This window comes from Ruegeria sp. J8 (assembly GCF_056531925.1).
In genome coordinates this window covers 55,944-171,286 of the sequence record NZ_JBQFMR010000008.1, presented here as the reverse complement: position 1 = coordinate 171,286, position 115,343 = coordinate 55,944, and the positions used below count along the sequence as shown (strand labels likewise).

The 115,343-nt window shown below is 56.7% G+C and carries 99 protein-coding genes and 5 pseudogenes (2 of these 104 cut by a window edge); 58 read left to right on the top strand and 46 right to left on the bottom strand.

Annotation, left to right across the window (positions count from 1 at the left end):
* From ACR0L1_RS17170 to ACR0L1_RS17155, 4 genes are all read right to left on the bottom strand, one after another.
* A protein-coding gene (locus ACR0L1_RS17170; RefSeq protein WP_480860037.1) for a virulence-associated E family protein crosses the window boundary here: on the bottom strand, positions 1-1,681 show its 5' portion. 584 nt of this gene lie to the left of the window's left edge; 1,681 of the gene's 2,265 nt are visible here — the first part of the coding sequence; the start codon lies at positions 1,679-1,681; its stop codon lies off the left edge, out of view.
* A gap of 151 nt (positions 1,682-1,832) precedes the next feature.
* Positions 1,833-2,045, bottom strand: coding sequence for a helix-turn-helix transcriptional regulator (locus tag ACR0L1_RS17165; RefSeq protein ID WP_171211219.1), 213 nt, complete (start codon positions 2,043-2,045; stop codon positions 1,833-1,835).
* A gap of 123 nt (positions 2,046-2,168) precedes the next feature.
* Positions 2,169-2,840 (bottom strand): hypothetical protein, encoded by a 672-nt coding sequence (locus ACR0L1_RS17160; RefSeq protein ID WP_480573379.1) that lies wholly within the window; start codon positions 2,838-2,840, stop codon positions 2,169-2,171.
* On the bottom strand, positions 2,837-4,195 hold the full coding sequence (locus ACR0L1_RS17155; RefSeq protein ID WP_480573382.1) for a tyrosine-type recombinase/integrase: 1,359 nt from the start codon (positions 4,193-4,195) through the stop codon (positions 2,837-2,839). Before ACR0L1_RS17155 ends, ACR0L1_RS17160 begins: the two co-directional genes overlap by 4 nt.
* A gap of 384 nt (positions 4,196-4,579) precedes the next feature.
* Here ACR0L1_RS17155 and ACR0L1_RS17150 point away from each other — a divergent pair.
* A pseudogene (locus ACR0L1_RS17150) lies at positions 4,580-5,470 on the top strand (IS110 family RNA-guided transposase); the annotation flags it as partial.
* A 581-nt stretch (positions 5,471-6,051) separates the two neighbouring features.
* Here the strand turns inward: ACR0L1_RS17150 and ACR0L1_RS17145 are convergent.
* Positions 6,052-6,705, bottom strand: a complete 654-nt coding sequence (locus ACR0L1_RS17145; protein WP_171105627.1) for a GntR family transcriptional regulator — start codon at positions 6,703-6,705, stop codon at positions 6,052-6,054.
* A gap of 208 nt (positions 6,706-6,913) precedes the next feature.
* Between ACR0L1_RS17145 and ACR0L1_RS17140 the strand changes: the two genes are divergently transcribed.
* From ACR0L1_RS17140 to ACR0L1_RS17070, 15 genes are all read left to right on the top strand, one after another.
* The gene (locus ACR0L1_RS17140) at positions 6,914-7,996 is read left to right on the top strand and encodes a Gfo/Idh/MocA family protein (RefSeq protein WP_480563115.1); all 1,083 of its coding nucleotides are present in this window, start codon (positions 6,914-6,916) and stop codon (positions 7,994-7,996) included.
* Between the two features lie 101 nt (positions 7,997-8,097).
* Positions 8,098-9,108 carry a TRAP transporter substrate-binding protein DctP gene (dctP, locus tag ACR0L1_RS17135; protein ID WP_170773895.1) on the top strand — a complete coding sequence of 337 codons (1,011 nt, stop codon included), beginning with the start codon at positions 8,098-8,100 and terminating at the stop codon, positions 9,106-9,108.
* 30 nt (positions 9,109-9,138) lie between these two features.
* Positions 9,139-9,714, top strand: a complete 576-nt coding sequence (locus tag ACR0L1_RS17130; RefSeq protein WP_480860034.1) for a TRAP transporter small permease — start codon at positions 9,139-9,141, stop codon at positions 9,712-9,714.
* Positions 9,711-11,006, top strand: coding sequence for a TRAP transporter large permease (locus ACR0L1_RS17125; RefSeq protein WP_170518689.1), 1,296 nt, complete (start codon positions 9,711-9,713; stop codon positions 11,004-11,006). Before ACR0L1_RS17130 ends, ACR0L1_RS17125 begins: the two co-directional genes overlap by 4 nt.
* Positions 11,006-12,898 carry a bifunctional sugar phosphate isomerase/epimerase/4-hydroxyphenylpyruvate dioxygenase family protein gene (locus tag ACR0L1_RS17120; RefSeq protein ID WP_480860031.1) on the top strand — a complete coding sequence of 631 codons (1,893 nt, stop codon included), beginning with the start codon at positions 11,006-11,008 and terminating at the stop codon, positions 12,896-12,898. The genes ACR0L1_RS17125 and ACR0L1_RS17120 overlap by 1 nt, the downstream gene beginning before the upstream one ends.
* On the top strand, positions 12,895-13,722 hold the full coding sequence (locus ACR0L1_RS17115; protein WP_480504944.1) for a citryl-CoA lyase: 828 nt from the start codon (positions 12,895-12,897) through the stop codon (positions 13,720-13,722). The genes ACR0L1_RS17120 and ACR0L1_RS17115 overlap by 4 nt, the downstream gene beginning before the upstream one ends.
* Positions 13,712-14,899: a Gfo/Idh/MocA family protein gene (locus tag ACR0L1_RS17110; protein ID WP_480860030.1), complete on the top strand. Its 1,188-nt coding sequence runs from the start codon at positions 13,712-13,714 to the stop codon at positions 14,897-14,899. Before ACR0L1_RS17115 ends, ACR0L1_RS17110 begins: the two co-directional genes overlap by 11 nt.
* Entirely contained in the window at positions 14,889-15,563 is a 675-nt protein-coding gene (locus ACR0L1_RS17105; protein WP_480860028.1) for a hypothetical protein, read from the top strand. Before ACR0L1_RS17110 ends, ACR0L1_RS17105 begins: the two co-directional genes overlap by 11 nt.
* Positions 15,556-16,746 (top strand): Gfo/Idh/MocA family protein, encoded by a 1,191-nt coding sequence (locus tag ACR0L1_RS17100; protein WP_480504950.1) that lies wholly within the window; start codon positions 15,556-15,558, stop codon positions 16,744-16,746. The genes ACR0L1_RS17105 and ACR0L1_RS17100 overlap by 8 nt, the downstream gene beginning before the upstream one ends.
* A 154-nt stretch (positions 16,747-16,900) precedes the next feature.
* Entirely contained in the window at positions 16,901-17,815 is a 915-nt protein-coding gene (locus tag ACR0L1_RS17095; protein ID WP_480860025.1) for a sugar phosphate isomerase/epimerase family protein, read from the top strand.
* Complete coding sequence (locus tag ACR0L1_RS17090) at positions 17,796-19,205, top strand: aldehyde dehydrogenase family protein (RefSeq protein ID WP_170755654.1); 1,410 nt, start codon at positions 17,796-17,798, stop codon at positions 19,203-19,205. The genes ACR0L1_RS17095 and ACR0L1_RS17090 overlap by 20 nt, the downstream gene beginning before the upstream one ends.
* Positions 19,205-20,986: a thiamine pyrophosphate-binding protein gene (locus tag ACR0L1_RS17085; protein ID WP_480860023.1), complete on the top strand. Its 1,782-nt coding sequence runs from the start codon at positions 19,205-19,207 to the stop codon at positions 20,984-20,986. The genes ACR0L1_RS17090 and ACR0L1_RS17085 overlap by 1 nt, the downstream gene beginning before the upstream one ends.
* A gap of 254 nt (positions 20,987-21,240) precedes the next feature.
* A complete protein-coding gene (locus tag ACR0L1_RS17080) occupies positions 21,241-21,576 on the top strand; it encodes an integrase arm-type DNA-binding domain-containing protein (RefSeq protein ID WP_480860021.1) in 336 nt (111 codons plus the stop codon).
* Positions 21,577-21,593: 17 nt separating this feature from the next.
* Positions 21,594-21,944, top strand: a complete 351-nt coding sequence (locus tag ACR0L1_RS17075) for a hypothetical protein (protein WP_480860019.1) — start codon at positions 21,594-21,596, stop codon at positions 21,942-21,944.
* Positions 21,945-22,368: 424 nt separating this feature from the next.
* A complete protein-coding gene (locus tag ACR0L1_RS17070) occupies positions 22,369-24,000 on the top strand; it encodes a bifunctional aspartate transaminase/aspartate 4-decarboxylase (RefSeq protein WP_480860016.1) in 1,632 nt (543 codons plus the stop codon).
* Positions 24,001-24,099: 99 nt separating this feature from the next.
* On the opposite strand, the gene aspT is transcribed toward ACR0L1_RS17070, so the two are convergent.
* Positions 24,100-25,800 (bottom strand): aspartate-alanine antiporter, encoded by a 1,701-nt coding sequence (gene aspT / locus ACR0L1_RS17065; protein WP_480860014.1) that lies wholly within the window; start codon positions 25,798-25,800, stop codon positions 24,100-24,102.
* Positions 25,801-26,013: 213 nt separating this feature from the next.
* Positions 26,014-26,236: pseudogene (locus ACR0L1_RS17060) on the bottom strand (transposase); the annotation flags it as partial.
* A 282-nt stretch (positions 26,237-26,518) separates the two neighbouring features.
* Here ACR0L1_RS17060 and ACR0L1_RS17055 point away from each other — a divergent pair.
* Genes ACR0L1_RS17055 through ACR0L1_RS17040 form a run of 4 tightly spaced genes read left to right on the top strand, consistent with a single transcriptional unit; the run spans position 26,519 to position 29,668 of the window.
* Positions 26,519-27,076 (top strand): TetR/AcrR family transcriptional regulator, encoded by a 558-nt coding sequence (locus ACR0L1_RS17055; protein WP_480860012.1) that lies wholly within the window; start codon positions 26,519-26,521, stop codon positions 27,074-27,076.
* Positions 27,073-28,194, top strand: coding sequence for a mandelate racemase/muconate lactonizing enzyme family protein (locus ACR0L1_RS17050; RefSeq protein WP_480860011.1), 1,122 nt, complete (start codon positions 27,073-27,075; stop codon positions 28,192-28,194). The genes ACR0L1_RS17055 and ACR0L1_RS17050 overlap by 4 nt, the downstream gene beginning before the upstream one ends.
* Positions 28,195-28,202: 8 nt before the next feature.
* On the top strand, positions 28,203-28,937 hold the full coding sequence (locus tag ACR0L1_RS17045) for an SDR family NAD(P)-dependent oxidoreductase (RefSeq protein WP_480860009.1): 735 nt from the start codon (positions 28,203-28,205) through the stop codon (positions 28,935-28,937).
* Positions 28,934-29,668: an SDR family NAD(P)-dependent oxidoreductase gene (locus ACR0L1_RS17040; RefSeq protein WP_170787040.1), complete on the top strand. Its 735-nt coding sequence runs from the start codon at positions 28,934-28,936 to the stop codon at positions 29,666-29,668. The genes ACR0L1_RS17045 and ACR0L1_RS17040 overlap by 4 nt, the downstream gene beginning before the upstream one ends.
* 307 nt (positions 29,669-29,975) lie before the next feature.
* Here ACR0L1_RS17040 and ACR0L1_RS17035 read toward each other — a convergent pair whose 3' ends face one another.
* Positions 29,976-30,566 carry a TetR/AcrR family transcriptional regulator gene (locus tag ACR0L1_RS17035; protein ID WP_170773700.1) on the bottom strand — a complete coding sequence of 197 codons (591 nt, stop codon included), beginning with the start codon at positions 30,564-30,566 and terminating at the stop codon, positions 29,976-29,978.
* Positions 30,567-30,685: 119 nt separating this feature from the next.
* Here ACR0L1_RS17035 and ACR0L1_RS17030 point away from each other — a divergent pair, with 119 nt between their 5' ends.
* The gene (locus tag ACR0L1_RS17030) at positions 30,686-31,630 is read left to right on the top strand and encodes an alpha/beta hydrolase (RefSeq protein ID WP_480860006.1); all 945 of its coding nucleotides are present in this window, start codon (positions 30,686-30,688) and stop codon (positions 31,628-31,630) included.
* A gap of 429 nt (positions 31,631-32,059) precedes the next feature.
* Here the strand turns inward: ACR0L1_RS17030 and ACR0L1_RS17025 are convergent, their stop codons facing one another.
* On the bottom strand, positions 32,060-32,971 hold the full coding sequence (locus ACR0L1_RS17025; RefSeq protein ID WP_480860004.1) for a LysR family transcriptional regulator: 912 nt from the start codon (positions 32,969-32,971) through the stop codon (positions 32,060-32,062).
* 211 nt (positions 32,972-33,182) lie between these two features.
* On the opposite strand from ACR0L1_RS17025, the gene ACR0L1_RS17020 reads away from it, so the two are divergent.
* Together ACR0L1_RS17020 and ACR0L1_RS17015 are read left to right on the top strand one after the other, a co-directional pair.
* A complete protein-coding gene (locus ACR0L1_RS17020; RefSeq protein WP_480860002.1) occupies positions 33,183-34,850 on the top strand; it encodes a GMC family oxidoreductase in 1,668 nt (555 codons plus the stop codon).
* A 41-nt stretch (positions 34,851-34,891) separates the two neighbouring features.
* Positions 34,892-37,402, top strand: coding sequence for a CoA transferase (locus ACR0L1_RS17015; RefSeq protein ID WP_480860000.1), 2,511 nt, complete (start codon positions 34,892-34,894; stop codon positions 37,400-37,402).
* A gap of 171 nt (positions 37,403-37,573) precedes the next feature.
* On the opposite strand, the gene ACR0L1_RS17010 is transcribed toward ACR0L1_RS17015, so the two are convergent.
* Positions 37,574-40,894: an ATP-binding protein gene (locus ACR0L1_RS17010; protein ID WP_480859997.1), complete on the bottom strand. Its 3,321-nt coding sequence runs from the start codon at positions 40,892-40,894 to the stop codon at positions 37,574-37,576.
* Positions 40,895-41,585: 691 nt separating this feature from the next.
* On the opposite strand from ACR0L1_RS17010, the gene ACR0L1_RS17005 reads away from it, so the two are divergent.
* The 3 genes from ACR0L1_RS17005 (at position 41,586) to ACR0L1_RS16995 (ending at position 45,483) form a co-directional block, all read left to right on the top strand.
* Positions 41,586-43,508, top strand: a complete 1,923-nt coding sequence (locus ACR0L1_RS17005; RefSeq protein ID WP_480551937.1) for a DUF3604 domain-containing protein — start codon at positions 41,586-41,588, stop codon at positions 43,506-43,508.
* 461 nt (positions 43,509-43,969) lie between these two features.
* A complete protein-coding gene (locus ACR0L1_RS17000; RefSeq protein ID WP_480859995.1) occupies positions 43,970-44,497 on the top strand; it encodes a peptidyl-prolyl cis-trans isomerase in 528 nt (175 codons plus the stop codon).
* A complete protein-coding gene (locus ACR0L1_RS16995) occupies positions 44,494-45,483 on the top strand; it encodes a HupE/UreJ family protein (protein WP_480859993.1) in 990 nt (329 codons plus the stop codon). Before ACR0L1_RS17000 ends, ACR0L1_RS16995 begins: the two co-directional genes overlap by 4 nt.
* Positions 45,484-45,609: 126 nt before the next feature.
* Here ACR0L1_RS16995 and ACR0L1_RS16990 read toward each other — a convergent pair whose 3' ends face one another.
* From ACR0L1_RS16990 to ACR0L1_RS16960, 7 genes are all read right to left on the bottom strand, one after another.
* Complete coding sequence (locus ACR0L1_RS16990; protein WP_480504989.1) at positions 45,610-47,121, bottom strand: mannitol dehydrogenase family protein; 1,512 nt, start codon at positions 47,119-47,121, stop codon at positions 45,610-45,612.
* On the bottom strand, positions 47,121-47,894 hold the full coding sequence (locus ACR0L1_RS16985; protein WP_170773717.1) for an L-iditol 2-dehydrogenase: 774 nt from the start codon (positions 47,892-47,894) through the stop codon (positions 47,121-47,123). The genes ACR0L1_RS16990 and ACR0L1_RS16985 overlap by 1 nt, the downstream gene beginning before the upstream one ends.
* On the bottom strand, positions 47,891-48,895 hold the full coding sequence (locus ACR0L1_RS16980) for an ABC transporter ATP-binding protein (protein ID WP_170773719.1): 1,005 nt from the start codon (positions 48,893-48,895) through the stop codon (positions 47,891-47,893). Before ACR0L1_RS16980 ends, ACR0L1_RS16985 begins: the two co-directional genes overlap by 4 nt.
* Before the next feature lie 12 nt (positions 48,896-48,907).
* Positions 48,908-49,738, bottom strand: a complete 831-nt coding sequence (locus tag ACR0L1_RS16975) for a carbohydrate ABC transporter permease (RefSeq protein ID WP_480859990.1) — start codon at positions 49,736-49,738, stop codon at positions 48,908-48,910.
* A 12-nt stretch (positions 49,739-49,750) separates the two neighbouring features.
* Entirely contained in the window at positions 49,751-50,617 is an 867-nt protein-coding gene (locus tag ACR0L1_RS16970) for a carbohydrate ABC transporter permease (RefSeq protein WP_170375757.1), read from the bottom strand.
* A gap of 107 nt (positions 50,618-50,724) precedes the next feature.
* Positions 50,725-52,026 carry an ABC transporter substrate-binding protein gene (locus ACR0L1_RS16965; protein ID WP_480859988.1) on the bottom strand — a complete coding sequence of 434 codons (1,302 nt, stop codon included), beginning with the start codon at positions 52,024-52,026 and terminating at the stop codon, positions 50,725-50,727.
* A 95-nt stretch (positions 52,027-52,121) separates the two neighbouring features.
* Complete coding sequence (locus ACR0L1_RS16960) at positions 52,122-53,147, bottom strand: LacI family DNA-binding transcriptional regulator (protein WP_480504996.1); 1,026 nt, start codon at positions 53,145-53,147, stop codon at positions 52,122-52,124.
* Between the two features lie 121 nt (positions 53,148-53,268).
* Between ACR0L1_RS16960 and xylB the strand changes: the two genes are divergently transcribed.
* Positions 53,269-54,705: a xylulokinase gene (gene xylB, locus ACR0L1_RS16955; protein ID WP_480859986.1), complete on the top strand. Its 1,437-nt coding sequence runs from the start codon at positions 53,269-53,271 to the stop codon at positions 54,703-54,705.
* Positions 54,706-54,845: 140 nt separating this feature from the next.
* On the opposite strand, the pseudogene ACR0L1_RS16950 reads toward xylB, so the two are convergent.
* The 5 genes and pseudogenes from ACR0L1_RS16950 to ACR0L1_RS16930 all read right to left on the bottom strand — a co-directional run bounded on the left by ACR0L1_RS16950 (position 54,846) and on the right by ACR0L1_RS16930 (position 59,168).
* Positions 54,846-55,352, bottom strand: a pseudogene (locus tag ACR0L1_RS16950) (trimethylamine methyltransferase family protein).
* 93 nt (positions 55,353-55,445) lie between these two features.
* Positions 55,446-56,249, bottom strand: coding sequence for an SDR family NAD(P)-dependent oxidoreductase (locus ACR0L1_RS16945; RefSeq protein WP_480859984.1), 804 nt, complete (start codon positions 56,247-56,249; stop codon positions 55,446-55,448).
* A 3-nt stretch (positions 56,250-56,252) separates the two neighbouring features.
* The gene (locus ACR0L1_RS16940) at positions 56,253-57,032 is read right to left on the bottom strand and encodes an SDR family NAD(P)-dependent oxidoreductase (protein ID WP_480859982.1); all 780 of its coding nucleotides are present in this window, start codon (positions 57,030-57,032) and stop codon (positions 56,253-56,255) included.
* Positions 57,029-58,090, bottom strand: a complete 1,062-nt coding sequence (locus ACR0L1_RS16935; protein WP_480859980.1) for an LLM class flavin-dependent oxidoreductase — start codon at positions 58,088-58,090, stop codon at positions 57,029-57,031. The genes ACR0L1_RS16940 and ACR0L1_RS16935 overlap by 4 nt, the downstream gene beginning before the upstream one ends.
* A gap of 103 nt (positions 58,091-58,193) precedes the next feature.
* Positions 58,194-59,168: a LysR substrate-binding domain-containing protein gene (locus tag ACR0L1_RS16930; RefSeq protein WP_170787007.1), complete on the bottom strand. Its 975-nt coding sequence runs from the start codon at positions 59,166-59,168 to the stop codon at positions 58,194-58,196.
* Positions 59,169-59,269: 101 nt separating this feature from the next.
* On the opposite strand from ACR0L1_RS16930, the gene ACR0L1_RS16925 reads away from it, so the two are divergent.
* Positions 59,270-59,761: a flavin reductase family protein gene (locus ACR0L1_RS16925; protein WP_480505006.1), complete on the top strand. Its 492-nt coding sequence runs from the start codon at positions 59,270-59,272 to the stop codon at positions 59,759-59,761.
* A gap of 344 nt (positions 59,762-60,105) precedes the next feature.
* Here ACR0L1_RS16925 and ACR0L1_RS16920 read toward each other — a convergent pair whose 3' ends face one another.
* On the bottom strand, positions 60,106-60,948 hold the full coding sequence (locus ACR0L1_RS16920) for an SDR family NAD(P)-dependent oxidoreductase (RefSeq protein ID WP_480505008.1): 843 nt from the start codon (positions 60,946-60,948) through the stop codon (positions 60,106-60,108).
* A 26-nt stretch (positions 60,949-60,974) separates the two neighbouring features.
* Positions 60,975-61,799 (bottom strand): SDR family oxidoreductase, encoded by an 825-nt coding sequence (locus tag ACR0L1_RS16915; protein ID WP_480859977.1) that lies wholly within the window; start codon positions 61,797-61,799, stop codon positions 60,975-60,977.
* A 159-nt stretch (positions 61,800-61,958) separates the two neighbouring features.
* Here ACR0L1_RS16915 and ACR0L1_RS16910 point away from each other — a divergent pair, with 159 nt between their 5' ends.
* Together ACR0L1_RS16910 and ACR0L1_RS16905 are read left to right on the top strand one after the other, a co-directional pair.
* Positions 61,959-62,849, top strand: a complete 891-nt coding sequence (locus ACR0L1_RS16910) for an AraC family transcriptional regulator (RefSeq protein ID WP_480859976.1) — start codon at positions 61,959-61,961, stop codon at positions 62,847-62,849.
* A 364-nt stretch (positions 62,850-63,213) separates the two neighbouring features.
* Positions 63,214-65,130 (top strand): adenylate/guanylate cyclase domain-containing protein, encoded by a 1,917-nt coding sequence (locus ACR0L1_RS16905; protein WP_480859975.1) that lies wholly within the window; start codon positions 63,214-63,216, stop codon positions 65,128-65,130.
* Between the two features lie 50 nt (positions 65,131-65,180).
* Here the strand turns inward: ACR0L1_RS16905 and ACR0L1_RS16900 are convergent, their stop codons facing one another.
* Entirely contained in the window at positions 65,181-65,369 is a 189-nt protein-coding gene (locus tag ACR0L1_RS16900; protein ID WP_170790611.1) for a hypothetical protein, read from the bottom strand.
* 149 nt (positions 65,370-65,518) lie between these two features.
* On the opposite strand from ACR0L1_RS16900, the pseudogene ACR0L1_RS16895 reads away from it, so the two are divergent.
* Positions 65,519-65,797, top strand: a pseudogene (locus ACR0L1_RS16895) (ABC transporter permease subunit); the annotation flags it as partial.
* A gap of 127 nt (positions 65,798-65,924) precedes the next feature.
* Here the strand turns inward: ACR0L1_RS16895 and ureG are convergent.
* The 9 genes from ureG to ACR0L1_RS16850 all read right to left on the bottom strand — a co-directional run bounded on the left by ureG (position 65,925) and on the right by ACR0L1_RS16850 (position 71,427).
* A complete protein-coding gene (ureG, locus tag ACR0L1_RS16890) occupies positions 65,925-66,572 on the bottom strand; it encodes an urease accessory protein UreG (protein WP_170786970.1) in 648 nt (215 codons plus the stop codon).
* On the bottom strand, positions 66,569-67,237 hold the full coding sequence (locus ACR0L1_RS16885) for an urease accessory protein UreF (RefSeq protein WP_237215920.1): 669 nt from the start codon (positions 67,235-67,237) through the stop codon (positions 66,569-66,571). Before ACR0L1_RS16885 ends, ureG begins: the two co-directional genes overlap by 4 nt.
* Complete coding sequence (locus ACR0L1_RS16880) at positions 67,203-67,655, bottom strand: urease accessory protein UreE (RefSeq protein ID WP_170773775.1); 453 nt, start codon at positions 67,653-67,655, stop codon at positions 67,203-67,205. The genes ACR0L1_RS16885 and ACR0L1_RS16880 overlap by 35 nt, the downstream gene beginning before the upstream one ends.
* 28 nt (positions 67,656-67,683) lie before the next feature.
* Entirely contained in the window at positions 67,684-67,908 is a 225-nt protein-coding gene (locus ACR0L1_RS16875) for a DUF1127 domain-containing protein (RefSeq protein WP_170790649.1), read from the bottom strand.
* Between the two features lie 121 nt (positions 67,909-68,029).
* Complete coding sequence (gene ureC / locus ACR0L1_RS16870; RefSeq protein WP_480859972.1) at positions 68,030-69,790, bottom strand: urease subunit alpha; 1,761 nt, start codon at positions 69,788-69,790, stop codon at positions 68,030-68,032.
* On the bottom strand, positions 69,790-70,095 hold the full coding sequence (locus ACR0L1_RS16865) for an urease subunit beta (protein WP_170773781.1): 306 nt from the start codon (positions 70,093-70,095) through the stop codon (positions 69,790-69,792). The genes ureC and ACR0L1_RS16865 overlap by 1 nt, the downstream gene beginning before the upstream one ends.
* Positions 70,092-70,253 carry a hypothetical protein gene (locus tag ACR0L1_RS16860; RefSeq protein WP_480859970.1) on the bottom strand — a complete coding sequence of 54 codons (162 nt, stop codon included), beginning with the start codon at positions 70,251-70,253 and terminating at the stop codon, positions 70,092-70,094. Before ACR0L1_RS16860 ends, ACR0L1_RS16865 begins: the two co-directional genes overlap by 4 nt.
* Positions 70,254-70,268: 15 nt before the next feature.
* The gene (locus ACR0L1_RS16855; RefSeq protein ID WP_152460019.1) at positions 70,269-70,571 is read right to left on the bottom strand and encodes an urease subunit gamma; all 303 of its coding nucleotides are present in this window, start codon (positions 70,569-70,571) and stop codon (positions 70,269-70,271) included.
* A 1-nt stretch (position 70,572) separates the two neighbouring features.
* Entirely contained in the window at positions 70,573-71,427 is an 855-nt protein-coding gene (locus tag ACR0L1_RS16850) for an urease accessory protein UreD (protein WP_480859968.1), read from the bottom strand.
* Positions 71,428-71,788: 361 nt separating this feature from the next.
* Here ACR0L1_RS16850 and urtA point away from each other — a divergent pair, with 361 nt between their 5' ends.
* From urtA to ACR0L1_RS16775, 15 genes and pseudogenes are all read left to right on the top strand, one after another.
* A complete protein-coding gene (gene urtA / locus ACR0L1_RS16845; RefSeq protein WP_480505053.1) occupies positions 71,789-73,069 on the top strand; it encodes an urea ABC transporter substrate-binding protein in 1,281 nt (426 codons plus the stop codon).
* Positions 73,070-73,130: 61 nt separating this feature from the next.
* Complete coding sequence (gene urtB, locus ACR0L1_RS16840; RefSeq protein WP_480859966.1) at positions 73,131-75,083, top strand: urea ABC transporter permease subunit UrtB; 1,953 nt, start codon at positions 73,131-73,133, stop codon at positions 75,081-75,083.
* A gap of 3 nt (positions 75,084-75,086) precedes the next feature.
* The gene (gene urtC / locus ACR0L1_RS16835; RefSeq protein WP_480859964.1) at positions 75,087-76,316 is read left to right on the top strand and encodes an urea ABC transporter permease subunit UrtC; all 1,230 of its coding nucleotides are present in this window, start codon (positions 75,087-75,089) and stop codon (positions 76,314-76,316) included.
* On the top strand, positions 76,313-77,053 hold the full coding sequence (urtD, locus tag ACR0L1_RS16830) for an urea ABC transporter ATP-binding protein UrtD (RefSeq protein ID WP_170773791.1): 741 nt from the start codon (positions 76,313-76,315) through the stop codon (positions 77,051-77,053). The genes urtC and urtD overlap by 4 nt, the downstream gene beginning before the upstream one ends.
* A 3-nt stretch (positions 77,054-77,056) precedes the next feature.
* The gene (gene urtE / locus ACR0L1_RS16825) at positions 77,057-77,752 is read left to right on the top strand and encodes an urea ABC transporter ATP-binding subunit UrtE (RefSeq protein ID WP_480552003.1); all 696 of its coding nucleotides are present in this window, start codon (positions 77,057-77,059) and stop codon (positions 77,750-77,752) included.
* Between the two features lie 298 nt (positions 77,753-78,050).
* Positions 78,051-78,254 (top strand): Flp family type IVb pilin, encoded by a 204-nt coding sequence (locus tag ACR0L1_RS16820; protein WP_480859961.1) that lies wholly within the window; start codon positions 78,051-78,053, stop codon positions 78,252-78,254.
* Between the two features lie 263 nt (positions 78,255-78,517).
* A complete protein-coding gene (gene cpaB, locus ACR0L1_RS16815) occupies positions 78,518-79,369 on the top strand; it encodes a Flp pilus assembly protein CpaB (protein ID WP_170786951.1) in 852 nt (283 codons plus the stop codon).
* Positions 79,370-79,397: 28 nt separating this feature from the next.
* Positions 79,398-80,915 carry a pilus assembly protein TadG-related protein gene (locus ACR0L1_RS16810; RefSeq protein ID WP_480505063.1) on the top strand — a complete coding sequence of 506 codons (1,518 nt, stop codon included), beginning with the start codon at positions 79,398-79,400 and terminating at the stop codon, positions 80,913-80,915.
* Between the two features lie 8 nt (positions 80,916-80,923).
* Positions 80,924-81,076: pseudogene (locus ACR0L1_RS16805) on the top strand (TadE/TadG family type IV pilus assembly protein); the annotation flags it as partial.
* Positions 81,077-81,088: 12 nt separating this feature from the next.
* Complete coding sequence (locus tag ACR0L1_RS16800) at positions 81,089-81,412, top strand: hypothetical protein (RefSeq protein ID WP_480860066.1); 324 nt, start codon at positions 81,089-81,091, stop codon at positions 81,410-81,412.
* Entirely contained in the window at positions 81,409-82,050 is a 642-nt protein-coding gene (locus tag ACR0L1_RS16795; RefSeq protein WP_170786944.1) for a TadE/TadG family type IV pilus assembly protein, read from the top strand. The genes ACR0L1_RS16800 and ACR0L1_RS16795 overlap by 4 nt, the downstream gene beginning before the upstream one ends.
* 11 nt (positions 82,051-82,061) lie before the next feature.
* Positions 82,062-83,267, top strand: a complete 1,206-nt coding sequence (locus ACR0L1_RS16790; RefSeq protein WP_480505066.1) for a CpaE/TadZ family protein — start codon at positions 82,062-82,064, stop codon at positions 83,265-83,267.
* 47 nt (positions 83,268-83,314) lie between these two features.
* On the top strand, positions 83,315-84,712 hold the full coding sequence (locus tag ACR0L1_RS16785) for a TadA family conjugal transfer-associated ATPase (RefSeq protein ID WP_480505068.1): 1,398 nt from the start codon (positions 83,315-83,317) through the stop codon (positions 84,710-84,712).
* A gap of 14 nt (positions 84,713-84,726) precedes the next feature.
* A complete protein-coding gene (locus ACR0L1_RS16780) occupies positions 84,727-85,752 on the top strand; it encodes a type II secretion system F family protein (protein WP_170786937.1) in 1,026 nt (341 codons plus the stop codon).
* Positions 85,753-85,764: 12 nt separating this feature from the next.
* Complete coding sequence (locus ACR0L1_RS16775; protein ID WP_480859958.1) at positions 85,765-86,754, top strand: type II secretion system F family protein; 990 nt, start codon at positions 85,765-85,767, stop codon at positions 86,752-86,754.
* 13 nt (positions 86,755-86,767) lie between these two features.
* On the opposite strand, the gene ACR0L1_RS16770 is transcribed toward ACR0L1_RS16775, so the two are convergent.
* Entirely contained in the window at positions 86,768-87,247 is a 480-nt protein-coding gene (locus ACR0L1_RS16770; protein WP_170786933.1) for an A24 family peptidase, read from the bottom strand.
* Positions 87,247-88,095, bottom strand: coding sequence for a response regulator transcription factor (locus ACR0L1_RS16765; protein WP_170773817.1), 849 nt, complete (start codon positions 88,093-88,095; stop codon positions 87,247-87,249). Before ACR0L1_RS16765 ends, ACR0L1_RS16770 begins: the two co-directional genes overlap by 1 nt.
* A 532-nt stretch (positions 88,096-88,627) precedes the next feature.
* Between ACR0L1_RS16765 and ACR0L1_RS16760 the strand changes: the two genes are divergently transcribed.
* The gene (locus ACR0L1_RS16760; protein ID WP_480859956.1) at positions 88,628-89,974 is read left to right on the top strand and encodes an ABC transporter substrate-binding protein; all 1,347 of its coding nucleotides are present in this window, start codon (positions 88,628-88,630) and stop codon (positions 89,972-89,974) included.
* A 178-nt stretch (positions 89,975-90,152) separates the two neighbouring features.
* Here ACR0L1_RS16760 and gph read toward each other — a convergent pair whose 3' ends face one another.
* A complete protein-coding gene (gene gph / locus ACR0L1_RS16755; protein ID WP_170790705.1) occupies positions 90,153-90,827 on the bottom strand; it encodes a phosphoglycolate phosphatase in 675 nt (224 codons plus the stop codon).
* A gap of 223 nt (positions 90,828-91,050) precedes the next feature.
* Between gph and hemP the strand changes: the two genes are divergently transcribed.
* Positions 91,051-91,218, top strand: coding sequence for a hemin uptake protein HemP (gene hemP, locus ACR0L1_RS16750; RefSeq protein ID WP_170773822.1), 168 nt, complete (start codon positions 91,051-91,053; stop codon positions 91,216-91,218).
* Positions 91,215-91,688, top strand: coding sequence for a hypothetical protein (locus tag ACR0L1_RS16745; protein WP_480859953.1), 474 nt, complete (start codon positions 91,215-91,217; stop codon positions 91,686-91,688). Before hemP ends, ACR0L1_RS16745 begins: the two co-directional genes overlap by 4 nt.
* A gap of 51 nt (positions 91,689-91,739) precedes the next feature.
* On the opposite strand, the gene ACR0L1_RS16740 is transcribed toward ACR0L1_RS16745, so the two are convergent.
* From ACR0L1_RS16740 to ACR0L1_RS16710, 7 genes are all read right to left on the bottom strand, one after another.
* Entirely contained in the window at positions 91,740-94,805 is a 3,066-nt protein-coding gene (locus ACR0L1_RS16740) for an aminotransferase class III-fold pyridoxal phosphate-dependent enzyme (protein ID WP_480859952.1), read from the bottom strand.
* A 107-nt stretch (positions 94,806-94,912) separates the two neighbouring features.
* Positions 94,913-95,941 carry an NAD(P)-dependent oxidoreductase gene (locus ACR0L1_RS16735; protein WP_480859950.1) on the bottom strand — a complete coding sequence of 343 codons (1,029 nt, stop codon included), beginning with the start codon at positions 95,939-95,941 and terminating at the stop codon, positions 94,913-94,915.
* Positions 95,883-96,272, bottom strand: a complete 390-nt coding sequence (gene cueR / locus ACR0L1_RS16730) for a Cu(I)-responsive transcriptional regulator (protein ID WP_170773831.1) — start codon at positions 96,270-96,272, stop codon at positions 95,883-95,885. Before cueR ends, ACR0L1_RS16735 begins: the two co-directional genes overlap by 59 nt.
* Complete coding sequence (locus ACR0L1_RS16725; protein WP_480859948.1) at positions 96,269-98,740, bottom strand: heavy metal translocating P-type ATPase; 2,472 nt, start codon at positions 98,738-98,740, stop codon at positions 96,269-96,271. The genes cueR and ACR0L1_RS16725 overlap by 4 nt, the downstream gene beginning before the upstream one ends.
* A 94-nt stretch (positions 98,741-98,834) precedes the next feature.
* The gene (locus ACR0L1_RS16720; protein WP_170773835.1) at positions 98,835-99,011 is read right to left on the bottom strand and encodes a hypothetical protein; all 177 of its coding nucleotides are present in this window, start codon (positions 99,009-99,011) and stop codon (positions 98,835-98,837) included.
* A gap of 31 nt (positions 99,012-99,042) precedes the next feature.
* A complete protein-coding gene (locus ACR0L1_RS16715; protein ID WP_480859946.1) occupies positions 99,043-99,663 on the bottom strand; it encodes a pyridoxamine 5'-phosphate oxidase family protein in 621 nt (206 codons plus the stop codon).
* A gap of 12 nt (positions 99,664-99,675) precedes the next feature.
* Positions 99,676-100,140, bottom strand: coding sequence for a nuclear transport factor 2 family protein (locus tag ACR0L1_RS16710; protein ID WP_480505086.1), 465 nt, complete (start codon positions 100,138-100,140; stop codon positions 99,676-99,678).
* A gap of 300 nt (positions 100,141-100,440) precedes the next feature.
* Here ACR0L1_RS16710 and ACR0L1_RS16705 point away from each other — a divergent pair, with 300 nt between their 5' ends.
* Both ACR0L1_RS16705 and ACR0L1_RS16700 read left to right on the top strand, forming a co-directional pair.
* On the top strand, positions 100,441-101,019 hold the full coding sequence (locus ACR0L1_RS16705) for a TetR/AcrR family transcriptional regulator (RefSeq protein ID WP_480505088.1): 579 nt from the start codon (positions 100,441-100,443) through the stop codon (positions 101,017-101,019).
* 89 nt (positions 101,020-101,108) lie between these two features.
* Entirely contained in the window at positions 101,109-102,266 is a 1,158-nt protein-coding gene (locus ACR0L1_RS16700; protein ID WP_480505090.1) for an acyl-CoA dehydrogenase family protein, read from the top strand.
* Positions 102,267-102,374: 108 nt separating this feature from the next.
* Here ACR0L1_RS16700 and ACR0L1_RS16695 read toward each other — a convergent pair whose 3' ends face one another.
* The gene (locus tag ACR0L1_RS16695) at positions 102,375-103,259 is read right to left on the bottom strand and encodes a LysR family transcriptional regulator (RefSeq protein ID WP_480505091.1); all 885 of its coding nucleotides are present in this window, start codon (positions 103,257-103,259) and stop codon (positions 102,375-102,377) included.
* Positions 103,260-103,494: 235 nt separating this feature from the next.
* Between ACR0L1_RS16695 and ACR0L1_RS16690 the strand changes: the two genes are divergently transcribed.
* The 3 genes from ACR0L1_RS16690 to ACR0L1_RS16680 are packed head-to-tail and all read left to right on the top strand — an operon-like array spanning position 103,495 to position 108,029.
* A complete protein-coding gene (locus tag ACR0L1_RS16690) occupies positions 103,495-105,687 on the top strand; it encodes a dehydrogenase E1 component subunit alpha/beta (protein ID WP_480859943.1) in 2,193 nt (730 codons plus the stop codon).
* Positions 105,684-106,718, top strand: coding sequence for an ACP S-malonyltransferase (locus ACR0L1_RS16685; RefSeq protein WP_480859942.1), 1,035 nt, complete (start codon positions 105,684-105,686; stop codon positions 106,716-106,718). Before ACR0L1_RS16690 ends, ACR0L1_RS16685 begins: the two co-directional genes overlap by 4 nt.
* Before the next feature lie 39 nt (positions 106,719-106,757).
* The gene (locus ACR0L1_RS16680; RefSeq protein ID WP_480859941.1) at positions 106,758-108,029 is read left to right on the top strand and encodes an NAD(P)/FAD-dependent oxidoreductase; all 1,272 of its coding nucleotides are present in this window, start codon (positions 106,758-106,760) and stop codon (positions 108,027-108,029) included.
* Between the two features lie 10 nt (positions 108,030-108,039).
* On the opposite strand, the gene ACR0L1_RS16675 is transcribed toward ACR0L1_RS16680, so the two are convergent.
* Positions 108,040-108,936: a LysR family transcriptional regulator gene (locus ACR0L1_RS16675; protein WP_480505099.1), complete on the bottom strand. Its 897-nt coding sequence runs from the start codon at positions 108,934-108,936 to the stop codon at positions 108,040-108,042.
* Positions 108,937-109,013: 77 nt separating this feature from the next.
* On the opposite strand from ACR0L1_RS16675, the gene ACR0L1_RS16670 reads away from it, so the two are divergent.
* The 4 genes from ACR0L1_RS16670 to ACR0L1_RS16655 form a co-directional block, all read left to right on the top strand.
* Entirely contained in the window at positions 109,014-112,226 is a 3,213-nt protein-coding gene (locus ACR0L1_RS16670) for a reductive dehalogenase (RefSeq protein ID WP_480859938.1), read from the top strand.
* A 129-nt stretch (positions 112,227-112,355) separates the two neighbouring features.
* Positions 112,356-113,222: an FAD binding domain-containing protein gene (locus ACR0L1_RS16665; RefSeq protein ID WP_170790728.1), complete on the top strand. Its 867-nt coding sequence runs from the start codon at positions 112,356-112,358 to the stop codon at positions 113,220-113,222.
* On the top strand, positions 113,219-113,698 hold the full coding sequence (locus ACR0L1_RS16660; protein WP_480859936.1) for a (2Fe-2S)-binding protein: 480 nt from the start codon (positions 113,219-113,221) through the stop codon (positions 113,696-113,698). Before ACR0L1_RS16665 ends, ACR0L1_RS16660 begins: the two co-directional genes overlap by 4 nt.
* Positions 113,698-115,343, top strand: partial view of a xanthine dehydrogenase family protein molybdopterin-binding subunit gene (locus ACR0L1_RS16655; RefSeq protein ID WP_480859934.1) — the 5' portion only. It continues 610 nt past the right edge of the window; 1,646 of the gene's 2,256 nt are visible here — the first part of the coding sequence; its start codon is at positions 113,698-113,700; its stop codon lies off the right edge, out of view. Before ACR0L1_RS16660 ends, ACR0L1_RS16655 begins: the two co-directional genes overlap by 1 nt.

The window sequence follows — 115,343 nt, the reverse complement described above, 5'->3', positions numbered from 1 at the left end:
CCAGCCACAGCCCGACCAGATGACGCATCGCTTCCTCCTTGTTATGGATCGAAGGCAGTGTATCGCTGAAATAGCCCTCCCCAGCGAGGATTTCGCCAAGCGTGCTTTTTCCTTGGTCCTGTGCCCCATGGAAGACCACCATGTGATCGAACTTACAGCCCGGTTCTATCATCCTCGCAACCATTGCAATCAGCATCTTGCGGCCAACTGCCCGGGCGTAGGGGGTATCTGAGGTTCCCACGGTCCGAATTAGCCAATCATCAATCCGAGGCCCGCCGTCCCATTCAAGCCCGTTAAGGTAGTCCAAAATTGGGTGGTAGGCGAAGCGTCTAGCCACTACCCCTAAAGCATCTGTGACATTCTGTTTCGTTGCCTTGTTCAGCCCGGCCGTTTCGATCCCGACTTGCGCTAGGGACAATGTGGCATCGTCGACCTTCCCGCCTTCCCATTCCATTTCGTGATTCAGTTTGTTGAAGCGCAGCCCGGGCACAATCGAATCTATATGCCGCCCCAAGATATGGATGGTGTTACTTAAATTGTTCACCAGCTGTCCGTTTCCTAAGGTGATCGGGCTGCCCCAATCTGGTGCGACCATTCCCGGCGGGGGAGCCAGGCCGATTAGATCGTCCCAATCGTCGGGATCAATCATACTACTTTTCTTGGGCCCCGTTGTTGTCGCCTCGGGCACGTCCTCCAAGGTCAGCATGTGCGATAGATCGGGCAGAGGGTCTACCGGCCGCAGCGCCCCGTGCTTCAGCTGTGTCGTGATTATTCGCGTGGCGTCCTTTTCGCCGCCGTAGGCGGCAAGGTAGCCGTTGGATTCCAAAGCGGGTAGGAAGGCATCAAATACGTCGTCTGGCTGTACCAGGTTATTGGCGATCAGACCGCCCAATAGAAACGCCTCGCGGGCAAGCGCGCCGTTGCGGTTTTCCCCTTGGATTGTGGCCGCCAGTCGCTTTGCGGATTGCCGCAGCATCGCCGCTGCGGCCTTCACACGACCGGTGTCGTTGGAAAGGTCTACCGCTGCCATCGGCTCGGACAAGTTCTTCTCGCGCTTTCCTATGGCATTGGCATCGAGGTCGTCGCACTGGTCGACAAAACGGCCGTCTATTAGCCGGACGTCCGGTGTGGTTTTGCCGAATACATAGCCAAAGGTGAAAGATTGAGATGCGGTAAAAGACTCGTTAGCAAGCACACCGCCCAACGCCCCATTCAGTCTGGCCACCAGCTGTGCGCGGCCGGAGGGTGACAACTCCTTTGAGCAAGGGCACAAGGCGCGCCAGCGGTGTTTTCTGTTCAATGGGTCATGCGAAGGCGACGTGTATAGAAAGGCGGCAACATTTACCTTACGTAGTAGCTTTTCGGTTTCATCAAGGCTCATCAAGCCCGCATCGTAGTCGACTTCGATGCCCGAGATAGCGATGTGAGCCGCGTTACTTCGCAGCGCGTTTTTCTCGGTGCGCTCGCCAGAAAAGCGGCCGAGCTTGATATGGGCCATTGCGCTCTTGCTGGAAGCGCAAAACTCGCCGCTGGACACGCGCTTCGCCAGCTGCCGCAGTGTTGCCTCTTCCTCTTCAGACTGTTGCGCATAGCGATTTGCGAAAAACGTGATCGCAAGCGGGTTATCCAGTGCAGGTCGCAGATTGTTGCCTTGTTCAATATTGCTGTTTGGGGTATTCATTTACCGTACCTTTCTTCCGTTTGGTGCAATCGAAGACCCCTTGCCGATGGTCGCGGCGAGGGGTTCATCGTCGAATATTGTTGTCAGTTTTCGCTAGAACGGGGCTTTGGCTGAGAGCGTAGAACGTACTGCTGTGCAGTCCGAATCTACGTCAACCCTGCGTCGCGGCGTTTACAGTTCGGGCCTCTGCCCATTTTAAAAGGCTGGGAACGTGATACCGAACAGCTGAGCGCCCAAAGATCACGTAGGGTGGGCCATCTGGGTCCTTGTGAAAACGGAACTTTTCGAGCAATGAACGGGACAATCCAAGGACCTTCGCCGCCGTCACGGTGTCAATATAGAGAGGGATATTTTGGGTTTGCATATTAGCCTCCGGACTTTGATCAGTTCGGACCAAAATGCATAGAATTTGAATTTATCATAATAAACGCAAGTAATTAGATTCCAAGCGCAAGTAGGTGGAAACCAAAATGCAGTTCCGTTTAACCTAGGAAGCCTCGGACTTAATTTTCTTCGCCCAATTGTAAATCGTGCTATCAGGCGGGGTATAATCGAACTCATGCGCGAACTCTTTTATGATTGCCGCCACCGTTTTTCCGGCACTGAGGCCCTCCTGCAAGAGAGGGTAAAACAGTTCTCGGTCCGGATTTGGTTTCCTATCCCATTTGGCTTTCCCACCCATTGAGGCGACTTCAGAGGCCATCAAAGGGGCTTGTACAGACCTAGTGTCACCGTATGCTGAGTCCGTTGGAAAGAACCGGCGGCAAATCTCGTCCGCTAGAGCAATATCAAGCCAAGGTACCACAATACCGGCTTCAACGGCCGCTCGGACTGCATTTTTGGGTTTAATTGTTCCGCTGAGCACCGCCACCCCTCGCAGTCGTTCAAAGCGGTCATTCAACTCCATTTCATTGACGTGGCTCGGTGTGCCCGGAAGGAACCACCAACCGCCCGGTTCCAAACTTATCGACACTTCCGGATCTATGCCCGCCAGCAGAAACATGGTTTCAGTTGCCGACCAATTCGGCCGCTGAAGCCAGTCTCGAAGCTGAAACACTCCTAGTCGTTCGTGTCTTGTTAAGTGCGGTAGTTCGACTTCGAGCGTTTCAATCTCAGAATCGTTTGCATCTAAAGGGTGTTCAGTTTTTTCGTTGTTCATGTGCGGTTTTCATGATCATAGGACACCAAATTATCGTCACAGAGCCCAAGGGCTGATGCAATGGTATTTCCGATTTGATCTGCGGCCCGGCGCATCGGATCGGACGCCAAATGCGCGTACCGTTGTGTGGTGCTGGACTGCGAGTGCCCCAGGAGTCCGCCAATTTGATGAAGGGACAGACCGGCACCTGCGCCTACGGCTGCCGCGTTGTGGCGCAGGTCGTGAAGCCGAACGTCCGACAGCCCAGCAACGGCACGCACCGCGTACCAGCACCGGTTTATGTCTGCACGGGGCTTTTCGTCTGGCGTACCAGCCGAACTGGACGCTATTACGTAGCGCCCGCGCCGAGGCAAGCTTTCAAGAACCGACATAGCTGCACTACCCAAGAAAATTGGTTTTGCTCCGGATTTGGAATCTTCGAGTCGGAGGAGGCTACGCTCCCAGTCTACGTGCCGCCATTCGAGGTGCAGAATCTCGCGCAAACGTGCACCGGTCAGAAGCAGCAGCCGAATTGCGGCAACCGAAAAAACGTCGAAGCGCGTGAAGCGGTTCTCTGGTTTGGGTAGGTGTTTTGAGTTGGGATTGGTTTCGTCCGCCTTCCATGCGAGGCCACTGGTTTCTGCCTGACGCAATGCTTTGCCGAGCCTGCCCATTTCGGCTTCAGAAAGATACCGTTCGCGCCCTTTTTCTTTGAATGCCTCGACCTGTTTGGCAGGATTGGCGGTACCTTCCGGCAGCAGTCCCATATCAAGTGCCCATGAATACATTGCCTTCAAGACGGCTAAGCAACGGTTTGCAATGTAGGGACCGCCGCGAGTCTTGATTGCCGCCCCACGCCGTGCTCGGGGTTCGGCCTTGACCTTAACCTTTGCAGCAATGCGTTGGTGCATCTTGGAGACGTCCTGCCGTGTCAGCGAAACGGCCTTTCTGGACCCCAAGGCGGGGAGGATATGACAGTCGAGAACTCCACGATACAGTGCAACCGTACTAGGCTTGCGCTTGGCTTCCACATGGTTTGCCATCCATTTTTTGGCTATTTCAGCCACCGTGTCGGCCGCACGTTCGTTCGAGCGTTCGGCCGCCACATCCTGACCAAGCCGTGCCTTCGCCAGAATGTCCTTCGCCATCGTGCGTGCCGCTTCCGGTGTAAGCATCTCGGGATCACCCAGCGTTAAGCGTCTCTTTGCAACACCGCGTCCACCATTGCCAGGCCGGTACTCTACAATCCACTTGCGCGAGCCAGTGGGGCGCACTGCCAGACCAAAGCCCTTCAGCGTTTCGTCATAGAACACCACGCGCTTTTCCGCTGTTTGCAAAGTGGCAATGGTCTTGCGGGTCAGTCGCACAGTCGGCATTTGGGGTACCTCAGAATGTGTCGCCACCGTGGCCTCAAAGACAAGGATACGTAGTCCATCTGGATGAAACAATATATAAGTTAATTCAGATGCTTAATGATACTTTGTGCAACGTTGTGAAGCCCAATGTAAGCCCCAAAGCCTGACTACGAATCAAGGGGTCGGGGGTTCGAATCCTCCTCGGTCCGCCACTTGGTGATTTTGTCAGGCGACACATAGTTCTGCCACCAGCGACAGAACCTTGCCATTTTCGCCTAACTTCCTTCATCCAGCACCCAGACCGATTTCATTGATCCTAACTTCCTTTTGGGAAAATCAGGGCTGATTAGCAGATCAGACGCCGAAGGCGCTTGTTCCTGCTGATCTGCCACGTGGCGAACGCGGATGGAAGCCTGTCTGAGTGCGCACTTTGTCAGACGGACGTTGCGGGCGTTGGGATTTGAGCCAAGGATCATCCCGGCGATCTACGTCAGGCCGTTTATCAAGGGGCAGAAGAACGACTACAATGATGCCGAGGCGATTGCGGAGGCTGCGCTGCGGCCAAATCTGAAGACGGTGACGGAGAAGAGCCAGGATCAGTTGGATCTGCAGGCGCTACACCGGGTGCGTTCGAGACTGGTGTCCCGTCGCACGGCAACGATCAACCAGATCCGGGCCTTTCTGATCGAACAAGGCATCACCGTGCGCAAGGGGCTCCATGCCTTGAAGAGCTCGTTTTTGACAATTCTTGAAGATCGGCAGGATGAGATGTCTCCACGCATGCGGGCCATTCTGGGCGGTCTGTATGGCGACTGGCTTTGGCTGGATGAACGGGTAGAGACCGTCTCCCGGGAAATCGAAGAGATCAGCCGCACGGAGGAGAGCTGCGCCAACGCGATGACCGTCCCAGGAATTGGACCACTGATCTCGACCGCGATGGTTGCGGCGGTTGGCCGGGGCGAAGCCTTTGACCGAGGACGTGATTTTGCCGCCTGGATTGGCCTCATTCCCCGGCAGTACAGCACCGGTGGTCGGACAGTTCTCGGGCGCATCTCAAAGCGTGGCAGCCGATACCTGCGTATGCTGTTTGTTCAGGCCGCCAATGTGGTGCTGATGCGCCCTCACCGATGGGCAGATTTCAGCTTTGGCGATTGGCTTGCCCGAGCCGCAACACGCATGCATCGCAACAAACTGGCCGTTGCCCTGGCAAACAAGCTCGCACGTATCGCCTGGAGCATATTGAGACATGCAACGCCATTTGACGCCCAAGAAGATGAAGTCATGGTCGGTGTCTGACACCCGGCCCTGACCCAAAGGAGTTCGCGAACGAGAAACGCATGGAACGGAAATTATACGCCCCCAGAGTCTGAGAGCCCTGATGGCCATCACGGCCTAGCAGCTAATGAGACCAAGGTGCGAGCGTAACCCCAAAATGGCCACGGTCCGCGTGCCGACAAAAAGGCCGGATACATATCAGCGACTTCCGAAAACGTGCAAAAGCTCACTTGCGAACAGCAGCCGGTACATACAAATGGGCTCGAGACGGCCGATCTCTGCAATTGGGATCAATGTCTGCTGCCAGACAGATTTAAGTAAAGGTGCGTTGGGTCCGCTGGGGCGCTGATCACTCAACCAGAGATCGCTTCACATAAAACCGCTTCAACGACGTTCGCGGCTTGTTGCGGTGGTGCAAAGCAACCCTTGGCTGCAGAAGCTTGGCGTTCTCATCCTTGTTTATTCGGCTGCCTGATGCAGCGGGGTAAGGAAGTTGAATAATGAACTTACGAAATTCATCTGGTAAGCACAGAAATTAAGCTTGCCTATCAGGCCCCGTGTCGCTGATCCAGGTGATGGTGATAGGCAGAAACAACAGCGAGCTACATAGCCTCAAGCGTATGTGAGAGACCATTTCGAATGTGATCTTCCAACAGCCTCTTCGCCGTGTCGGCGTCTCTGGCCAGCGCGGCATCGAACATGCCCTTGTGCTCCTTGACCGCCTCTTCGCCGCGATAAGTCAGCACAAGCATCTGATACCGCAAGTACTTGTCGTAGATGATGGAGTGCAGAGACAGAAGGTTTTTGGAGTTGCAGGCCGCGATCATCGCTTGGTGAAACTCCCAATCATATCGTTTCCAGGTTTCTTTCTCCGACTCGTCGCCCTTGAGAAGCTGCTGTTCCATCAGATGCAGTTTGTGGTGTGCGGCAACGAGGTTGCCTTCCCAATCCGTGTCGCCATTCGCAATGGACAATTCCAACGCGTGGCATTCCAACAGGACCCGTAGCTCTGAAATCTCGGTCAGGTCTTCTCGTGAAACTGGTGTGACCAGGAAACCCCGTTGCTCGGGAGCTTCGACAAATCCGTCGCTGGCGAGCCTGTTCAGCGTTTCACGAAGTGTCGAAAGGCTTGCCGAGTAGCGTTCCTTCAAGGCGTCCAGCTTCAGTTTGGAGCCGGGTTGCAGCTCCCCGAAGATGATATCCCGCTTGATGCGCTGATAGGTGTTTGCACCTATCGTAGACGGCTGTTTCGCCATGCGTTTCACCCGATATTATCAGTTTCCTCGTTCACTTAGCATTTTTCGGAGACATCAACAATCCAAACTGATATATGGTAAAAATAAAAATATCATACATTATTGCGGAATCGCGAAAACCCCAATACGGTCGTGGCCAAGTTGGGCAAAGCAGCTCGATCGCTATCATCGGTTTCGGGATTTTCCGGACCCTCCGGAAGGAAGCAAAGTGTCTAAGAACTTTCGCATTGCCATTGTCGGCATTGGTCTTGTTGGGCGCCGCCATGCGGACGCTATCCGAGCGTTGCGCCATGTTGATCTTGTAGCGGTGGTCGACCCCAGTGACGGAGGTCGTGCCTACGCCGTTGAGCACGGGGTCGCGTGTTACGAGACGTTGGAGGAAATGTTTGCAAACCAGACGCCGGACGGAGCTGTGCTTGCGACGCCCACTACGCTTCATGTTGATCAAGGCCTAACCTGTGTTCGACATGGCTGTCCCGTTCTTGTCGAAAAACCGATCGCCGTAGAAGCCACCGCTGCACTTGAGCTTGTTCAAGCAGCGGAGAAGGCCAATGTGCCTCTGATGGTCGGACATCATCGTCGGCACAATCCTCTGATCCGGTCGGCTAAGGAAGCCATTGTCGATGGGAAGATTGGAGATGTGCGCGCTGTCCATGCGAATTGCTGGTTCTATAAGCCTGACGAGTATTTTGATGCTGCGCCCTGGAGAAAGAAACCCGGTGCAGGGCCCATCTCGGTCAATCTTGTCCACGATGTGGATCTGCTGCGGTACCTGGCCGGAGAAGTCATGACCGTACAGGCTCAGTCGGCTGCATCGCAGCGGGGATACGACAACGAAGATGTTGCCGGTGCTCTGTTGACGTTCGAAAGCGGGGCGATAGGGACGATAAGTGTGTCCGACAGCATCGTAGCTCCATGGAGCTGGGAGATGACGTCTCAGGAATATCCAATCTATCCTTCAACCACTGAGAGTAGCTACATGATAGGTGGATCTCATGGTTCGTTGTCCGTTCCTGATCTTCGATTGTGGAGTTACCAGAGTGAGCAAAGGGACTGGTGGACGCCTATCTCATCAACCGCGCTGAAGAAGGGTGCGTCTGATCCTCTGGTCAATCAGCTTAGGCATTTTGTTGAAGTAGCTTTGCACAAAGCAGAGCCGATTGTGTCTGGATGGGAAGGTTTCAGAACGCTTCAAGTTATTGAAGCTATTCAGAATTCCTGCAGAACAGGTGAGACGGTCAGGATCAAAAACCTACAAAAAACACCAAAGGTAGATATGACGGCTGCATAAAAATATCAGATATTTTACAAAAAATCTTGCAAAACGTCAAAAATAGGTCAAAACTCTGAATCGCAAAAAAGAAGCATCATGATGTCTCAGGGAGGAGCAAAGTGATTACCAAACTTACCCGCCGGGCTGCTGTATCAGCCCTGGTTGCAACCGGTGTTCTGTTTAGCGCAACAAGTGGTGTGCTGGCGGAAGACAAAGTGCAACTTCGCCTCGCAACATCAGGATCGGAGACCGACCAGCGCTCGGTCGCTATGGCCGAGGTTTTCGCGCCTATGGTCGCTGATTTCGCAAGCTATGAGCCCAGCTATAATGGCACGATCTTCGCCCAAGGCACCGAGCTGGACGCCATCAGCCGGGGCAACCTGGAAATGTCGATCACCTCGGCGCAGGAACTGGCACAGTTCTTCCCCGAGTTTTCGATCTTTACCGCCGGCTATGTCCATCAGGACGCCGCGCATCAGGTTGCCGTCTTCAACGATCCCTTGATGGACGCGTTCAAACAAAAGGCCGAAGAGGAGCTGGGCGTCAAACTGCTGTCGGTCATGTATCTGGGCCGTCGCCAGGTGAACCTGCGCCAGCCCAAGGATGAATTGACGGTCACGACGCCAGCAGATTTGGAAGGTGTGAACCTGCGGATGCCGGGCACGGATGCGTGGCAGTTCCTTGGCAAAGCGCTGGGTGCCGCCCCGACACCAATGGCCTTCTCCGAAGTCTATACCGCGCTGTCGACCGGTGCCGTTGACGGTCAGGATAACCCATTGCCGACTGTGGTTGATGCCAAATTCTACGAAGTGACCAATCAGATCATCCTGACATCGCATCTGGTCGACCTGAACTATATCGCCATCGGCAAAGAGGTTTGGGACGGGCTGACACCGGAACAGCAAGCCAAGGTTCAGGAAGCTGCGGATGCAGCGGCTGAATCCGGTCGCCAGAAGCAGCTTCAGAAAGAAGAGGACCTTGTCAGCTTCCTCAAGGAGCAGGGCATGGAGGTCTACGAGCCCGACCTCGCGGCGTTCCGTGATCAGGTGCAGTCGATGTATCTCGAAAGCGAATTCGCCGGATCATGGCCGGACGGTGTTCTCGAGCAGATCAACGCTCTGGGCAACTAAGCCCATCTACACAAGGGAGGGAGAACCACAATGATAGGCTTCACAAAGGGGTTCTCCCGACTGACCGAAGCGATTGCCGGCGGGATGCTGGCGGCAATCTTCCTAATCTTCCTTCTGCAAATTCTCTTGCGGTATTTCTTTACCCCCGCCGGTTGGACGCTTGAACTGATCGGCATCCTCTGGGTCTGGGTGATCTTTTTTAGCTGCGCGTTCATCGTGCGCGAGAGAGATCACGTGAAGTTCGACATCATCTACCTTTCGGTGCCGATGCGCGTTCGTCAGGTCTTTGCGATGCTGGCGGCCGCGGCGATTGTGGTCGGGATGCTCTACAGTTTCCTGCCGACGTGGGACTACATCGACTGGATGAAAATCCGCAAAACCTCGACTGTGCGCAATCCGTTCTCGGGTGAGAAGATACCACTGCGCACCGTGTTCTCAATCTATGCGGTGTTCATGCTGGTCGTAGCTGCGCGGTATGGGTGGTTGTTCTTTGACATCCTGCGAAATGGCCCACCAAAAACCGAGCTGGAACTGGTCGTTGGGTACAACGTGGTTGACGATCATCCCCGTGTCGACGGTGAAGACGACGAGGAAGCAGGCAAATGAGCTTTGAACTTCTTTCCTGCCTGCTCGCGCTCTTTCTTCTGGCAGGCATCGGGACACCTATCGGCTATTCCATCCTTTTGGCCTCATTGGTTTATCTGGGCACGGCCGGATTGGACGTCGCACTCGCGGGCGAGAAAATCCTGCAAGGCTTCTACAAAAGCACGATCCTGCTTGCCGTGCCTTTGTTCATCGTCGCCGCCAATATCATGAACGCGGGGTCGATCACCGACCGCTTGCTGAACTTCTGCGTAGCCGCTGTCGGTCGTTTCAAGGGCGGCCTCGGGCACGTCAACGTGGTTGCGTCGTTGATTTTCTCCGGTATGTCCGGCTCGGCTGTCGCGGATGCTGCGGGGATCGGCAAGATCATCATTGAAATGATGACCAAAGATGGCCGCTACAGCCGAGGCTACGCAGCTGCAATCACGGCGGCGTCGGCAACGATCGGTCCTATTATTCCGCCCTCGATCCCGATGGTTTTGTACGCGCTCGTTTCCAAGGCCTCTATCGGGTCGCTGTTCCTTGCTGGTATTCTGCCGGGCCTGATCATGGGTATCGTCCTGATGGCGATGAACTATTATCTGGCCGGAAAGCGGAACTTTGCATTGGAAGAACCTGTTCCGCTGCGCGAGTTGCCGGCTAAAACCGCCAACGCGTTTCCGGCACTGCTGATGCCCGCAATCCTGCTGTACGGTATATATGGCGGCGTCACCACTCCGACCGAAGCCGCCGCAGTTGCTGCATTCTACGCTCTGCTACTGGCAGCGTTGTTCTACCGCGCGCTGACCTTCCGTGGCCTTTATCAAGTGTTCGTCGACAGCGCGCGCTCCTCCGCCGCCGTCGGGGTGGTCATTGGTGGCGCGTTCATTCTGAACTTCATCGTCATTCAGGAACAGATTCCACAGTCGATCTCGGCACTGCTGGAGGGTTCGGATGTTAGCCCGATTGTATTCCTGATCCTCGTAAACCTGCTGATCCTCGCGCTGGGATGCGTGTTAGACGCAACAACGATCATCCTGGTGATCGTGCCCCTGTTCATTCCAACCTGCGAAGCGCTCGGGATTGATCTGGTGCATTTCGGAGTGCTGGTCGTCGTGAACTCAATGATCGGTTTGATCACGCCGCCCTATGGCATTCTACTCTTTGTGATCAACGCCGTGACGGACATTCCGCTGCGCGAAATCATCTCCGAAATCTGGGCCTTCCTCGCGGTTCTCATCTTCGCCTTGGTGATAATGATGCTGATGCCGGATCTGGTCCTGTGGTTGCCGCGTATGTTTGGATATCAGGGATAATGTGCCTGTCGGTTTCGACAACGTCGATCCCCGGTGATCTGGCTGAAAAGCTGAGTGCTATCGTTGACGCGGGATTCGGGGGTGTCGAATTACACGAACCGGATTTGACCGCTTTTGACGGACCGCCATCGCAAGTCCGCAAGATTGCATCGGACCTCGGTCTGAAGATATGCCTGTTACAACCCTTCCATAATCTTGAAGGCCAGCCCGAAGCCGGACGTGAGCGCGCCTTTGATCGACTGAAGCGCAAACTCGACCTGATGAGCGAGCTGGGAACGGAATTGCTGCTTATCGGGTCTGCCTTCGAGGTCGATGTCGCTGCGACCGAAGAACAGGTAATCGCAGATCTTGGCGAGGCGGCCCAAATCGCTAAAGAAATGGGGATGCGTCTGGCCTATATGGGCTTGCCATGGTCGGATCTTATTCACTCAGATGAACAGGCGTTAGGCGTCGTTGATGCTGTCGACAGCCCTAATCTGGGGTTGGCTTTGAATTCCTTCTTCTCGCTTGCCGACGGATCCAAACCAGCCCGCCTTCGGGACATTCCCGGAGAGCGGCTGTTCCATGTGCAACTGTCCGATGCACCCCGGCTTGAGATGGATATACGTCGGCTCAAGCGGCACTTTGGGCTTCTGCCGGGGCTTGGGTCGCTGAACCTTGCGGGCTTCGTTCGCGTGTTGTCTCGCGCCGGATACAAAGGGCCTTGGTCGGTTGCACGCGTCAACGAAGCAGCTCCTCAACCCGGTGGCCGAACACTGGCCCGAGACAGCTACAGGTCGCTGGTGAACCTCCTGGATGAGGTATCCCGGACCGAGCCGGGAACCGATTTCGGCATCCCGGACCTGCCGGAACGCGTCTATGCGTCAGGCTTCGAATTTGTCGAATTTACAGCCGACGAAACAAGCGGCGCGCAGCTGGCAGATATGTTGTCAGCAATGTGTTTTCGAATGGAGCGAAAACACGTATCCAAGTCCGTCGAGCTGTGGCGGCAGGGCGCGATAAACATCGTTGTGAATACCGAAAAGGAAGGATTTGCCCATTCGGCGTTCCTGGGTCACGGCCCCTCCGTTTGTGACATGGGGTTGCGTGTCAAAGATGCGGATCAGACGGTTCAGCGGGCGACCGCGTTGGGCGCGCCGAATTTCTCACAACCGGTGGGAACAGGGGAACTGGATATCCCGGCCATTCGGGGCGTTGGTGGCAACGTCGTTCATTTCATCGATGAGAAATCCGATCTCCATCGGGTATGGGACATTGAGTTCGAGCCGGTTGCGAAAACCAAAGCCACCCAACCTGCCGGTCTGCGTCGTATCGACCATCTGGCCCAGACGATGCGTCACGATGAGATGCAAAGCTGGCTACTCTACTACATTTCGACTTTCGAGATGGCAAAATCCCCTATCGTGAACGTCGCCGACCCGTCTGGTGTCGTGCAAAGCCAAGCTATCGAAAGTCCCGAAGGCGAAGTGCGCTTAAACCTGAATGGGGCAGTTGGGCGTCGAACACTGGCGGCGTCATTCCTTGAAGATGGCTTTGGGGCTGGTGTTCAGCACATTGCCTTCCAGTCGGATGATATTTTTGAAACTTCAGCCCAGTTGCTCAAGTCTGGCTTTCCCAGCCTGTCCATCCCGGAAAACTACTACGCTGATCTGCAAGCGACATTCGGATTGGATGACGATTTGGTCGCCCAATTGCGCAGGGGGAGTATTCTCTACGATCGGGCGGCGGGTGCTGAGTATTTTCAGATATACAGCCGCCCCATCTTTAACGGCTTCTTCTTCGAAATTGTTGAACGCCGTATGGACTATGCCGGTTATGGCGCGCGCAATGCACCCATTCGCCTTGCCGCGCAAAGCAAAACCCAGCCGGTGAAAGAGGTGCAGACGCAATGACCGCGCAGACGACAGACGATGAGCGCGCCGTTCGCCAATGGTGGCGTACCTCCATCATCGACATGAAACCTGGACAGATCTCTTTTCGTGGCAACGCCATAGAGGACCTGATCGGAAACGTATCTTTCCCGCAGATGATCTGGCTTATGGTGCGGGGCGATCTACCCAGCGACGCGCAAGCGCGCCTGTTCGAAGCCGCTTTGGTCGCAGGCGTGGATCACGGCCCACAGGCTCCCTCAATCGCGGCTGCGCGTATGGCCGCCACCTGCGGGGTAGGTCTCAATAACGCGATGGCAACTGCGGTGAACATGCTGGGCGACGTGCACGGCGGGGCAGGAGAGCAGTGTGCAGAGCTGTACTATGATATCGCAGCTCGCATGGATTGCGGAGCATCGTTGAATGACGCAGTGAAGGACGGTCTGGACAGCTGGCGCGAGACCTATGGCAAGATCGTCTCGGGCTTTGGTCACAGGTTTCACAAACCTGTCGATCCACGCGCACCCCGATTGATGCAACTTGTTCGAGATGCGGCGGCAGAAGGCACAGTTTCTGGCCGGTTTGCCGATATCGGAGAAGAGGTTCAAGCCGAACTCGGTCGTCAACGAGGCGGTCGGCCAATTGCCATGAATATTGACGGCGCGACAGCTGTGATCTTCTGCGAACTTGGCTTTCCTGCGCCCTTGTCGCGAGGGCTGTTCTGCCTGTCCCGCTCGGTCGGAATACTCGCCCACGCTTGGGAACAGATGAACCAGGGTGGCCGCAACAAAGGGCCGATTCCCCCTAATTACTTACCCCTCTACGAAGACAGGAATGATGAAACGTGAGACATCGAAATCCTTCCGGGTCGGCCTTATCGGCTGTGGTCGTATCAGCGATATTTATCTAAAAACACTATCCAAATTCTCAAACGTTGAGGTCGTGGCTTGCGCAAGCCTTGACCCTTCGGAAAGCCGCACCAAGGCAGATCAATACGGTATCGCCAAGGCCTGTGCGCCAGATGGGGTGTTTGACGATCCGACGATTGACTGCGTTCTGAATCTGACAATTCCGGCGGCGCATGCCGAAATCAGCCTGCGTGCGTTGGAGGCGGGCAAGCACGTCTATTCCGAGAAGCCGCTGGTTATGGATCGAACGGATGGTAAGACGATTCTGCACATGGCCTCTGAAAAGGGGCTACTGGTCGGTTGCGCACCCGACACATTTCTGGGCGGTCGTTGGCAAACCGTTCGGCGCTTGATCGATGAGGGTGCCATTGGCAAACCGACAGGGGTTTTTGCCCATGTCGGTACCCACGGGACGGAACGCCACCATCCCAACCCGGATTTCTACTACCAGGCCGGTGGCGGGCCCTTGCTGGACCTTGGGCCATATTACCTGACCGCCATGGTTTGCTGCCTTGGTCCGGTTGACCGGGTCGCCGGAATGGCTCGGCGCACGTTCGACAAAAGGATGATCGAAAACGGCCCTCGCAACGGTGAATGGATGGATGTCGAGGTCGACACGCATTCCCTAAGCCTACTGCAGTTCTCTTCCGGGGCTATAGGGTCGATGACCATGAGCTTTGACGTCTGGGATAGCGAAACGCCGCGGTTCGAGATCTACGGTGAAAAAGGCACCATCAGCATCCCAGACCCTGACCCGGTACATGGTGCCAACATCTTTCAGGGGGATGTCTGGCTGAAAACGCGGGAGACCTCGCGCTGGTCTCATCAGCCGCGCCCATCCGGTCGCGAAGGCTGGCAGGTGGTCGTCAACAAACACGGGTTCAATGAGGACAGCCGTGGTCTCGGCGTTTTGGATCTGGCTCTGGCGGCGCAAGAAGGACGCCAACCCCGTGCAAGTGGAGCGCTCGCCTACCACGTTTTCGAGGTCATGGACGCGATCGAACGGGCACCAAAATTTGGCGCCTATCAGACGATAGAAAGCCGTTGCGCGGCTCCGGAGCCTTTGCCGGTCGATTTCCTTAACGATGAGAGGAAGGAATTGGTTCATGCCGATTGAGACACTCGACTTTGCTCAGCCATTCTTTCGCGTCCAGCACATAACTGACGAGCGCAGAATTTCTATCGAGGGTCGCGCCATCGTCCTTAACCTTGGGGGGCGAAATCTCTCTGTCGAGGATCAGACCATTGCACCGCTTTCCTCTGTGATCGTGCAAGACAGCACGCATAGCGGCGTGGAACGTGCAGTCATTGTCCACGATTTCGACGCCCATGCCGATGACAACGAGTTGTTCGCATGGGTGAAAGATACATGGCCATCTGCTTTTGATGTTCGCCAAGAGGAGCGTTTACGCGGTGTCAGCCACTACATGTCGCCAAAGGTCTTTGTGGGTAACGTTGGGCTGACCATGTACCATTCCGGCTCGGTGCCGCTGAATGTCGGATTGCACAAGGATCATCCGTTCTGCCCGGTACCGGGGTTTCGCGAAGTGCATACGCAAATCGTAGGCTTTGGGAAAATGCAGCAATGCCGTGAGCGGGATGTTGAATCCCTTTACCTCGAAGAATTCATGGCCCCCGGCACGACGCACAAACCGATGTATGACGCTGAGGGCAACTATCCCTGGCATCAATACGAGACGATTACCCCCAGCATTTTCATGGCGGTGGAAATGCTGCCGGAAGGCGTACGGGTCCCGGAAATGGAGGTTCAGAATGGCTGAGAGACTTTTGCCCGAAAACCTGAAATTTGATGGCCCCTTCCCCCGCTTGTCTCGCCGTTTGCGGCTGGGGGTTGTTGGCGGTGGGCGTATCTCGGTCACGCAGGCAACGGCGGCCCGGATGACGGACCGGTGGGAGGTCGCCGCAGGCGCGCTCAGTTCAGATGCCGAGCGCAGCAGGGCACGCGGGGCCGAGTGGTTCCTGCCAGCCGACAGGTGTTATGCGTCGTTCGACGAGATGGCGCAGGCCGAGGCGGCGCGCCCGGATGGCGTGGATGCCGTTATGATCACGACCCCGAACCACGTTCATTTCGAAGCGGCCAAAGCGTTTCTGGAGGCGGGCATTGACGTGCTGTGCGACAAGCCACTGACCAATGAAGTCGACGAGGCCGAGGGGCTTGAGGAGATTACCGCGCGCACGGGACACATCTTTGCTGTCGGCTATGCGATGTCGTGTTTTCCAGTAATCCGTCAGGCCAAACAAATCGTGGCGGAAGGCGGTATCGGTAAAATCAACCAAATCCACGTCGAGTTCATGCAAGACTGGATGACGCCCGATGATGTTGCTGATGCGCCCCACGTCAAATGGCGACTGAACCCAAAGATATCTGGTCCGACCAGTTGTGTCGGCGATATCGGCACCCATGCCGCGCATCTCGCCAGCTTTGTCTCGGGCCTGCCCTTGACCGACCTACGGGCCGAGTTTCATGTCTGCGGCGCGCCTAAGCCTTTGGAAGACACGGTGTTCATGTTCACCCGCTATAAAAACGAGGTTCCGGGAACCCTGATGGCGACACGCCTTGCACCGGGAAATCGGGGTGGGTTGCGGTTGCGCATTTTCGGGAGCGAAGGAGGTCTCGAGTGGGATTTGGAGAATTCGGAGCAGCTGAAGTTCAATCGGTTTGGTGAGCCGGATCGTATCATCAGCCGAGGTCACGGGCATGGTATCGGACACGGCGCGGAACGTCTGATCCGTACCGCGCGCGGCTTCCCCGAAGGGATTATCGAAGCCTGGGCCAACCTCTATACGGAATTTGCCATGGCCGTAGCCGCGCGTCGGGATGGCGTTACCGTTCCGACCGATTGGCTGACATATCCCAGCGTCAATCAAGGCGCAGACGGTGTCCGATTCATTGACGCCTCTGTGCGCTCTCACCAGTCCGGAGGGGACTGGGTCACTCTCTAAGGCTCCGCCAACACGAAGGTTAAGCACGCCCGGGTTGTTGCCCAGGCGTTTTCATTTCCTGCTCAGCATTAAAAGTTGATATTTTAAAAAATATCATATATTTTGTATTACATGTGATGAAAATGAGATTCGCAGGCACGTGGAGCTGTCGTTCATGGCGAAACCTGAAGAGGCTGGCGCAAGCCCCTCTCTCTATTCCTTGGCGCATTTGACGCTGATTGGCTGTACGCCGCCCGAGTTGGTCTATATCGCCGCGCGGGCCGGTTACGATGCCGTCAGCCCTCGGTTCATTCCGATGCATGTGCCTGGTGAATTCACCCAATCGCCAATCGACAAGGCGCAGGTGCAGGCTACCAAAACTGCTCTCTCTACAACCGGTTTGAAAGTCCTTGATGTCGAACTGGCGCGCATCACCGAAGACGTCGATCCGCGCAGTTTTGAGCCTTCGTTGGAGGTCGGCGGAGAGCTGGGCGCCAAACGCATGATCATGAGCGCGTGGACCAATACCCGCGATGATCGTGACTTCCTGATCGACGTCTATTCCGAGACCTGCGAACTGGCGGCTCCGTATGGGCTAACAGTGGACCTTGAGTTTCCAAGCTTCTCCCGCTTGCGCACTCTGGATGAGGCGCTTGACATCGTGCGTGCCTCCGATCAGCCCAACGGCGGTATTTTGGTCGATACGCTTTACCTGCACCTCAGCCGTGTGGATCTGGGCGAACTGTTGCACGTCCCCTCGGACCTGTTTCACTTCCTGCATATCTCCGATTGCTTGCCCGGCATCGCCGACACGCGCGAAGGTATGATCCAGCTGGCTCGCGATGCGCGGCTCTATCCCGGCGAGGGCTGGATTGATTTCACCGGCATAATCGAACGGATGCCACCCGTCGACTATTCCATTGAATTGCCCAACCAAAGCCGCGTTGCCGAGTTGGGATATGAAGAACACGCGCGTCGCTGTCTCAGCCACGCCAAGCGAACATTCGGCGAGGCGCGGTCACAGCGTCGTGTGCCCGATGCTGCAATTCTAAAACACCAAGAGGATCATCATGGGCAAAGAGCTCACTGAAAACGACCGTAACATGGCGGCCGATATGCTGGCACGCGCCCGTGCTGCCATGGCCGAGATCGAGGATTGGGATCAGGGCAGGCTGGACCGCCTGTCTCAAGCCATCGCGTGGTATGCTGGGAACGAGAAAACCTTTACGCGTCTAGCCCAGCAAGGCGTGGACGAAAGCGGTATCGGAGATCGCGAAGGGCGTCCTGCGAAGCGGTTCAAGATTCACATGGTTTTGCGCGATGTCTTGCGCACGCCTTCGACCGGGATCGTCGAGGTGGATGAGGAAAAGGGCTTGGTGAAATACGCCAAACCTGCCGGTGTGATCGCCTCCCTGATCCCGATGACTAACCCGGCAATGACACCGCCGGTGACCGGTGTTTCCGCCGCCAACGCCCGGAATGCGGTCATATTCAGTCCGCATCCCCGGAGCGCACATACAACATTCGAGATGGTCGAGGTTATGCGCGCAGCGTGTCGAGCAGCGGGTGCGCCCGAAGATCTGTTTCAATCAATTCGCAAACCGTCGATCCCGCTCACCCAGCATCTCATGGAAATCTGTGATCTGACGCTGGCGACGGGTGGCAAGCCCATGGTCAAAGCGGCCTACAGTTCGGGTCGTCCGGCTTACGGCGTTGGCGCGGGTAATTCTTCCATCGTCATTGATGAGACCGCAGATCTGGACATCGCCGCTCAGAACACACGCATTTCCAAAACCTCTGACTTTGGGTCTGGGTGTTCGGCTGATGGAAACATCATCATCCAGCGCTCGGTTTACAACGACATGGTCAAAGCTCTGGAAGCCGAAGGCGGATACCTTTGTTCGGACGAAGAAAAGGCGATGCTCGAAGCGGCCATGTGGGACGAAAAGGGCAACCGCACCTTCCCGACCATTGCCTGTCCGCCGCAGCAAACGGCCAAGGTCGCCGGATTTAGCATCCCCGAAGATCGCAAGTTTCTGATGGTTGAAAACCAGGGACAAATCGGGCCGCAGCACAAGTTCTCCAAGGAGAAACTGACCACGCTGATGGCGCTTTATCACTTCGACACGTTCGATGACGCGCTGGAAACGGTCAGCCAGATCTACAACACCGGGGGCAAGGGCCATTCCTGCGGGATTTATAGCCACAATGACGATCATATCGATCGGCTGGCGCGACTGGCTCCGGTCAGCCGTATGATGGTGCGGCAGCCGCAGTCCAAGGCCAATGCGGGTGCCTGGACCAATGGTATGCCTATGACCAGCAGCCTGGGCTGCGGCATCTGGGGCGGCAACATCACCAACGACAACGTCACTATGAAACATATGATGAACTACACCTGGGTCAGCCGTCCGATCCCCGAGGATCGCCCCTCGGAGCCGGACCTGTTCGGTGAGTTCTACGGGCAGGAGGTCGCGTGATGGACGGGGCAAAACTGGACGGCAAAACAGTCGCCGAACATATCGTCGACTTTCTCGAACGCCGTGACGTTAAGCATGTGTTCGGGCTTTGTGGCCATACAAACATCGCAGTTCTGGCCGCGTTGGCCGAAAGCCCAATTGATTTCGTCACGGTGCGGCACGAACAAATCGCCAGCCACGCGGCAGACGCTTACGCCCGCGTGACAGGCAAGGCCTCGGTGGTGTTGTCCCATCTCTCCCCGGGGCTGACCAATTGTGCCACCGGGGTCGCCAACGCCGCACTGGACTGTATCCCGATGGTCGTGATCGCGGGCGATATTCCTACACACTACTACGGCAAACACCCACATCAGGAAGTGAACCTCCATGCCGACGCCGCCCAGTGGGAGATCTATCGACCCTTCGTAAAACGCGCCTGGCGGGTCGACCGCGCAGATTTAATGGCCGAGATTCTTGAAAAGGCGTTCCATCTGGCTGAAAGCGGCCAGCCCGGGCCGGTACTGGTCAATGTTCCCATGGACATCTTTTCAGAGGTGATCCCCTCGGACAGTTTCGACCGTATTCGCGACAACACGCGCGCTCTCAAGAAACCGTCGATTGACGACGAGACAGCGGGCGAGATTGTCGAAGCGTTGGCTAAAGCCGAAAGCCCAGTCGCTTATGTCGGAGGCGGTATTCTTCTGGCACAGGCCAGCGAGGAGCTGCGCGCGTTCGTTGAACATATGGGCCTGCCCGTCGCGCATTCCCTGATGGGTAAAGGTGCCCTGCGGGATGACCATCCGCTCGTGCTGGGAATGACCGGGTTTTGGGGCACAGAACTGGTCAATCAGTCCTGCCTGAATGCGGACTACATCTTTGCGGTGGGCACCCGGTTCAAAGAGGCTGATTGTTCAAGTTGGTATCCCGGCTACACGTTCAACATTCCCGGCTCGAAGGTCATTCATATCGACATCGAACCGCAGGAGATCGGTCGGAACTATCCCACCGAGATCGGAGTCGTTGCTGACGCCAAGGCCGCATTGCGCGTCCTCAACCGGGTCGCCCGCGAGATGTATCCGGACGGCTTCAAGCGCCCTGCGCTGGAGCAGAAGATCGCTAGCTTCCGGACGGACTTCAAAGCGCGCAACGTGGAAATGGCGACCTCATCGGCCTTTCCAATGATGCCCGAACGTATTCTGGCAGATACCCGCGAGGCACTGCCCGAGGATGCCATCATCACCACGGACGTTGGGTGGAACAAGAACGGTGTCGGGCAACAGTTCGACATTTTGACGCCGGGTTCAATCCTGACCCCGGGCGGGTTCGCGACGATGGGTTTCGGTCCTCCGGGCGCGATCGGCGCAAAACTGGCGGCACCTGATCGAGTCGTACTAAGTTTGGTTGGTGATGGTGGATTCGGTCAAAATCCGTCGATGCTGGCAACCGCAGTCGAACTTGATCTGGGTATCATCTGGCTGGTCATGAATAACAACGCCTTCGGAACGATCGCCGGCCTTCAAAAAGCGCATTACGGTCTGACTTATGGAACCACGTTCCCGGGATCAGCCGCCGCACCCGCAAACGGACCGGGCTATGCGGACATTGCGCGAGCTTATGGTGCGGAAGGGCACAGGCTCAGCGCCGCTGACGAGTTGTTGCCTGCATTGGACGCGGCAATTGCCAGCGGCAAACCAACTGTTCTTGATGTCCCAATGATCAACAACCCAACACCAACAACCGGGCATTGGAATATTCTCGACATCTATTCGCCAGACAGGGATGTTTCGCACGTTGCAACCTAAAGCAATTTAGAGTGTGCGATCCGCCTATGCATACGGCTTTTGCCCGTATCTGTTAAACAGAAGGGCAATTGCCGCTATGCGATGGTTTCAGCTTGATGGAAAATCTTTGAGTCGCAAATGGCAAAACCCGTGCGCCCATCAAAAATCGAATGACTCAAAATCAATGACTTAGCTGTCGATGAATGGCAATACTATGTGTCGCCCGACAGATTTTCCAAAATTTCGATGAGACACATTAGGTTGCTTAAGCCTCTGTGTTTTATGGCTGCAGCCGGTTTGGTGTGTTTCGTTGGATTTTATCCGATCATACCCGTGTACTTTCATTGAGTGGTATATTTTGCGGTATTGTCAAAGCTGCGCTCGGCGGGAAGCTGACAAAGAAGCTGGTAGAGAATCTCGGTCCGGGTCGGCATGGTGGCGGCTTTGGCCAGTACCTCGTTGTTGATCCATCTGGAGCGCGGCGCTGGATCGTGCGCGTAACGGCTAAGGCACAAAAGAACCGCAAGGGCTCTCCCCTACGCATAGATTTCGGTTTGGGCGACTCGGATTTGATCACATTGAACCAGGCGCGCAAGAGGGCGCTCGGATAACCGGTGGGCGCATTGCCATGGCCCTCTTCGCAGTCGTGGGCGCGGCGCTGACGCTCTGGGGTAACCAGACCCTGTTTGATGCCGTCGCGGTCTCGGGCACCGCCTCGATGTTTTTGACGCCGATCCTGCTGGCTGGGCTTATTGGCGGTCGACAGGTGGCCCTCTGGGCGTATCTTGTCAGCTTTGCCGCCGCCATGCTTGGCGCATTGGCTTACCTGTTCCGTGGGCAGGGTTTTGTGGCGCAGGTCCTCATTGATGGGCACAAATACGAGCAGCTTTTGCAGATTTGTATCTGTGTGTTGGTCGTGGGATGCATCGCTGTCTGGATTGGGTCGCAGCGCGCAGCGGGCAGGGTTGCGGGCGAATAGCTGACCAGCGCGACAGCTTGAACGGCCTATAAGAGACACTCGTCACGCAGCTCTGACGCCGCGGCCGCGCCCGCATTGCCGTCGTTCGCGGCAATCGCGCAATCTGGAAATGATCGTACTCGCAGATTGCAGACAAATCTGTGGTTCGCTGAAATCACCTCAACGGTCCCGACCAATGGCTTTCTTGCTTAATCTAGCGAATTGCCCAATTTCATTTGGAATGTCAGTTCCAAGCGCAGAGCTTCAGCACAATTTCTATCATTCTGACTACCTTGTAGAATGGTTGCAGCTAAGGCTTCCAATGAAGACAAACAATCCTCCGCTTCTCACCGGCCTCTTCAATTGGTGTTGTTTTAATTGACACATTGCCCTGCATGCGATCCGCTGAACCAGGTCATCTATTTTAACGCAAGGATTTGATGTCATGCCAGAATCGCTCAACCTGCATAAATTTGAAAACCTAAGTCCTTTCCAAATCAAAGACGAACTTATCAAGTTGGCGCAAAAAGAGGCGCGGCAGATGGCTCTGCCATACCTAAATGCCGGTCGAGGGAACCCCAACTGGATCGCTACCAAAGCGCGGGAAGCATTTTTCCTTTTGGGACAGTTCGCCTTGACAGAAGCTCAGCGCCATCGGAATGAGCCGGAGGTTGGTCTGGCTGGGATGCCGCAAGGGCCAGGATGTTATGACAGGCTAAAGACGTATTGCGCCAAATCGGTTGAAGGAAACGGCCCTCCTGGTGCGGATACTTTGATGGCCACAGTTGATTTTGCGATTGAGAAATTTGGATTTACGCCTGACGATTTTGTGCTCGAGTTGACCGACGGTATTGTCGGCGACCATTACCCGATGCCCGACCGTTGCATGGAACACAACGAAATTATTGTCCACGAATACATTATGTGGGCGATGTGCGCGGGGCACCGACCGGATGCGAAGTTCGATATCTACGCGGTTGAGGGCGGAACCGCAGCGATGTGTTACATCTTCAAAGCGCTCAAGAACCAGCGATTGCTGAATGCCGGTGACACCATTGCGTTGGGTACACCGATTTTCACGCCCTATCTGGAAATGCCCGTCCTTGAAGACTATGGGCTAAATACAGTGGATGTCTCTTCGAAAGAAGAGGACCACTTTCAACTGAACGACGAAGACTTCGAAATTCTGTCCGACCCGAAGGTCAAAGCACTCTTTCTGGTCAACCCGGGCAATCCGTCTTCCGTCGCTATCAGCCCAGAGGTCTCGGCGCGGCTCGTCGAGTTCGTAAAGACCCGCCGCCCGGACCTGATCATTTTGACTGACGATGTTTACGGGACCTTCGTTCCAAACTTTCAGTCGATCTTGGGGCATCTGCCCGAGAACACCATCGGGGTTTATTCCTACTCCAAGTATTTTGGGTGCACCGGGTGGCGTCTGGGCGCGATTTTGGTGGCCGAGAACAACATCTTCGACAAGATGATTGCGGATGCTCCGGATGAAACCAAGGCCATCGTCAACGCACGCTACGAAACGTTGACGCCTGATCCATCCTCGTTCAAGTTCATCGACCGGATCGTCGCCGACAGCCGCGATGTTGCGCTGAACCACACTGCAGGTCTATCGCTGCCGCAACAGGTGATGATGACCTTGTTTTCACTCGTCGAGCTTATGGACGAAGAGAAGGCCTATCAGAAATTCTGCTGGGGTATTCTGAAACATCGCTTTGACGAGCTGGTCGAAGGGATGGGCATTGAAGTTCCCGATAACCCGCTGTTCGACAAATACTACGGTATTATCGACTTCGAATTCTGGCTTCGCAAATACGTCGGTGAAGAGGTCGTCGAGTGGATCAAGGAGAATGTGCACCCGTTGGATATATCCTTCAAACTGGCTCAGGACCACGGGATCGTGTTGCTGAATGGATCGGGCTTTGACGCGCCTAACTGGTCGGCGCGGGTATCGTTTGCCAATTTGGATGATAGTGCCTACCGCCAGATCGGAAGAGCGGTGCGCGCAGTGGCCACTGGCTACGTGCAGGCCTACCGTGCCTCGAAAGGACTGCCTTTGCATGGTTGAGGTCTAGCTGCAGCGCAGAGCAACGGTTCAGCATGATGATTGGTAATCATGCTGATCTCACCCTTCCAAGCCAGGACTCTGATTGTTGTGCGGTCTGACTTACGGAACAAAAGCCACAACCAAAGGCCCCCAGAGTGTCAGGAAGATATTGGCCACGGCATAGGTCATGGTGAAGGCTGGCGTTGGTGTCGAGTTCCCGGCTTTTTCCAAGAGTGTCGCAAAACCGGGATTACCCGAGCGTGATCCGGTCACAACCGCACAGGCCTCAACCGGGTTCTTGATACGCAAGGCAAAATAGTTGATCGGGAACTGCACGATCATGGGCATCAATGTAACCACAACGCCTAAAAGCAGAAGCGTGATCCCATATTCCTGAATCGCCTCCAGTGCGGGTTTGCCTGCATTTAGGCCAACCACACCAACAAACACGGCCAAACCGAAACTCTGAAGGAAATTCGCGGCCCCACGGTTAATACCGCCGATCTTGGGTTGCCGGATGCGCAAATAGCCGATGATCAATCCTGTAACCAGGCAACCGAGGCCGGACCCCAAAGCCACCTTCGTTCCTGCGATGACAAAACTGATCTCTCCGATCAGATAGCCGATGGCGACGCCGATCCCCAATGCAATGAAATTGGTGACCGAGGCCGAAGGCGGCACATAGCCCGCAACTTTGGCAACTCGGTTCAGGTCGTCCTTGTGACCGACAATACTGATCTCGTCACCTGCGTGAATCTCGGTGTTGTGCAGGACGGGGACATCATGGCCCATGCGGGTGATCTTTGAGATATGAACACCGCGCCTTTGATCTGCCGTCAGAGCCTCGCGCAGCTCCACCAAGGTTTTGCCGGTCAGTTTACGGTTGGTGACCACGACGTTGCGACGCTCCTCAACAACGGTCAATTCAGGAGGATACTCTCCGATTTCACCACTGGCGCTCCCCTCGAACTGGGTCAAAGTCGTGACGAGGCCGGAGACGACCACAACGTCTCCGGCGTTGATTATCGTTTCAGGAGTCGGATCCACAGGAGCGCCATCGTGGAGCAACCGTTCGACGATCAGATCACCATCATAGCCATTTTCGATGTCCTTGACGGATTTTCCGGCAATGCTTGCATCGGCATCTACCTGATAGGCGCGGGCGTCGAACCGATTCATGGGAAGGAACTCACCTTCCTCTAGTTTGGGACCACCGCCACCGAGTTTCTGAGCCAGCTTAATCGCTTCTTGCCGCAGATCGACACGCATGATGATGGGAATGATGCTAACTGCCAATATCGGGCCGATTGAGCCGAAGATGTAAGTAACCGAGTATCCTACAGCGATGTTGGTTTTCAGCTTTTCCGCCTCATCAGCGGCGAGCCCAAGCAGATCGATGGCGTTTCCAGCGGTGCCAATGATTGCAGATTGTGTCAGACCGCCAGCGGCCAGTCCTGCGGCCAGCCCTTTGTCCAAGCCCGCCAACCGAGCAACAACGATAACAAAAAACAACCCCCAGACGGTCATCATAAACGCGGCCAATAGCTTGGTCAGCGCAGTTCGGTTCAAGGCCGCAAAAAATTGAGGCCCCCCATTGTAACCGACCATAAATATGAAGAGGGAAAAGAATACATTCTGAACATCGGTACTAAGATTGATGCCGCCGATCTGGCCTATAAAGACCGCCACCAACAACGTGCCAGCAATGCCTCCTAATTCGAACTTGCCGACCCGAAACTTTCCAACGCCATATCCCAGGCCCAGACAAAGAAACAGAGCCATGATCGGGAAGGCGCGAAGTTGTTCTGTAATCAATTCCATTTTGAAATCTCCAGAGTCCAAACGCTGGTCCTTTCCCCTAAAGATACAGAGCCTTACTGTATTGAAAACAAGAAATTTAAACACCCGAGGTCGTGCGGTCGTTTCGAAACTACTTGGAACAAACTCTTTTAAAGGGCAGGTGAACGTGGAACCCAATAGCCGTTTTGGGAATGCAGGTCACACCATACACTGTTCGTCTTTTAGGGTCAGGTCTCATAGCCAGTATATGGCAGCGCTGCGAGTGCGACGGCGGACAAGAAGAATTTGGGGCACCTGTCGTAGCGGGTTGCCACACGCCGCCAATCCTTCAACATTCCGAACATGATCTCGATCCGGTTGCGCCGTTTGTATCGACGCCTGTCGTACTTTACCGGTTTCTTCCGCTGCTTCCGGCCAGGAATACAGGCCCGTTCCCTTTGTCTTTCAACGCTTCCCGAAGACGCGCCATCTGCGCATCTGTGAGCCAGAAAAGATCAGACATGGTCACCGCTCGTTTTTCGAACCGTGACTCATGCACCAACGCGGAAATCAATGGGTCCTGACCCTAAGGCGCACCAGGTAGAACGGTCTCTCTGCGATGAAATGGGAACGTGCTGTAGATGCGTCTCAGAAAATGTCGATTGTTAGACCAGAGCAACCAAGCTGCCAAATAAAACGTCGCGAACCGGCACGCGCATGACGCTTTTTTAGGCGGATGGTAGAGCGAACGTTCTACACTATGTTTATGATTGGAACCAAACAAAAGATAGCTCGTGCCCTTCACCAACAATTCTCGGAGTTGGGTTTCGCGGGCCTAGGGGTCGAGGCATTGCGTGCAGGTGCAGATGTTTCGATCCGCACGCTCTATAAGCATTTCCCGAGCCGTGAAGAGATGATTGTTGGCGCGTTGGAGCATCGGGACGCTGCATATTTCGAGTGGCTTGCGGGTGGTCCGAAACAGGGCATTGACCATGTATTGTACCCGCTTGTGCGACTGGGTGACTGGTTGAGTGATGTATCAAACACTGGGTGTCTATTTTTGAATGCACTGGCGGAGCACCCCAACAGCGCGCCGATCTCCGATCTGGTTAAGGCGCACAAGCTCAAATTGGCGAATGAGTTTGAGCTCCGCTTAGAACGTATTGCTCCAGACCAGAACACGCGCCACGCAGCCGAAACCTTGTTTCTTTTGCACGAAGGTTTGACTGACGTGGCCCGCTTAAGGGGTCCTGCGGCGGCCACCCAATCTGCGCTTCTTGCAGCCCGCAAAGTGCTGAAAACGGAAGGCATCACATGAGTCACGGTCCTAAAATCGAAGAGATCCATATCTATCAGCACAATCTGCCGGTAAAGAATGGACCCTATACGATGGCCAATGCCGAAGTTTGGGCGCTGGACACAACACTGGTGAAGATTGTAGCGACCGATGGGACAGAAGGGTGGGGAGAGACCTGCCCGGTAGGCCCCACCTATGCCGAAGCGCATGCGCTTGGCGCACGCGCGGCTTTGATACATATGGCACAAGATTTGATCGGTATGCCGCTCTGGCCATTGGTGTTGCAACGAAAGATGCACAGCCTGCTCAATGGCCACAACTATGCAAAAGCGGCGATAGACATCGCAGCGCACGACCTGTTGGGCAAGTTGCTTGAGATAAGAGTGGCAGACTTCCTCGGGGGTGCTGTGACGGAACGCGTACCCTCTTACTATGCGACAGGTGTGGGTGCTCCGGATGAGATCGCCCGGCGCGCTGCTGATAAGCGCGATGAGGGCTATCCGCGCCTTCAGGTGAAGGTTGGCGGGCGTCCGGTCGAGCTGGATATCGAAACGATCCGGAAAGTATGGGAGCAGATCAAGAACTCAGGAATGCGTCTTGCGGTTGACGGCAATCGAGGTTGGACAACGCGCGATGCACTTCGCGTGAGCCGCGAATGCCCTGACATTCCGTTCACTATGGAACAGCCCTGCAACACGGTCGAAGACTTGCAAATGATCCGCCCGCAAGTCACCCACGCCATCTACATGGATGAAAGCAGCGTTGACTTGAATACCGTGATCAGCGCAGCGGGGGCCGGCCTAGTAGACGGGTTTGGAATGAAGGTCACGCGCATCGGAGGACTGACCAACATGCGCAGCTTCCGAGATATCTGCGAAGCCCGCAACCTGCCGCATACCTGCGACGATGCCTGGGGCGGCGACATTATCGCGGCGGCTTGTGTCCATGTTGCAGCAACCGTGCGCCCCGACCTTTGCGAAGGAGCATGGGTGGCCGCACCTTACATCGACGGGCACTATGACCCCGAAAACGGTATTCGCATCGAAAGCGGATTTATCGCGCTACCCGAAGGTCCGGGTCTCGGTGTTACCCCAAATCCCGAGATATTTGGTGATCCTGTTGCCAGCTTCCAAGCATGAGGATGGATATGAGATTTGAAGGCAAAAAAGCACTGGTCACAGGCGCAGCTGGTGGGATCGGGGCGTCAATCGTTTCCAACTTGCGGGCCGAAGGGGCGTTGGTGGCCGCGGCGGATCGAAATGTTGATGGCATTGATGCTGACGCTCACCTGCCGGGTGATCTGTCGCAGGCTGACTATGCAGATACCCTCCCTCAGGCTGCCAATCTTGCGCTCGGCGGCCTGGACATCGTAATCAACAACGCAGGCGTTATTACACGCGGTGCCGTAACAGAGACGACAGACGCAGATTGGGATCTCTCGATCACAGTTAACGTCGAAGCCCCCTTTCGCATTTGTCGGGCAGCAATCCCGATAATGGCCAGTGATGGCGGTGGGGCGATCGTAAACACAGCTTCGTGTTGGGGTGGAAAAGCTCCAGGCCCGAACCACGCGCTATATTGTATGACCAAGGCGGCAATCGCATCTTTGACCCAATGCATGGGAATGGACCACGCGCATCAGGGCATTCGGATCAACGCGGTGTGCCCAAATGAAGTGAACACGCCCATGTTGCGTAGCGGCTTTGAAAAGCGCGGTTATGACCCCGACACTGCCGTGGCTGAACTAGGGGCCACTGTCCCCATCGGCCGGATAGCTGAACCCCAGGACATTGCGGATGTCGTTTTGTTTTTGGCTTCCGACGCAGCGCGTTACATGTGCGGCGCACTTGTTGAGGTTAATGGTGGAAAGCCAGTCTCATGAGGCGATTTGAAGGGAAAGTCGCACTGGTCACCGGTGGTCGATCTGGCATCGGCCTCGCCATTGCAGAACGACTGCGGCAGGAGGGTGCGCGTGTATTCACGGCGCAACGTCAAACCGATGAGGTCTTTGAAGGCATTGTCGCGGACCTGAGCGATCCGCAGCTGCCCGCCGAGGTCGTCAAGACAGTGGTTGGGCGTGCCGGTCAACTGGACGTGCTCGTTAACAATGCCGGTATGATGCAGGAGGCCAAAATCGAAGACACGAGCATTGAGGATTGGCAACGTAGCCTGGCATTGAATCTAACGGCTCCGTTCTTGATGATCCGGGCCGCGCTCCCCCATTTGCGCAAAACACGCGGGAGCATTGTCAACACTGGGTCGATTGAAGGTTTGGGATCCAATCCTCGTCACGCGGCCTATTGTGCCGCAAAAGCGGGCCTGCACGGCCTGACTAGGTCTGTCGCTGTGGATCACGGAGAGGAAGGAGTCCGATGCAACGCTGTAGCACCCGGATGGATCGACACGGAACTCAACGAAGACTTCGTGAATTCGATGGCAGAGCCTGATGCGTTCCGGCGTAAGATCGGCGGCATTCATCCGGTTAACCGAACCGGGCGACCCGACGAAGTGGCCGCACTGGTCGCATTTCTGGCGTCAAGTGAAGCCAGTTTTGTAACAGGGCAGGTCTACACGATCGACGGTGGTAGAATGAGTAAACTCAGCCTGCCTTAAGGCTTGCTGATCCGACTATTGCCTAAACAAATTTTCGCATTTCAAACACTCTTTCAACCGCACTTTAAGCAGCGGACCTTTATGCGAACCGCAGTATCTAGAACTTTGGGTTCATTGCCAGCCCCGGATGCCGCGTAGCATCCACGCCTTCGGCAAATTTGCCAGAAATTCCTCACGTCCCAAACGTGTCATTGGTCGAGATTTCCAATCGCTGCGGTGCTGCTCACCCGACTGGCCCTTCGCGGCGCGAGCAAAGTGCTGACTCTCACGGACTCACATATCGCGGGACGAAGCGGGCGATCGCCAATCAAACGTCCGCTTTGTAGTGCGCGAGGAACATAGCAACACAATCGTCCAAAACATTCTTTGATGTCGGGTTCTGACCGAGGAAGAACTCTGGCCAGAAGAAGAAGTTTTTCACCAGCCCCAAAAGCTGGTTGGTTGCGAAGGCCGGATCAGCTTTTCGGATGACGCCTGCGTCCATAGCTCCACTGATCAAGCCTGTCATTGGGTAGTCATGGGACTCGGTCTCAGTGAAAAACCGCCGGGAACGATCAAGGTCACGGATCAGCTCAGATAGAACCATTCGATTAAGTCCAATAGCTGTTTCTTCTGTGATCACCTCGACGTAGCGCCACAAAGCATCCTTCAGTTGCTGGGCAAAGTCGCGAGCAGGGTCATAGGATACCGGCTCCATGCGCCGGTTCTGTTCCAACATGATCTCTGAGATTGCATCGAACAGCGCTTCTTTGCTTTCGAAGTGATTGTAGAGCGTGCGACTCGATACGTTCGCTTTTTTGGCGATTGAAGTTGTTTTCGCCCCCAGAAACCCCTGCTCCTTGAACTCATCGATGGCCGCATCGATAATATCTTTTCGTTTTTTTTCAGTACGTTTCACGATTTCAACCTCAAAAAGTAAAAAGATGTGTTTACTAACATCATCTATTCACCATAAGTAAACACAACGATTTACTTTAGCAAGGCGCAATGATGCCTGATCCCGAAAGGAACAAGACCATGACAACCCAAAATTTCACAGCGGGCAAAAACGAAGTCACCTTCAAATCCTTTGGCGTGGATTTGGTGGGCGATTTGTACCTGCCCGAAGGCTTTGATGAGACAAAGACCCATAAGGCTATCGTGGGTGCCAGTCCGTTCCCGCAGGTCAAGGACCAAATCCCTGCAACCTACGGGCCGGAGATGGCCGCGCGCGGTTTCATCTACCTTGGCTTCGACTATCTCGGAATGGGCTCGTCCCCTGCACTGCCCGGGGAGCACAAGCAGTCTCGCTACATGTTCCGGCTGATTGAAAACACCTGGGACGCCGTGTCCTACCTCGGCACACTTCCGTTCGTGGATGAAATCTACGGACTGGGCGTCTGCCAAGGCGGCTCGATCATTGCGTCGGCGGCAGTCACCGACCATCGCATCAAGAAAATTGCAATGGTGTCGGGCATGATGGCGGCAGACGATTTTCAATGGACCGACCGCAACATGGTCAATCAGCAAATCGCGGCCTCGAACGCCTCGACGCAGAAGATGTATGAAACCGGCGAGCCCGATTATGTCGCACCATTTGGGCTGAATGATGAGCAAACCCGCGAAGACTTTGTCGGATCAGGCGTCAATCCGATGGCCGGAGAATCCTATGACTACTACGGGCGTGATGGTGTCAAAGGCCCGGTCGCGGTTCCGACCTACACCAACATGCATATCGGAGACCAGGGCATGCAGTCGCTGATCTCCATCGGCGAAGCCTATGCCGACAAAATCGTGCAGCCGTCACTGACCATCTACAGCAAAACGGCTTTCACCGCGCCTTGTTCAACCCAGTTTGCTAAGAAGCTGACAAATGAACACGAGGAACTGGCCTTTGATGAATTCAGCCACGTGGACTTCTACTACAAACCTGAAGCTGTAAAGGCGTCGACTGACGCGGTCGCTGAGTTCTTCGGCAGATAAACTGTAAAGGCAGAGGCCCTTTCGCGACCGCTGCCTTTTCGATTGATGAGTTGCGGGATCGCGTGAACGGTCCCGCAAAAATCTCATCGTCATCCCGTGCGGTTGCAAAAACCTCGATCATCGTTTCGGGATTTTCCGCGAAGAAGTTGCAACCATTGAAGTGACGCGTGTTGCTGTTTTCAATCCCGCGTAACCTCAAGTTATAAAATAGAATATTTTGGTTTTCACGTCGACCGATGGCGTCAAGCGACAGCTTTGACATGATATCTGTGGACGCAGTTTTCGCGCAAACAAAGCCGTTCGCTTGGTCTTCGCCGTAGCTCGACCAGCTTGGGATTAATCATTTGCCCGGTTCCAGCCCGCACCATGTTCACAAGGAATGTGAAAGTGGCGTCCATTGACACATCAGGCTCCGTCCGCTTGGTGCGATCACCAGGACCGAACTAGTAGGTCGAATGTTGCGGCGATCATCGGGTTATCTTTGCGCCGTTCTAGCGTCACAAAGCACAGGCACGCAGGAACTGAAACAGAATTGCAGACGGCAAGTCCAAAGGATTGTTTTTGATGGAGCGCGATGGAATCGCGGCAGAGGCTCAGGCCAATCCCGGATCTCACCATTTCAAGCATCGAAGCTTCTTGATCCACCAATGCGACCACGTTCGGGCGGCTGGCCTGATCTTCGAAAATCTTGGCCAGCAAGCGATGGTGGACAGAGGCTTCGGGAGTGCCAATCCAAGGCAAGGCTGCAAGCGAAGGCCAGTCGGACTCTTCCACCTGCTTCTGCCAGCCAGCTGGCCCGATCACGCGATACACAAAATCGGCCAGCTTTATGGCGTGCACAGGATCACCGCCGTCCGACCCAATACTGGAAAGGTCATCGGGTCCACACAGGTAGAACCCGGCATCGACGCGACCTCGTCTGAGCCATGTCAGGATGTCCCCGCTGACCCCGTGTACCAACTCGGTTTCGACATCAGGATGCTCTGATCGCAGATGCGCCAATAGACGGCCCAAGCGAATGAACTCTGGATCGACGATCGTGCCGATCGTCAGTTTTCCACTCAAACGACCAATACGCTGGCGGGCACTGCGTTGGAAATCACCGACTGCATCGAGGACTTGTTTCGCCTTTGCCAAAACCGCAGCGCCGTCATGGGTGATCTGCAACCCAGTTGCGGTTCGGTTGAACAGCGTCAGTCCAGTCTCTTCGCTAAGACGCTTGATCTGATGGCTGATGGCCGGCTGGGTAAGGTTCAACACTTCGGCTGCGCGGGAAACGCTGCCTTCACGGGCCACCGTTACAAAGGCCAGAATGGTGTTAATATTCGAAAACCGGTCCATATAAAATTTACTAATATGGCATTGTGCGAATTGTCATTAGATTTTTGTGTGCCTCTCGCGCAGAGATCAGTGAAGCCAATGATGCGGGGCCAGGTGAACAGCCTCCCGAACTTCGGAGGTAAATGAAAGGGTCGCGTACAAGAAAATCGGAATCCATTTCCTTTCCGGTGCGCATAAGGCGAAGCAACGACTGAATAGGTGGACGACACGGATGTCTGACGGCGCAAACAGGTTCGACTATATCGTGATTGGTGGCGGATCGGCCGGGTGCCTGATGGCCAACAGGCTGAGCGCTGACACCAAGAACCGAGTTTTGCTGCTTGAGGCGGGTAAGGCCGATACCTATCCTTGGATACACATCCCTGTTGGCTATCTCTACTGCATCGGCAACCCGCGCGCGGACTGGATGTACAAAACCGAACCAGCCAAGGGGCTGAACGGTCGCAGCCTGCTGTATCCGCGCGGAAAGACGCTGGGTGGATGCTCTTCGATCAACGGGATGATTTATATGCGGGGTCAGGCCCGCGACTATGACAATTGGGCCAAGCTCACCGATGAAGAGGCCTGGAGTTGGGACAACTCGCTGGCCGACTTTAAGGCTCATGAGAACCACTACAAGCTAGACGATGGCGCCGACCCGAGCACTGGTGACAACAGCCGGTTTTCCGACCTGCACGGGCATGGTGGCGAATGGCGGGTCGAAAAACAGCGGCTGCGCTGGGATGTTCTGGACAGTTTTGCCGATGCCGCCGTTGAGAACGGCATTCCCAAGACGGATGATTTCAACACGGGTGACAATGCCGGGGTGGGCTATTTCGACGTCAACCAGCGCTCGGGCTGGCGCTGGAACACGTCCAAGGCGTTTCTGCGCCCGGCCAAGTCACGCCCAAATCTGACGATCTGGACCGAGGCGCAGGTCGAGAAACTGACCTTTGAGAATGGCAAAGACACCGCGTTGCGTTGCACCGGCGCGGTTGTCCACCACAAAGGGCAGCCCGTTACGGTCCAAGCCTCAAAGGAGTTGGTTCTGTCGGCGGGTGCCGTGAACTCTCCGCAAATCCTGCAACTGTCTGGAATAGGCCCAGCGGCGCTTCTCAAAGAGCACGGGATAGACGTAGCAATGGATGCGCCCTTCGTTGGTGAGAACCTGCAGGACCACCTGCAAATACGAGCGGTATACAAGGTAAAGGGCACTCGGACGCTGAACACCTTGGCCAATTCTCTGGTAGGCAAAGCCAAGATCGGTTTGGAATATGTGCTGAAGCGGTCTGGCCCGATGAGCATGTCGCCCAGCCAACTGGGGGCTTTCACTCGATCCGATCCTCAGCGCCCTCATGCCAACCTCGAATATCATGTCCAGCCGCTGAGCCTTGAAGCCTTTGGCGAAGACCTACATGACTTCCCGGCCATTACCGTCAGTGTATGTAACCTGAATCCGACCAGTCGCGGGCATGTCCGTATTGCGTCTTCGGATTTCCGTCAGCCACCTCAGATTTCGCCCAACTATCTTGACACAGACGAAGACCGCATAGTTGCCGCCCAAAGCCTGCGGCAGGTGCGCGAAATCATGGCGCAGCCCGCGATGGAAGCTTACGAGCCGGAAGAATTCAAACCGGGTATCCAATATCAAACTGACGAGGAACTTGCCCGGTTGGCAGGCGACATCGCCAGCACGATCTTTCACCCTGTCGGCACGATCAAAATGGGGCGCGAGGACGATGAAACCGCCGTTCTTGACCCGTATCTACGCATGAAGGGGGTGGCTGGTCTGCGTGTGGTTGATGCCTCGGTCATGCCAGAGATTACCAGCGGTAACACCAATTCGCCCACTATCATGATCGCAGAAAAAGCCGCGGGCTGGATGCTGGCGGGTCAATAAGACCTGTCAGCATCCGGACGTAAAAGTTTCCCGGAGGATCCATGCGCAATTCGTTTTCCAATCTTCCGCTGACCGGTGTGAAGGTCGTCGATTTCGGCCAGTATATCGCGGGCCCTGCCGTCGCAATGTTGCTGGGCGATTTGGGGGCAACCGTGGTGCATATTGATCCGCCCAGCGGTCCGATTTGGGACAGCCCGGCAAATGCTGCACTGAACCGGAACAAGGTGATCGTTAATTTGGACCTCAAGACGCCAGAGGGGTTGGAGAGAGCCAAAACGCTCTGCGCCGAGGCCGATATTATCGTCGAGAACTTCCGCCCGGGTAAGTTGGCCGCGCTTGGAATGGACTTTGCCGCGATGCGCGAAGAAAGGCCCGAATTGATCACGATCTCGATCCCCGGTTTTGCATCAAATGACGAAGAACGGCGCGAACTTCGGGCCTACGAAAGCATCGTCGCGGCAAGTTCGGGCGTATTTACCGACATGGGGCTAAACCGAGTGCTAATGGGGCTGAACCCGTCATTTTCTCCCCTGCCACTTGCCTCGGCTTATGCCTCGCAGATCGCCGCGTCGGCTACGGTATTGGCTTTGCAATCACGGCAGGTAACAGGTCTTGGCGACCAGATCGAAGTTCCGCTGGCAGCCGCCGTGATGGAGGGGCTCTGTTACAACTCGATCAAGGTAGAAAACATGCCCGAGCGCTATCTGACCCAGCGCGAGGTCGAGATTGAACGTCGGCGTATCGAAGGTCTGCCGATGAACGTTGCATATGAAGAACTGCAGGAATTGTTGGACCCGTTCTTCCGCAGTTACATGTGTAAGGACGGGCGCATGTTCTACGTCGTTTGCCCCAGCCACAAGAACCACGCCCGTCGCTGTCTGGAAGTACTCGGCATTTATGACGAGTTGGTTGCTGACGGGCTGACTTCGGAAGAAGACACATACAAACCTTGGTCGGAATGGTCGCACGACACCTCACTCGGGGTCTATCCGATGCCCAAATTCTGGGCCGATAAAATCGCGGCGCGTATGAAAGAGGTCTTTATGACCCGCACATCGCACGAATGGAAAAAAATGTTCGGCCGGGGCCTGATCCCCGGAGCGCCGCAGCGCTGGCTACAGGAATGGATTCATGACGAATACGCCGAGACTTCGGGTCTGATGATCGACGTTCACGACCCGATTTATGGTGATATGACGCAACCCGGCCCAGTGGTCTGGATGGAAGAGAGCGGCGAAGTGGCATTGCAGCCGGAGCCCCGTCGATGGGTCGATTTCGACGAAGCGCTGAAAATATTGAAGAAACACCGCACCGAGATCCCAGACCCTTCTGAAGAAACCGCGAAAGTAGGGTGGTTAACCGGCGTACGGGTTCTGGACCTATGCAATGTGATCGCGGGCCCACATTCGGCCAGTTATCTGGCGCGGTTCGGGGCCGAGGTGATCAAGCTCGACCCCTCCGTGCCGATGTATGACAGTTGGAACACCGTCATCTATGGCATGTCCCAGATGCGCGGCAAGCGCTCCATTCTAGCAGATATCACCTCTCATCACGGACGCCGGGTTTTCGAGGATCTTGTTAAATCCGTCGACGTTATCGTTTGGAACGCACCGGACAATCAGATCAAGAAAATGGGTCTTGATGCTGACAACCTGCGCAAACTCAACCCGGATGCGTTGTTCTGCAAACTCGATTGTTTCAGCGGCGTGCGCCGGGGCACGCGTACTGACTACATCGGCTACGATGACTTGGTTCAGGCGACAACCGGTATCATGCTGCGCTTTGGTGGTGCTATGGACCGACCAGAGGAACACGCCCATGTGGGCACGATCGACGTTATGTGCGGATTTGGTGGCGCACTTGGGGTGGCCGCAGCACTCTATCAGAAATACCGCTTCGGTCGGATTGGGCGCGGTCGCACCTCGCTCAATGCTAATAGCGGTCTTCTGCAAATCCCCTTTGCTTTTGATTACAAGGGGCGAGGGCTTTTCGACGAACCGTCGGGCCCCGAGGCAAATGGCTATGATGCTCTGACACGGTTCTATAGTACCGCGTCGGGGCGCTATGTGCTGCTCAGTGCCTACGAAGCCGATCTGCCGCGGTTCCGAAAAGTCGAGGGCCTAGAGGAACTGCCTGATCTGCCAGAAGAAGACCGTGCCGCCTATCTTGCGACAGCATTCCAAACCCTTCCTGCGTCGGATTGGGTGGAAAAACTGCAATCGGCTGATATCGGCGTGGCAATCTGCGAAAATCTCGACGCTTTGCGCGCGAGGAATTCACGCGAGGCGGATGGTACACCGGGCACTGAAAATGGCAGCTACTCTTTCTCGATTTACCCCGACCACCCCAGCGGTCATGAGGTAACACAACTTGACCCCTACGCAGTGCGCCCAACCCGTGCAAAGGTATTTGCAGTCGAGCCATCCGAGAAGTTTGGCACTTCAACCCGCATGATCCTCGGTGAACTCGGTTATGTGGAGGAGGCCATCGAAGTGATGATCAAATCTGGCGATGTTGCAGAGTCGTGGAGTGCGGAATATTTGCCGAGCTAAACGAATGGCAAGGTCGCTTGTGGCAGGGCACAGGGGCAAGCTTGCTTTTTGCGATTGGCGGCTCTGGGATGACATAGAGTACAGCTAATTTTGCGACCGTTGCAGCGCGCATTTCTTCCGAAAGAGTTTCGCAAGCGATAGAGCCGCGCAATGCCCAAGAAAACAAGAAACTTAGTTTGCGGGTCGTTGATCAAGGAGCTTGACTGCTTCAATCACATCGATCGTAGTCTCACCTCCAGCAATCCCATCCAAAGCAGTGCGAACATCAGATATCGCCCTATGCGCCTGTCCAAATAGTTTGCATTGTTTTGCGAAATCTACGGATGTTCGAAGTTCAAGCATCTTTGCTTTCTGTTCTCTTGCAGTAGCTAGTGCCCCACGAAATTCTTTTTCTGCCAATTCATTGTCGCAACGTGCCAGCGCGTAGACTCGATCCGTCTCAGATCGGGCCCATCCTTCATTTGTGTACTGCTGTTGTTCACGAGCCTGAGCCAGAAAATTTAGGGCCCTATCTCGGTCACCTATGTTCAATGTGAGTTCCGCCAAAAGTGTCAGAAAGAATGGTTTGTAGTTTCCCGCACCACTCTCCCACCACGCTATCGACGCTTCGTGTAACGCATCGATCGATTCTTGGTTTGGCGAAACATGGGCTTTCACCCAGCTTCGCCACAAGGTCGCAGTCAAAGACATGAATGTGAATGAGTGCTTGGCTGACAGCCCGTCAAGCTGCTTTGCGATCTCCAGCACCTTTTCGGGTTCACGGCGCAACAGATGAAGCATGCATAGATAGGTCAGAGACTGCGCGATACTGTGAGCATGCTCCAGCTCTTTTGCACCCAAAACCGCCAGCATTTGAACCTCAAGTGCTTTGTCTGGGTCCCCGCGCATCCACATTGCCAAGCTTAGGAAACACGACGTAATCGCCGCATGGTCGGATCCATAGATGTAAGCCAGATGTGCATCACGTTCCCGGCTGTAGAGTTCCAGTGCTTTGCTTAAATGCTCGTATGCGGGCTCCAGATCACCAATATGAAACAGAACTGCGCCCATTGCGCGATGCGCCACCATCTGATGCTGCGTCTCACGAGTCGAGGTCGACAGATCCAGCAATTGCGCCGCGACGTTCCTGGCCAAATCATACTCGGCGCGCACCAAATGGAAGGAATACAAACCATTCAGAACTGGAAATAGCTGCTCTGTTTCTTCAACGCGTTCACACAAGTCGCGTATTCTTTCGTAAACAGAACCGGTTTCGTCGGCGGCTATTCCGGCGGTCGTTCGTAAGACACCGGCCTTGAGAACCTGAACCTCAATTTCCTTGCGGTCCCGCTCGATACTTTGATCCATTTCGCCAAGCTGCTCAATCGCCAGGGACAATTGCGTGCCTGCTTCAATGTTAGCAGACCGCTGGACTGCTCGCTGACCTGCAAGATAACGATAGTCCACAGCCTCCTTACACATGCCTGCCATGGTGTAGTGATGAGCCAGAATTTCCGGGCTTGCATCACCCGTATGAGCCGACTTTTCTTTCAAATATTGCGCGACACGAGAGTGTAGAACCCGACGTTCCCGCTTTAGAAGGCTGTTGTAAGCGGTGTCACGAATAAGGGCGTGACAGTAGCTGAAGGTTTCAAAACCTTCTGAACGAGACGCTGTTACTATGCCAGCCTCAACCAAAAGTTCCAGTCCTGCGCGCAACGCACCATCGCCTACGTTCGCCACTTTTGAGATCAATTGAAAAGTAAACTGAGGGCCTATTACAGCGCCAATCTGGGCGACCTCTTTGGCAGAGCTCAGGCGATCAAGGCGTGCCATCAATGCATCATGTAACGTACTGGGCACCGAGTTTGCCGGCGATGCCCCGCCCATCGTGTAGGTGTCCCTTCCCCTGGTCAGGACGCCAGATTCAAGGAGATCTTTCGTCACCTCCTCAACGTATAGCGGCACGCCGTTGGATCTTGCCGCGACCACGTCATACATCTCTTCAGCGACCATCTCGCCTTTGGCGACTTCGTCAACAATGCTCTTTACCTGTCGAAAGTTTAGCTGCTTCAAATCAACCTTCGTAAGGTTGGATTGCAGTGTCCAACCTGGATCGAACTCGGGCCGGAAGGTCATGACGACCAGCACCGGAAGGTTGCGAATTCGATCCACCATCCGATCAAGCAGCAATTTGGTTGTTGGATCAATCCAGTGGGCATCTTCCAAAAGGAAGAGAACTGGAGGACCGTCAGCCTCTGACGCAAGATTGTCCAGCAACAATTCCAGCGACTGTTCCATGATCTGCTGCGGTGTCAGATCTATAGGCCCCAAATGATCTTCAAACGGAACAGACAATAGGGATCCTGCCAACTTCAAAGCATCGTCCGATTGATCGCTCAACACGCCGCGGATTTTTTCAAGCTTAACGTGATTTGGCTCGTCCGCGCGAAGATCAGCTGCATTCTCAAGTTGGCGAATGATGGGATGCAGGGAAGTCGCAAAATGATATGGAGAACACTGATATCGCATTTGCTTGTGGGGCAAGTCCGAGATGTTCTGCCGAAATTCTTCTACCAGCCGCGACTTGCCAATTCCCGGCTCACCTGACACCAACACAACCTGACCCTGGCGATCACCGGCCAAAGCCCAATTGTCGTTCAGCGCCTCCAATTCCGCGGTGCGACCGACCAAGGGCTTGAGCAAAATATTGTCGATCGCCATAAATCGGCTGACTGTTTCCCGCTCCCCGGTTACTTGCCAGGCTTCGACTTCCTTAGCAAAACCCTTGAGTTTAAACGCACCGCGCAGAACGTATTTAAAAGCATCACCCGCCAGCTGATGAGTGGTTGGGGCGATGATCATCGTACCCGGATCCGCCATCGCTTGAAGACGCGCGGCCAGATTGGGTGCCTCACCCATCGCCGTTCCGTCTTCAAACATCTTTTCGCCGCGCAGATCGCCGACCACAACCAACCCGGTTGCTATCCCAATCCGAACGTTGAGTTTCGCGTGGGTGCGAACATCTGGCATCTCATCAATGATGCGCAGACCGGCACGAATAGCACGCTCCGGGTCGTCTTCATGGGCGTGGGGAAACCCAAAGAAAACCATAATCCCGTCGCCATAGTAGCTGGCAATATGGCCATCATACGCTGCAACAGCCGCAGCACAGGTTTCCTTGAAAAGTCGAAGAACATCAGCCAAGTCTTCCGGGTCGACGCTTTGCGCTATTTCCGTTGAACCGACAAGATCGATAAACATTACAGTAAGTTGTCGCCGCTCAGCCACGATCTCGGCGCTGTTGCTATTGCTGGGCGGGCGCTGCCCCATTTCCATGCTTGCGCGAACGGCTTTCAGAAAACGCCTTCTCGGCCCCAGCGGAAGTCCGATTGTTACAAGGTCTTCGTCAGATAGTTCAGACAGGTCGCAAAGTTCAATTTCATGTTCGGCAAAAGCGGCGGCATACTTGGACAAACCATGTTTATTTAGCCAAGACGCTGTTTCGGACATCAATTGGTATTGCTTGCGTTAGGAGCAGGATCTCTGAATGCGCACTGCCAGCAAGCATCTCCTTGTTAACTTAACCCGTCAAATGACCGGTGGCTCATTTGTCCAACAGTATGATCAGTTTCTTGTTTAGTGAAGACTACCGTTTTGTAAGAGGTCAAGGGCTTCATTGGCTCTCTTGACGTGTTACTGGATGCAAAGTCGGATCCAAGCGAGCCGCTTCATCTGGTCCCAATGTGGTCGATGATTTGGAACTCTACCTATGCCATCGCACCAACGAAGGAACTCTTCTCCCTTAAATTGCGGCCAATTAAGGTCGTTTATCATGCAATGTCGTGCTTCGATTGCCGCTCAATCACGCGAGAGTCGATTCTCAGATAAACTCCAAATTGTCAGTAGGAAGCTTTCTCGGGCGTCAAGAACGAGATGACCGTCCAGTCTGTTTTAAGGAAATCGACCAGCAACGTTCCAACCATATAGATTGGTAGGATAAAGACCTTAGTTTGTTGGCAAACTGTCATTTGAACGATGTTAGGAAAGGGGTCTTTGGCCTGTCTCATTTCTAGCACCGTCACAACGAAACAAGAATCTTTCCGAAGAACAAAATCAATATGATATAAAGAAATGCGAATATTAGTCCGATGCGACGTAAATCACCCACGCTGCCGGGTAAAAATTGATTTGGGAGGTCACAATGTTTCGTATGCTTCTAAGCTTAACAGCTCTAGGATTGACGCCGGTTAGTGTCCTTGCTGACGCTGTCCCAAGTCAGGAGGCTGCCGAGGGCTTGTTCTCGGAGCAACCCTATTCTCCCTATGCCAACAGATCCTTCCCGGAACGCCCCTTGTGGGGGGACACTCACCTTCACACGGGACTTTCATTGGACGCCGGAGCCTTTGGAAACACTCTGCTGCCGGACGAAGCCTGGCGCTTTGCCAAAGGTGAGCAAGTCATTTCTTCGACGGGCCAGCCTGTCAGACTGGCCCGGCCTTTGGATTGGATGGTTCTTACGGACCACACGGACTTGATGGGATTTGCACCTGATCTGCAGGCAGGCAAACCCGGTGTTCTCGCCGATCCAAAAGGATTGGAGTGGTACAATGGTTACAAAGCGGGTGGAGAAGAAGCTGGCAAGGCTGCGTTCGACATTATTACCAACTTCTCACAGATGACTCTGCCGGAAGTTTTACTTGAATCATACAGTCCGGGCGCTGATGCTTTTGCCTTTACTTGGGAAAATATCGTTCTGGCGGCTGAACGACACAACGACCCTGGCAATTTCACCGCTTTCATTGGGTTCGAGTGGACGTCGGTTCCGAAAGGCTTCAACCTGCACCGGAACGTTATGCTGCGCGATGGGCCTATCAGGGCGCTTCAAATGGTACCTCCGGTCACGCAACCCCCTTATGGTGATACAGATCCAAAGGCGCTTTATGCTTGGCTTGAAGAGTATCAGCAGAAAACAGGCGGGCGCGCGGTTGCATTCGCTCATAATGGCAACTTGTCAAATGGATGGATGTTCCCAACCGAAGACACCTATCACGGTGGAAAGGTTGACGAAGAATACGTCGCTGCCCGCGCTAAATGGGAGCCGCATTATGAGGTCACTCAGATCAAGGGCGACGGCGAAGCGCATCCCTTCCTGAGCCCTGATGATGAATTTGCGGATTACGAAAACTGGGATGTCGGCAATCTTGATATCTCTGAACTTAAAACCGACGACATGCTGGCTGGTGAATACGCCCGCGAGGCATTGAAGCGCGGTTTGATGTTGGAAGAAAAGTTCGGCGTGAACCCCTATAAGTTCGGCATGGGAGGCGCGACGGACAGCCATACATCTCTGGCGACCGCCGAAGAAGATAACTTCTTCGGAAAATCCGTCAGCGTCGAGCCTTCGGCCACAAGGATCAAGCATCCTTTCATCGCCAATGATCTTGGCGAAATTCCCGGCGACCTCCTTGTCGCGTCCGGCTACACGGCCGTTTGGGCGACTGAAAATACGCGTGCGGCGATTTTCGATGCGTTCAAGCGGCGCGAAACCTACGCGACCACGGGGCCACGGATTGGTCTGCGCTTCTTTGGTGGATGGGATTTCAATGACGCCGATGTTGAAACCCGCTTCATTGCAAATGTTGGCTACACGAAGGGCGTTCCAATGGGTTCCGACATGCGCCCTAATGAGGGCGACGGAGCACCCTCATTCCTGATCGCTGCATTACGCGACCCGGTTGGGGCCAATCTGGATCGTGTGCAGGTGATTAAGGGATGGCTGGACTCCGAAGGTGCTTTGCAGGAGAAGGTCTACGATGTGGCATGGTCGGACGATCGAGTTGCTGATCAAAACGGCAAAATCCCTGCGGTTGGCAACACGGTGGATACCGAAACCGCAAGTTGGACCAACACAATCGGGACCGCCGAACTTGTAACCGTTTGGTCTGATCCTGATTTCGATCCAAATGCGCGCGCATTCTACTACGTACGTGCGCTCGAAATCCCGACGCCACGTTGGATACTGTACGACAAATTGAGGTTTGGTGCCGAGCTACCAGAGGATGCGGTGCTTACGCATCAGGAACGCGCGTACTCTTCGCCGATTTGGTATACACCGGCAGAGTGACGTTTCTTCGCACGCGTTTGAAGAATGAGGCAGCAACCTTTGCCGCGTTGCTCTCACCTGAGCTGCAAAACGTCGTGGGCTACGATTCCTTGGAAAATTTAACTGACTGAAGCCAGCATAAAACATATCGCCGGATGGCGTTTCACGCAGGAGCCTTCATGCGAATAGTGAAAGAACCTCTATTCCATTTCTTCTTGATCGGAGCCGCCATATTCATTTGGTTTCACATTGTTTCTCCGAATGACGAGTTGATCGCAGATCCAGAGGCCATAGCAATAAGCGAAAGCGATGCCGCGCGGTTAGCTGAACAGTTCGCAGCCAGGTGGAAACGTCGGCCCAGCAATGCCGAGCTTCAGGCTTTGGTCGATGCATCCATCCGCGAAGAGGTTCTGGTTAGGGAAGCGAGAAAGCTTGGTCTGGATCGCGGGGATAGCGTGATCAGATCGCGCCTGAGCCAAAAGATGGATTTTTTGACCGAAGCCATGGCCACGTCAGTTGTACCTGCAGACAAAGATCTAGAAGTTTTCCTCCAGCAAAATGCGGACCGCTACGCGACACCAAAAAAGATTGCCTTCACTCAGGTTTTTCTTGGTGAAAAGCCAAGTGACGCCGACATCGAAAGGGCATTGTCCGCGTTGCGAGCGGAACAAGAGGTATCCGACTTGGACCGCGCGACATTGCTGCCTGCGTCGATGCCGCTGACCGCGACGCGGGTCATCGACTCCGTCTTCGGAACCGGGTTCTCCGATGGTTTCGTCAATCTCGAAGAAGGTCGATGGGTGGGGCCAATCCAATCAGGCTACGGGGTCCACCTGGTACAGCTGCTGAAGATCGAGCCAAGCCGGATACCTCCATTGTCAGATATCTACGATGAAGTGCTGCGGGATTGGCGCCGCGTCATGAGCGAAGATCTGGCGCAGGCGCAGTATGAGGCTCTTGCCGGCAATTATGAGATCATTGCACCCGATTTCACAGGTCAGGCCAAATGAAATTCATACTTGGCCTATTGTATGCTCTGCTGTTTGCCTGGTCTGCCGGCAATGCAGCCGCACATGCGCTTGATCCGGGATATCTAGAAATTCGTCAAATCTCACCGGATGCCTGGAGTGTTCATTGGCGTAAGCCAGACGTGAACGGTCAGCCAATGGCGATCGACGTGGTGCTGCCGGATAGCTGTACGCCTGCCAGCGGACCTGATCCAATGTCCGATGGGCGAGCATGGGTTTCTAGCTGGATTGTGGAGTGCCGCGCGGATGTCACGGGTCAATCCATTACAATCGAAGGGCTGGAATCCCAAAAAAACGATGTATTGTTCCGCTGGCATCCCCTTCAGGCCGAGTCTGCTACACTCCGTTTCACCTCAGATATTACTGTCCAGAAAATACCTTATGATCAGACAGCATGGTCTGTTTTCATCGCGTATTTTCAGTTGGGTTTTGAACATATTCTGGAAGGCTGGGACCATCTGTTATTTGTCTTCGCGCTGTTTATTCTAGTCCGCGATCCCTGGAGGCTGGTGGGAGCCGTAACAGCCTTTACGCTTGCCCATTCGATTACACTGGCATTGGCAACACTCGGAGTTTTAAATGTTCCCGGGCCACCGGTCGAAGCCGTTATCGCGCTTTCCATCGTTTTTTTGGCGATGGAGATTGTAAAGGGCGGCGAAGGTCGGTTCCGACTTTCAAAACAGAAACCCTGGATCGTATGTTTCGGGTTTGGGCTTTTGCATGGGCTTGGATTTGCAGGCGCTTTGGCCGAGATAGGGCTTCCCTCTAACGACATTCCTGAAGCTTTGCTTGCATTCAACCTTGGCGTCGAGGCCGGACAACTAAGTTTTGTCGGGGCTTTGGCTGTTCTGGTTTTGGTTTGGCGGTTCACAGCACTTCCGATCAGCCAAACCGCAACGCTTGTTACCGCTTATGGCATTGGTTCAGTGTCGATGTATTGGCTCATTGAACGAGTTGGCGGTTTTTAGATCGTGATGATGTTCCAAAGTTCGCTGTACCAGTATCGTTCGTTAGATTCTGTGTTGGAGAGGACAATGCCGTTCTAAGTGCGAAGATGAAGTTGCGCCGCGGTGCTTGATTGGAGTTGTGGGAAGCTAATGGGATAAAGAGTTGTGAGAGACAAATTCGGCTAGAACCGCTTTGCTCCCATTTTTCCAGATCTCGTTTAACCACCGAGCAAAAGCAGCCACAAACTGCGTGTTATGGTCAAAATCGCCACAATACAGGTCCTGTTCAAGCCAAAGTCCGGGATCAATTTTGGCCGCCAGCGCCGTTTTTCTCAGATTTTCCCAAACAGGATCGTTAGGGGCGATTTCTGAGCCATCCTCGCGAACCCCTGCGCACATTCTGCACCAAAAAGCTTCTGCTAGAGCAAGCCCGTTTATGGAAGAGCCCGAAGCAATTGCATCGCGTATCGAGGGCAGCACAAACCCAGGGTGTCGCGCTGATCCGTCGAACGCGACCCGGCGCGTTGTGTCGTGAATTGCAGTGTTCTCAAACCGACGTTCAACCAACCCAAGGTACTCTTGCGGGGTCGTTCCAGGAACAGCGTCGACATGGGGTAGAATTTCTTCGATTTGGACTTTTTCAAAAAAAGCCAATATGTCAGGGTCTTGCATACAAGCAGAAATTGTCGGGACGTTTAGTATCTCTCCAACATTGGCGAGCAGTTGGTGGCCTCCGTTCAATATGCGCAGCTTCTGTGCCTCATATCCGTGAACATCCTCGGTTAAGGTGGCTCCAACTTGTTCAAGTGATGGTCGTCCGGCACAGAAGTTATCCTCGATGACCCATTGGCGAAAGTTCTCGTGTGAAACCGGGGCGCGGTCATCAATACCAAGTGCGTTGCATTGTGAAATCACCTGATCACTCGTTGCTGGCACGATGCAATCCACCATCGAATTGGGAAATGCGCCGTTCCGGTCGATCCAATCGGCAAGATCAGGGTCCGACAGGCGCGCTAACCCAACGATACAGTTTCGAAGGATAGTGCCGTTGCCCTGCAGGTTATCACAGCTTAGCGCGGTGAAGGGGGTCAAGCCATTTGCACGACGTATCCCGAGCGCTGCAACAATGGCGCCGAAAGCGGTGCGGGGGTGATTTGGGTTTGCCGCATCGTGGAGAATATCATCGTGATCCGTGTCGAAAGCGCCGGTGTTGGCATCCAGAAAATAGCCGCCCTCAGTTACAGTTAAAGATACAATTCGGATAGACGGATCAGCCATCCCGCGGATCAATGCAGCGTTGCCAGCCTCAATCGGTAGATAGTCGATCATCGGGCCTATGACCTCTGCGGATATTCCTTGTGGATCCAGCTCAATCAACGTGGTCAGGCAATCTTGCGCCAGCAACTTCTGGCGCATCCCGGCGTCATAGCTGCGTACTCCTGCTCCTATAATGGCCCAATCGCGGGCCTGGTCCTGCTGCATAAGCTTATGAATGTACCAAGCCTGATGGGCGCGGTGGAAATTTCCAAGGCCGATGTGAACGATACCGGGCGTCAAGTCCGAGGGTTGATAAGCAGGGGTTCTGACGGTTGCTGGCAAGTCTGCCAGCCTGTCTCGCCGCAGCTGGATCGGAGGGGTTGCGTGTGCCACAGGGTTCATCAGCTCATCCAATTTCCGCCATCGACATTATAGGTTTGTGCAACGATGTATTTTGCCTCGTCAGAGGCGAGAAACACGGCCATGCCGGTCAGGTCTTCGGCCCGGCCCATGCGACCATAGGGTACGCCAGCGGCCACTTCGCGTTTCTTCTGTCCGAGGGGTTTTCCTTCGTGTCTGGCAAAGAACGCATCTACACCGTCCCAGTGTTCGCCATCCACCACACCCGGAGCTATCGCGTTTACATTTATCCCATGTGGGATCAGGTTCAGGCCTGCAGACTGGGTCAAGGATATGATCGCGGCCTTGCTGGCGCAGTACACGGCAACCAGAGACTCTCCACGCCGCCCAGCTTGCGATGCCATGTTGATGATCCGACCTTTAGTACCATGGGCGATCATATGGCGGGCGACGGCCTGCATGGTGAACAAGGCACCGGCAACGTTGATGTCGAAGACACGCTCATAGTCGGCACGATCAATTTCAACAATCGGAGCGGCAGTGAAGATCGCTGCGTTGTTGATCAATATGTCGATCGGCCCGAAATGTGCCGTCGTGCGGGCGATGGCGTTGTCGATGCTCGGCTGGTTTGTCACGTCCATTTCCACGGCAAGAGCAGATGCGCCGATCTCAGTCGCGGCTTGTTGCGCGCGCTGGATGCCGATATCGGCTATGGCGACACGGGCTCCCTCCGCAACATAGGCCTTTGCAAAGGCCAGCCCTATGCCGCGCGCGGCCCCAGTAATCAGGGCGGTTTTACCAGCCAGACGTGTCATCCGATCCGCAAGCCTTTCGCGTCGAACCGGTGGATCACATCAGCGCGCGGTGTCAGGTGAACGCGGTCGCCATGGCGGAAACCCACCTCGCCATCCGCGCGGACAGTGATTGTGTCGGCCAGCCCGGTTTCGTGGACATGGAAAAATGTATCCGAGCCCAGATGTTCAGAAACGCTCACCACCCCGGACCAGTCCCCTTCGGTGTCTGAGACTGTGATATGTTCAGGCCTTATTCCGATGGTCTGAGCACCGTATTTCGCGGCCTCTTCGCCCTCGATGAAGTTCATTTTGGGGGAGCCAATGAAACCCGCAACGAACAGGTTTCGAGGTGTCCGGTATAATTCCAGCGGACTGCCGACCTGTTCGATTACTCCGGCCTGAAGGACGACGATCTTGTCGGCCATCGTCATGGCTTCGACCTGATCATGGGTCACGTAGATCATGGTGGTCGCAAGGCGTTCGTGTAATTCGCTGATCTCTAGCCGCATGCCGACCCGCAGCGCCGCGTCGAGGTTCGACAAAGGTTCGTCGAACAGAAATGCCGCTGGTTCGCGCACAATCGCGCGCCCGATGGCAACCCGCTGGCGTTGGCCGCCCGAAAGTTGTCCTGGACGGCGGTCCAGATAATCGGTCAGGTTCAGGACGCTTGCCGCGCCTTCGACGCGCTTGTCGATCTCGGCCTGATCCAGTTTCGCCATACGAAGGGGAAAGGCGATGTTCTTGCGCACGGTCATATGGGGATACAGAGCATAGGACTGAAACACCATCGCCAGCCCTCGTTTCGCGGGCGGGACATCGGTGGCGTCCGCGCCGTCAATGTCGATAGAGCCCGAGGTGATATCTTCCAATCCAGCGATCAGACGCAAAAGGGTGGATTTACCGCAGCCCGAGGGGCCAACGAAGACGGTGAACTCGCCATCTTCGATGGTCAGGTCCAGCGGCGGAATGACCTGCACATCGCCAAAGCTTTTGGTCACGGACTTGAGTTGAATACGTCCCATGTGTCGTGTTCCTTATTTCACAGCGCCGAAGGTCAGGCCGCGGACAAGTTGTTTTTGGCTAAACCAGCCAAGGATCAGAATTGGAGCGATGGCCATGGTCGAGGCAGCGCTAAGCTTGGCAAAGAACAGGCCCTCGGGGCTGGAATAGCTGGCGATGAAGGCCGTCAGCGGGGCCGCGTCGACAGCGGTCAGGTTGAGGGTCCAGAATGCCTCGTTCCAGGCCAGGATGAAGTTCAGCAAAACGGTTGAGGCGATGCCGGGGATGGCCATGGGGGTCAGGACGTAGAGGATTTCCTCTTTCAGCGTTGCGCCGTCCATCCGCGCGGCCTCCAGAATTTCGCCGGGGATTTCGTGGAAGTAAGTGTATAGCATCCAGACGATGATGGGCAGGTTGATCAGCATCAGGACAACCACCAGCCCTCCGCGTGTGTCCAGCAGGCCCAAACGGATAAACAGCAGGTAAATCGGGTAGAGCACGCCAACGGCAGGTAACATCTTGGTGGACAGCATCCACAGCAGAATGTCCTTGGTGCGCTTGGACGGCACAAAGGCCATGGCCCATGCTGCGGGTACCGCGATGATGACACCCAGAACAGTCGAGCCACCGGCGATAATGACCGAATTCCACAAGAACCGCATATAGTCCGAGCGTTCCTGCACGATGGCGTAGTTTTCCAACGTCCAGTTGAAGTTCAAGAACAGCGGTGGGCTGGCGATCGCCTGTGCCTCGGTCTTGAAGCTGGTCAGGATGGTCCACAGGATCGGGAAAAAGATCAGCAAGCCAACGGCCCAAGCGAGGGCGGTATTCAGCGATTTGCGGCGGGTTGTGACAGCGCGGGCCATGGTCTTACCTCCTCACGCGTCCAGGTTCTTGCCGACGATGCGCATCAGGAAGATGGCAACGATGTTGGCTAAGATGATTGCATAGACACCTCCGGCTGATCCAAGGCCAACATTTTGGCTTTCCAGCACCCGCTGGAAGATCAGGTAGGTAAGAGTGCGCGTGCCGAACGCGCCGCCGGTGGTCACGAAAATCTCGGCGAAGATCGACAGAAGAAAGATTGTCTGGATCAGGATCACAATGGTAATCGCGCGGCTCAGATGCGGCAGAATGATGTGGTAGAAGCGCTTCAGAACGGGGGCACCATCCATCTCGGCCGCTTCCAGCTGTTCACTATCCAGCGATTGGATCGCAGTCAGCAGGATGAGCGTCGCAAAGGGCAGCCACTGCCAAGACACGATCATGATAATCGAGGTCATAGACGCCTCGGACAACCATGAGATCGGCTCGGCCCCGAAAAAGCGCCACAGATGGGCCAACAGGCCGTTGACCGGGTCCATGAACATGTTCTTCCAGACCAGCGCAGACACTGTGGGCATGACGAAGAAGGGCGCGATCACCAGAATGCGGACAACACCTTGCCCCCACATCGGCTGATCCAGCAGCATCGCCAGTAGGATGCCCAGGATAACAGTAATGACCAGGACCCCTCCGACAATCACAAGCGTTGCCTGTACCGCGGGCCAGAAAGAGCTGGACGATACGAACCGAACATAGTTGTCGAACCCGACCCAGCCCAGATCCCCACCGCGCAGCGGCAGGTATTTCTTGAAAGAAAAGTACAGCGTCATCGTCAGCGGCACGAGCATCCAGCCAAGAAGCAGGACCACTGCAGGTGCCATCATCAGGCGAGCAACGGATCGGGAATGCTGGGTAGCCATGACGCAAGACCTCTCTGTTCAGGCATAACTCAGCCTGCGAGAAAAACGCGAGTTGTGGAAGGGGGGGAGCGGGGGGCAGATTACTGCCCGCCCGCGGGGAGAAAACCTCAGTACCCTGCGGCTTCCATCTCTTCGGCGGTGAAGGCCTGCGCTTTGGCAAGGGCTTCTTCAACCGTTTGCTGTCCGGCATAGACTGCCGAGAACTCTTGGCTGACCTGGGTCGCGATGCCTGCAAATTCCGGGATGGCAGCGAACTGGATGCCAACATACGGAACCGGCTTGACCGTGGGGTTGTTCGGATCAGCGGACAGGATCGAGTCCAGCGTCATCTTGGCAAAGGGAACCTTCTGGTATTCCGGGTTCTCATACAAAGAGGTGCGCGCACCAGGCGGAACATTCGCCCAACCTTCGTTTTCAGCCACCAACTCGATGTAGTCTTTTGACGTTGCCCATTCGATGAACTGTTTGGCCGCGTCTTCCTGCTGTGTACCAGCCGGAATGGCCAGTGCCCACGCCCAAAGCCAATTGGAGCGTTTCCCCAGTCCGGTATCGGGGGCCAGTGCAAATCCAACGCTATCCGCCACGGTCGAGTCAGTGGGGTTGGTCACAAATGACGCCGCAACGGTGGCGTCGATCCACATGCCGCATTTGCCCTGCTGGAACAGCGACAAGTTCTCGTTAAAGCCGTTGGTGGCATAGCCTGCAGGGCCAGATTCCGACATCATTTCAACGTAGAAGTTCAGCGTATCGGCCCATTCTGGCTGGTCGAACTGAGGCTTCCAGTCTTCGTCAAACCAGCGCGCGCCAAATGAGTTGGACATCGCAGTGATGAACGCGCCGCCTTCACCCCAACCGGCTTTGCCGCGCAGGCAGATACCGTTGATGTCAGCGTCACGGTCGGTCATGGCCGCCGCGGCCTCTTTGATGAATTGCCAGCTTGGCGCTTCGGGCATTTCCATGCCTGCTTTTTCCATCAGGTCGGTGCGATACATGATCATCGAGCTTTCGCCATAGAACGGTGCCGCATAGAGCGTTCCTTCATGGCTCAGACCACCCGACATCGCGGGTAGGATGTCACCGACATCATAATCTTCGGACAGACCATTCAGCGGAACCAGCCAGCCGTTCGCACCCCAGATCGGGGTCTCGTACATACCGATCGTCATGATGTCGAACTGACCACCCTTGGTGGTGATGTCGGTGGTCACGCGCTGGCGCAAAACATTCTCTTCCAGCGTCACCCATTCGACTTCAACGCCCGTCGCTTCGGTGAATTTGTCGGTATAACCCTGCATCCGGATCATGTCGCCGTTGTTCACGGTTGCGATCGTTATGGATTGTGCGTGGGCCGCTGCCGTTGCGACGAACGTTAGCGCAGTCGCCGCACGAAGTGCGTGTTTCAAGTACATCCCTGTCCTCCCTGAGCTTGGATGCTGTGCAGAGAGCCTAGTTCAGGATTTGTCGCGCCGTCAATAAAAACTTTACGCGCGTTAATTTTAGATCGTCATGCAGATTCCCTCAGCACCAATCGCGCAGGGAAGAGAGTTTCTGTTCGGCTCTCGAATTTCCCACCGTTTTCAATGAGTTCGAAAAGTGTTTCAACACTTCGCGCGGCCACATTGTCATAGTCATGCGCGGCGGTCGTCAGTGACGGGCAGGTGAATTTTGCAAACGGATGATCGTCGTTCGACGCCACCCGCAGTGTACAATCGTCTTTCCTACCAACGCGAATCCCCTGTTCGAAACACGCCGCCAGAAAGCCAATGGCCAATCGGTCATTGCTACACAGAACTGAATCCGTGCGCAGCTTGCGTTCATCCAAAGCCTTGAGCGCACCCTTTCGGCCAATCTCTTCAAAGGCCCAACCTGTGCCTTCGATTTTGATCACATGCGGCTCAAAACCCAGCCGATCCATTACGTTGACATAAGCCTTGCGTCGCTTGTTGGCATTGGGGTTCGCAGGTGTCCGCATTTCGAAAAACGAAGGCGGCTCGCCGGTGCGAGTCATGTATTCTACGGTCTGGGACACAAAGCTGAAATTATCGGACCCGATAAACGCTGCGCCCAATCCATCGAGGTTACTGTCGAACAGAACCGTTGGCACACTGGCGCAGAATTTCTCAATAGCAGACTTGTCTGAGATACGTCCCAAAGGCGCCAACAAAACGCCCGCGGGTTTCAAGGATTGTAAGCCGTCCAGGATTTCGTTTTCCAGTTTTTGTTCGCCATGAGAGCTGAACAGAAACGGGCGGTACCCGGCTGCGATACAGCTTTGTTCTAGATACCGCGCGATTTCAGCGAAAAACGGATCGGCCAGGTAGGGCACGACGATGCCGATATTCTTGGTCAGCTTGCGGTTCTGGTTCACAGCATAGATGTTCGGGCGATAGTCGAACTGTTCCAGCGCTTCTTCTATGCGTGCCCGTGTAGTTGGGCGAACGCTGTCTGGGTCGTGAAAGTACTTGGACACCGTGGGTCGCGAGATCCCGCTGAGGGCTGCGAACTCTTCCATATTCTTTATCTTGGTCATGCCAGTCTGCCTGCGTATCTCAGCCGCCTTGATCTTATCCTATTTTTACATATTCTTTGCGCGCGCTAAAAAGATCAATAGCAAGACAAGTTCCGGACTTTTGTGCAGGTAAGGGGTTTGAATGTATCTCGGGATCGATATCGGTACGTCAGCGGTCAAGCTTGTCTGCGCGGATTCCAGTCGAATTCTTGCAACGTCTTCGGTGAGTATAAAGACTTCCTCTCCTAAACCCGGTTGGTCAGAGCAGCACCCGGATCTTTGGTGGCAGGCGACACGCGACGCCTTAGGCCAAATTTCTGGGCAAGTTACGCTGTCGGAGGTGAAGTGCATCGGGTTGTCAGGTCAGATGCACGGGGCCGTTTTGCTGAACCGCGATCTGCGCCCAATCCGCCCGGCAATCCTGTGGAATGACAGCAGGGCGGCGCAGGAATGCGACGAACTGCGAAAGGCCTTGCCGCAGATTGGTCAAATCGCTGGGGTCCTTCCTTTGCCGGGTTTCACCGCGCCCAAGATTACATGGCTAAAACAGCATGAGCCAAAGCACTATGCCCAACTGGCCCACATCCTGCTCCCCAAGGACTACATCGGTTTACGGCTGCATGGTGAATTGGGAACTGATACATCCGATGCTGCCGGGACAATGTGGCTCGATCAGGCGTCGCGTGGCTGGCACGCCGGCATCGCCGAAGCCACAGATGTAGCTTTGGATTGGCTGCCGCAGGTATACGATGGTCATAGTATCGTCGGGTCTGTGACACCACAAGCGGCGACTGAGACCGGCTTGAAACCCGGCACGCCAGTCGTTGCCGGAGGTGGAGATGCAGCAACCGGGGCGGTGTCTTTGGGCGCCACCGAACCGGGCCGGGGATTTGTCTCTTTGGGGACTTCTGGACAGCTGTTTGTGGCAGATCGAAGCTACAAGCCAAACCCTGAACGCTATGTGCATGCTTTTGCGCACACACTGTCCGACCGATGGTACCAAATGGCGGCGATGCTGAACGGCGCGCGACCAATTTCCTGGATAGGTGGCCAATTGCGGCTTTCCGAAGCCGAAGTTGTCGCGCTTGCCGAAACGGTCAGCGGGGACCGTGTGCCAATTTTTCTGCCTTATCTGACGGGAGAACGCAGCCCTCACGGCGATCCGCATATCCGAGCCTGTTTCTTTGGCCTGGAGGATTCCACAACGCGCGCAGACATCTGCCGTTCCGTGTTGGAGGCGATTTCTTTCTGCTTTGCCGATGCGGCGCAGAGTTTCGGTGACACTATAGAAGAATTGCCAGAGCTCGCAGCGATAGGAGGAGGCAGCAAATCAGATCTTCTGTTGAGATTGATTGCGACTGTGACCGGAAAGCCAATTGTGCGATCGACCGGAGCTGATGCCGGTCCGGCTTATGGTGCAGCTCGGTTGGCAGCTTGTGGTGATGGGGCTTTGGATTTAGCTGATCTTGCGCTTCAGCCACCAACATCGGACAGGTTCGATCCCGCAGATATGCCACTATTGTTCAAGCGGTTGGCGCGGTTTCGGAAGCTTTATCAGGCAGTCAGTTTGGCGGAATAGGAGCCGTGTACTGTCACCAAAAACTCGGCCAACTGCCTGCGCTGCGGTGGGCTCGTTCCGATATCATCGAACAAGAAACGCATCAATGCGCAGGTAGCTGATGTTCTCATTCCCGACGCGCAACATAGGCATCCAGTTCTTTACAAACGACGCCGTCCAAATAAGGCGCTGCGAAAAAGATCCAATGTAAAACGGTCGCTGAGATAGCGCGCAACTGGTCCGACCCGCCGCATGGGCTGAAGCGCCTCATTGAACCGGTCTACTGATGTCCCGTCCGCATGTCGCGCCATCAACTGGTTTTGTGCGACCTTGGCGTTGAACTTGCCATCGCAGATGGCCAGCCGACCCGTATCCCTGCCTCCGGAATGCAGCACCAGGTTTGGCCCCGAGACGTAAAGGTTGTAGCCGTTTCATAGCCCGATTGCGCGTCAAAAGGACTTCGGGGACACATGGTTAGAAGAGGTTCGCCAAGGCACGTCGAGTTTGCATGCAGGCTGACCGATTGCTGTCGTGATCAAAGCGACCTCGGGGATGCCTGTCATTAGTGTGCTGGATTTTTTCGAGATCGAGTCGGTATATTGCCCATACATCGCAGGGGTTCCGAAGCGGTAGTGCTGAAGATAGGCGATCGCGTCAGGGTCCAGCACTTCCAGCGGTTTCAAACACGCATGCAGCTGGCGCAAGGCGTGTCTGCACTGCTTTCTGGGCTAATACCCGTGCGGCGCGCCTTGATCGTCCCTCTACACGCGGCATGAAACGCCGCCGTCGACGGTAATTTCAGTGCCGGTGATATAGGACGCATCATCACTGGCCAGAAACACGGCTGCGTTGGCCACATCCCACGGGGTGCCCACTCGGCCCAGCGGAATGCGTGCTGCGCGCTGCTTGTCCAGCGCATCCCAGTCAATTGCCTCGGGGTCTTCTGCATTCTGTTCGGTGATATCGCGCGCCATTGGTGTGTCGATAAAGCCCGGCAGAATCGCGTTTGCGCGGATTCCATGTGGTGCCACTTCTGCTGCCAGATTGCGGGTGAAGGAAATGATCGACCCTTTGGTGGCATTATAGCCAATATAGGGCGTGCCCAGGTAACGCAGCCCGGCGATCGAGGAAATGTTGGTCACAACTCCCTCCTTGCGATCCACAAAATGAGGCAGAACATGCTTTGTTGGCAGAAAGACCGCCTTCATGTTCACATGCACCAGCATGTCCCAATCCTCGACTGTGCTGTCCATGGCGCCGCCGGTTTTCAGGATTCCGACATTGTTTTGCAAAATGTCGATCTGGCCGAATTCGGACAGGCATTGAGTAATTGATGATTGAACCTGATCTTCCTGCGTGACATCGGCGGCCATCGCAACGGCGCGGCCCCCTTCGGCACGGATCAGTTTGCAGGTTTCCTCAGCCGCGGCCAGATGCAAATCCAGGGCACAGATCCGTGCGCCTTCCTGCGCGAGACGAATGGCGGTGGCTTTGCCGTTGCCCATGCCACCCTTCATGGATCCCGCACCCGTCACCAGGGCGACTTTTCCTTCCAACCGTTTCATCAGTCATCCCTCATTGGATTGCAAAAAGGCATTCATACCGCTGTCAACGGCGATCAATTGCCCGTTGATGTAAGAGGCGGCCTCGGACATCAGAAAAGCCACAGGTGCCGCGATTTCCGCTGGATCCGCCCACCGCGCTGCTGGTGTCCGGTTTTCAATTCGGCGCACGAAACCTTCGTCGCCCAGGATTTTACGGTTCATCTCGGTCAGGACATAGCCGGGTGCAATGGCGTTGGCGCAGATGCCGTCCGTACCGAAATCCGCCGCTAGCGACCGAGTCAAACCTGCGACGGCCGCTTTGGACGAGGCATAATTGCCGACCCCCGGTCGCGGATGTGTGGCGGCAATGGACGAGATCGAAACGATCCGCCCTCGCTGAGGCCCTTGATTGGCACGCATCACTCGGCCTGTTTCACGCGCCAGTAAAAAGGGTGCAAAGACATGCAGATCATAGATCGAGCGGTAGTCACCAACCGTCTGGTCCAGTACGTGCCCGTGATTGGTGATTCCGGCATTGTTAATCAGACCCCAGATCGGGCCGATACCCTGCACCCAATCGGTGCAGGCGTCGAAATCGGTTAGGTCAAAAGCGGCCGTTCGGACAGTTGCTCCATCGGCGCGTAAGCCGTCTGCTGTGGCTTCGAGGGCCTCGCCGTTGATGTCTTGTAGGCACAATTGCGCACCTTGCGCGGCGCAGGCATGTGCCATCGCCGCACCCAATCCGCGTGCGGCCCCGGTGATCAGAATGGTTTTGCCAGCCAGCGAGAAATTCGGCCCTCTCATGAGGCGAGGGCCGCCTTATCCGCCGCAAGCGCGGTATTCACCGCAGGCATGACCTGATCGCAGAACACCTCGAGCGAGCGCAGGGTGTTGGCAAAGGGGATCGAAGCAATCTGCATGAAGACGCTTAGATGCGTGATGCCAAACTCGCGCGCTTCGGCCACGAGACGTTGCGTGATGTCTTCGGCATCGCCAATGATGGCGCGCTGCAGAACCGTGTCGATATCCGGTTCGTTGTCGAAGGGCACGATCTTGAGGTCCGCGCCCTCCATCAGCGGTTCGGCGCGGCGCATGTTGTTGGCCATGCGGGCATGGATCAGCACCTGCTCGGCTGCCGCACGGGCATCGTCTTTGTCCTGAGCGACATAGACATAGCGCTGCACCGCAAAGGGGAAATCATCCCCCGTCAGGCCGTTCTCGATGCGCGTTTCCTTGTACAACCGCCGCGCAGTGCCCACGATCGCGTTTGGTCCGATAGCCGGCGTGGTCAGCGTTTCGGCCCCGTAGTCGATCATCTTCTGGCGCATCTCTGGTGCGTTTCCGACGGCAAAGGTGCGGATACGATCTTGAACCGGAGCGATGGACAGGGCCGCGTCGCTGATCTGAATGTGGTCGCCCTGAAAGTCGATCACGCCGCCATAGACGCCCTGTTCGATGCAATCCCAGGTTTCCAGCCCGCGCATCAGACGGTCGTCGATATCGAATCCGAATTTCTTAAATTCGCGGGGCTGATAGCCAGTGCCCAGACCTAGAACCAGACGGCCCTCGGTCAGTTGATCTGCTAGGCAGATATCTTCGACCAAACGCAAGGGTTCGTAGAAAGGCATCACCACCACCGCAGGGCCGACCTTGATCCGTTTGGTGTGGGCAGCCATGTTCGCGGCTGTCATCAGCGGCGAGGGCGAGATGCAATAGTTCGATAGGTGATGTTCGGCGAACCAGGCGACGTCAAAGCCTGCCTCATCCACCATTTTCGTCATGGTGCGCATCTGGTTGAACACATCCGCATGCGACGAGCCATCAACAGGCTTGGTCATCAGGTTGAACAACGAAAATTCCATGTCGTTGGGGCTCCGGTCTGGCTACATCACTTGGTCTGTGCAGTTTGTCGGAAAGCTGGCAAAGCACCAAATGTTGAATCCTTTACCAGTGGCAAAGAATTTCTTATGGAGATTGTGCCTCCTTCCGCAACCAAGTCAGAAAGGCCTGAACGCGCGGTTGTTCTACCCGCCGTTCGGGGCAGATAAAGTGGTAGGAATACGGCCCCTTGACCGGTTCGAATGGCAATTGCACCAAAGCCCCCGAGACCAGCAGATGCCGGGCAATCACATCGCGCACAACGCCAATGCCTTGACTATAGAGAATGGCGTTCACCGTGGCACTGCTGTCGCCGAAAAAGGCCCCCCGTTCGAACGCCGCAGGATCACCGCCATTTTTCTCGATCACAGCGCGCCACTCGCTGTAATTTGTGTCGTGCAGAAAGGGGCGATCCGCCAGCGCATTGATGTCCGACATGTCGCGCAACGTTTCGGCCGTTTGCGCAGAGGCCACAAGTATGTGCTTCTCGCCGAATAGGCGTTCCTCGTACCCGTCCTCGTACCCGCCTGGCCCCCAACGAATGGCGACATCTGCATCCTCTTGGCCAAAGCCTGTCTTTGCCACGGTCGACAGAGTGATCAAATCGACCGTAGGGTTGGCCGTCACAAACCGGTGCGCCCGCGCGGCAAACCATGTCGACGCAAACGAGGGCAGCAGACTAACCGTCAGCGTCGTCCGCCCGGCGTCCGGGGCCAGGTTCTGTACGCTTTCCCCCAGCGTATTTAGGATCTCGGCCACGTCTTCGGCAAATTGTTCACCTTGTTCGGTCAGCAGGATCATGTTGTTGCGGCGACGGAAGAGTTTGACGCCTAGTCGATGCTCCAACAGCTTGACTTGCTGGCTGACAGCCGGTTGTGTCAGGTTCAGTTCCGCTGCGGCCAGCGTAAAGCTCTGCAGCCGCGCGGCGGCTTCGAATGCGATCAGGGTCTGCAACGGCGGCAGCGGGCGACGCATTCGATTGCTGTCAAAGCCAACTGGTTCCAGTTTCGACAAAGCACCGGGGCGAAGATGATCCAGTTTGTTTCGAAGGGCGCGTCGCATCACAGGCCTGCATAAGTTTTTGTTAGGCAAAGCTTAAGCAATTCGTTCTTGTATTCAAGGCGGTCGCCGCCACAGAAATGCCTGAGACCGACGGAGGCGACATGCTGGACCCTACTGAATTTACATCCGCAATGCGCAAGGCGGTGACGCCTGTGTCAATTGTCACTACCAGCGGCGAGCACGGCCCGCATGGCGCGACCGTCAGCGCAGCCTGCTCCCTGACGGCAGCACCACCTGCAGTGCTGATCTGCATCAACAAGAAAAGCCGCATTCTGGGCATGATTGAGGAACACGGGATCTTTTGCGTGAACTATGTCGCGCCTCAGCATGACATGCTGGCGCTTGCGTTCGCCGGTGCCCCCGACCTTATGGATCAGCGTAGTTTTACCTCTGAACATTGGACGATTGACCAACGGACGAGCCTGCCGGTCCTGTCAAATGCTGCCGCAATCTTCACATGCCTGCATATTCAGACAGTCTCATTCGGCACGCACCGCATTCTGATCGGCAAGGTCGAACGCGCCGAAAGCTCTGAGACTAAACCGCTGGCGTATTGGAATGGCGATTTTCGTGAGCTGACCTATCCCAAATAGACCGGCGACCGAAGGAATTGGAGGTTGTGCCTGTTCAATACTGTGCAATCCTTTGCGTTGTGTTCAACGTCCGCAGCGTTGAGGTACTCTGGCGAATGACCGAAATGGGCCGATCCTTGATCCTAAGGGGCAAAGTTATCTTGGCCATTGTTATAAACCCTTCAGGCCAGCAACGATCCCAAAGTAATTGATACTGTGGTTCGTACGAGTGTCCGACCACATCCCCCGGTTTTGTCCGATCAGATTCAAGTTTCGGTGTTGACCCTGTCAGATACACAACGGTCTTACTCGCCCCATCCACCAGCACCCTCGGTGTATTTATCACCGCATCTTGTCTAGTTTGACTATTCCGAGACCTCGTGCGTCGAAAAGGCATCCGCGTAGTCGGGATGCCAGCGTGAAAGAGCCGGGCGATTGTTGATGATATCGCCCATGGCCCATTCAACCCGTTTGCGGTCGCGTTCTTCTGACACATCGTTGTCAGGGCAGAGGATATAGAAGCCCCCGTCCGACATGCGCCTCAGCAGATAGTCAACGGCCTCTTCGCTTGTCCAGGCTGCGGCAGGTTTTTCCGGCATAAACTTTTCAATCATACCGGTATAGGTAAATCCCGGCACAAACAGATGGGCGGTGATATCCGCTTCGGCCTGCCGCAAGTCATGCGCAAGCATTTCTGTCATGACCTTCACAGCAGCTTTGCTGGTATTGTAAGCGGGGTTCCCGGGTGGTGTGGTGATGCCCTGTTTTGACCCAGTGTTTATCACTACTGCCGGACGCGCCGCCTTAATCATACGCGGCAGAAAAGCATGGACACCGTTCATGACGCCAAAAAGATTGACCTCAAACAATTTGCGCCAGTTTTCCGCGTTTTCCCAACTGCCGGACGGCACTGCGATACCGGCATTGTTCATCAGGACAGCCACCTCACCGAGCGCAAAGACCTGATCTGCCAAGGCATTCACAGCTTTGGCATCGCTAACATCCGTCGGAACCGCCTGAACAATTGCAGACGCCCCAGCCTGATCGCGCAATTCTGCCTCAGCTCTGTCCAAGGCCTCGCCCGCCAGATCGACCAGCACAACCCCCAAGCCGTCTTGAATAAATCGTTGGGCCGCGGCCTTGCCGACACCGCTTGCGGCCCCGGTTACAACAGCCAGGCCACCTTTTTCGATTGCTTTTCGGTACATGGAGCATCCCTTTTTTCTGCGAATGACTAAAGGGTCCTTAAGGGCGCCATCTTTTGCTTGAGGCCGTCAATGAACGTCTCGTCATCCTGTTGTTTGCGCGCGTTCAGCAATTCTTCGGCATCGGGCCCTGCGCGAAAACGCAGGCGGCTTCCGGTCTCGTTGGCCGCATCCCAAATGACTTGCGCGACCGTTTCTGGTTCAGAAGGGCTCGCGGCTAGTTTGCCAAAAAGACGCCCCATGGCTTCGGCCATAGGCGCGTAGTCCGGCAGGTTCTCATCCATCGCGAAATCGAAAGAGCTGCCGCCGAAGTTCGTCCGTATCATGCCCGGTTGGACAATACGGACTCGAATGCCGAGGGGTTCTAATTCGTAGTGCAGCGCCTCAGACAGCCCTTCTACTGCGAACTTGGTACCATGATAGAGCGCGCCAAGCGGAAATGTAATCTGTCCTCCGATGGACGAGATATTTATAACCGTGCCTGACCGGTTCTGGCGGAAATGAGGCAGAACCGCTTTGGTCACTTCCATCAACCCAAGCACGTTGGTGTCAAACTGACGTCGGATGCGATCCATCGAAAAGGCCTCTAGTGCACCGTAGGCGCCGTAACCCGCATTGTTCAACAAAACATCAATCTGGCCAAACCGTTCGATGCCATCGCGAACGGCCGTTGCAATTGAGCCCGCATCCGTCACATCCAGTTGGGCCAGATGCACGTTTTCCGAAGCCCCAAGATCGGTGCTGCCTGCAGGGTTGCGCATAGTGGCGACGACATTCCAACCATTCGCTTGGAAATGTCGGGCGGTTGCTGCGCCAATACCGGATGACGCCCCGGTGATCAGAATGGTTTTCACATTGTTGCTCCGCAAGTTTATAAGCATACAATAGTGACAAAAAAGAGGATGTATCTTTCTATATCTTCCAATTTTCTTGCCTAATTCTCCACAAGTAAGCGTTTTCAGTAATAGTCATTTTTATTCCGTGCTAGCGATGAGGGCAGACTGGAGGCATTCATGAGACCTCATACACTATTGGACTATGTTCGGGATCTGCTTGACCACGCGGGCGTCGCGCAGGGTGTCTTGACACATAAGGCAAGCGGGGCGGTTTTTCTCACCCATCCTTCGACCACTCAACATGACGCAAATGTCTACCGCCCGCTGTTGTGCGCGGTTTTACAAGGCGCCAAAGAGGTTGGGACCAGTACCAGAACGCTCTCCGTACAGGCAGGGCAGTCGCTGATCGTCAGCAACGCACTGCCGGTTGTCTCAAGGATTACCGAGGCCACACCCGAACGTCCCTACGTTGCGCTCGTGTTCCCCCTTGATCTGGATCTCGTGCGCGGTCTGGCATCCTCACTGCCTCAATCTTCTAGTAAACGCGTGTCGGATCCATTTTCGATCTGCCTAGCTGAAACCGATGATGACATGAAAAGCGCCCTGTTGCGGTATTTTCAGCAGTGCGAAACCGAAGAGACGCGTCACATGCTGTCACCGATCACGGCTAGGGAAATCCATGCCCGCCTGCTGATCGGGCAACATGGCGGCACGCTTCAAAAACTGGTGTGGCACGAAAACACGTCTAGCAGGATTCTCGCGGCGACACACGAAATCCGGTCAGATCTGGCCAATCCTCTTGTTGTCGGCGAGCTTGCCGGGCGTGTAGGTATGAGCAGTTCGGCCTTCTTCGAGCAGTTCAAGGCGGTAACGGGAACATCACCGCTACAATACCAGAAAGACCTGCGTTTGCTTCATGCCCGCAATGAGCTTCAATCTACCGGAGCAAAGATATCAGAGATTGCCTACGGGGTTGGATATGAAAGCCCAGCCCAATTCTCAAGAGAATATGCCCGCAAGTTCGGGCGCTCTCCAAGACAAGATCGGGTTTTCGAAACTGTTCAATAGCCCTGCAGGAAAAACGCAAACGCCAAGCCATGTAACGAGCCAAACTTTTCGGGCCGGTCAATTTCCGATAGCGGTCGTTTTAGTTACCGGCGAATTGGCAAGTTGTCCGCAATTCGGTCTTTGGCTGATATTGCGCGCGCAGCATGCGGTTGGTTTGCTAGGCCGCGCCGCAGTATGGGGTCAATGGAGTGAAGGTCTGATTTGGACGGAAAGCTGACATTTGCTACGTCTGCTAAGAGTAGGGGCCGTTGAGGTGAAGCGAACACTTAGTCTGAACCATAACAGCCAAATTGGTTAGACTATCAGTAGGGCATCCACTGTCGAGATTTCGCGACATCCGTTAAACTGCGAGCAGGAGGGTCCTATGCAGCGCCGACTCGCCGCGATCATGGCTGCCGATGTCGTTGGGTATTCGTCGTTGATGGGCAGCGACGAAACAGGGGTATTGTCCGCTCTCAAGACGTTGCGCATAGAGATTTTTGATCCCACAATTGCGAGACATCACGGGCGCCTCGTCAAGTTGATGGGGGATGGTGCTCTTGTCGAATTTGCTTCGGTTGTCGATGCCGTTAACTGTGGTGTCGAGATCCAGCGGGCAATGGCTGAGGCTGCTCCTGGCCTCGCCAACGGGTCGCGATTGCAACTTCGGATCGGGATAAACCTCGGTGATGTCATGATCGCTGATGGAGACCTGTATGGTGACGGGGTGAATGTTGCCTCTCGCATTGAAGGCCTGGCGGATCCAGGGGGCGTCGCAGTTTCTGAGAGTGTCGCGCAGCAAGCAATGGCAAAGGTAGATGCCGAGTTTGAGGATCTCGGCCCCAAAACCCTAAAGAACATCGCGGAACCGGTTCGGGTTTTTCGCGTCATGCCTGACGGAGCACCCGCCTCTGAACAGCGATCCAACAAACTTCCGTTGATGACCGGTGCATCGGTGTTGGTTTGTCTGGGCGTTGCAAGCTTGATTGCGTGGTGGATCAGCTTTGATCACGAGCCGTCCGATGCCATGACCTTTGATGAAGCCGCTCTGTTGTCAGAGCCAACAGGTCCGACCGTTGCGGTTCTGCCGTTTCAAAACCTTAGCAATACGGACGCCCGCGATTTGTTGGCTATTGGCATTGGCGAAGACATCATCGTTGAGCTGGGGAGCTACCAGGACCTCAATGTATTGTCCCGCCAATCCACCCATTCTGTTGGGCCGGGCGAAAGTGACCCGAGCAGCATCCGGCAGAAATTCGGCGCGGACTATGTGCTGGAGGGTTCCGTCCGGCAGGTTGCAGATCGTCTGCGCGTGACGGCAAGACTGATAGACACAACCTCGGGGCATCAGGTCTGGTCTGGGGCGTATGATGAAAGTCTTACGACTTCAAACATTTTAGACGTTCAACTGAGCATCACCGAAAAAGTTGCCTCTGCTCTGGGTGACGCAGGCGGGGCGATCAAGCGCATTCACGCAGGTCATGCGCGTGCGAAACCTCCGGAACTTCTCTCGTCTTATGAATGTTCCTTGCTGCGCGTTGGTTTTCTGAACCGACGAGATATGCAAGAGCGCGTCCGGGGCTGTATTGTGCGGGTTGTCGAGGACGAACCCGAGTATTGGCGCGGGTGGGCGCAATTGGCCGAGGCACTGCTGACCGATGTGAAGCTTTTTACCGGGCTTTATCCAGGGACACAGGACCAGAAAATCCAACGCGCGGAAGAGGCCGCGCGGAACGCGGTGTCGCTGAACCCGTATTCTGCGCGCGCTCATTTCCTTCTGGCGCTTGTGCTTCAGATTCAACGCGATCTTGACGGGTTCTTCTCGTCCGCCGAAACAGCACTGGCATTGGGAACCGATCGCTATCTGCAAGGGCAAATCGGCTATGAATTCATATGGTCCGGTCGTCTGAATTTTGGGGCTGCGCTTGTCGAAAATGCAATCGCGCTAGACCCAAATGCAGCAGACCCAAACTGGTATCAGGCGCTGGCCGAGTATCATTTCCTGAACGGAGATTACGAAACAGCGCTGAAGACCTATCGCAAGGGTGCACAGCCAGACGTCTGGTGGTCGGTTTCTATTGAGGTTGCAATTCTGGCTGAACTGGGTCCTCGAGACGCAGCCATTTCCGCGCGAGACAGGCTCTACAAAATTCGTCCGGGGATAAAAATTGCCGACATTGTCTGGATGTATCGGCGCTTTGCGCGCCCGGATCAACATATCCTGCCTTTTGTCGAAGCTTACAGAGCTGTGGACATGCCTGAAGGACGGTTTGCCCCGCTGCGGGAGGATAGTGCAGGCTGACCGCTACGATGCGGTCCTGCATGGAGTAGCATCAAGCCTGGCGCACCTTCTCATTCGGGCACCCCAGCCCTTTGTAAGCTTGCGAGCCAGATCCGTTGGTTTTCGAGGTGACTTTTTTCCCGCGAATTACCTGTTGCCAACGCGCCCAACTGCCGGGCTGCACCAAGTGCTTCTTCACAACGTTCCACATTAAACTCAGATGAATTCGCACCGAAGTACCTCTTGATCTGCAAAATCATCTCGCCGTTCTGGAGCGAGAAACTGGTAGTCCGTTTCGTACGACGCTTCCGGCAGATCAGTACGGAATGATCATGGATGTTGTCCAGAGCGTGAACATGCCGACGTGCGCGCTGCGCCAAATGCTAAAGACATACGTGACCGAGGTCGGTTACGCGAAGCCGCATTGGCGTTTGGTGCGACACCGCGCTATTTGCTGTGGCGTGTCGATCTTCCGCTTGCGGCGAAGACCATTATGGCAGGCGTGAACCAGACTATTCTTCTGTCTCTGGCGATGGTGGTTGTGGCCTCACTGATCGGTGCCAAAGGGCTGGGTGAAGATGTGCTTGAAGCTCTGCAATACGCGGCAGCGGGACAAGGCATTCTTGCCGGTCTAGCGATCTTGTTCTGCGCTCTGATCCTTGACAGGATTGTCGCCGGAAAACGATAGCCGCCGCCTTTGCGAAGGGAAGTCGGTCTAGAGCAGAAGCTGTTTAACGCAAGTAAATGGTCAAATGTGCGCCAAACCAGACACGCTCATCCTGCTTAGCGCCAAGCCAAGTTTGCGGGTGCTAACCTCAGACCGTTTCCGGCTCGGTTGCCGCCATGAGTGTTGGCAGGCCTCCGATCCGAGCAAGAAGAGACACGATATCATCCACCCCTTTGCGATGTCGAAGTGACGCAAATACGAAAGGTCTGCCGCTGCGCATCCGTGTCGCGTCGCGGTTCATGACGTCCAACGATGCGCCGACATGCGGTGCCAGGTCGGTTTTGTTGATAATCAGAATGTCGGATTTGGTGATCGCGGGGCCACCTTTGCGCGGGATTTCCTCGCCAGCGGCAACGTCGATCACGTAAAGCGTCACATCCGCAAGTTCCGGGCTGAATGTGGCTGACAGATTGTCGCCACCGCTTTCGATCAGCACCAAATCGACCTCCGGATGGCGGTCCTGCATTTCGGCCACGGCGGCAAGGTTGATCGAAGCATCCTCGCGGATCGCCGTGTGGGGGCAACCTCCGGTCTCGACACCGATGATCCGGTCCTGCGGCAGGATCTGCATGCGCATAAGCGCTTCGGCATCTTCGCGGGTGTAGATGTCGTTGGTGATCACGCCCACCGAAAGCTTGTCGCGCAGTGCCTCTGCCAGAGCGGCGGTCAGGGTGGTTTTGCCTGCACCCACGGGGCCTCCGATGCCCACGCGTAGGGGGCCGTTCATACTGGTCATGTTCGGAACATCCTTGAATATTGGGTTTCGTGTTTCATCGACGCGATGTCGGACAAGAAGGCGGTCGCGCCAAGGTCGTCCATTTTAGCTGCAAGAGCACCCGTTGCTACGCGTTGGCACAACGGGGTCAAATCCCGGATCAACCGCTGGCTTTCTGTCTGGCCCAACGGCACAAGACGTGTCGCGCAGGCGACCAGGTTCGACATGAATGCCTGAAGGTACATCTGCGCGGTCAGCGCCAAGGGCAGCCCCCACAGTCCGGCGGCATGGCCCAGCGCGACAGGATAGGTCAGGGGTGGCAGGTCAAGCGACCAGACATCGGCTGTAAGCCCGCTGAACGCCTCACCCAGAAGACGTGTTTCCCGCAGACGCTCGGATGAGGGACAGAAGGCGCGTGCGGTTTGATCGATTTCGGCCAGAGCAACTGCCGGAGCGGCATATGCCGCCGACAGCAAGATACAATCGTTGCGCCCCGTGCCGAACTCGACGACATCGGCAATCCACGCGCCTGTTTCGGCGACCGAGGAAACGCTGCCGCTCTCGATTTCCCATTCCAGCCCATGCGAATAGGCAAATCCGCCTACGGGGTAGGCAGGTGAGAGCCATTGCGCCAGCGTCAGTATGTCGGTGTCAGTGGGCGTGGCCATGGGTCCTGCCGTGGCCATAGGCCCCACCTTCGGGGGTGAAAGGTTCGCGCACCTCTCGCACCGTGGCGCCAAGCTTCAGCAACATATCGCGAATGACGTGATCGATCTGTATCAGCAGACGCTCGGTTTCGACCTGGCAGGGCGTATGACGGTTGCCGATATGCCAGGCGATGCGGGTCAGGTCAGGTGCGGTGACTTCCAGCAATGCTTCGGGGGCGGCCTGAATGACCACCTCGCGCCCATCATCAAGGACAAGCGCGCCACCGTGATCCAGCGAGGTGGTCTGGGCGAGGTCGATCAGAATTTGCTCGCCGCTGTCGCAGGTCAGAACCTTGCGGCGCAGAAAGCGGTCTTCATAGGTCAGCGACAGATGATCGGCCGGTTCACCATGTGAGTGGTTCGAATATTGGCGCGCGGTGCAGAGTAGGGCGGTCATATGCTTGCCCCCTCTGCAGCGGAGATTTTCAGAGCCAGATCGAGTCCGCGAATACCCGGTGAACGATCCGATCCCGTGTAAGTCCACGTTTGCGAAGTTCTTCGTCGCTGAGCGATTGCAGGAATTCGACTTGCCGTACGCGTGTCTGGGCTTCGGCCACGCGGATCAATGCCAAGTAGATTCGCGATGTGGTGGATGCGATCAGGCCGGACAGTGAAACCCGTGCCGGAGTGTGCGTTGCTGAATGTGCCATTTGGACCCTCGTTTCCGTTGGTCCTCCCATGAGCTTGAAAATGTGTCATGTCAGCCTCATTGAGTAGTGGGTTTTTGGTCATGGCCGCGTTGCAAATGCAGCAACGCAGCACAATTTTTGGTCAAAACATAAAGTACCGCTGGGCCATCGGCAGAACCTCGGCCGGTTGGCAGGTCAGCAATTCGCCATCGGCGCGGACTTCGTAGGTTTCGGGATCAACCTCAACCTGCGGCGTGGCGTTGTTCAGCAGCAGGTCGCGCTTGCCGATATTGCGGGTGTTTTCGACGGCAACGGTTTGCTTTGCCAGTCCCAGTGTATCACCAATCCCCGCAGCCTGCGCCGCGCCCGAGACGAAAGTGATCGCCGAATGCTCGACCGAGCGCCCATAGGCCCCAAACATAGGCCGGCTATAGACCGGCTGCGGTGTGGGGATCGAAGCATTAGGGTCGCCCATCTGCGCGCAGGCAATGGTGCCACCCAGCAGAACCATCTCGGGTTTGACCCCAAAGAAAGCTGGGTTCCACAGCACCAGATCGGCGCGTTTGCCTTCTTCGATGCTGCCGATCTGATGGCTTAGACCGTGGGCAATCGCCGGGTTGATCGTGTATTTGGCGATATAACGGCGCACGCGAATATTGTCGTTTTCGCCGGTTTCCTCGGGCAGGCGACCGCGTTGTTTCTTCATCTTGTCGGCGGTCTGCCACGTACGGATCAGAACCTCACCCACGCGGCCCATGGCCTGACTGTCGGATGCGATGATGCTGAACGCGCCCATGTCGTGCAGAATGTCCTCGGCTGCGATGGTTTCACGCCGGATGCGGCTTTCGGCAAAGGCCACGTCCTCGGGGATGGATTTGTCGAGGTGGTGGCACACCATCAGCATGTCCAGATGCTCTTCGACCGTGTTCACGGTGAAGGGGCGCGTCGGGTTGGTGGACGAGGGCAGAACGTGGTTCTCGCCACAGATCTTGATGATGTCGGGGGCATGACCGCCGCCTGCGCCCTCGGTGTGGAAGGCATGGATCGTGCGGCCCTTCATGGCGCCCACGGTGTTCTCGACAAAGCCGGATTCGTTCAGCGTGTCGGTGTGGATCATCACCTGCACGTCCATCGCATCGGCCACCGAGAGACAGCAATCGATGGCGGCAGGGGTCGTCCCCCAATCCTCATGCAGTTTCAGGGCGCAGGCACCTGCGTTGACTTGTTCTTCCAGCGCGGCGGGCAGCGAGGCGTTGCCTTTGCCTGCAAAGGCGAGGTTCATCGGAAAGGCGTCGGCGGCCTGCAGCATCCGCCCGATATGCCAAGGGCCGGGGGTGCAGGTGGTGGCCAACGTCCCATGGGCCGGGCCAGTGCCGCCGCCCAGCATGGTGGTCAGGCCGGAATGCAGCGCATCTTCGATCTGTTGCGGGCATATGAAATGGATATGGCTGTCGAACCCGCCGGCGGTCAGGATACGCCCTTCGCCTGCAATGGCCTCGGTGCCGGGGCCGATGATGATGTCGACACCGGGCTGCGTGTCGGGATTGCCGGCCTTGCCGATCTTGGCGATGCGTCCGTCTTTCAGACCCACATCCGCCTTGTAGATGCCCGAGTGATCCACGATCAGCGCATTGGTGATGACCGTGTCCACGGCCCCCTCGGCCCGCGTGGTCTGAGACTGCCCCATCCCATCACGGATCACCTTGCCGCCGCCGAACTTGACCTCTTCGCCGTAGAGCAGCGCATTGTCGCCCGTTCCCCCAATCGCGGCAGCGCCGGCGCGTTCGGCGGTCAGGTCGCGTTCAACTTCGATCACCAGATCGGTATCTGCCAGCCGCAGCTTGTCGCCGGTGGTGGGGCCGAACATGGCGGCATAGTCAGAGCGTTTGATTGTTGCTGGCATCAGAGCGACCCCATGACCTTTTGATTGAACCCGTAAACCTTGCGCGCCCCCCCGATGGGGATCAGCGAGACTTCGCGCGCCTGACCGGGTTCGAACCGAACGGCGGTGCCCGGCGCGATGTCCAGACGCAGGCCATGTGCGGCAGTGCGGTCGAATTCCAGCGCGGGGTTGGTTTCGGCGAAATGATAGTGCGAGCCGACCTGAACCGGGCGGTCGCCGGTATTGGCGACCATGAGGGTGATTGCCTCGGCATTCGCGTTCAGGGTGATCTCACCCTCGGCTGGGAACAGCTCACCGGGGATCATTTGTTCAGCTTTGTCATCACGACCAAAGCTGCCAGCGCGACAACCGCCAAACCGACGCTCAAAGTGGCATAGTCTGTGCCATGCGCATGAATATGCGTGTCGGTATGGGCGGCTGCAGGGCCAGCAAGGATCAGGGCTGGGAAGAGCATACGGGTCATATTTATGTTCCTTTGTTAGCGAATAGGGTTGTGGACGGTCACCAGTTTGGTGCCATCAGGGAAGGTGGCTTCGACCTGAACTTCGTGGATCATCTCAGGCACGCCTTCCATGCATTGCGCGCGGGTGATCACTTCGGCCCCGGCTTGCATCATGTCAGCCACCGATCGGCCGTCACGCGCACCTTCGACCACCGCGTCGGTGATCAGGGCGATCGCCTCGGGGTGGTTCAGCTTGACGCCGCGGGCCAGCCGCTTTCGGGCGACCTCGGCGGCCATGGCGACCAGCAGTTTGTCTTTTTCACGGGGGGTCAGGTTCATGTCAGATCATCCAGCATCTGGGAAGTGTGTCATTGTTCAATCGCCGCAGAACCGGCATCAGCGTGCGGCGGAGGGTAAAGCTGTTCTCGGCCAGCACCCGGATTACCAGCAGATCGTCTTGGATCAGCGAGGCTCCGGCGGTTTCGGATAGCATATCGCGGATGGGGTCGAGTTGGCCCTCGGCTGTGGGAGAGACAAAGGCAACCAGCGCCATTGCCCCCGCGCCGCCTGCGATATGCGGTTTGGCCAGATGCGCGTGCAGATCACCGGTGAACTGCATCGCGTCGAGAAACAGGGGGGTGCCATCGCGCAGGATCTCGACCCGGTCGCGCAGGCAGATATCGGTCAGGGTCTCGCCCATCGCCATGCGGCCAAAGACCAGCGGTTCTACCATCAGTGCGGTTGCTTCCGGGGCAAGGTCGATCTGCAACCGACGCTCCAGCGCGCTGCCGTCAAACAGGATGGTTTCCTGCGGCAGCCAGTTCAGCCGCGCACCCGGAGCGACGCTTAGGTGGTTCACGATCTGGCCCGAGGGACCAGGTTTGGCTTTATACGCGCGCTCGCAGGCCTGAGTTGTTAGCGTCAGGGTGGTGTCGTCGCCCGCATGGCCGTTAAAGCGGAAATTGTCGCCGCCGGTGATCCCGCCAGCGGTGTTCAGCAGCACCGCATCCAGTGCGTCGCCATCGGTGCGCGGAAACAGGCACTTGAACGAGCCCGACTGCCGGAACCCGTCCAGAACCGAGGATGTGCCCAATCGTTTGGCACTCAGCCGAATCGCACCTTGCGCGCGCGGCGGGGTCGCGGCTTGCGTGGGCAATATCGAGGCATGATGTGTAATGGCGCACCTGCGGATCACTTTGTTCTGCCGCTTGTTTCGCCGTTTGGACGTCGGAACTCTATTCTGCCTTGTCGGAATTGGGCCAATATCCGGCGGATTGGATTAATTTTTGAGCGAATTGGTTAACGACTGCCTGAAAATTAAACAAATGAGGCGGATTGTCGGAAATGATCTGTCAACTATTTGCCAAATTCTCTGCGATGCAGAAACGGTATGGGTGCCCGCCACGGGGACGATCCCCGAGGGTGTGTGACGGCTGCGCGAATTGGACCTCGGACACAACCGCCACACGGATCGCAACAACAGTTGCGGGGATCAGGTAGAAGAAGAGTGCGTATCTGCGCAAGCCCTCTCTCCCGGCCCCGCCCAGGAGAATCATATGACATCTCTCAAATCCACGCTCGCCGGATCTCTTGTCTTTGCCGCCATGGCGACCGCTGCACTGTCTGCCGAAGACACGATCAAAGTCGGTGTATTGCACTCGCTTTCTGGCACCATGGCGATTTCGGAAACCACGCTGAAAGACACCATGTTGATGCTGATAGACCAGCAAAACGCCAAGGGTGGCCTGCTGGGCAAACAGCTTGAGGCGGTTGTCGTCGACCCCGCATCCGACTGGCCGCTGTTTGCCGAAAAGGCGCGCGAGCTGCTGACCGTGCATGAAGTGGATGTGATCTTCGGCAACTGGACCTCGGTCAGCCGCAAATCGGTTCTGCCGGTGATCGAAGAACTGAACGGCTTGCTGTTCTACCCGGTTCAGTATGAGGGCGAAGAATCGTCCAAGAACGTCTTCTACACCGGTGCCGCGCCGAACCAGCAGGCAATCCCTGCGACAGACTATTTCCTGGAGGAGCTGGGGGTCGAGAAATTCGCTCTGCTCGGCACAGACTATGTCTACCCCAGAACCACCAACAACATTCTGGAAAGCTATCTGAAGGGTAAAGGCATCGCGGACGAGGATATCTTCGTCAACTACACCCCCTTCGGTCATTCCGACTGGTCCAAGATCGTTGCGGACGTGGTTGCGCTGGGTGCAGATGGTAAGAAAGTCGGCGTGATCTCGACCATCAATGGCGACGCAAATATCGGCTTCTATAAGGAACTGGCAGCAGCAGGCGTTTCGGCGGACGATATTCCGGTCGTGGCCTTCTCGGTCGGAGAAGAAGAACTCTCGGGTCTGGATACCACCAACCTGGTCGGTCACCTGGCCGCGTGGAACTACTTCCAGTCGGCAGATACCGATGTGAACGCCGAATTCGTTGAGACGTGGAAAGCCACCATGGGTGAAGACCGCGTGACCAACGACCCGATGGAAGCACACTATATCGGCTTCAACATGTGGGTGAACGCCGCGACTGAAGCCGGCTCGACCGAAGTCGACGATGTGCGCGCCGCGATGTACGGCCAGGAGTTCCCGAACCTGACCGGTGGAACCGCAGTCATGCTACCGAACCACCACTTGGCCAAACCGGTTCTGATCGGTGAGATTCAGGAAGACGGTCAGTTCGACATCATTAGCGAAACTGACGTTGTTCCGGGCGACGCCTGGACCGACTTCCTGCCGGAATCGGCGGTACTGAAGTCTGACTGGAAAGATCTGGGCTGCGGTATGTACAACACCGAGACCAAGACCTGCGTTCAGACGCTGTCGAACTACTAAACGACACGCAAGGCGGGTGTGATCGCCCGCCTTGCCCTTAAGACACCTCGGGTTTCTCTACATGTTACGACTATTCCTTGCGGGCCTCGCAATCCTGTGCGCCTGCCTGACGGCCAACGCGCAAGAGGGCGGTCTGCAACCGATCCTGCAAGAGCATCAGGAGATCATCGCCAAAAGCTCGCGCAAGACGATCGGACCGGCGATTGAAGCGATTGCCAGCAGCGGGTTGCCGCAAGCGCAGGTCATGCTTGAGACGTGGGCCGCTAAAAATGTGTGGATGCGCAAGTCCGATGGCCTGTTCTTTGCCGGCAAAAAGGGTGAAGGGCGTTCATATGAGCTGACCGATTTCGACACCGGAGAGGTCGTCGGGACGTTTGAGAAATCCGACCTGAAACAGTTGAAACCCAATAGCGGCATCCGCGCGATGATCGGCACGGCACTGGTACAATTCCAACTGACCGACCCGGATCGTGCAAAACGACTGGCCGCTTTGACGTCTATCCAACGCGATCCCGAGGGCGCTCTGCTTGAGCCGCTGCGCGCGTCGATTGATGGCGAACCCGACGCCGATCTGAAAGCGCAGAAGCAACGCCTCGAGCGGTTGCTGACCATCGGCTACGACGAAGATACTGAAGCCCGTGTGGCCGCGATCGAGGAGATGTCCGACGATCTGGGTGTGGACGTGCGCGCGGCTTTGAACCCTCTGGTCGTGACCAAGCTGCAGACGGCGACAGATTTACCTTCGGATGTGAATATCGCCGGTGTACTGCAACCGGGCTCGAATGACCTGTCGCGTGATGCCGCCTATGATCTGTTGGTCGCGGGTGACCTAGCCAAACCCCGTGTATCGCCCGATGACATCCGCACGGCGCTGGCCGCCAATATAGACGGAGGCCGCGTGGGCGGTGTTCCGGTTGCGCAACTGACCACTGACGCCGCCCGGGCGCAGGCTTATGCGGCATTGGCCGAAGCCGGAACTGTCCCCGCGTTGATCACGCAGACTGACATCGACGCAGCGCTGGGCGCGCATGTGTTCTTTGAAACCTATACCGAGCCTTCTCCTGAAGTCACAGCCGCCGCCGAAAAGGCGCTGGACCAAATCGAACTGAAGGTCGGCCTGAACCAGACCCTCGACCTTACTCTGGACGCGATTTCTCTGGCCTCGATCTATTTCCTCGCCGCTATCGGTCTTGCCATCACCTTCGGCGTGATGGGCGTGATCAACATGGCCCATGGCGAGTTCATCATGATGGGCGCCTATACCGGCTATGTGGTGCAGCAGTTTATCCCCGACCATACGCTGTCGATCATCGTCGCCATCCCGATGGCCTTTGCCGTCACTTTCGCCATGGGCGTCGCGATGGAGCGGCTGGTGATCCGTTGGCTTTATTCTCGCCCGCTGGAGACTCTGCTGGCGACGTTTGGTATCTCTATTGCGCTGCAACAACTGGCCAAGAACATCTTTGGCACGCAGGCCCGCCCACTGACTGCACCGGGCTGGCTGGACGGAGCATGGGTGCTGAACGATGTGGTCTCGATCAGTTACATCCGTATCGCGATCTTCGTTCTGGCGATGATCTTTCTGGGACTGTTCCTGTACATCATGAAACGCACGCGGCTGGGGCTTGAGATGCGCGCCGTCACGCAGAACCCGCGCATGGCCGGGTCGATGGGCATCAACCCGGGGCGGGTGAACATGCTGACCTTTGGCCTCGGCTCGGGCATCGCCGGGATCGCGGGGGTTGCGATTGGGTTGTTCGCCAAGGTCACGTCCGACCTAGGCAGCGATTATATCGTGCAAAGCTTCATGACCGTGGTTGTCGGCGGTGTCGGAAACATCTGGGGCGCGCTGGCAGGCGCGGGCATGATCGGCTTCCTCCAAAAGGGGATCGAGTGGATGAACCCCTCGAACACCCTCGCGGCGCAGACCTACATGATCATCTTCATCATCATCTTCATTCAGTTCCGGCCAAGGGGCATCATCGCCCTAAAAGGCCGCGCGGCGGGGGATTGAGCCATGGAACGCAGCTTTGTCGCCAAAAACCCATCGGTGTTGGTCTTTCTGGCTATCCTGTCCCTGTTCACTTTGGGCGTCACCGTCCTGTCCGAAGGGTTCGGGATCGGCGTGATCTCGACCAGTTTCGTCAAGACGCTGGGCAAAACCCTGTGCCTTTGCCTGATTGCCGTAGCAATGGATCTGGTCTGGGGCTTCACCGGCATCCTTTCTCTGGGCCATTTCGCCTTTTTCGGGCTGGGCGGTTACATGATCGGCATGTGGCTGATGTATGAACGCACGCGGCTGATCGTCGTCGAGTCACTGTCGCAAGCCGAAATCCCTCCGACGTCATCCGAAGTCGTGGACGCCATTGGTACGCAAATCTTCGGCGTGGTTGGTTCGTCCGAATTCCCGTTGATCTGGGCCTTTTCGGACAGCCTGTTCCTGCAACTGGCGCTGGTGGTGCTGGTGCCGGGCCTTCTGGCGCTGATCTTCGGTTGGCTCGCTTTCCGCAGCCGTGTCACGGGTGTCTACCTGTCGATCCTGACCCAAGCCATGACCTTGGCGTTGGCGCTGTATCTGTTCCAGAACGACAGCGGATTGCGCGGCAACAATGGCCTGTCGGGTTTGCAGAACCTGCCGGGTGTTACCACCTCGCAGGACGTGGTGTCGGTCTGGTTCCTGTGGGCCTCGGCACTTGCGCTTGGCTTGGGATACATGCTGGCGGCATGGGTGGTGTCGGGCAAGTTCGGCTCGGTCATTCGCGGCATCCGCGATAACGAGGCGCGGGTGCGGTTCCTCGGCTATTCGGTCGAGGTCTACAAGCTGGCCGTCTTCACTCTGACCGCCTGCATCGCCGCCATCGCGGGGGCACTCTATTATCCGCAGGCGGGCATTATCAACCCCGAGGAAATGGCCCCCATCGCCTCGATCTATCTGGCCGTTTGGGTCGCCATCGGCGGGCGCGGTCGCCTGTACGGTGCCGTCATCGGCGCGGCGTTCGTCAGTCTGCTTAGCACATGGTTCACCGGCGGGCAGGCCCCGGACATCCCGCTGGGCTTCTATACAATCAAATGGGTTGACTGGTGGCAGGTGCTGCTGGGCGTGTCCTTCGTGCTGGTCACACTGTTCGCCCCACAAGGGATCGGGGGGCTGTTCGACCTCTGGACCAACCGCAGGGCACCGCAGCGCCACGGTGCGGCCCTGGGGCCTGATGAAAGCGCGTTGCGCGAAAAGGAGGCCGCGGAATGAGCACTCTGCTAGAAGTCAGCGGCGTTTCCGTCACCTTTGACGGGTTCCGCGCCATCAACAACCTGTCGTTCCAGATCGGCAACGCGGAACTGCGCGCCGTGATCGGGCCGAACGGTGCGGGCAAGACCACTTTCATGGATATCGTCACCGGCAAGACACGTCCTGACGAAGGCCGCGTCATCTGGGGCGAGAAATCCGTTTCCCTGCTGCGCATGAGTGAGGCCAAGATCGCGCAGGCCGGGATCGGGCGGAAATTCCAGAAACCCACCGTGTTCGAAGATCAGAGCGTGCAGGAAAACCTGCTGATGGCGCTGAAGAACAAACGCGGATGGTTGGGCGTGCTGTTCTACCGCCCTTCAAAGGGCGATCTGGAGAAAGTCGAGGAACTGGCCGCCGAGATCGGCTTGAAGGACGAGTTGACCCGCAAATCGGGCGAACTCAGCCACGGGCAGAAGCAATGGCTTGAGATTGGGATGCTTCTGGCACAGGAGCCGCGCTTGCTTTTGGTAGACGAACCCGCTGCCGGGATGACCCCGCAGGAACGCGAACACACCACCGATCTTCTGGTGCAGGCCGCGAAAACCCGCGCCGTGGTTGTGGTGGAGCATGATATGGAGTTTGTCCGCCGTCTGAACTGCAAGGTGACTGTGTTGCACGAGGGCTCGGTTCTGGCCGAGGGGTCCTTGGACCACGTGACATCAAATCAGGACGTCATCGACGTTTATCTGGGGCGCTAGGCGATGCTGAAACTGAACGATCTGACCCTGCACTACGGGCATTCGCAAATCCTGCACGGTGTTTCGATGCAAGCCGCGCAGGGTGAGGTGACCTGCGTGATGGGCACCAATGGTGTCGGAAAGACCAGCCTGATCAAGGCAATCTCGGGCACGCATCCCCGCTCTGGCGGTACGCTGGAGCTGAATGGTGAGGCCCTCCCGCCCTTTCCGGCGCATAAAATGGCGTGGAAGGGGGTGGCATACGTTCCCCAGGGGCGCGAGATCTTTCCCCTGCTGACTGTGCGCGAAAATCTGGAAACTGGCTTTGCCTGCCTGCCGTCCAGCGAACACTTTATCCCCGATGAGATTTTCGACTTGTTCCCGGTTCTCAAGAAAATGCAGAACCGCCGCGGAGGTGATCTGTCAGGTGGCCAGCAACAACAACTCGCCATCGCACGTGCCCTGATCACCAAACCCAGCCTGCTGCTGCTGGATGAACCTACCGAGGGTATTCAGCCCAACATCATCCAGCAGATCGGTGAGGTCATTCGCCATCTGCGCTCTAAAGGTGAGATGGCGATCGTTCTGGTCGAGCAGTATTTCGATTTCGCCTATGACCTCGCTGACCGCTTCGTTGTTCTGAGGCGCGGTGAGATTTTGATGCAAGGATCGCGGCAAGAGCTGTCGCGCGACCGGGTTCTGCAAGGCGTAACAGTGTAGAACACTCAATCCGCGTATTGGGTGCAAATGTGGCCGATCTGTGTCCTCAGATCGGCCATAGACGTGTTTGCGTGTGAAATAAGCGGGAATCACCGATCGAATCGCTGATTCAACGCAAGAGCAAGGTCACAAATCTGCCTTAAACGACAAAAATTTCCCGTTATACGGGAAAACCTTTTCGTTTGTGGGGAGGCTCTAAAGGTTCACGGCTGGTAAACATTTTATTAACGGGGATGCTGCCTGGTACCTCGTAAGCGTGCGGATTTCGCACTTGGTAAAACAGTCTGGAGTAAAAATTATGTCGAATACTATTCGCAATTTCTATCTGAAGCTGCGCAAAGACGAGCGCGGTGCGACCCTGGTCGAATATGGCGTGGCCCTGCTGCTCGCCGTTATTGTTGGCGGTACTGCACTGATTAGCATCGCGGAAGACACCTCGGCCAACTTTGATGATGCGGCAAATGTTCTTGACAGTGTTCGCGCGGTGGTTCCGGCACCCTAATATTATAGTTTGTTCTGCGGCAGTCACGGTAGTTGGTTGGGCTATGTCTTGTTACATTTTGTCACGAGATACCAAGCACACTTGTTAGGAAGTAATCTAAGCGCCGCAGAGCTGACGTTAGTGAAGTTGCCCCCGCCTTTTTGATGGGGCGGGAGCAACACGTAGATGGTAAAATGCGTCAGAGTGAATGCTAAACTGCTCAGTCTTTTTGAACACCGCCCAAACCTGACAGCCATTATTACTTTCGGAAATTGGAGGGCAAAATGCGCGTTAAATCTCTATTAATGTCAATCTTCGGTATTGGTCTCGCTGGAGGCGCTGTGCTCTGGACCCAAGACCAGCTTGAGCGAAACCAAGCAGCAGCTGTGGATGCGAGTATCGTGCGGGTTGTGGCTGTATCAGAAGACATTCCGTTTGGAAGCCCGATTGAAAGTCATAAATTGACTACGATCGAGTGGCCAGCCGAAGCAGTGCCCGTTGGTGTCTTTACCAATTACAACGATGTTCTTCCCACGGCGGGTGGAGAACCGCGCCGGGCCAAACGCGCATTGGCCCAGGGTGAAATTCTTCTTGCTTCGAAAGTATCAGAATTTGGCGAGAAAGTTACCATCGTGCAGACGCTTGGCGAAGGTAATCGTGCCATGGCGATCAACGTAAATGCGCAAACCGGCGTCGGTGGGTTTGTAACCCCTGGTGACTATATCGACATTGTTCTGACGCGCGGGCGAGATGAGGAGTTGCGCGCCATTACGATCCTTCAAAATATCCGCATAATTGGTGTCGACCAGCAAGCCGATGAAGAAATTGACAGACCTGGCATTGCGCGGACCGTTACCGTCGAGGTGACTCCGGAACAAAGCCAGCGTTTGGCCCTGGCACAGAAGGCCGGACAGCTGAGCCTGTCTCTGCGTTCACTGGATGAGACTGAAAACAAACCTCTTGAGGCTGTACGTTTGAGCGACATCCTGCTGGAAAAATCACCAGTCGAAGATGGTACCCCGCAACCTGTTGTGAAAGTGCGTCGCGGTATCTCGGACGTTCAGGAAGAGAAGGTAACTATTACGGCAACCGACGACGAGGTTCCGCTTACGGACACATCCAGCACCGTGAATTGATGCTAGTCAGGGTCAGGGAGGGTAAACGATGACTTTTGTTTCCAAGTTCCAGAAAGAAGAAGACGGAACGATCCTGATTTTTGTGGCACTTAGCCTGGCCATGATCCTCGGCTTCGCCGCCCTGACCTTTGACCTTGGCCGTATGGCCTCGACCCAGACCGACCTGCAGTCTTATGCCGACCATGTGGCATTGGCCGCGGCGGGCGAACTTGACGGCAATGCCGACGCTATTACCCGCGCGCGTACAGCCGCCGAGAACATGATCGCGGATCGCCAATTCTTTGCCGATGGGGATCAGACGCTTGACTCGGCCGCCGATTTCAGCTTGCGCTTTCTGACCGGTTTGCCGGACCCTGCTGTCGACCCTGATGATGATGACGCGGTCGACGCATTTGTGACCACCGATCCACTTGCGGCAGTTATGGTCGAGGTGCAAGCAACGCCGCGAACCGTTCTCCTGCCCTTTACACGTGGTTTGGCTGCGTTGTTGGGGGCCCCTGCTCCGAATGAACAAGTCGGCGCGACCGCGATTGCTGGCTATACAGCTTTTGCTTGCGATGTGACGCCTCTGATGTTTTGCATCCCGAATGGCTGGACGGCTAACGCAAATGTCGGTCAGGCTATCCAGTTGCGTACCGGTGGCAACAGTTCGGCCTGGGGGCCGGGCAACTTTGGCTTCCTTGATCCTCAAGATATCGGGATCAATCCCAACGGCCCCTGTGCGGGTTTGAATGGATCAAGCCTTTATATCTGCCTTATCGCCGCCGAGGGTAACTTGACTAAGTGTGTGTCGCAGCGTGGGGTGGACACGGAACCGGGGCAACGGAACGGTATTGGTTCGGCCATCTATAACTCTCGTTTTGATTTATTCCTCGCAACGATGAACAGCTTGCGGAATGATCCTGCCTATGCCCCTGGTCCTCAAGTTATTGCTGGGTGGGAGAATCCGACGGGCCAGTGCTTGAAAAACAATCCAACGATTTCAGATGACACCATGCCGTTCCCGCGCGACGACTGTTTTGATGCCGGAAACTGCGCCACATTGGTGCCCGAAGGTGCCGGCCGCTTCGGTGATGGGGACTGGGATGATGGGAGAGCCGCCTATTTGGCGACGAACTATGGTACTGGAACAGACCCTTTAAACCCGCTGCAACCACATCCGCTGATTGCTGATGGGACCATAAGCTTGCCTACCGGCAACACGCGCTACCAGATGTATCTGGATGAGATTACCAAGTTCGCTGGCCGTGACATTCTTGAGGGACGCAGTGAAACTGGTCGTCGGCAATGTGCGAGCACAACGAACCCTGACCCTGATCGCCGCACATTCATCGCCGCCGCTATCGATTGCGATACCAATCCAGTTGCAGGTCGAGCTGTGGACGTGCCGGTGCAGGAATTCGTAAAAGTCTTTCTGATCCAGCCACTGGAGCAAACCTCGGGAACTGATTTCGATATCTACGTCGAAGTGGTCGAACAGGTCGGTGGCGCCGGAACCGGTATTGACGAAGGTATCTTCCGCGATGTCGTGAGGTTGTACCGGTGAAACGTCTGATGTCCCTTATCTCACGACTCAAGCGCTGTGAATCCGGTGCTCCGATGGTCGAATTCGCACTGGTCATGCCCCTGATCTTGCTGTTCTTGGCGGTGATCATCGAAGGGGGCAGGATTACATGGATACACCAATCCACATCCGCCGGGGTCCGCGACGCTTCGCGAATGATTGCGCGTATTGCACCATTGGATCTGTGCGAGACGGGGACCCCCGGCGATTTTCAGGATTTGGAAGATTTGGCGACTGATATTGTTGAAACACAATTGGATGGGTCGACTGTAATTCCGGCAGGCGCAATTTTGTCGGATGTGTCTTTCGCTTGTTTCGAGCGGGCTGGTGACTATCGTTTGAATCCCACCTCGGTGGTCGAGGTTACGGCCGATGTACGCATTGATTTGATATTTGGTGGAATTTTTGACTTTTTTGGTGACGGGGTTGGCGCGTTGAATTTCCAAGTTGCGGATCAAAGCAGGGTGTATGGCGTATGAACCAGGTTCTTCATATCCTACAAGCGTTTGCCCGCAATCAGCGTGGTGCCGCTTTGGTCGAGTTGGCAATCGTCATCCCGCTTTTTCTGTTCCTGATTTTCGGGGTCGTAGACTACGGGCGTCTTTACTGGTCGACGACGGCGTCGCAAAAAGCGATGCACACCGCTGCCCGTTTGGCGACGGTTGGCCCACCGCAATGTGGAGCGTTGCCGGCAACTCACACACTGGGCCCTGGTGGAGATGCGAATACCCGTTTTGGGGCCTTGTGCCGAAGCAATGGTGGCATTTGCGCTGTCCCCAATCTTCCGGCGCCGTGCACGCTGGATACTTCGACCCCGTACGGCGCGCGCATCTGGAACCAGATCGGTCCTCTGTTGCCGCCGGGCACAGGACCTGCGAATGTACAGTTCACTTATTCACATGATGCCCGTCTGGGATTCCTAGGTGGTCCCTATACCCCGGTCGTGACGGCTGATTTGATCGGTGTCGATTTCAATTTCGTAATGCCGCTGGCTGGTCTGGCTGCGTTGGCCTCGGGCAATCCGGCGGTCACGTCCAATACCCCGAACAGTATTTCCCTTCCCGCGATGAGCACTTCGGTTCCTGCCGAAGACCTGGCTGTCGGGGCGGTAGAGTAAGGAGTAAGATAATGAATTCCAAGCAGATTTCAGTGTTTTTGATTTCGCCCGATGAAGAGATTTACTCGGCCATCGAAGGATCTCTGGCGGATCAGGAGAATTGCAGCTTTACCGGTCGGAAAGAAACGGTGTCCGGCGTCAATGGAAAGGCCGCAAACCTTGCGTCTTTGCATGATGTTGTCCTGTTCGATGTCGAAGATGACGCCGATGGTGCGTTGAAGACGGCGCAGAATATCTGCGATGCGCGGATGCCCAATGCCATTATCATCGCGCTGGCCCCCGAAGATCTACCGCTGGAAAAAGCGCGGCAGCTTACGAAACTGGGCGTGGACGAGGTATTGCCCCGAAATGCCATCAACGAAGAGATCGTGCCGCAGGTGGATGCGATCCGCAACCGCCGTCAGGCGCAACTGCCCACCGTTTGGAGTGGACATGCAACTCTCGGCAAGGTGATTGCGGTTGCCAAGTCGCGTGGCGGGGTTGGGTCCTCGCTGGTGGCTGCGAATATGGCAAACGAGTTGCAGGCCAAGGAGGGTTTCTTCAAGAAGAAAGCGACCAATGAGGTTGCGGTTGTGGATCTGGATTTCCAGTTCGGGTCGATCGCGGCGCTGATGGACGTGGAAGAAAGCGACGCGATGTGGCGCATGGCGATGGATGAAAGCATCCCCGACGGTGCGTTTCTGGAACAGGCTATGGTCAAGGCACCCTGCGGTGTTGACGTTCTGGCTGCACCCTCGCGCTACGGCCCGCTGTCAGCCATTCAGGAAGACCAGATCACGGCAATTCTGGATAACCTGAAGCGGACTCATGACTATGTGGTCGTCGATCTGCCGCGGGCCCTGGTGGAATGGATCACTCCGGTGCTGACACAGGCCGACAGGCTGTATCTGGTCACGGATGTCGCCGTCCCGTCGGTGCGGTCCGCCCGCAAACTGATGGATTTCTATCAAAGCGAGAACCCCGCCATCGATATCCAACTTGTGGCGAGCCTTGAAAAGAAACCTCTGTTGCCCGCAGCCCATCACCGCGCAGCGGCGAAGTTGCTGGAACAGGATTTTGCCCATTGGGTGCCCAAGGATGACCGCACGGTTCGTGAATCCGTGGACCGGGGCATCCCGTTGCAAGATGTTTCCAACCGTGCGCCAGCAACGCGAGCAATCAAGAAACTGGCCGATGACGCGCGCGCTGCTATGCCGCCGCGTGTTAACAACTCGTAATCGCATATCCGCAGACGTGAAGTGAATAGTAGTAAGGGTTTAAGAACATGTTTCGTGAATTTGACAGGACTGGTCGCACAACTTCGAACGCCGCGAAGGTCGTTCCGCTGGATACGAAGCAGGTTTCTGATAAAGCTTCGGATAACGTTGTGTTTGAAGCCGAGAAATTGGCGACCAAGCATGCCAGAGAGATGGACCGCATCGATCTGAAAGCGCGGATGCACAATTCGCTGCTGGACAAGCTGAACCTGGCGGTGATCGACAAAGTTGAAGAAGACACGCTGCGCGGTGAGATCGGCAAACACGCCACCGAACTGTTGCGCCACGAAGGCCGCGCCATGCGCAGCGAAGAGGTCAAGCAACTGGTCGAAGAGCTGATGCATGAGGTTTTGGGCCTTGGCCCGCTTGAACCTTTGCTGGCCGATCCGACAATCAACGATATCCTTGTGAACGGCCATCAGCAGATTTTCGTAGAACGCGCCGGTATTCTTGAGAAAACCCCGGCTCGGTTCCGTGATGAACGTCACCTGTTGCGTATCATCGACAAGATCGTCAGCCGCGTTGGTCGCCGTATCGACGAACGTCAACCTTGGGTAGATGCGCGTCTTGAGGATGGCAGCCGTGTGAATGCGATCATCCGGCCTTGTGCGCTGGACGGGCCCGCGCTGTCTATCCGTAAGTTTGCCCGCGTGCCTCTGACTATGCAGCGCCTTGTGAACAATGGCGCGTTGAATGATAGCGCGGCGTCGCTGCTGCGCGGTCTGGTCGAGGCCAAGATGAACATTCTGATCTCGGGTGGCACCGGCTCTGGTAAGACCACGATGCTGAATGCACTTTCAACCTATATAGGTGGGAGCGAACGCATCGTGACCATCGAAGACGCGGCCGAATTGCAGCTGCAGCAGGAACATGTACTGCGTATGGAAACCCGCCCGGCAGGTCTGGACGGAACCGGTGCCGTTGCACAGCGTGATCTGGTCCGCAACGCTCTGCGGATGCGCCCTGACCGCATCGTGGTGGGCGAAGTGCGCGGTTCTGAGGCGTTCGACATGCTGCAGGCGATGAACACTGGCCACGATGGTTCAATGACTACGGTCCACGCCAACAGCCCTCGGGACGCCCTGTCTCGTGTTGAACAGATGGTTCAGATGGGTGGTATGGAACTGCCGCACTCGGCCATTCGTGCAACTATTGCCTCGGCCATTCACTTCGTGTTGCAGCTGAACCGCCTGTCCGATGGTACCCGCCGCGTAACCTCGATCGCCGAAGTCACTGGTATGGAGGGCGAAATCGTCACCATGCAAGACATTTTTGTCTTCAAACGCGAAGGCAAGGACGAGAACGGCAAGGTTAAGGGTCGCTTTATGCCGACCGGCATCCGTCCGAAGTCCAGCGATGCTCTGGCCGCTGCCGGGATCGACATGTCCTCGATCCAGTTCAACTAAGGAGGGCCAGCGGTATGGAACAGCTTCGCGCTTTTATAGAAAACCTGGATCTAAGCACGATCGTCGGCCCCGAAATGGAAGTCGCCGGGTTTGATGTCCGCTTTATTATCGCACTAGTGATTTTTCTTGGCGCTCTTATCGCTTTTGAAGGTATTCGTCAGTTTTCCCGTCGCGGTGAAAACCGGGAAGAAGCGATAAACCGCCGTATTCAGATGCTGAACGAAGGCAAGACTGGCGAAGATGTTCTCAACCTTCTCAAACCTCAGGAGACGCGCCCAATCCTGCGTAAGTTTCCCTTTGTGGGTGATTTGCCGGCCGCTTTGAAGGCAGCTGGGTTGAACATGGTTCCGGAAATGTTTCTGATCGGGTGTGGTGTTGCGTTTCTGATTAGTGCCATCGGTGGCACAATGGTTGCAAATCCACTTCAGGTCATCCCGATTTCTATCCTCTTGTTCATAATCGCTCCTTTGATTTTTCTCGGATCCGCGCTGAGACGGCAAAAGGCAGCATTGATTAAGCAACTGCCCGACGCGTTGGATTTGATGTCGAGAGGTCTAAAAGTTGGTCATCCGTTAAACACGACACTTCAGAGCGTTTCTGAAGAAATGCCTGATCCTATTGGAACAGAGTTCGGTCTCGTTGTCGATCAGGTAGCCTTTGGCGAGGAATTGACCGAGGCGATGAAAAATATGGCTGATCGAGTTGACGAGGAAGACGTCCGATATCTGGCGGTTGCTTTAATGATGCAGCATGGTTCCGGCGGCGATCTAGCCGGAATCCTTAAGACCCTCGCCCAGGTGATCCGAGCGCGCATGTCTTTGCGCCGTAAGATCAAGGCCATCTCAGCCGAAGGGCGTATGACAGCTTACATTCTATCGTCTATTCCGGTGGTGATTGCGGTGGCCATGACGATCTTGTCGCCGTCCTACTACGGAGATGTAATGGACGCACCGTCTTTTTGGCCGGTGATGGGAGTTATCGCAGCTGCGATTGTCCTGAACGCCATCGTTATGTTCAAACTCGTGAATTTCCGGATATAAGGAGCGTTTGCGATGCAACTTTTAGACTCTTTGCTGCAAAATGAGTTTGCCCTTCAAGCTTTGATTTTTCTTCTAGTGATTGCCGGGGCGTTCATTGCTTTCTTTGGTATTTCGTCTTCGCTGAGCGAGCGCTCGTCGGCAGCAGACCGTATGGTTCCAAGCCGACCGAGGCAAAACTTGGCACGCGTCAATATCGATAGAGGTGAAGACCCAGCTCCAACTGGTCTGACTGCAGCCTTAATACCCGCTGATGCCAATCTGCGATTTGAAGTGGGGCAGGTGTTGGCGCAATCTGGATTTCGTGGCAAGAACGCGATAGCAGGATACTATGCAGTTCGCCTGGCGCTAGCGACGTCTTTGCCCATGATCTTTTTGGCGTTATTGAGTTGGCAACTTCCGACGAGCATTGGGGCGCGGATCGCAGACTATATGTCTGGGCTGGATGTGCTTTCTATCCTACGCAATGTCGTGATCCTTTGTGCCATTGGCTTCTTCGTTCCGCAGCTTTGGATGAACTCGCGTATCAAAGAACGCCGCCGTTTGATGGAAAACGCTTTCCCAAATATGCTGGACTTGCTTCAGATTGGTGTCGAGGCTGGAATGGGGTTCGATCAGGCTTTGCTAAAAGTGGCGGTAGAGTTGCAGCTTGTTTCGCCAGAATTGTCGGAAGAAATTCTAGTTGCTCTGAGTGAAATTCAAGCGGGCCGTGACCGTGATGCAGCCTTAATGCGCATGGCGCGCCGAACCGGAATTGAAGAAATGAGTTCCTTTGTCAGTGTTGTTCTGCAATCGACGCGATTTGGTGTGCCACTTGCTTCCGCATTGAAAACATACGCTGACGAGATGCGGGAACTACGCGAAATCAGAGCGCAAGAGATGGCAAACAAGCTGCCGGTCAAGATGTCTGGCGTAATGGCAATGTTGATGCTACCGGCTCTTGCAGGATTGATCCTGGCCCCGGTTGTTATCCGCTATTCTAGCTCGTTAGCAGCAGGTAACTAAGCGACTAGGACAATTAAAACACAGACAGCGTAATCATGACCAGGCCTGACGCCCCTATGGCGACGCCCATTGGAAACTCTCGTGATTGCGCTGTCGACTCAAATTTAGGGGATAAACGCTTGGCGTAGCGCCGAAAGAGCGACATCCCGATCAAACCAAGAGCCATGGCTGCGGAAAATACAATCATATACAATGGCACGGCGCTTGGGGGCATGGCCAAAAAAACAACAGGCAACATCTTGGCATCCCCACCTCCCAACCAGTTCAGCGCAAAAAGCCCTAGGCAAACCACAAAACATGCAGCGCCGATCAACAGCCGGATCAGCAAAGTATTCCAGTCCAGAAACGGGGCCGCGACAAGGCATAGGCCTAGGCCAATCAGGCAATACAGATTAGGGATGCGAAGCTGGGTGAAATCGGTCCAGGCCGTTGCCACGAACAGAGGGGCGAACAGCCAAAGCGAGATCCAATTTTGCCAGTCCAGTTGTGGCATTAAGCCCTTGCTTGATGCTGTTTCCCATGCAGAGCTTCACGCTCTTCAACGGATACTAGCCGACGGGCCAGCATATGGAAGTTGTCCAGACCCGTTTTGGAATAGATATGCTTGAGGTGTGTCCTGACAGTAGCAGCGCCAATGTCCAACTCGGCGCCAATAGCCTGCGAGGACAATCCTCGAGATACCAGTACACAGACCCGCCACTCAGCCCGCGTCAGACCAGTCGGGTTGTCGGTGCTGAGAATCGCAACGTTTTCCGTGCTACTTTTCCGAATGGTCGCAACCGACTGGCGCGACAGCGCTTCGGTTACCAGACCGGGACGGCGACTTTGGAATGTTTCGGACAATTGGGGTGCAATTTGTTCAATTGCCTCTTTGAAACCCGGTTCCGGGTTGCGCCCGAAATGCAGCTCTAAGAAGTCAATCTCACCGCCCTGGTGATCAAGACAGACAAACAGAATGTCCGAAAGGCTGCGATGTGAAATCCACTCGGTCAGGACGGGGGAAAGATCGCTCGGGTCTTCGCCATCTTCAACCAGACTAAAGACCGAGGCCCGCTTGGGCATATTGCGAAACGGCCCCAACGCGTCATTCGCGAAAGAAAGGAATAGAGGACGGCAATGGGCAGGATCTCGGGTGTCTGCCCTGGCGGCAACGCGATGAGAACCCTTGTTCAGCCACAGACGGCTGATTACGGCGCATTCGGCGCCAAATGCTTCGGCAATACCATTCAGCGCGGCGTCCAATACAAGACCGCCCTGACTCCAATGAATGAAATTGATGATCGCTCTGGCATGTTGCGCGTTTGGCAGCCACGCACCGCTATGAGCTTTCCCCCCAATCATGAGTTACCGTTCCACACTGGTTAAAACAACTTAATGGCTAATGGCACGAATTGTATTTTCGCCTCAACCGATTCTTCAATAGTCCAAAAATCCTACCAATCGTACATGAACCAAAAATTAACAATACATAAATCCTGACTGTGCATCTAATCATGTGTCTTATTGGTCGTAAGTCGGAGACAAACGGTTGTAAAGTATCGAAACGTGTCTTTAGAAGCCTCAATCAGAGACGCGTTCTATGCCCAGATATGGCGGCTCTCGCGTTAAAATTTGAACAAAGTGGTTGCCGTGGCGTCGTTTCTCAAAGCGAAAGGCAGTTGGCACAAACCTTGATATTCTCAATGGAAATAGAGAGATAGCTGCGCTCCAGTCAGAGAACCCTGCTGACCTGGTGTGTTGTCATTGACGAGAGAGTGTTTCGAGGGCAGCTCGATGCTTTGAAACTGTTTTCTTGCACAACTCTGCGATGCCCCTCAGTTTCGGCTGTGACTGGATAGGTTTGATGGCATGACACGGGGAATGGAAAGAGTGGATGAGTAACAAATCTGTCACACGTCGCTACACGCTGACCGGTGGAGTCGTAGCGAGCACCGGCCTTGCGTTGCCTATGATCTTTCCCGCCTCGTCCTCTGATGCTTTCACGAATGCACCAAACGGAAGCACGGTTACGTTCGGCTTCAACGCTACTTTGTCTGGACCCTACGCAGAGGAAGGCAATGACCAGTTGCGCGGACAGAAACTGGCCGTCGAGCATCTTAATGGCCAAGGAGATGGCGGGTGCCTGAACACTTTTTCCTCGCGGGCTCTGTCCGGGAATGGTGTTTTGGGCAAGAAAGTCACGCTTGTCGTGGCAGATTCAGAAGGCAAGGCGTCCAAGGCGCATTCTTCTGCCAAAGCAATGATAAATTCCGATGGCGCAGTGATGCTGAATGGCGGATCGACGTCGGGCGAGGCCATTGCGGTTCAGAATTTATGCCAAGACGCGGGCGTGATCTTCATGGCTGGCCTGGCGCATACAAATGACCTCACGGGTAAGGAGAAGAAAGCCAATGGTTTCCGCAATTACTTCAATGCCTATATGACGGGTGCCTCCCTTGCTCCGGTTTTGGCGGCTGAGCTGGGCACGGACCGCCGTGCTTATCATCTGAGTGCTGACTACAATTGGGGCTGGTCCCAGGAAGAGGCGATTGTTGCCTCGACCGAAGCGTTGGGATGGCAAACAGTCAATCGGGTTAAAACCACTCTGACATCGACGGAATTTACGACACATATCGCGTCGATTCTAAACTCGGGAGCGGATGTTCTGATCCTGAACCACTATGGTGCCAACTTGGAGGATTCGTTGGCCAGCGCGTTGCAATTCGGTTTGTTGGACAAGGTCGCGAATGGCAAGGATTTCAAGATTGTCGTCCCGGTACTTTCCGATCTCATGGCCGCGAGGGCGGGTGCGAGTATCAAGGGCGTGCTGGGTTCGATGAATTGGAACTGGCAGCTTCAGGATAAGGGGACCAAGGCGTTCGTGTCGTCATTTCAGGAAACATATGGCTTCCCGCCTTCGATCGCGGCACAGACCGGCTATTCACAGATTTTGCTCTATGCCGATGCCGTCGAACGGGCGGGGACCTTCAACCCATGTGGCGTTGTCGAGGCTCTCGAAGATTTCGAGTTTGACGGTTTGGGTAATGGGCCAAGCTGGTACCGTGGTGCGGATCACCAGTGTTTCAAAGACGTATTTGTTGTGCAGGGACGTGATAGCCCGACCGACCCTTATGACAGGCTGGAAGTCGTCGATGTTACCCCAAGGGCGCAGGTCGAATATGACCCTCAGCATCCGATGTTTTCTGGTGGCCAGTTAGGAAAGTGCAATCCGGGCGCATAATTGACGCACAAGAATTTTCGACGAAAATTCTCTGTCTCGCCGAATACGGGAAACCCCCAATATCTTCGGAGGGCGCGGGCGGTTAACTCTAGTTCATCCAAGGTTACACCGAGGACAATCCACTTCCCCGGATGAGGGGCTGGCTACTTTCCCCCTCGGCCGGCCCTTCATTTTCGGGTCAGGCTGTTTCTTCCAACATCGTCAGCGACGCCCTCACCGCTGACGGCAATTCTATCGCTTGGTCATAGCTGAGCATGTGGGGGATCTCGTCAATCAATGATTTGCGATAGCCTTTCGTGAATAGCAGGAATGGAACCTTTGCGCGTTGCGCTGTTTCCGCATCGACCTCGCTGTCGCCGATGAACAAGCGCGGACCGGTTTGAGGGATCGCGTCAAAGCTGGCGTGCAGATGGGCGGGGTCGGGTTTGCGGGTGTTCAGCGTATCGCCGCCGAAAACGGTATCGAAAAATTGCGACAGCCCTAGCGCGTCCAGGATGTGGCGAGCCGGGGCCTCGGGCTTATTGGTGCAGATGCCAAGTACGCAGCCCATTTGCTGCAATTGGGCCAAAGCCTCCGGTACGCCCGGGTAGACAACGGTCTGCGCACTGGAGGCCGCCCCGTAGTAGTCCAGAGTTCGTTTGGCCAATTCGCTGTGGCGGTCTAGCGGTATGTCGCAGTGGCCCATCACACGCTCAACCAGTTTCGGCAGGCCGTTGCCCACGAATTTCTGGATGATCTCCTGCGGCAGCGCGGGTTTGCCTTCGTCGCCCAGCATCCGGTTCGCCGCTGCGGCGATATCGGGCAAGCTGTCAATCAGCGTACCATCCAGGTCGAACATCAGCGTTGCGGTCATTGAAACCTCGGTCGTTGAAATTGTTCAGTCAGACCTAGCCTTTTCGCAATTTCAGCGCAATTCCACACTCTTGGTTGCAGCGTATAGATTGCCGCTTGACATACCTGAGTAAAATAATCAGATTATCCAGCAAGACACACAGCCAACCCGGAATCGGGTCAGCCATCCCAAAAAATGAGAACAGAAATCGGCCTTTCGCCCGTGACCCTCTGGAGTTGACCTGATGAATGTGCAGAACCCGAACCCGACGCAATCCTACCCCGTATCGATGCTGCCGGCACACAAGGCCGAAGAGCTGACCAAAGGCGGGAACCTTGCTCATATCGCGTTGGGCGACCAGCTTTACACGCTGCGCATTACACGCGCGGGCAAGCTGATCCTGACCAAATGACCGCCCCGTCAGCACGCGGAGGGGCGGCGGTTGGAAAGCTGTCCGACCTCAGCCCGATCGAGGCCAGCGCGGTCCTGTACCTGCGGCTTTGGGGCGACGCCACGGCGCGCAAAGATATCGCCTGCAAGATCGGGGTCGACCTTGGCACCGGACCTGAAGCTGTTGCAATGATGACCATTGATCGACTGTGTGCGCTCTGTGCGCATCACGGGCGACGCCCTTTGATCCGTCATCAGGTTGGGTGTTCCTGTCTTGGCGCGGATGAGAACTGTTTTGCGCAGATGATCGCTGCGGCCTCGGAAGGGGCGCGCGAGGACGCGATGATGATAGCGACGCTGATTGTCCGGCCGGACTTTGCCCCTGCACTTACCGCCTTGTCCGAAGAGCTGGGTCTGGCGCTGCGCCGGATGACCGCGCCGCAACCTCTGCCCTCAACCGGGCATCTATCCCCCTCGGCCGCGTTGCATTGACAGCGATGCCGATCCAGACCTCTGGTCATTTCTGGCCAGAGGTCTGATCGTTCAGCAGCACCCGCAGCCGGCATGGTGGTGATCATGATCACATGTTGGGGCAGGGGCATAGTCGCCCACCTCGGCCAAAACATTCCCCAATGCCCACAGGATCATGTCAACGTCCTCGGCCTCGATTGTCAGAGGCGGTCGGATTTTGAGGATATTGTCTTTGGGCCCTTCGCTGCCGATTAGAATGCGATGATCGCGCATCCGGTTCTTGACGTATTTGCAGATCTCGGTGCCCTCGGAGCCGTCTGGGTTGATCAACTCGACCCCCAGAAACAGGCCCATGCCCCGCACATCGCCGACACAACCGAAATCGGCCTCGATCCTGCGTAACCCATCCATCAGCCGTCCGCCCATCACGCGGGCATTGTCCTGCAGCCCCTCGTCATCGACGATGTCCAGCACCTCTTTCCCGATCCGGCAAGACAAGGTCGATCCGCCGAAGGTCGAGAAGAACTCGATCCCGTTGTCAAAGCTTTGTGCGATTTCCCTGGTCGTGACCAACACGCCCAAGGGGTGCCCGTTGCCGATCGGTTTGCCCATCACCACGATATCGGGCAGCGCGCCCTGGTGCTCAAAGCCAAAGTAGTACTCACCCAGACGCCCCAGTCCGGTCTGCACCTCATCGGCGATACACACCCCTCCGGCGGCGCGGATTTTTTCGTAGACTGCGGGCAGATATCCTTTGGGAGGGATGATCTGACCCCCGACCGAGGGGAAGGTCTCGGCGATGAAACCGGCGATGCCGTGGCCCTTGTCCTGCAAAGCGGCAATCGCAGGGTCCACAAAATTCGCGAATTTTGTGGCGCGGTCGGGATCGTCGCGCTTGAACGATCCACGATAGTCGTTGGCCACTTCAACCAGTTCGACCCAATCCGCCTGACCCACGCCACCAGGCTTGTTGAACTTATAGGCCGAGATTGCAACCGCCGCATTCGTATTGCCATGATAGCCGTGATCGGGTGTCACGATCCCTTTGGCCCCGGTATGTGCGCGGGCCAGCCGCAGGGCCAGTTCGTTCGCCTCGGTGCCGGAGTTCACAAAGAAACAGACTTCAAGGTGATCAGGCAATTTCGACAGCACCTTATCGGCAAATTCGGTCTGCGCCGGGTGCAGATAGCGAGTGTTCGAGTTCATGCGCCGCAACTGATCAGACGCCACCGCTTGAATGCGTGGATGCGCGTGGCCTACATGGGGGACGTTGTTATAGGCGTCCAGATAGGGGCGACCCCATTCATCGAATAGGTGGTGCTTCCAACCGCGCACCAGCATGACTGGGTCGTCATAGGTCAGGCTCAGATTGCCTCCAAAGTGGTCGCGCCGCCCCTGCAGAATCGCGTGTTTGTCGGCCGGCTGATAAAACACCTTGTCATCGGGCAGGTTCAGCAGCGCCGCCGGGTTGGGGCAAACCGCCTGCCACAGCTCCATCTCATCCGGGTCGCCCACGCCGGGCCAGTCGCTTTGCATCCCGTCGGTGGTCATTGCCAGTTGAAAATGAACGTGTGGGGCCCAGCTGCCGTTCTGCTTGGCATCCCCCAACCGCGCGAACGCTGCGCCCTGCGCCACCGGATCACCGGGCTTCAGTCGATCACATACCTCGGGGTCGAGATGACCATACAGCGTATAGAACGCATCCCCTTCGGGCGTTTCATGATGCAGGATCACCACGCCGCCATAGTCCAGATGAGTATCGCGGTTCTCGACCGCCTCAACCCGCCCGCTGACCGGAGCATGCAACACGGTACCCGCCGGGGCAAAGACGTCTACGGCCAAATGCACCGTGCGCCGGTCAGAGGCCTTCCACGGCCCCTTGCGGAACCCGGGTTCGGCATAGATCAGGCGCGGCTCGTTATAGTAGCCCAGCCACAGGCCTTCGCCATATTCCTCACCTACGCGCGCGGCCTCGGCCAAGGGCATGTGGAACGGGTTTTGCGGCCAGACGCAGTTTTCAACCGACAGCGACCCCATCGGCACATCACTCAGATCCTGTCCGAAAATCGGGGCGAACTGCCCTCGATGTTCGGTTAGGTAAGCGTGGACCCGTTCGGCCCCATCGGTCACAGGCAACCCGCAGGCCACGCGCAACCGCGCGCCCATCAAGCCGCCATTGACCGTATCATTTTCCAGAAACCGCCAGGCAGGGGCCTGGCTAATTGTCACATAGGGATCATTTGGGTTCTCAATTGCCATCAAGGTCGAGTTTACAACCGACACCGCCAACCGCATCCGCAACAGCGGCCAGATCAGATCAACCTCATCTGCCCGCAATCGATTGGCCGCATGATACCCCCGTACCAAAGCGGCCAGCGCTCTCTCAGGCTGTGGGTGGTCTAGAACGATATAGGCCCCAGCGATCGCCAGATCACAAACCCGGGGTGCCGCGCACATGTCCCCAAGATCAATTAAGCCCGCGATAGATTGGCGCTGCCCTAATTCTCCTTCAACCAAAATATTGTAGTCATTGGCATCGTTGTGGATGGCTTGTCTCGGAAGGTCGTTCAAAGTCTCCCGGACAGTGTCGAACTCTGCGCAAATGTCCGACAATAACACGTGGCGCGCGGCGTCACTGATCGTATCCAGATGATCCGCAATCCAACTGGCTTGCATCAGGTCCCATTTGAAACCCGCACGATGCAAACCCTCGTGATCGAACCGCTCAAGCGCTCGGTCGGTCGCTCCCAGAACGCGGCCCAGTTTCAGGATCAACTCCTCGGATTTAGGCGCGGCGTTGGCGTAACACGAACCCGGCAGACATTCGAGCAGCCACACCCGCCGGGGGTTTTCGTCCTGATCCGTAATCTGGGGCAATAGCCGCCCATTCAAATCGCTAAACACCTTGGGAAACGGGAGTCCGGGCGCTTCCGAGGCCAGATGCTCCAACGCTTTGATCTGCAAGTCCACCAGCCCGGCCTCGCATCCTGGCCGCATAACCTTCAGAACATAATCCTGCCCATTGGTCGCCCGCGCCAAGAAGTTCAGATCATATTCGCCATCCAGCCGGGTCAGCTTGGCGTCCAATCCCCATTGCGTCCGCAACGCGGCCGCCCAGAACACAGTTATATCGTCCATTCCAAACCCTGACCCGCGCAAAACGGGATCCTCTTCATCTGGCCAAAAATATCCTTGGGGGACTCGCGCCCCGGCGCGATGGGGGGCAGACCGCCCCCCTTTCCCTATCACCCCAAAGCGCGCAACCGCTTGATCAGCGAGGACGTATCCCACCGTCCCCCGCCCAGTTTCTGCACATCCTTGTAGAACTGATCGACCAAGGCTGTCACCGGCAGCGAGGCTCCGGTCTCATCCGCGGTATCAAGGCAAATCCCCAAATCCTTGCGCATCCAGTCGACAGCAAAACCATGGTCGAAATGATCGTCCAGCATCGTCTCATAGCGATTGGCCATCTGCCAGCTGCCGGCCGCCCCCTGGCTGATCACTTCAACAACCGATCGCCCGTCCAACCCGGCCTTTTCCGCGAAATGCAGCGCCTCGCTCAGACCTTGCACCAATCCGGCAATGGCAATCTGGTTGCACATCTTGGTCATCTGACCTGCGCCGCTTTCGCCGATACGGCGACAGATTTTGGAATAGACCTGCATCACCGGTTCTGCCGCATCATAGGCCGCCTGATCTGCGCCGCACATGATCGACAAGACCCCATTCTCAGCCCCCGCCTGCCCGCCTGAGATCGGAGCGTCAACAAACGCAATACCTGCGGCTTTTCCGGCCTCGTAAAGCTCACGCGTGACTTTGGCGGATACGGTTGTGTGATCAACAAAAATCGACCCTTCGGACATGCCGTGAAACGCGCCGTCCAGGCCATTGCAGACCATGCGCAGATCGTCGTCATTGCCGACGCAGGCCATGACAAAGGCCGCCCCCTCAGCTGCTTCGCGTGGTGTCGCCGCCATCGAGCCACCATACTGGGCGACCCAAGCCTCAGCTTTGGCTGTGGTGCGATTATATACGGTGACGTCGTGACCGGCGGCTTGCAAATGGCCGGCCATCGGATAGCCCATTACACCCAAACCCAAAAACGCGACTTTTGCCATGTGGAGATCCTCTCTGCTGTCCGATACCCACTTAGTGCAGCAGATCGGAATGTTTAGCAGAGACAAAGCAAAGCTGCGCGGAAAGGGCAACCCTGCGCTATGGTTTGCCACCCAAATCTTGCAGGATCGGACAATCTGGACGGTCGTCCCCGGCACAGGCCTCTACCAGATGGCCCAGCGTATCCCGCATGGCGTTCAGATCGGCGATCTTGGCCTCGATCTGCGCGAGATGTGCCCGGGCGACCTTTTTGACATCCGCGCTGGCGCGGGTTTCGTCCTCATAAAGTGCCATCAGGGTTCGGCAGTCTTCGATGGTGAACCCTAAGGCGCGAGCGCGGCCCAGAAAGTTCAGCTTGTGCACGTCCTGGCTGCGAAATACCCGATACCCGTTGTCGTCCCGCAGCGGTTTGACTAGCCCGATGTCTTCATAGTACCGGATCGTTTTGGCGGGCAGGCCCGTCTGGGTCGACACGTCTCCGATATTCATGAGGCCACCGCCTGAGTTTGGTGTTTCATGTCCCGTTCGGGCAGGCTGGCCCGCACCCGTCGCAAGCGCAGGGCGTTGGTGACGACAAAGACGCTGGACAAGGCCATCGCTCCTGCTGCCAAAGCCGGGGACAGCAGCGGTCCGCCAAGGGGATACAAAGCGCCCGCCGCCACCGGGATCAAAAGGGTGTTGTACCCGAAGGCCCAACCCAGGTTCTGACGGATGTTGCGCATCGTCCGGCGGCTGATCTCAACGGCATTGGCCACACCGCGCAGATCGCCGGACATCAGCACGACATCGGCGGTTTCAATCGCCACATCCGTGCCGGTTCCAATCGCCACGCCGGTGTCGGCAGCGGCCAGCGCAGGGGCGTCGTTGATGCCATCGCCCGCAAAGGCCAGCGCGCCAAATTGGTCGCGTAGAGCATTGATCGCCTGCAACTTGCCATCGGGCAGCACCTCGGCGGTCACGTGGTCGATGCCCAGCTTATCGGCCAGCGCCTGCGCTGTGCGGGCGTTGTCCCCCGTGACCATGGCAAGTGTCAGGCCCATCGCGTGCAGCCTGTCCAGAGCCTCAATCGTGCCGGGTTTGACGGGGTCCGACACCGTCAGCAAAGCCGCAGCCTGACCGTCAATCGCCACAAACAAAGGCGTGGCCCCTGCGGCGGCGCGCTGATCTGCCTCGGGCGTCAGGCCCGACAAATCCACCCCGTTCCGGTACATCAGCCGGGGAGAACCGATCACCACCTCGCGCCCTTCAACCACGGCCCGGACGCCCAGCCCGGTCTGAGATGTGAATTCTGTTGGCTGCGGCAAGTCCGCAGGTCCGGCGCGCGTGATGGCGGTGGCGACGGGGTGCTCGGACCGCGATTCCACCGCAGCGGCCAGGCGCAACACGTCGTCGCGATCGAACCCGTTGGCGGTGGTGACACTTTCCAGCTCGGGCTGGCCCATGGTCAGAGTACCGGTCTTGTCCAAGGCCACAACTTTGGCCTGTTGCAACTGTTGCAGCGCATCGCCCTTACGGAACAGAACACCCAACTCAGCCGCGCGCCCGGTGCCGACCATGATCGAAGTTGGCGTCGCCAGACCCATCGCGCAGGGGCAGGCAATGATCAGGACCGAAACCCCAGTGACCAGCGCCATCGGCAGGGCAGGTGCTGGTCCGAAGATCAGCCAGATCGCAATGGTCAACAGTGCAACAGCCAGCACGGCAGGCACAAACCACGCGGTAATCTTGTCGACCAGCCCCTGAATTGGCAGCTTGGCCCCCTGCGCCTGTTCAACCATCCGGATCACCTGCGCCAGAACCGTATCGGCCCCGACCCGCGCCGCACGCACGCGCAGTGCGCCGGTGCCGTTTACCGTGCCGCCCACCACCTGATCGTCGGGGGCTTTACCAACCGGGACGGGCTCGCCGCTGATCATGCTTTCATCGACATAGGATGTGCCGCCCAGCACCACGGCATCTACCGGAACCCGCTCGCCTGGGCGGATTTGCAGGACGTCGCCGACGTTGATCTGGGAAATCGGGCGGTCCACGGTGGTGTTGCCCTGTTCGACGCGCGCGGTTTTTGGCTGCAGGCCTACCAGCTTGCGGATCGCAGCGCCGGTGCGGCCTTTGGCCCGCGCCTCCATCGCGCGGCCCAGAAGGATGAGGACAACGATGACCGAGGCAGCCTCGAAATACACATTCGCGCTGCCTTGCGGTAAGAGGCCCGGCGCGAAAGTGGCGATGACCGAGTACAGATACGCCGCGCCCGTACCCATTGCAACCAGCGCATTCATATCCGGTGCGCGCCGCAGCAGCGACGGAATACCCTTGACGTAAAACACCCGGCCCGGTCCGACCAACAAGGCCGAGGTCAGGGCGAATTGGATCAGGTGGCTGGTCTGCAATCCTATGGTCTGATGTACCCAATGATGAAAGGCGGGGATCATGTGTCCGCCCATTTCAAGGACAAATACTGGCAAGGCCAGCGCTGCCGCGATCAAAGTCGTGCGGGTCAGTGCCGTGGCCTCATGTGCCTTGTCGGCGGAGGTCTCGTCCGTCTGGGCGATATGCGCCGGATACCCTGCATCGCCCGCCAGTTTTGCAAGCGAGGCAGGGTCTGTCGCGCCCTCTACATAGCGGATCGTTGCGCTTTCGGTGGCCAAGTTCACATCCGCTGCGATCACGGCGGGGTCGGCGCGCAACACACGCTCGACCCGGTTCACACAAGAGGCGCAGCTCATCTGGTCGATTTTCATCGTGACATCGGCTGTTGCAGCCGGATACCCCGCAGCCTGCAGCGCTTGCGTTACATCGCTGAGGGGGCCGTCGTACGCGACCTGCGCCGTCCCGGCCGCGAAATTCACCGTTGCCTCGGACACGCCCGCGACGCCTTGCAAGGCCGCTTCCACGCGCCCCACGCAGGATGCGCAGCCCATTCTTGTGATGTTCAATCGGGTTTCATGTGCGGTGGTCATCCGACTCATCCTGATCTGCTGTTGCCCTCTAAGTGGGGGTTCCAGTCACGGGAGGGTCAAGGGTTTATGCCGCATACCCGCCATGCATTGTGGCTCAGCGCTGGGGCAAGGCTTGCAACAACAGCGAGTTATACTGCGCAGGCGGCGCTGCGCGCACCGCTTCGGGCGAGGCAAAAAAGCCCAGCATCAGGACCGATACGCAAGCCAGCAGGCCCAAAAGGCACAGGCCGGTGAGGTTGAGTGTCGTGCGTAGCATTGACAGTTTTTCCATTCCTAAACTCACTGAGACCTTACGGGTCGGTTCAAGATCTTTGTGCCAGCTCTTGCCTTAACTTTTCGTTCTCGACCTGAAGCTGCGCCAGTTGCTGACCAAGCGTGTTCAGATGCGGGCGCAATTCGGCCTCGGTAAAGCGCGGCGTGATGTGTCGGGGGCAGTTCCAGTCCAGCCCCTCCACCCGGATGATCGCGGCGCGTTCGGCTGGTGCTTCGGCCCCATCGGGATAGAGGCTGGCGGCAGCGGCTTCGCCCTCGGTGAACTCTACCCGACCCAATATTTTCAACCGGCGTTGGTTGGCGTAGTCCATCAGGACCATCGCTACCCGGTCATTCCCGTCCAGATTCCCGCGCGAGATATATTGCTTGTTGCCCGAAAAATCGGCGTAGCCGATAGTCGTGGGCCCCAGCACGCGCAGGAACCCAATCGGCCCGCCGCGATATTGTACATAGGGCCAGCCGGTCTCGGACACTGTAGATTGGTAAAACCCGTCCCGCGCCTCGATAAACGCTTTCTCTGCCGGACCGATTTGGTGCCCTTGCTGCGGCCCGTCTTCGATGAACTTGGCATAGGTCCTTGCTGATCCCATCCGTTCCTGATGGGCCAGAACCGCCGGGGTGAAGGTCAATTCGGAAAAGGCGCGGGGCATGGGCGATCCTTTCTACAGGCCCAGATCAGACAGGCCGGGGTGATCTTCGGGCCGTGGGCCTTGACTCCAGCGGAACAACCGGTCTTCCTCGGCAATCGGCAGGTCGTTCAACGACGCATGGCGCTTGGCCATCCGGCCATCTTCGGCAAATTCCCAATTCTCATTGCCATAAGACCGGAACCATTGGCCGCTGTCGTCGTGCCATTCATACGCATAGCGCACAGCAATCCGGTTGCCGGAAAAGGCCCAGAGTTCCTTGATGAGACGGTAGTCCAGTTCTTTGTTCCATTTGCGGGTCAGGAAGGCATGGATGTCTTTGTGTCCCGATAGGAATTCAGCGCGGTTTCGCCATTGGCTGTCCTCGGTATAAGCGGGCGTTACCAGATCGGGGTCGCGGCTATTCCAGCCATTTTCAGCCATGCGCACTTTTTGTGTAGCAGTTTCCAGGGTGAAGGGGGGCAGAGGGGGTCGGCTCATGTCTTGATCTTTCAGGTCAGCGCGGCGGCAAGCATCGCAAGTGTCAACAGGAACGGGACGTACTGAGGGGGAAACGGGCTGGTGCGGCGTTTCATTGTAAAGCTCCTAAGTTTACTGATCGGTACATCTTGAAGAGAATGTGTACTGATCGGTAAACTTTTGCAAGTCTCAAAGTGAAAAAACTTTGCGACCGACGCTAAATCGGCTTCTTTTCAAGGCTGTTGACGTTGGATTTCGTGTAACCTTGTCGCGGGACGCGGCTACAATTATGTACTGATCAGTACACTCAGGAGCCGAATCATGCGCCCCAACAAACGCGACGAACTTGTCCGCAATGCGCTGCAGGTCTTTTACAGGGACGGGTTTCACGCCACTGGTATGGACAAGCTGGTGGCGGAAACGGGCGTCTCAAAGACCTCGATGTACAAACACTTCCGGACCAAGGAAGAGTTGATCGTCGCGGCCCTGCAGCTGAGAGACGAGAACTTTCGCACTTGGTTTTATCAGCGGATCGATGCGCTGGGCCAAACGCCGGCGAAAAAGCTGTTGGCCAGTTTCGATGCGTTGGCTGAATGGTTTCAGGAAGACGGATATCGCGGCTGTATGTTCATCAAGGCAGGGGCTGAATATCAGGATAAGGATCACCCGATCCACGTTCAGGCGGCCGAGCACAAGCGTCTGTTGCTGGAGTACTTCACGGATTTGGCCCGCGCCGCCGGGGCGGCTGATCCTGAAAAGCTGGGCTGTCAGATATTGATCTTGAAAGAAGGCGCTATCGTGTCCGCTGTTCTGTTGAAAAGCTGCGATCCGGCACGTGATGCAAAAGACGCGGCGCTGGCTCTATTGAAAGGCGCGCTGCCTGGATGGGAAAAAGCCTGAAAGACGTTACGTTGTGGCGTCTTTTGGCGCATTGGATTGCAGTGAGACGAAGAGTACCTTCCGGAGAAATTGATATGGGAGGACACTTGATGTCTTTGTTTACAAGCTCTGCAAGCTGGGTCACTGAAGAACACCGCATGTTCGCCGAAATGGCGGATCGGTTCATGCAGGACGAACTGGTCCCCAACGAAGAGCGTTGGAATGATCAGGGGATGGTCGACCGCGCATTCTGGCAAAAAGCCGGTGAGATGGGCCTGATGGCTGGCTCGATCGCAGAGGAACATGGCGGCGTTGGCGGGGATCTGGGGTTTGATGCGGTCACTCTCTATGCCCAGTCGTCGCACGGCAATTGCGGCTGGGGCTATCCGATCCAGTCGATCGTGATCCACTATTTGATGGCCTACGGCAGCGAAGAGCAAAAGCAGAAATGGCTGCCGAAACTGGCCTCGGGTGAGATGGTCGGCGCACTGGCTATGACCGAACCCGGCACCGGGTCGGACGTGCAGGCGATCCGCACCACCGCAGATAAGGACGGCAATTCCTACCGCCTGAACGGCTCGAAGATCTTTATTACCAATGGTCAGTCGGCCGATCTGATCCTTGTGGCGGCCAAGACCGACAAGTCGCAAGGCTCTAAGGGTGTGTCGCTGATCGCGGTCGAGACCGAGGGCGCCGACGGTTTCCGCAAGGGGCGCAACCTCAAGAAGCTGGGCATGAAGGCCAACGACACGGCCGAGCTGTATTTTGAGGACGTCAAAGTGCCGATGACCAATCTGGTTGGTCCTGAAGAGGGGCAGGGCTTTTATCAGATGATGAAGCAGCTGCCCTGGGAGCGGTTGACGATTGCTCTGATCGCTCTGGGTTCGATTGATTTCGCCATTGCCGAGACTGTGCGCTATACGCAAGAGCGTAAGGCCTTTGGTCAGCGCGTGATGGATTTCCAGAACACGCGCTTCAAGCTGGCGGAGTGCAAGACCAAAGCCGAAGTTCTACGCAGCTTCCTCAATGACTGTCTGGCTCAGTTGCAGGCGGGTACGCTAGATGCGGCCACGGCGTCGATGGCGAAATACTGGGGTAGCGAAATTCAGAATGAAATCATGGGTGAATGCCTCCAGCTCTTTGGCGGTTATGGATTCATGATGGAATACCCGATTGCACGGCTTTACGCGGATGCGCGGGTACAGACGATCTATGGCGGCACCAATGAGATCATGAAAGAACTCATCGCCCGCTCGCTGGACAAATAAGAACGACAGGGCGCTCTCGCCGGTCGTTGACGTTTCTGGCGAAACATCTCCTCCTGTTGGGCCGGGCAGTTTGCTACTGTTGTTACGCGTGCTGGTTTAAGGTTTGGGTTACCCGACCTGTCCGCGTAGCCATTCAACGAAGGATTTCAACGGCTCGGATTCGGCCCTGGATTGGGGCCAGACCAAGTAGAAATCCCCCAGACTGACGCCCGGACCGTGCCAAGCGGGAACAAGACGCCCTGAGCGCAGGTCATCTTCCACAAGGTAACTCGGCAGCAGCGCCACGCCCAACCCGTGAACGGTTGCCTGCCCCATGGTCGAAAACTGGTCGAACAGCATTCCGCCAAGCCCTGACACCTCTTTGCCCTGAAACGCAAACCATCTCTCCCACGCATCCGGGCGGGTTTCGAGGTGGAGCAAAGGCGCGCTGAGCAGCCAGTCGATGCGATCCGCCCGCTCTGGCAGGATCGAGGGGGCACAGACCGGCACGACATCCTCACGCATGATGGGCAAGTAATTCACGCCCCGCCAATCCCGTTGTCCAAAATGAATGGCGGCATCGAAATGCTCGACCTCGAAATCAAAAGGTCGGAGCCGTGTGTTGAGGTTCACCGTTACCTCGGGATGGCGGCGTGCAAAATCCTGAAGGCGGGGGGCCAGCCAGTGCATGCCGAAGGCGGGCAGGATCGACAGGTTCAGCGACCCGCCCTTGGGGTTTGCTTTCAACTTGACCGAAGCCTGTGCCAGTTGATGCAGCACAGTACGCGCGACCTGAACATATTCTTTGGCTGCCGGGGTCAGGTGGAGGCGCATCTGGCTGCGCTGGATCAGATCGACGCCCAGTTGTTCCTCCATTGTTTTGAGTTGGCGACTGATTGCGCTCTGTGTCAGCGAGAGTTCTTCGGCCGCCGCAGAGGCGCTGCCAAGGCGGTCCACAGCTTCGAGCGCCAGCAGGGACGGGATGGAGGGCAGGAAACGTCGGGGGGCGATCATATGATTATTCCTCATACCTTTCGGATGGATTATCACTGGCATTTCGATTGCACCAGCCTGATAGATTGATGCGTTTTAGCGCGGTCTTCGGCGGCGATGATCCGGCAGAGGTCTTGCCCGCCAATCGTGGGCGCGATTATTGCTGTAACAGAAGACCTGGCCGTTCGTAGGCCACCACGGGGATCACAGGGCACGGCAGTGCCCATGATCCGACAACAAAAGGACGGAGGCGCAGATGGATCGCGCTCAGATCGTGCATGAGAACTTCCTCAAACGCGTCACCGCGCGCGATTTTCCCGCAGGCAACGCGCCCCGGTCCGGTCTGAGCGATGCCGATGCCGTATCACTGTTCCGCTCGCAAGTGCTGAGTCGCGCGCTGGACCGCACCAGCCGCGCCATGCAGAAGGCGGGGCAGGGGTTCTACACGATCGGCTCATCCGGGCACGAGGGGATGGCGGCCGTGGCCAATGCTCTGCGCCCCACGGATATCGCCTTTCTTCATTACCGCGATGCCGCGTTTCAGATCGCCCGCGCAGAGCAGGTACCGGGCCAGCAGATCGCCTGGGACATGCTGCTGAGTTTTGCTTGTTCTTCCGAAGACCCCACGTCGGGCGGACGGCACAAGGTGCTGGGGTCCAAGGCGCTGACCATCCCACCGCAGACCTCGACCATTGCCAGCCATCTGCCCAAGGCGGTGGGCGCGGCCTATTCCCTAGGCGCGGCGCGGCGGCACGCACCTGAGCACCGTGAGCTGCCCGAGGACGGGATTGCCATGTGTTCTTTCGGGGATGCCTCAGCCAACCACTCGACTGCGCAGGGGGCGATCAACACGGCGGGCTGGACCAGCGTGCAAGCGACGCCGCTGCCCTTATTGTTTGTGTGTGAGGACAATGGAATCGGCATCTCGGTCAAAACGCCAAAGGGCTGGATACAGACGTCGATGGAGCATCGCCCCGGTGTTCGATATTTTCAGGCCAACGGGCTGGATATCTACGAGACCTATGCCGTCGCGCAAGAGGCCGCCGACTATGTGCGCACCCGCCACAAACCCGCATTCCTGCACCTGAAAACCGTACGTCTTTACGGTCATGCCGGTGCTGACGTACCGACCACCTATATGCCCAAATCCGAGGTCGAAGCGGATGAGGCAAATGACCCTTTGCTGCATTCTGTGCGCCTTTTGGATCAGGCCGGGGCACTGTCGCCGGATCAGGCGCTGGAGATATATCAGGACACCTGCGCCCGCACCGATCGCGTCGCTGCCGAGGCTACCACGCGCCCGCATTTGGGCACCGCCGCCGAGGTGATGGCCAGCCTGATCCCGCCCAAGCGCGTTTGCAAACCCACCAATGGCCCTAGTGCCGAGACGCGCGCAAAGGCGTTTGGTGGCGATATGCGGGCGATGAAAGACCCTCAGCCCATGAGCCGTCTGATCAACTGGGCGCTGACCGATCTGATGCTGGAGCATGGCGAGATCGTCTGCATGGGCGAAGATGTGGGCCGTAAGGGGGGCGTCTATGGCGTCACGCAAAAACTGCAACAGAGGTTCGGGCCGGACCGGGTGATCGACACGCTGCTGGACGAGCAGTCGATTTTGGGGCTGGCGATTGGCATGGGCCATAACGGGTTTGTGCCGATCCCCGAGATCCAGTTCCTCGCCTATCTGCACAACGCGGAGGATCAGATCAGGGGCGAGGCTGCGACGCTGCCGTTTTTCTCGAACGGGCAGTTCACCAACCCTATGGTCGTGCGAATTGCCGGGCTGGGCTATCAGAAAGGGTTCGGCGGGCATTTCCACAATGACAACTCGCTGGCCGTGCTGCGTGATATTCCGGGGGTAGTCATCGCCTGTCCTTCGACCGGAGAGGATGCGGCGCAGATGCTGCGCGAATGCGTCCGCCTGGCGCGCGAAGAACAGCGGGTGGTGGTGTTTCTGGAACCCATTGCGCTCTATCCCATGCGTGACCTGAATGGGGCGCAGGACGGGAGGTGGATGACGACCTATCCCGCACCGGATCAACGGATTGCGCTGGGTGAGGTGGGCGTGCATGGCGACGGTACCGATCTGGCCATCGTGACCTATGGCAACGGGCATTACCTGTCGAAACAGGCGCTGCCCGAACTGCAGGCGGCGGGGTTGAACGTGCGGATCATCGACCTGCGCTGGCTGGCGCCACTGCCTGTTCAGGCGTTGTACGAGGCCACCGAGGGCTGCGCACATGTGCTGATCGTCGACGAATGCCGCCGCACCGGCAGCCAGTCCGAGGCGCTGATGACTTTCTTCGCCGAAGAAAGTCCGGCCACTCCAATCGCCCGTGTTGTCGCCGACGACAGTTTCATAGCAACCGGCCCCGCCTATGCTGCGCCCTTGCCGTCGAAAGACGGGATTGTGGCCGCCGCATTAAACCTGACCGGAGGTCGCCAATGACCCGCACCGCTGTTCTGATCTGCCCCGGTCGGGGGACATACAACAAACCCGAATTGGGCTATCTGCATCGCCATCATGCTGACCGGATGCAGCTGTTTGCCCAGTTTGACGCAATTCGCGCAGAGGCAGGGCAAGAAGGGGTCACGGCCTTGGATGGTGCAGGTCGGTATACGATCAGCACGTATTCTCGTGGCGATATCGCGTCGCCTTTGATTTACGCGGCCTCGCTGGCCGATGCGCAGTCGCTGGCGGTTGATATCGAAGTCGTTGCCGTCACCGGAAACTCGATGGGGTGGTACATCGCTTTGGCGGCGGGCGGCGCGATCACGCCAGAAAACGGATTCCGCGTGGTGAACACCATGGGCACGCTGATGCAGGACCACCTGATCGGCGGGCAGCTTGTGTATCCGTTCGCCCGAGAGGATTGGTCGAACGACGCCGAGCGCAAGGCTGAACTGTTGGCCGATGTCGTGCGGATTGACGCTCTGGACGGGCACGAGTTGGCATTGTCGATCGATCTGGGCGGTATGCTGGTTCTGGCAGGTAATGAGGCCGGCCTAAGCGCGTTTGAACACGCGCAACCAACTGTGCAGGATCGCTTTCCCATGCGCTTGGCAAACCACGCCGCGTTTCACACTGCGCTACAAGCGCCGGTGGCCGCCGAAGGGCGGGCGCGTTTGTCTGCGGATATGTTTGACCCGCCCGAACGCCCTCTGATCGATGGGCGTGGAAAAATCTGGTGGCCAGGGGCGACGGACACCCAAGCGCTGTGGGACTACACCCTAGGGCATCAAGTCACCGAGACCTATGATTTCACCCGCGCCATCCAGACTGCCGCGCGCGAGTTTGCGCCCGATCTGTTCATCGTCACCGGACCAGGGGCAACCCTGGGTGGGGCGGTGGCGCAGTCGCTGGTTCTGGCCGATTGGAAGGGCATGTCCGACAAAGCGGCATTTCAGGCGCAGCAGGACGCACAGCCCTTTCTGATCGCTATGGGGCGAGAAGATCAGCGTTCGCTTGCAACCGGCTGACGCAGCCCTGATGATCTGCGCATGCGCAAGGAGCCCGATTTGAGCGACCATGACCAGTCCCTCTGGCTGAACACCTGCCGCGAGCATGTGGACAGCACCCCTCTGACCGACGATCTGACGGTCGATCTGGTCGTAATCGGCGGCGGCTATACCGGCTGTTCGGCGGCTTTGACGGCGGCACAATCGGGGGCGTCGGTGACGCTGCTAGAGGCGCAGGAGATCGGGCATGGCGGGTCGGGTCGCAATGTGGGCTTTGCCAATGCGGGGCTATGGCTGCCACCGGACGAGATCCGGACGCATCTCGGGGCTGAGCCGGGCAATCGCCTAATCGACCTCTTGTGCGCCGCACCGGGGGATGTGTTCGACCTGATCGCGCAGCACGGGATCGATTGCGAGCCTGTCCGCAACGGCACCCTGCATTGCGCGCATTCGGGGGCGGGGTTCAGGGACTTGGAAAACCGCCATGCGCAGCTCAAGGCGGCAGGCGCGCCGGTGGAACTGTTGAGCACCGATCAGGCCGGGCAACGCACCGGCAGCGCAGCATTTCACGGGGCGCTTTTCGATCCGCGGGCGGGAACGATTCAGCCTCTGGCCTATGTGCGCGGCTTGGCCCGCGCCGCGAATCAGGCGGGGGCGCAGGTTTTTACGGAAAGCCCGGTTCTCTCTCTGTCCCATGATGGCGATGTCTGGACCCTGACAACAGCCCAAGGCTCTGTCCGGGCGAAGGCGTTGATACAGGCCACGAATGCCTATCACCGGGGCATGCCGGATACCGCGCCCGCCTATGTGCCGGTTTATTACTTCCAGTTTGCCACGGCCCCTTTGTCGGACAACCTGCGCGCCAGTATCCTTCGCGGGGGCGAAGGGGCGTGGGATACCGGGTTGATCATGACGTCTTTCCGGCTGGATCAGGACGGGCGGTTCATCATCGGCGCGATGGGGGATCTTGGTCATGCAGGAAGCAGTGCCCATAAGGCGTGGGCGAAACGTAAGATAGCGGCGCTTTATCCGCAGCTGGCCGACCAGCCGTTGGTGCAAGGTTGGCACGGGCGGATCGCAATGACCTCGGACCACATTCCGAAAATCACGCGGATCGGCCCGAATGCGCTGGCGGCGCACGGGTTTTCAGGGCGTGGGATCGGGCCGGGGACTGTTTTTGGTCGCCAGATGGCCGACAGTTTGCTACGCGATGATCCCGCCCTCCTGCCCGTTCCGCCAGTTGAGGGATACCGCGAAAGCTGGACCGGGCTGCGGCGCGCATATTTTGAGACCGGTGCGGCGCTGACGCATCTCATCAAAGCCCGGTTCTAAACCGCCCCCTTCATAGTGCGGCGGCAATCCGTTCGATCCGGCCGCGCAGCCAGCGATGGGCCGGGTCATTCGCCGATCTCTGGTGCCAGACCATGTAGATCGAGACCTCCTCACACGTGAAAGGCAACGGCGCGCAATCCAGCGCCGCCAACGGCCCGCGTTTCATCAAGGCGGTGTCGGTCGAGATCAGGTCGCTGCCTTTCACAAAGGACGGGATGGCGTTGAAATGGGGCAGGGTGACGGTGGGCGGTCTGATCTGGTTTTGATCCACGCCGCGCATCACCGCGCGCGAGCTTCGACCATCGGCGAACCGCACCTCGACATGTTCGGTGCTGCAATAGACGTCCCAACTGTCCGGCGGTTTGCGCTGTGCGGCGTCATAGAAGATCATCAGCGGGCTGCTGAGGATGCGTTTTTGAAAAATGTCCGGCCCGTCGGGCGGAAGCGGTGTCAACATCAATTGGCATCGGTCGCTGCGCAGAAGGTCCGGGTCCGGCACGCCCGATGGGATGAACCCCAGATGCAGGCCAATGCCTTCAGATCGCGCGGCCCGAAGCAGAGTGGGAAAGATCAACTCGCGCGGCATATCGTTGGTGGCGATCTGGATCTGCATCTGTTCCGCTTGCGGATCAAAGGGGCGGTCTTCGGTCAGGGCGCGCATCCCGTCCAGAACATGCTGAACCGGGTCTTTCAGCGCCAAGGCGCGCTCGGTCGGGGTCAGGCCCTGGCCCGAGCGCACGAATAGCGGATCGCCCAGAACCTGCCGCAGCTTAGCCAGCGTATGGCTGATGGCCGATTGCGTGACGCCCAACCGGTCGGCCGCCTTCGAGACCGAGCTTTCCTCGAGAATGGTCAGGAAGACACGAAGGACCTTGCCGTCCAGATCGGTAAAATCAATATTTCTCATATCATCTATGATTATTCATGAATGGTTTTGAGGTCCATGGCGGATTAGGGAAAGCTGAACCCAACAGGAGGCACAGGATGGCAATCCGCTTTTTCTCGGACAAGAACAGGCCCATTCACATGGGCGGCTATCCGTCAGAGCGGCTGGAACGGCAAGCGGAAATGCCTGATCTGTCGGCGGTGCCGCCGATGCAGTCGCTCAGCTTTCATCGCCCCAAGCGCCCGGAAAGCATCGTCAACGCGATGGGGGAGTTTCAGGCGATGCTGGACACGATCCGCGATGGGTTCGTGAATCCTGTGGTCTCCGAGGTGCCTGCTGACGTGACCGAGCGCGCCAACCATCTAAAAGCGTTTGGCTATTTCAATGATGCCTCGATGATGGGGTGTGGTTCTTTGCCGCGCGAGGCATTGCTGACCGAACCCCGCCGCAACCCCGATATTGACCGTCTGGCCCATGCGCTGAAGACACGGCAGACCAAGACGCTGGCTTCGGGGATCGACCTGATCATGGCCGATCTCAAAGAAAGCATGGAGGCCACGCCGCGCCCGATGGACACCCATCGCCATGCAATTGTCTTTCTGTACGAACACAACCGCGACCCGGACCCCAACGAGACCGGCGCGGATTGGATCATGGATGCGCAGGATCACCGCGCCTGTCTGCTGGCGACCGAGAATGCGGTGGTCGTGGCCAACTACCTGCGCGTTCTGGGCTTTGATGCGCGGGCGCATACGGTCATGTCCTCTGAGGTTGATCTGGGTAAGCTGGCCGTCGCGGCGGGGCTGTGTTCGGTCGAAGACGGAGAGCTGGTCGCGCCGTGGCTGGGTAAACGGTTCGGACTGGCTGCGGTCACGACCGAGATGGAGATCGCACACGATCAGCCTCTGCAACCCATGACGCAGCAGCCGTGGTTTCGTACTCAAGGCCCCGCGTGGTGGCTGGGCGCGGGCTTTGCCAAGAACGCGCTGAACCGCGATCCTTATGCCAATCGGCGCTATGTGGACGGGGCGCACCCGTTTGAGAACCTCAGGCGGGTTGATGCGCCCACTACCTATATTGATGAGGAAAACGTGGCCCGCGTCCCCAAGCGCGCCGATATGTTCGCCCGCGCACAGTTCGGGGATATGGGTAAGCATCTGCAAGACGGGGCCAAGGGCGGGTATTACGTGCGCAAGGCCGCGCCTAGCACCGCACAACGCCGCGCGCTGGGCGCGTTCGTGCTGTTGCAGGATGGGGAAAGCGCTGACGCCGCGCACCCAACCGATGCTGCCCGGAACGCCGCGAATATCAAGGCGGCCACGTATTTTTTGGGGGTCGATGCGGTGGGCCTCAGCCGGTGCCCGGACTGGGCGTGGTACTCGCATGATGCAACGGGCGAGGAGATCATTCCGCCCCACGACCAGGCCATCAGCATGATCATCGACCAGGGTTATGAGACGATGGAGGGCGCCAGCGGCGATGACTGGATCAGTGTCGCGCAGTCGATGCGCGCTTATCTGCGGTTTTCGTTACTGGGTGGAGTGATCGCGCAACAGATCCGCAATCTGGGCTATAAGGCCCGCGCGCATACGGTGATGGATGGCGAGGTGTTGCAGCCGCCGCTGCTGCTACTATCCGGTTTGGGCGAGGTCAGTCGCATCGGAGAGGTGATCCTGAACCCTTACCTCGGGCCCCGCCTGAAATCCGGCGCAGTTACCACCGATATGCCAATGGCGCATGACAAGCCCATCGATTTCGGCCTGCAAACCTTCTGCGAAAGCTGCAACAAATGCGCCCGCGAATGCCCTTCGGGTGCGATCACGGCCGGGCCGAAGCTGATGTTCAACGGCTATGAGATCTGGAAGTCTGACAGCCAAAAATGCGCCACCTACCGGGTGACCACGCCGGGTGGGGCGATGTGCGGGCGGTGTATGAAGACCTGCCCTTGGAACCTTGAGGGCATCTTCAAGGAACGCCCCTTCCGCTGGGCCGCTATGAATATTCCCAAGGCCGCTCCCGCGTTGGCGCGGTTGGATGATGCCGTGGGCAATGGCGGGCTGAACGACGTCAAGAAATGGTGGTGGGATCTGGAGCTGCAACCGGACGGCGCCTATCGCCCGACCGACCACCCGCTGAACCGGCGCGACCTGCAAACCGACCTAGACCTGAAATACGAAGATCAGACTCTGGCCGTCTACCCCGCCTATCTGGCCCCGCATCCCTGGCCCTATCCGTTCGCCATGGACCGCGAGGCTGGGATCGCAGCCTATGAGGCCATGGTCACGGCCGAGGAATACAAGGCGCGCAAAGCGGCGGGCGATCTGTCGGTGATCCACCGCTATACCATCGCGGGCGATGCCCCGGTTATGCGCGTCGCACTGACCAAGGTCGACAAGATGACTGCGGATGTGACCAAGTACGAATTCTCGACGCTGGACGGCTCACCACTGCCCGAATGGACGGCAGGCGCGCATCTGGACGTGCTGGTCGCGCCGGAATTCCTGCGGCAGTACTCTATGTCCGGTGACCCATCCGACCGCGCCACCTATCAGATCGGTGTATTGCGCGAGGATGAGGGACGCGGTGGCTCAGCTCTGCTGCACCGCATTTTCAACGAGGGGCGCAAGGTCTTCATCTCGAAACCCATCAACCATTTCGAACTGGACGAGGGCGCAACCAAGACCTTCCTGATGGGCGGCGGGATCGGCATCACTCCGATGATAGCCTTTGCTCACCGTCTGTATGCCGTGGGCAAACCGTTCCAGCTGCACTATTCGGCCAGTACCCGTGCCGAGGCCGGGTATCTGAAGGATCTGGCAGCGATGCCTTGGGCGGATCACGTGCACTATCATTTCTCGGACGAAGGCACACGGGCCGATCTGGAAGCCGTCCTGTCGGGATATCAAGACGGTTGGCACGTCTATACCTGTGGTCCTGATCGCTTCATGGACGGAGTTATGCAAGCGGCTGAGCGTCAGGGGTTTCCCGAAGAAGCGCGGCATCTGGAGTATTTCTCGGTCCCCGAGCAGCCGGACTATGAGAATCACGCCTTCACTTTGCGGCTGACAAAATCGGGTCGAGATCTGACTGTACCCGCCGACAAAGATGCAGCGCAGGTGCTGAACGAGGCAGGCATTCACGTGGATGTGAAATGCGCCGATGGCATCTGTGGGGTCTGCAAATGTGGCGTGATTTCGGGTGAGGTCGAACACCGCGATTTCGTTTTGTCCAAGAAACAACGTGAGAGCGCTATCATCCTATGCCAAAGCCGGGCGGCGCAGCCGGATGGTGTGATCGAGATCGACCTCTGAGCCAAGGTTGGGAAACGAAATTCTGAAACGCAAAAATTGGTCGCTCTGGCCATGGACGTTACGGCACGGCTGCACTAACGTCCCCAGCGAACCCTAGTGAATCCTGATCAACAGGTGCGAGGTATTTTCATGGATTATCACAGCCCCGCCAGTTTTGCCGAGGCGTCGGCTCTGGCTGCAAACGCAAAGGGGGTCACCCGCTTTTTGGCCGGAGGCACGGACGTTCTGGTGCAGTTGCGCTCGGAACTGGTCACGCCCGATACGCTGATCGACATCAAAAAGATCGACGGCGTCAGCGATATAACCCGCAACGCGGACGGCAGTTGGACACTGGGTGTTGCTGCCACAGGTGCCGAGATGAGCGAGCACCCTGAGCTGGGCAGCGACTGGCCTGGCGTGGTCGAAGCGATGGACCTGATCGGATCGACCCAGGTTCAGGGTCGCGCAACGCTGACCGGAAACCTGTGCAATGGCTCTCCGGCGGCGGATTCGGTGCCTGCGATGGTTGCCGCTGGTGTGACCGTTTCTGTCACTGGCCCAGATGGAACGCGTGATGTGGCTGTCGAGGAAATCCCAACCGGACCCGGCAAGACCTCGCTGTCCAAGGGTGAGGTGATCTCGGCTGTGAAAATCCCCGCACGCGGGGACAATGCAGGCGACGCCTATCTGCGGTTCATCCCGCGCACTGAGATGGACATCGCCGTTGTTGGCGTGGGTGTCAGCCTGCGTCTGGACGGTGATACCGTGACTGAGGCCCGCGTCTCGCTGGGCGCGGTCGCGCCGACTGTCCTGCTGGTTGAAGACTGTGCCAAGGCCATCATCGGCAGCACTCTGGACGATGCTGCGCTGGACGCGCTGGCGGCTGCGGCATCGGCCGCCTGTAACCCAATCGACGACAAACGCGGCACGATCGCATTCCGCACCGAGGTCGCTGGCGTTCTGGCCAAGCGCGCCGCGAAAATCGCCTATGCCCGCGCGAAGGGAGAGAAAGCATGAGCAAGCTCCACGTAACGACCACCGTGAACGGCGATGAGGTCGATTTTCTGTGCGACCCGCGCGAAACCCTGCTGGACTGCCTGCGCGACAAGCTGAACCTGACCGGCGCGAAAGAGGGCTGCGGCACCGGCGATTGCGGTGCCTGTTCGGTCACTGTGGATGGCCGTCTGGTCTGTTCCTGCCTGATGCTGGGCGCTGAGGCCGAGGGTAAAACCATCGAAACCGTCGAAGGTATCGCGGATGGTGACGTGCTGCATCCGCTGCAACAGAAGTTTATCGAACATGCCGCCCTGCAATGCGGTATCTGCACGCCGGGCATTCTAGTGGCGGCCAAATCGCTGCTCGAGAAAAACCCCAGTCCGACCGAGGAAGAAACCCGGTACTGGCTGGCAGGCAACCTGTGCCGCTGCACCGGCTATGACAAGATCATTCGCGCCGTCATGGAAACGGCAGAAGAATTGCGGGAGGCTTCGTAATGGCTCTGGACGATCGTAAAACGGAATTCACTTTTGTTGGCACCCGTCCGAACCGCCCTGACGGCTTGGATAAGGTGACGGGCCGCGCCAAGTTCGGCGCGGATATGTCTGCACCCGGCATGCTGCATGGGGCCATCTTGCGCTCGCCCCATGCCCATGCGCGGATCGTGAATATTGACACATCGAAGGCTGAGGCGCTGAAAGACGTCAAAGCCGTGGTGACACGCGCTGATTTCGCCGACGTGCCGTTCAAGCCGGGTTTGGCTGGCGAATTCTGGAACGTGCTGGAAAACGTCATGGCGGGCGAGAAAGCTCTCTATGATGGTCATGCGGTGGCTGCTGTGGCGGCGACCTCGGCACTGGCCGCGCGGGATGCGCTGAAGCTGATTGAGGTTGAGTACGAGGTATTGCCTCATGTGACCGACGTAGACAAAGCGATGGCCCCGGATGCGCCGGTCATCCGCGAAGGTGCGGCAGATTATTCCGTGCCCGAAGGGATGCACCCCAACGTTGTGCGGTATCACGAAAGCGGTCACGGCGATGTCGACGCAGGCTTTGCCGAGGCAGATTTGGTCCTCGAAGACAGCTTTGTCACCGAGGCGACCCATCAGGGCTATATCGAGCCGCACGCCTGTCTTGGCCTACTGGGCAATGACGGCAAAGGTGAGCTGTGGTGCACCACCCAAGGCCACTGGATCGCGCAAAAGACCTGCGCGGCGTTGCTGGGAATTGAGACCTCGCAGCTGCGCGTAACTGCGTCCGAGATTGGCGGCGGTTTTGGCGGCAAGACCACGGTCTTCATCGAACCGGTTGCGCTGGCGCTGAGCCGCAAGGCGAACCGCCCGGTCAAGCTGGTCATGACCCGATCCGAAGTGTTCCGGGCGACAGGGCCAACCGCCTCGGCCTCGATGGATATCAAGATTGGCATGAAGAATGACGGCACGATTACCGCAGCACGCGGCGAGTTCCGTCTGCAAGGCGGTGCGTTCCCGGGTGCGCCGGGCGATATGACCGCCATGTGTGCCTTTGCGGCCTATAATCTGACCAACGTCAAACAGATCGGCTATGACGTAATGGCCAACCGTCCCAAGCAAGCCGCTTATCGCGCGCCGGGCGCGCCGATGGGGGCTTTTGCGGTCGAGTCGGTCATTGATGAGATGTGCAACAAGCTGGGCCTCGACCCAATTGAGGTGCGTTTGAAGAACGCCGCGCATGAGGGCACCAAGGCCAGCTATGGCCCGCGCTATGAACGCATCGGTCTGGTCGAAACGCTTGAGGCCGCCAAGGCACATCCGCATTATTCGGCGCCGTTGAAGCCGGGGCAGGGACGCGGCATCTCCTGCGGTTTCTGGTTCAACCACGGGGGTGAAACCTCGGTAACCTTGGCGTTGTCCGAAGACGGATCAGCCCAGTTGATGGTGGGCACGCCCGACATTGGCGGCTCGCGCGCGTCGATGGCACTGATGGCGGCTGAGGTGCTGGGCATTCCATATGAGAACATCCGTGTCACCGTCGCAGACACCGCAACGCTGGGGTATAATGACGTCAGCCACGGTAGCCGGGTGACCTATGCTTCGGGTCTGGCGACGATCAAGGCGGCGCGCCATGCTGTCGAAAAACTGTGCGAACGTGCAGCGGCCAAATG

Coding starts and splice junctions, on each gene's coding strand:
- ACR0L1_RS16715 (WP_480859946.1), bottom strand. CDS start 99,663: ATGCCCCGCGCCTTTTCCGAATTGACCTTCACCCCGGCGGTTCTGGCC.
- ACR0L1_RS16660 (WP_480859936.1), top strand. CDS start 113,219: ATGAGCAAGCTCCACGTAACGACCACCGTGAACGGCGATGAGGTCGAT.
- ACR0L1_RS16905 (WP_480859975.1), top strand. CDS start 63,214: ATGCAGCGCCGACTCGCCGCGATCATGGCTGCCGATGTCGTTGGGTAT.
- ACR0L1_RS17040 (WP_170787040.1), top strand. CDS start 28,934: ATGAGGCGATTTGAAGGGAAAGTCGCACTGGTCACCGGTGGTCGATCT.
- ACR0L1_RS16880 (WP_170773775.1), bottom strand. CDS start 67,655: ATGACCGCCCTACTCTGCACCGCGCGCCAATATTCGAACCACTCACAT.
- urtE (WP_480552003.1), top strand. CDS start 77,057: ATGCTGAAACTGAACGATCTGACCCTGCACTACGGGCATTCGCAAATC.
- ACR0L1_RS16720 (WP_170773835.1), bottom strand. CDS start 99,011: ATGGAAAAACTGTCAATGCTACGCACGACACTCAACCTCACCGGCCTG.
- ACR0L1_RS17055 (WP_480860012.1), top strand. CDS start 26,519: ATGTTTATGATTGGAACCAAACAAAAGATAGCTCGTGCCCTTCACCAA.
- ACR0L1_RS17050 (WP_480860011.1), top strand. CDS start 27,073: ATGAGTCACGGTCCTAAAATCGAAGAGATCCATATCTATCAGCACAAT.
- ACR0L1_RS16990 (WP_480504989.1), bottom strand. CDS start 47,121: ATGAACCCTGTGGCACACGCAACCCCTCCGATCCAGCTGCGGCGAGAC.
- ACR0L1_RS16945 (WP_480859984.1), bottom strand. CDS start 56,249: ATGAAACGGTTGGAAGGAAAAGTCGCCCTGGTGACGGGTGCGGGATCC.
- ACR0L1_RS17075 (WP_480860019.1), top strand. CDS start 21,594: ATGGCCCTCTTCGCAGTCGTGGGCGCGGCGCTGACGCTCTGGGGTAAC.
- ACR0L1_RS17160 (WP_480573379.1), bottom strand. CDS start 2,840: ATGAACAACGAAAAAACTGAACACCCTTTAGATGCAAACGATTCTGAG.
- ACR0L1_RS16770 (WP_170786933.1), bottom strand. CDS start 87,247: ATGCCACAACTGGACTGGCAAAATTGGATCTCGCTTTGGCTGTTCGCC.
- ACR0L1_RS16980 (WP_170773719.1), bottom strand. CDS start 48,895: ATGGGACGTATTCAACTCAAGTCCGTGACCAAAAGCTTTGGCGATGTG.
- gph (WP_170790705.1), bottom strand. CDS start 90,827: ATGACCGCAACGCTGATGTTCGACCTGGATGGTACGCTGATTGACAGC.
- ACR0L1_RS17095 (WP_480860025.1), top strand. CDS start 16,901: ATGGCGAAACCTGAAGAGGCTGGCGCAAGCCCCTCTCTCTATTCCTTG.
- cpaB (WP_170786951.1), top strand. CDS start 78,518: ATGCGCGTTAAATCTCTATTAATGTCAATCTTCGGTATTGGTCTCGCT.
- ACR0L1_RS17105 (WP_480860028.1), top strand. CDS start 14,889: ATGCCGATTGAGACACTCGACTTTGCTCAGCCATTCTTTCGCGTCCAG.
- ACR0L1_RS17125 (WP_170518689.1), top strand. CDS start 9,711: ATGAGCTTTGAACTTCTTTCCTGCCTGCTCGCGCTCTTTCTTCTGGCA.
- ACR0L1_RS16995 (WP_480859993.1), top strand. CDS start 44,494: ATGAAATTCATACTTGGCCTATTGTATGCTCTGCTGTTTGCCTGGTCT.
- ACR0L1_RS16925 (WP_480505006.1), top strand. CDS start 59,270: ATGCTGGACCCTACTGAATTTACATCCGCAATGCGCAAGGCGGTGACG.
- ACR0L1_RS16685 (WP_480859942.1), top strand. CDS start 105,684: ATGACCCGCACCGCTGTTCTGATCTGCCCCGGTCGGGGGACATACAAC.
- urtA (WP_480505053.1), top strand. CDS start 71,789: ATGACATCTCTCAAATCCACGCTCGCCGGATCTCTTGTCTTTGCCGCC.
- ACR0L1_RS17145 (WP_171105627.1), bottom strand. CDS start 6,705: ATGGCGAAACAGCCGTCTACGATAGGTGCAAACACCTATCAGCGCATC.
- cueR (WP_170773831.1), bottom strand. CDS start 96,272: ATGAATATCGGAGACGTGTCGACCCAGACGGGCCTGCCCGCCAAAACG.
- ACR0L1_RS16810 (WP_480505063.1), top strand. CDS start 79,398: ATGACTTTTGTTTCCAAGTTCCAGAAAGAAGAAGACGGAACGATCCTG.
- ACR0L1_RS16935 (WP_480859980.1), bottom strand. CDS start 58,090: ATGGAATTTTCGTTGTTCAACCTGATGACCAAGCCTGTTGATGGCTCG.
- ACR0L1_RS16875 (WP_170790649.1), bottom strand. CDS start 67,908: ATGGCACATTCAGCAACGCACACTCCGGCACGGGTTTCACTGTCCGGC.
- ACR0L1_RS17010 (WP_480859997.1), bottom strand. CDS start 40,894: ATGTCCGAAACAGCGTCTTGGCTAAATAAACATGGTTTGTCCAAGTAT.
- ACR0L1_RS17005 (WP_480551937.1), top strand. CDS start 41,586: ATGTTTCGTATGCTTCTAAGCTTAACAGCTCTAGGATTGACGCCGGTT.
- ACR0L1_RS16785 (WP_480505068.1), top strand. CDS start 83,315: ATGTTTCGTGAATTTGACAGGACTGGTCGCACAACTTCGAACGCCGCG.
- ACR0L1_RS16865 (WP_170773781.1), bottom strand. CDS start 70,095: ATGATCCCCGGTGAGCTGTTCCCAGCCGAGGGTGAGATCACCCTGAAC.
- ACR0L1_RS17090 (WP_170755654.1), top strand. CDS start 17,796: ATGGGCAAAGAGCTCACTGAAAACGACCGTAACATGGCGGCCGATATG.
- ACR0L1_RS16710 (WP_480505086.1), bottom strand. CDS start 100,140: ATGAGCCGACCCCCTCTGCCCCCCTTCACCCTGGAAACTGCTACACAA.
- ACR0L1_RS16885 (WP_237215920.1), bottom strand. CDS start 67,237: ATGGCCACGGCAGGACCCATGGCCACGCCCACTGACACCGACATACTG.
- ACR0L1_RS17015 (WP_480860000.1), top strand. CDS start 34,892: ATGCGCAATTCGTTTTCCAATCTTCCGCTGACCGGTGTGAAGGTCGTC.
- ACR0L1_RS16780 (WP_170786937.1), top strand. CDS start 84,727: ATGGAACAGCTTCGCGCTTTTATAGAAAACCTGGATCTAAGCACGATC.
- ACR0L1_RS17155 (WP_480573382.1), bottom strand. CDS start 4,195: ATGCCGACTGTGCGACTGACCCGCAAGACCATTGCCACTTTGCAAACA.
- ACR0L1_RS16975 (WP_480859990.1), bottom strand. CDS start 49,738: ATGGCCCGCGCTGTCACAACCCGCCGCAAATCGCTGAATACCGCCCTC.
- ACR0L1_RS16725 (WP_480859948.1), bottom strand. CDS start 98,740: ATGACCACCGCACATGAAACCCGATTGAACATCACAAGAATGGGCTGC.
- ACR0L1_RS16695 (WP_480505091.1), bottom strand. CDS start 103,259: ATGATCGCCCCCCGACGTTTCCTGCCCTCCATCCCGTCCCTGCTGGCG.
- ACR0L1_RS17085 (WP_480860023.1), top strand. CDS start 19,205: ATGGACGGGGCAAAACTGGACGGCAAAACAGTCGCCGAACATATCGTC.
- ACR0L1_RS16970 (WP_170375757.1), bottom strand. CDS start 50,617: ATGGCTACCCAGCATTCCCGATCCGTTGCTCGCCTGATGATGGCACCT.
- ACR0L1_RS16960 (WP_480504996.1), bottom strand. CDS start 53,147: ATGACCAAGATAAAGAATATGGAAGAGTTCGCAGCCCTCAGCGGGATC.
- urtC (WP_480859964.1), top strand. CDS start 75,087: ATGGAACGCAGCTTTGTCGCCAAAAACCCATCGGTGTTGGTCTTTCTG.
- ureG (WP_170786970.1), bottom strand. CDS start 66,572: ATGACCAGTATGAACGGCCCCCTACGCGTGGGCATCGGAGGCCCCGTG.
- ACR0L1_RS16765 (WP_170773817.1), bottom strand. CDS start 88,095: ATGATTGGGGGGAAAGCTCATAGCGGTGCGTGGCTGCCAAACGCGCAA.
- ACR0L1_RS16795 (WP_170786944.1), top strand. CDS start 81,409: ATGAACCAGGTTCTTCATATCCTACAAGCGTTTGCCCGCAATCAGCGT.
- ACR0L1_RS16855 (WP_152460019.1), bottom strand. CDS start 70,571: ATGAACCTGACCCCCCGTGAAAAAGACAAACTGCTGGTCGCCATGGCC.
- ACR0L1_RS17120 (WP_480860031.1), top strand. CDS start 11,006: ATGTGCCTGTCGGTTTCGACAACGTCGATCCCCGGTGATCTGGCTGAA.
- ACR0L1_RS16800 (WP_480860066.1), top strand. CDS start 81,089: ATGATTGCGCGTATTGCACCATTGGATCTGTGCGAGACGGGGACCCCC.
- ACR0L1_RS17020 (WP_480860002.1), top strand. CDS start 33,183: ATGTCTGACGGCGCAAACAGGTTCGACTATATCGTGATTGGTGGCGGA.
- ACR0L1_RS17130 (WP_480860034.1), top strand. CDS start 9,139: ATGATAGGCTTCACAAAGGGGTTCTCCCGACTGACCGAAGCGATTGCC.
- urtD (WP_170773791.1), top strand. CDS start 76,313: ATGAGCACTCTGCTAGAAGTCAGCGGCGTTTCCGTCACCTTTGACGGG.
- ACR0L1_RS16690 (WP_480859943.1), top strand. CDS start 103,495: ATGGATCGCGCTCAGATCGTGCATGAGAACTTCCTCAAACGCGTCACC.
- aspT (WP_480860014.1), bottom strand. CDS start 25,800: ATGGAATTGATTACAGAACAACTTCGCGCCTTCCCGATCATGGCTCTG.
- ACR0L1_RS16940 (WP_480859982.1), bottom strand. CDS start 57,032: ATGAGAGGGCCGAATTTCTCGCTGGCTGGCAAAACCATTCTGATCACC.
- ACR0L1_RS16670 (WP_480859938.1), top strand. CDS start 109,014: ATGGCAATCCGCTTTTTCTCGGACAAGAACAGGCCCATTCACATGGGC.
- urtB (WP_480859966.1), top strand. CDS start 73,131: ATGTTACGACTATTCCTTGCGGGCCTCGCAATCCTGTGCGCCTGCCTG.
- ACR0L1_RS17045 (WP_480860009.1), top strand. CDS start 28,203: ATGAGATTTGAAGGCAAAAAAGCACTGGTCACAGGCGCAGCTGGTGGG.
- ACR0L1_RS16745 (WP_480859953.1), top strand. CDS start 91,215: ATGACCGCCCCGTCAGCACGCGGAGGGGCGGCGGTTGGAAAGCTGTCC.
- ACR0L1_RS17070 (WP_480860016.1), top strand. CDS start 22,369: ATGCCAGAATCGCTCAACCTGCATAAATTTGAAAACCTAAGTCCTTTC.
- ACR0L1_RS17030 (WP_480860006.1), top strand. CDS start 30,686: ATGACAACCCAAAATTTCACAGCGGGCAAAAACGAAGTCACCTTCAAA.
- ACR0L1_RS17110 (WP_480860030.1), top strand. CDS start 13,712: ATGAAACGTGAGACATCGAAATCCTTCCGGGTCGGCCTTATCGGCTGT.
- ACR0L1_RS16790 (WP_480505066.1), top strand. CDS start 82,062: ATGAATTCCAAGCAGATTTCAGTGTTTTTGATTTCGCCCGATGAAGAG.
- ACR0L1_RS16665 (WP_170790728.1), top strand. CDS start 112,356: ATGGATTATCACAGCCCCGCCAGTTTTGCCGAGGCGTCGGCTCTGGCT.
- ACR0L1_RS16705 (WP_480505088.1), top strand. CDS start 100,441: ATGCGCCCCAACAAACGCGACGAACTTGTCCGCAATGCGCTGCAGGTC.
- ACR0L1_RS17000 (WP_480859995.1), top strand. CDS start 43,970: ATGGATTTTTTGACCGAAGCCATGGCCACGTCAGTTGTACCTGCAGAC.
- ACR0L1_RS16930 (WP_170787007.1), bottom strand. CDS start 59,168: ATGCGACGCGCCCTTCGAAACAAACTGGATCATCTTCGCCCCGGTGCT.
- ACR0L1_RS16700 (WP_480505090.1), top strand. CDS start 101,109: ATGTCTTTGTTTACAAGCTCTGCAAGCTGGGTCACTGAAGAACACCGC.
- ACR0L1_RS17165 (WP_171211219.1), bottom strand. CDS start 2,045: ATGCAAACCCAAAATATCCCTCTCTATATTGACACCGTGACGGCGGCG.
- ACR0L1_RS16920 (WP_480505008.1), bottom strand. CDS start 60,948: ATGTACCGAAAAGCAATCGAAAAAGGTGGCCTGGCTGTTGTAACCGGG.
- ACR0L1_RS16860 (WP_480859970.1), bottom strand. CDS start 70,253: ATGACCCGTATGCTCTTCCCAGCCCTGATCCTTGCTGGCCCTGCAGCC.
- ACR0L1_RS16675 (WP_480505099.1), bottom strand. CDS start 108,936: ATGAGAAATATTGATTTTACCGATCTGGACGGCAAGGTCCTTCGTGTC.
- ACR0L1_RS16900 (WP_170790611.1), bottom strand. CDS start 65,369: ATGATTTTGCAGATCAAGAGGTACTTCGGTGCGAATTCATCTGAGTTT.
- ACR0L1_RS16740 (WP_480859952.1), bottom strand. CDS start 94,805: ATGGACGATATAACTGTGTTCTGGGCGGCCGCGTTGCGGACGCAATGG.
- ACR0L1_RS16775 (WP_480859958.1), top strand. CDS start 85,765: ATGCAACTTTTAGACTCTTTGCTGCAAAATGAGTTTGCCCTTCAAGCT.
- ACR0L1_RS16820 (WP_480859961.1), top strand. CDS start 78,051: ATGTCGAATACTATTCGCAATTTCTATCTGAAGCTGCGCAAAGACGAG.
- ACR0L1_RS16760 (WP_480859956.1), top strand. CDS start 88,628: ATGAGTAACAAATCTGTCACACGTCGCTACACGCTGACCGGTGGAGTC.
- ACR0L1_RS17115 (WP_480504944.1), top strand. CDS start 12,895: ATGACCGCGCAGACGACAGACGATGAGCGCGCCGTTCGCCAATGGTGG.
- ACR0L1_RS17025 (WP_480860004.1), bottom strand. CDS start 32,971: ATGGACCGGTTTTCGAATATTAACACCATTCTGGCCTTTGTAACGGTG.
- hemP (WP_170773822.1), top strand. CDS start 91,051: ATGAATGTGCAGAACCCGAACCCGACGCAATCCTACCCCGTATCGATG.
- ACR0L1_RS16965 (WP_480859988.1), bottom strand. CDS start 52,026: ATGTACTTGAAACACGCACTTCGTGCGGCGACTGCGCTAACGTTCGTC.
- ureC (WP_480859972.1), bottom strand. CDS start 69,790: ATGCCAGCAACAATCAAACGCTCTGACTATGCCGCCATGTTCGGCCCC.
- ACR0L1_RS16910 (WP_480859976.1), top strand. CDS start 61,959: ATGAGACCTCATACACTATTGGACTATGTTCGGGATCTGCTTGACCAC.
- xylB (WP_480859986.1), top strand. CDS start 53,269: ATGTATCTCGGGATCGATATCGGTACGTCAGCGGTCAAGCTTGTCTGC.
- ACR0L1_RS17100 (WP_480504950.1), top strand. CDS start 15,556: ATGGCTGAGAGACTTTTGCCCGAAAACCTGAAATTTGATGGCCCCTTC.
- ACR0L1_RS16985 (WP_170773717.1), bottom strand. CDS start 47,894: ATGACACGTCTGGCTGGTAAAACCGCCCTGATTACTGGGGCCGCGCGC.